The organism is Pseudomonas sp. RIT288 (assembly GCF_000631985.1).
Taxonomy (GTDB): Bacteria; Pseudomonadota; Gammaproteobacteria; order Pseudomonadales; family Pseudomonadaceae; genus Aquipseudomonas.
Map to the genome: position 1 here is coordinate 568586 of NZ_JFYN01000012.1, position 90271 is coordinate 658856.

The window sequence follows — 90271 nt, forward strand, 5'->3', positions numbered from 1 at the left end:
CTGACGGGCGCAGATCAGCGTTGACGCTGCTGCGGGGCTTCAGAATGGCTTTTGCTCCCTGTAAGGGAATATTGCTGACCCGATTAGGGCGGCATTATAGGGAAAAAAACACGGGCGTGGGGGAGGGCGAAACACCGCAGGCCGTTCGATTGGCCGGGTGATTTCGATCGGAGCGAGGGTTTACAGGGCTTTCGCTGGGATTGGCCTGCGAGAATTTTTTTTCATTAATTTTTTTGCGAGGCTTCGGTTGTTCAAGAAATGAGCAAAAAACCGCGTTTTTCACTATATCTTGTGTTTTGCAACCCTTTTGAGCGACTCCAGACACAACTGAGCCCGACCGAAGCCGGGCTGGAATCGACCCTCAAATGAGGCGCTGAGTGATCCGATTCGGTGCAGTCTCAATCATCAATTGGTGCAGCCGTTGCCCATGACGCTGTAACGCAGGATGTGGCGCTGCCCCTTGGAGTCGTCGTACTCCATTTTTGCCGGTACCACTTCGCAGACATTCGGCACTTCGCTCATCGACACCACTTTCGCGATGTCCAGGTGAGTGGAGTAAGTGTATTCCTCGATAGCCGGTTGTTGCTGTGCGACATCAGTCGGGACCTCGTCTGCCATGGCGGTTGCGCACAGACTACTGAGGGCCAGAACCAATAAAGCTTTCATTTCAGATTTACCTTTTTGAGGTCGAGTGGGGTCACGCAACCTTTTTAGGGTTGCGTGTGGAACTTCATCGTTTGCAGTTATTACTTGAGAGCTGGATTAACGGCCTTCGTGGGGGCTGTAACGTTGTTAATCGCGTTTGCCTTGTCGGCGAGGTGGATTTTAGGGGGGAGGGGTGGGGGTAAACAGGTGGGGTTTTGATAAACACTTTTGGCGGTTTTGGTAACAATCGCCGCAAAACCTCGCCCAACCCTTGTAGGAGCTGCCGAAGGCTGCGATCTTTCGCCTTTGATTTTGCAAAGCGAGATCAAAAGATCGCAGCCTGCGGCAGTTCCTACAACCATCGTCGAATGGTTCTATGGGGCTGGCCCGGCTACAACGGGGTCATACAAAAACAACTATTCCACCGAGGTAAGAAAGATGAGTGCGGCTTCTCTGTATCCCGTTCGTCCCGAGGTTCTGGCCAATACGCTGACTGACGAGGCGACCTACAAAGCCATGTACCAGCAGTCGGTCGTCAACCCTGACGGTTTCTGGCGCGAGCAAGCCAAGCGCCTCGACTGGATCAAGCCTTTCACCACGGTGAAGCAGACTTCTTTCGACGATCACCATGTCGACATCAAATGGTTCGCCGACGGCACCCTGAACGTTTCCTACAACTGCCTCGACCGTCATCTGGCCGAGCGCGGCGATCAGATCGCGATCATCTGGGAAGGTGACGATCCTTCCGAAAGCCGCAACATCACTTACCGCGAACTGCACGAACAAGTCTGCAAACTGGCCAACGCCCTGCGTGGTCAGGACGTGCACCGCGGCGACGTGGTGACGATCTATATGCCGATGATCCCCGAAGCCGTGGTCGCCATGCTGGCCTGTACCCGGATCGGCGCGATTCACTCGGTGGTGTTCGGCGGCTTCTCGCCGGAAGCGCTGGCGGGGCGGATCATCGACTGCAAATCGAAAGTGGTGATCACCGCTGACGAAGGCATCCGTGCCGGCAAGAAGATCTCGCTGAAAGCCAACGTCGACGACGCGCTGACCAACCCGGAAACCAGCAGCATCCAGAAGGTCATCGTGTGCAAGCGCACCGGTGGTGACATCAAGTGGAACCAGCATCGCGACATCTGGTACGAAGACCTGATGAAAGTGGCGGGCACCGTCTGCGCGCCGAAAGAGATGGGCGCTGAAGAAGCGCTGTTCATCCTTTATACCTCTGGCTCGACCGGCAAACCGAAGGGCGTGCAGCACACCACCGGCGGTTATTTGCTGTACGCGGCGATGACCCACGAGCGCGTGTTCGACTACCGTCCGGGCGAAATCTACTGGTGCACCGCCGACGTCGGCTGGGTCACCGGTCACAGTTACATCGTCTACGGCCCGCTGGCCAATGGCGCGACCACGCTGCTGTTCGAAGGCGTGCCGAACTACCCGGACATCACCCGGGTGGCGAAGATCGTCGACAAGCACAAGGTCAACATCCTCTACACCGCGCCGACCGCTATCCGCGCGATGATGGCGTCGGGCACCGCTGCCGTTGAAGGCGCGGATGGCAGCAGCCTGCGTCTGCTCGGTTCGGTCGGCGAGCCGATCAACCCGGAAGCCTGGGACTGGTATTACAAGAATGTCGGCAAGTCCCGTTGCCCGATCGTCGATACCTGGTGGCAGACCGAAACCGGCGGCAACATGATGAGCCCGCTGCCGGGGGCGCATGCACTGAAGCCGGGGTCGGCGGCACGTCCGTTCTTCGGTGTGGTACCGGCGCTGGTCGACAACCTCGGCAACATCATCGAGGGCGAGGCCGAGGGCAATCTGGTGATTCTCGATTCGTGGCCGGGTCAGGCGCGCACGCTGTATGGCGACCATGATCGCTTCGTCGACACCTACTTCAAGACCTTCCGTGGCATGTACTTCACCGGTGACGGTGCGCGGCGTGACGCCGATGGTTACTACTGGATCACCGGGCGTGTCGACGACGTGCTCAACGTCTCCGGCCACCGCATGGGCACCGCCGAGATCGAAAGCGCGATGGTCGCCCACCCGAAAGTCGCCGAAGCGGCGGTGGTCGGTGTGCCGCACGACATCAAGGGGCAGGGCATTTATGTCTACGTCACCCTGAAGAATGGCGAGGAGCCGAGCGAGCAACTGCGTCTGGAACTGAAGAACTGGGTGCGTAAAGAGATCGGCCCGATTGCTTCGCCGGACGTGATCCAGTGGGCGCCGGGGCTGCCGAAGACCCGTTCGGGCAAGATCATGCGGCGGATTCTGCGCAAGATTGCTACGGCTGAGTACGATGGGTTGGGGGATATCTCGACCCTGGCGGATCCGGGTGTGGTGCAGCATTTGATTGATACGCACAAGACGATGAATGTGGCGTAAGCGTTAGCTTCTTAGAAGCCCTGTCCGGTGATGCCGGGCGGGGCTTTTTTGTGTCTGGTGTCTTTGTGGTGGGCGTGCCGGCTTCATCGCGAGCAGGCTCACTCCTACAGTTTGACCGTGTTTTACCTGAAGAAACCCAATCAACTGTAGGAGTGAGCCTGCTCGCGATAGCCATCTGTCAGACGCCGCAGTAATCCCCTGTCAGAAACACAAACCACCCAACCAATAATTATCGATTTCCTGCGTAAGCCATTTCCCGCTGTTACCCATGCCTCTCCGAGTAACCAAATGTGTAACCGCCCGCCCCGCCGCGGGGCGAAGGGAAACGCAATGCCCCGTTTTAGAGCCTTAAAACCCCCGGTGAAAAATAAGACACCACGCTGCGCTTGCCGGATTAGAAGGGTTTGCGAATAATAGGCCCGCAATTTGCAGCATAGATCGGTTCACCGTCTTTCGCTCTTGCATGAATTTGCAAGGCTGTCAATGTGCTCAAGCGGGTTTCTCTGTGCATCTGTAATTAGTTGTCGCATTGAAGAAATATCGGCTTCGGGCCTGTCGTTAGAATGCCGATCACTCGCTCATCGTGGCTGACGTTGAAAACCCCGAGGGTTTCAATGGGAAATTTCCCACCGATGCTGCGCCGCTTTTCCGATTCACCCATTCGCATATTGGGCTGTCGCTCACTCTGCCGTTTTTGCCCTTTACCGATGGAGTCCCAAGATGAAGAAACTTGTGCTGCTTGGCGCCCTGGCACTGTCCGTGCTGTCGCTGAATTCCTTCGCTGATGAAAAACCTCTGAAGATCGGTATCGAAGCGGCTTACCCTCCGTTCGCTTCCAAGGCGCCGGATGGCAGCATCGTCGGTTTCGACTACGACATCGGTAACGCCCTGTGCGAGCAGATGCAGGTCAAGTGCGTGTGGGTCGAGCAAGAGTTCGACGGTCTGATCCCGGCACTCAAAGTGCGCAAGATCGACGCGATCCTGTCGTCGATGTCGATCACAGAAGACCGCAAGAAGTCCGTGGACTTCACCAACAAGTACTACAACACCCCGGCCCGTCTGGTCATGAAGCAGGGCACCGCCGTCAGCGACAACCTGTCTGAGCTCAAGGGCAAGAACATCGGCGTGCAGCGTGGTTCGATCCACGAGCGTTTCGCTCGCGAAGTCCTGGCCCCGCTGGGTGCCGAGATCAAGCCATACGGTTCGCAGAACGAAATCTACCTCGACGTGGCCGCCGGTCGCCTCGACGGTACCGTGGCTGACGCCACCCTGCTGCAGGACGGCTTCCTGAATACTGATTCCGGCAAAGGCTTCGCCTTCGTTGGCCCGCAGTTCACCGACGTCAAATACTTCGGCGACGGCGTAGGCATTGCTGTGCGCAAGGGCGACGCGCTGAAAGACAAGATCAACGCAGCCATCACGGCTATCCGTGAAAACGGCAAATACAAAGCTATCCAGGACAAGTACTTCGCCTTCGATATCTACGGCAAGTAATACGTCTCTGCGACAAGTCAGAAATGGCGCAAGCAACAGGATCTCTGCGGTTTGCGCCATTTTTTCATCCCAACTTTCGAGGACCTGAATCATGTTGAAAGGCTACGGGGCTGTCATCCTCGATGGCGCATGGCTGACGCTTCAGCTCGCCTTGTCGTCCATGGCCCTGGCCATCGTTCTCGGGCTGATCGGGGTCGCATTGCGCCTGTCGCCGATTCGCTGGCTGGCGTGGCTGGGCGATCTGTATTCCACGGTGATCCGCGGGATTCCCGATCTGGTGCTGATCCTGCTGATCTTCTACGGCGGTCAGGACCTGCTCAACCGCGTCGCGCCGATGCTCGGTTATGACGACTACATCGACCTGAACCCGCTGGCCGCTGGCATCGGCACCCTCGGTTTCATCTTCGGTGCGTACCTGTCCGAGACGTTCCGTGGTGCGTTCATGGCGATCCCCAAGGGCCAGGCCGAAGCGGGCATGGCGTACGGCATGAGCAGCTTTCAGGTGTTTTTCCGGGTGATGGTGCCGCAGATGATTCGCCTGGCGATTCCTGGCTTCACCAACAACTGGCTGGTTCTGACCAAGGCCACCGCGCTGATTTCGGTGGTCGGTCTGCAAGACATGATGTTCAAGGCCAAGCAGGCGGCAGATGCCACCCGCGAGCCTTTCACCTTCTTCCTCGCAGTGGCGGCGATGTACCTGGTGATCACCAGTGTCTCGTTGCTGGCGCTGCGTCACCTTGAGAAGCGCTACTCGGTAGGCGTAAGGGCGGCTGATCTATGATCTTCGACTACAACGTCATTTGGGAGGCCATGCCGCTGTACCTCGGCGGCCTGCTGACCACCCTCAAACTGCTCGCGCTGTCGCTGTTGTTCGGTCTGTTGGCGGCACTGCCGCTGGGCCTGATGCGCGTTTCCAAGAACCCGATCATCAACGGCGCCGCGTGGCTCTACACCTACGTGATCCGCGGCACGCCGATGCTGGTGCAGCTGTTTTTGATCTACTACGGTCTGGCGCAGTTCGAAGCGGTACGTGAAAGCTTCTTGTGGCCGTGGCTGTCCAGCGCGACGTTCTGCGCGTGCCTGGCCTTCGCGATCAACACCAGCGCCTACACCGCCGAAATCATCGCCGGCAGCCTCAAGGCCACGCCGAACGGCGAGATTGAAGCCGCCAAGGCCATGGGCATGTCGCGCTTCAAACTGTACAAGCGCATCCTGTTGCCATCGGCCCTGCGCCGGGCGCTGCCGCAGTACAGCAACGAAGTGATCATGATGTTGCAGACCACCAGTCTGGCGTCCATCGTGACCCTGATCGACATCACCGGCGCGGCTCGTACCGTCAACGCGCAGTACTACCTGCCGTTCGAGGCGTACATCACCGCCGGCGTGTTCTACCTGTGCCTGACCTTCATTCTGGTGAAGCTGTTCAAGCTGGCCGAGCGCCGCTGGCTGAGCTACCTGGCCCCGCGGAAGCACTGATATGGAACGCATCGACCACGTATTGCCGTGGAGCCACCTGGGCAGCGAGCGCAGGATTTCAGTCTTCCGCTTCGGTCAGGGCGAGCGCAAGGCCTACATTCAAGCGAGCCTGCACGCTGACGAACTGCCGGGTATGCGCACCGCCTGGGAGCTGAAAAAGCGCCTCGGTGAACTCGAAACCCAAGGCCTGCTCAACGGCGTGATCGAGCTGGTGCCGGTCGCCAACCCACTGGGCCTCGGCCAATTGCTGCAAGGCAATCATCAGGGGCGTTTCGAGGCGGGCAGCGGCAAGAATTTCAACCGCGATTTCGTCGAGCTGAGCGCACCGGTTGCGGCGGCATTGGCTGACCGCCTCGGTGACGATCCGCACGCCAATATTCGCCTGATCCGTCAGGCCATGGCTGATCATCTGGCGGCATTGCCCGAGGCGAGCAGCCAGTTGCAAGGCATGCAGCGCGTTTTGCTCAGCCACGCCTGCACCGCTGATGTGGTGCTCGATCTGCACTGCGACGCTGAAGCGGCGCTGCACATGTATGCGCTGCCGCAGCACTGGCCGCAGTGGCGTTCGCTGGCTGCGCATCTGAACGTGAAGGTCGGTCTGCTGGCGGAAGATTCTGGCGGCAGCTCCTTCGATGAAGCGTGCTCGTTGCCGTGGTTGCGTCTGTCGCGGCAGTTCCCGGACGCGCAGATTCCGCTGGCGTGTCTGGCGACCACCGTCGAGCTGGGCGGTCAGGCCAATACCGATCGCGCAGATGCGGAGGCCTGGGCCGAAGGCATTCTGGCGTTCCTCGCCGAGCAAGGCCTGATCACTGGCGAGTGGCCGAAGCCGGCCACCGAGCCGTGCGAAGGCATGCCGTTCGAAGGCACTGAATTACTGTTGGCACCGCACCCCGGTGTGGTGAGTTTTCTGCGTAAACCCGGCGAGTGGGTTGAAGCCGGGGATGAGATTTTCGAAGTGATCGACCCTGTGTCCGATCGGGTCAGCACGGTGTGTGCTGGTACGTCCGGGGTGCTGTTTGCCATTGAACGGCTGCGCTATGCCCAACCCGGTTTCTGGCTGGCCAAGGTGGCGGGGCGCGAAGCGCTGCGTCACGGGCGCTTGCTCAACGACTGACTGACTGTTTTTGTGAGAACCGACCGCATGTACAAACTTGAAGTCCAAGACCTGCATAAACGCTATGGCAGTCACGAAGTGCTCAAGGGCGTGTCCCTGAAAGCGGCAGCCGGCGATGTGATCAGCATCATCGGCTCCAGTGGCTCCGGCAAAAGTACTTTCCTGCGCTGCATCAACCTGCTCGAGCAGCCGCACGCGGGCAAGATCCTGCTCAACAACGAAGAGCTGAAACTGGTGGCCAACAAGGACGGCGCGCTGAAAGCCGCTGATCCGAAACAGCTGCAGCGCATGCGTTCGCGCCTGTCGATGGTGTTCCAGCATTTCAACCTGTGGTCGCACATGACCGCGCTGGAAAACATCATGGAAGCGCCGGTCCACGTACTGGGCGTGCCCAAGGCCGAAGCCCGCGAGAAAGCCGAGCACTACCTGAACAAGGTTGGCGTGGCCCATCGTAAAGACGCGTTCCCTGGGCATATGTCCGGTGGCGAGCAGCAGCGTGTGGCGATTGCCCGTGCGTTGGCGATGGAGCCGGAAGTGATGCTGTTCGACGAACCGACTTCGGCCCTCGATCCGGAGCTGGTCGGCGACGTGCTCAAAGTCATGCAGGCCCTTGCTCAGGAAGGCCGCACCATGGTCGTGGTCACACACGAAATGGGCTTCGCCCGTGAAGTGTCGAACCAGTTGGTGTTCCTGCACAAAGGTGTGGTTGAAGAGAGCGGCAACCCGCGCGAAGTGCTGGTCAATCCGCAATCCGAGCGCTTGCAGCAATTCCTCTCGGGTAGCCTCAAGTAATCAGCGCTGCCGATATGCACCGGAATAGTGCATGCTTCGCAGCCTGAAGGCTGGCTCCAATCCCCTGTAGGAGCTGCCGAAGGCTGCGATCTTTTGCCCTTGTTTTTGAAGATCAAAAGATCGCAGCCTCGTTTCACTCGGCAGCTCCTACAGTGGGAGCTTCGCAGGTTTCGAGATTTGCGTTCATTTACGGGCTAGCATTGGCCCATGCCTTCATCACCGTTCTTCGTTTCGGATTGCCCGCCCATGACTGCCCATCGAATTGGTTTCCTGATTTGGCCCAGCACTAAAGCTTTGACGCTGGCGCTGGCGGAGGAGGCCTTGCGTGTTGCTCAGCGGGTGCATCCGGAGGTGGTTTACGAACTGTCGTTTCTCCAGGCCGAAACCGTGACAGACGTTGCGGCCGACGGTGCGTGGCAACTGCCGGGCGAGGCGTGGACCGGCAAGCTGGAAAACTTCCAGAAACTGTTCCTGCTCGCCGACGAGCCACCGACCACGCTGGCCCCGGCACTCAGCAGCGCGCTCAAGCAACTGGTGCGTGCCGGTTGCGTGATCGGTGGCCTGTCGGCAGGCGTATATCCGTTGGCGCAGCTCGGTCTGCTCGACGGTTATCGCGCGGCCGTGCACTGGCGCTGGCAGGACGATTTCGCCGAGCGCTTCCCGAAAGTCATCGCCACCAGCCATCTGTTCGACTGGGATCGCGATCGCCTGACCGCGTGTGGCGGGATGTCGGTGCTCGACCTGCTGCTGGCGGTGCTGGCCCGTGATCATGGGGCAGAACTGGCCGGTGCGGTGTCCGAAGAGCTGGTGGTCGAGCGCATCCGCGAGGGCGGCGAACGCCAGCGCATTCCGCTGCAGAACCGCCTCGGTTCCAGCCATCCGAAGCTCACCCAAGCGGTGTTGCTGATGGAAGCCAACATCGAAGAGCCGCTGACCACCGACGAAATCGCCCAGCATGTGTGCGTGTCCCGTCGGCAGTTGGAGCGGATCTTCAAGCAATACCTCAACCGCGTGCCGAGCCAGTACTACCTGGAACTGCGCCTGAACAAGGCCCGGCAGATGTTGATGCAAACCAGCAAGTCGATCATCCAGATCGGCCTGTCCTGCGGTTTCTCCTCGGGGCCGCATTTCTCCAGCGCCTACCGCAACTTCTTCGGCGCCACGCCGCGCGAGGATCGCAACCAGCGGCGCAGCAGCAGTCCGTTCGAACTGTCGTCGGTGCCGCCGGAGCGCGGTTGACGCGCCCCGGGAGATTCCGCTGAACGTCACTCATCGATCTCGGAATCTTCGGACATGGACACCTCCATTTCCGCCTGCTCGATGACAGCTTCCACGCCAAAATCGATGCGGTGTTTTCTGAAGTAGGCGATCAGCCGTTGCAGGCTGAGGTCAGAGAGCGGATTGCCGCGCAGACTGAATTTTTCCGCACGTTCTTCTGGCAACTCCAGAATATCGCTGGGAACCTGGGTGATCGCGTTGTCGCTCAGGTCGGCGATTTCCAGATGTTCGAGTTGCAGCAAGCCCGGCGGCAGGCTGGTGATGCCGCTGTTGTCCAGCATCAGCGTTGACAGATTGGTCATCTGGCTGACATCCGGGGTCTCGCCCAACGGGTTGTCACTCAGGTCCAGGTGATCGAGGCGCTCCATTTGCGCAAGCTCAAGGGCGTTTTGCGGCGTGAGCGTCAACTCGCAGTGTGAAAGGGATAAATAGGTCAGCTCAGCCATACGAAACACCGCTGGCGGAATGTGTTCAAGTCGATATTGATAAATCGTCAGTCCTCTGAGGCTGGCAAACGTCTCGACAAACCTGTCGATTCCAAACGTCTGGCCCGGCAGGCTTCTGATGTACAGATGCGTGACATGGCTGAAATCGGCATTGAGTACGGGCAAGTCGCCGCGGATGATCGTCGCCAGGTTCAAGTCATGCAGTGGCTGGAGGTTCTGATCCAGATCGTCCTGCTCGGCTTCCCGGCGCCAACACTGCTCAATGAGCGATTTGAATTCGTGGCGTGCGGCGTGCTCATTCAACACTTGCTCAATCGTGAAGGGCTCGCCACTGATCGGGTGCAGGGCAGGGTGGTCTGTCGCCCAGGTGGCGAGGTTGCTACTCAAGTCGCTGTATTCGCGCTCAAGCCGTGCAAGTTCGATTCGACCCTCGGCCAGGGTGCCGGGTAGCAGATAAAAAAACTCACTGGCCTGTTCCAGGTCCATGTGCGTGTACAGCGCCTGTACGCGCAGCAGATCAGCTTGTTCGGCCATTACGCCGAAGTCCTGGCGGGCGTCGTTGAAGTGACGTTTGATGCGCTCCCGGTCTGCGCTGGCAATCGGATTGCCACTCAGATCGAAGCCTTCCGGAACGTTGTCGGGCAGCTCGAAAAGGGCGGGAGGCAACGACCGGATCTGGTTGTCGTTAAGCAGCGCTGTGCGCAATAGCGGGCGCGTGAGCAGGCCGGGTGGCAGTTCGGAAATGCCGGTCTCCGACACATCGATGTAATTGAGTCGGGGCATTTTTTCGACATTGGGGGTGAGTCCGAGCGGGTTCCTGAACAGATCCAGAGTTCTCAGCTGAGTCAGCGCCGCCAGTGTTGTGTGGCTCTCGGCTGTCAGGGTGATGCTGCAGTCGCTGAGAATCAGCTCGCGCAGTTGTGGCGATCGACTGATCGACTCCGGCAGGTTGCCCAGCTGGAAATTGCGCAGCGCCAGGCGACGCAAGCCGGAGAAACAGTTCAGAAAGCCGTGTATACCCTGGGTGCTGCCGACACCCTCGATGGTCAGATAGTCCACGTGACTGAAGTTCACCTCCAGCGCTGGCAGCTCTCCCATGATTGGCTGTGACAGGCGCAGATCGATGGTCTGCTCGGTGTTCTCCGACAAGGAAACCTGCTGCTTCCAGCAGTCCAGAATGTCGACGCGCATCTGCCGTCGGCGATGACGCTGGATCGCATATTGCTCGGTGGTGAGGCGGGCGCCGGTCTCCGGATGAACGAGCGGAATACCCTCAGCCCACGGATTCAGCACCGCGTCGAGGCGGTTGCGTTCAGCGATCAATCGGCTCAGTTCCGCTCGCGGGCCGCCCGGATGGCGTTGCAGGCGCTCGACAAACGCGTTGAGTTCTTCGGGCAGCAAGTGCGGCAGCAGCCAGTGGGCATGGGCGTGCAGCGTCGGCGTGTTGACGGGCATGCGCCGATAGCCGCTGGTACCGCCACGCAGGCGCATGATCGTCGGGTCGTAAGCGGGTTTGCGAATCGGGTTTTGCGAGAACAGGTTCAGCAATGCTTGACGGTCGAGCGCGTGGTCACGAATCAGCTGCTTGAGCTGCAGATCTTGTGTGATGTGGATGTTCAGCGCCGAACGTTGTGCGTCGGGCAGGGCATGCAACAGGCTCGCATACAGTGACCCCGGCGCGCTGAGCGACTCACCGGTAGCGTCGAACGGCTGATAGTCGCCCTGTTCGGTCAGTACCAGCACTTTGCGAATGAGAGCGTCCTGCGCGCCGAGGCTGTCGATCAGGTGCCCGCTATGGGTGTAGTGCCTGAGCTCCAGCCGTATCGACGGTGACCAGCCCGGCAACCGTGGCAGCGAATGGAGGGCCAGCCGATCGGTATCCAGATTATTGATCGTCGCTTGCAGCTCAAGTCCTTCGAGGGCTCGAGTTGCGCGCACTTGCAGACCCGTCTCCTGGGTCAGCGCGGCCAGTCTTTCGGAGAGTGTTCCACGCTGTAATTGCAGGTATTCGGCATCACTTGCCGTTTCCAGTATCGATTGCGCCAACGCCTTTGGCAGGCCGGGTTCGGCATCCATCAATACCTGTACCCGCGGGCTGGCGCCGCGCTGCAATTGGCGATATCGATCCTCGAACAGGCTTTGGCTTTTACGCTGTGCCAGCTCGGCGACGGAGCGCCGCAGGCGGTTTGCGCGGGCTTCGGCCGAGGGGGCGGGCGTATGCGATGCTTCGCTCAATAGCCGCCTTCGTTGCGATTCTGTCAGGCGTTGCAGACAGGTCTTGAGCAGGTCGCCATCGTCCAGTCGTGAGCCCTCGATTTGTACGAAGGGCACATCGACGACAGGGCTGCGCCACAGTGTTCTGCCCTGGCGATCGATCAGTTGCAGGCCCCGCTCTGCAGGCCAGTCGCCGGTGTCGAAAAGCAGTTGCAGTTGGGTGGCCGGGTCGGCGTTGAGGTAATCCTCGGCATGCGTGCTGCCGATCTGCTCGATGAACAATTGAATGTCCTGATCGATCTGCCAGCGCAATAGCGTATCGCTCAGTAAGGGTGGCAACTGATCGCGCTCGACGTGCATCTGACGCAGGGTGTTCTCCTCGCAGCCACTGATATTCAGCAGGCGCTCCCGCAGAGCGGCGGGAAGGCGCTGCATCTGCGCACTGCTGCGGCTCAGTACGGTGGCGCGATCCCAACCCAGTGGCTGGTCAATTTCGGTTTGCCAGGCACCTGCAGTGTTGTGCCTGAGTGCGGGTTTGTAAGCCTCGGGACGCGTCGGATGGTCGATGCGATAGGCCCCGGTTTCGGGATCAAGGCTGACGGCATACAACTTGTCTTCGAGAGCCAGCAGGCTCTTGCCTTGGTGGATTTGCAGGCCCAGTGCATCGGTTCGGACGTCTTTGGGTGGCGTGCCGGGCCACTCGTGAGGGCGCAGGTCGGGTTTCCAGTAGCGGGTCTTGCCATCGGCTGCCTTCACTGGAATAAAGCGGTCGATGAATTGCACGACATCGGAAGGCAATAGCGCGCGAAACTCGCTGACGGCGATAACGCCGCCAGCGGCGAAAGTACTGACCTGCACCATGGACTCCACGACGCCGATCAAATGCGCGAATGCTTCGCGGGGTTGTCCTTCGGACCAGTCGACGATGCTTTCGAACGTTTCGTCGAGCAGTTGGTAGGCCGTGTAGGCAAGCATCAACTCGCCAAGAAATGGCACGAATGGCAGGGCGACGAACACGACGAGGTTGAGCAACGACTGTGCGATGTCCGTGAAGGAATCCCAGAGTGCCCAGCGCGCCTTGCGATCGACCACGGCCGTCGAGACGGCGATGACGCGGGCATCGTTGAGCATCTTGTCGAGCCTGCGTTGGTAGAGATACGCCCACAGCTCCCCCTGGAGCGGGGTCGCGACGATCTGCAGAAAAGGTCGCGCGACCGGATCCTCGCGCCAGGTCGGGCGTGGATCGCCGACCGGTACGGGTTGCCAGGTGACGGGGCTGAGCAGCGACTGCAACTGACTGAAAAAAGCCCCGCGTTCTGCGTGGTCGATGAAACGGCTGAAGAACACCTGATAGTCCGGATCGCGCAAGCGTTGCGCCAGCTCCTCGGCAAAGGCACCGCTGCTGGGGTATTCCTTGACCGGGTGTTGTGGGTCATCGGGAATGTAAACCACGACTCGCGCTGCTGCGTGTGCCGCTTCAAGATTTGGGGCGAACAGCACGATGCCGGTCAGGCTGACTTTCATCATCGTCAGCGCATGGCAATGCCACGCCTGACGATTGAGGCGCAAATGCTGCAAACCATCGAGCAGCCCGAGAATCAGGCGATGGACATCGGCTCCCAGCAGCTTTTGCATGTAGGCCATTTGCAGGGCGGCGACCAGTGCGGCTTTGTCACTCGTGCAAACCTGTGGTTGCAGCACGGCTGCGACCAGCGGATTGCTGATGCCCAGATTGTCTTGCAGATAAGCGTTATAGCGGTGGCCGATATCCAGTTCGCGGCACAGGCGGGTGAAGTCAGGGATCGGCATCGCCTTGAGGATGTTCGGCAGCACGCTGAACTGGCCTTCGGGGGAGGGCTGGCTGACATAGTCCGAGGCTGACTCAAAGGCGTCAGTGGCGGTCTCGCTGCTTTCAAAATTGTGCAGCGCGGCGTCCAGCAACGAGACAGTCCAGGTGCGTGCGGCGCCGGATTTGATGCGCAGCCACGGCACATGGTCGGGCAGATACAGGCGCAGGAAGGTCTGCCTGACATCCAGGCTCAAGCCAAAGCGCTTTTCCAGTTCGGCGCGCAGCAGCGGTTCGGCGAACGCTTTGGCGTCCTGCAACCGGGCAAGGCTTCGTTCGACGCGGTTGTGTGCGGTCCAGTGCGCGGCATTCAGCGCGCGCAACTTTTGGTGGTCGTTGTGTGACGCTTGTTTGAGGCTGGCGGGCAGCTGAGGGTTGGCCCGTTTCAAGGCTTCGCGTTTGTGTGCCGAAGCCTGGCTCAGCCACGGCGCAATGGCCTGGAGCAGCGGTTGATAGTGGGCATTTTGCCGGGGGAGCAACAATGCGTCGGGCAGAGGCGCGGGTGAGGTTGTGTTTTGGTCAATCATGGAGACGGCCGTTTGCCTGGGAAAGATCCATAGCAAACACCGGTCATTGATTCGATGTGCGGTACATATATACCGCACCCGATAAAACTCTCTTGATTAAGATCCCTGTACGTCTGCGCAAACGGCGGCGTGCAGTTTAAACTGCGCCTTTGCGACGCTATATGTCGCATTGCCGTAAACCCGGGAAAATCCGGGGTTTGCGCTATAAGAAGTTGTCGCTTGGCGGCAAGGCCGGGCTGAAAACTGTCCTTACAATCCCCCCATCGCTCGCCAGTTTCAGGCGGGTGTTCCTCTTCAGGAGACTCCGATGTCCGTTGAGCACGCTGCGGTACAACGCGCCGATTTCGACCAGGTAATGGTTCCCAACTACGCGCCTGCCGCTTTTATTCCGGTGCGTGGCGCCGGTTCCCGCGTCTGGGATCAGAGCGGTCGCGAGCTGATCGACTTCGCCGGCGGGATTGCCGTAAACGTATTGGGCCATGCGCACCCGGCGCTGGTCGGTGCCTTGACCGAGCAAGCGAACAAGCTGTGGCATGTATCCAACGTATTCACCAACGAGCCGGCCCTGCGCCTGGCGCACAAGCTGATCGACGCCACGTTCGCCGAGCGCGTGTTCTTCTGCAACTCCGGCGCTGAAGCCAACGAGGCCGCGTTCAAGCTGGCCCGTCGCGTGGCGTTCGACCGTTTCGGCAGCGAGAAGTACGAGATCATCGCGGCGCTCAACAGCTTTCACGGTCGTACCCTGTTCACCGTCAACGTCGGTGGCCAGTCGAAGTACTCCGACGGTTTCGGTCCGAAAATCACCGGCATCACTCACGTTCCTTACAACGATCTGGACGCGCTGAAAGCGGCGGTTTCCGACAAGACCTGTGCGGTCGTGCTCGAACCGATCCAGGGCGAGGGCGGCGTACTGCCGGCCGAACTGGCTTACCTGCAAGGTGCCCGCGAGCTGTGCGACTCGCACAACGCGCTGCTGGTGTTCGACGAAGTGCAGACCGGCATGGGCCGTACCGGCCACCTGTTCGCCTACCAGCATTACGGCGTGACCCCGGACATCCTGACCAGCGCCAAGAGCCTGGGCGGTGGTTTCCCGATCGCCGCGATGCTGACCACTGAAGCGCTGGCCAAACATCTGGTCGTCGGTACCCACGGCACTACTTACGGCGGCAACCCGCTGGCGTGCGCCGTCGCCGAAGCAGTGATCGACGTGATCAACACCCCTGAGGTGCTGAGCGGCGTCAACGCCAAGCACGACAAATTCAAGACCCGCCTGCAGCAGATCGGCGAAAAGTACGGCCTGTTCACTCAGGTGCGTGGCCTCGGTCTGTTGATCGGTTGTGTGCTGAGCGATGCCTGGAAGGGCAAGGCCAAGGACATCTTCAACGCCGCTGAAAAAGAAGGCCTGATGATTCTGCAGGCCGGCCCGGACGTGATCCGTTTCGCCCCGAGCCTGGTGGTGGAAGACGCCGACATCGACGCCGGTCTCGACCGCTTCGAACGCGCTGCAGCAGCACTGACGCAAGCCTGATAGACCCTTCGACGCCTGAGGATTCGGGCGTCGATCAAAATTTTAATGCCGGACCCGATCCACTGTAGGAGTGAGCCTGCTCGCGATTGCGGTATGTCAGTCGACTCATTGGTTTCTGACAGACCGCAATCGCGAGGAGGCTCACTCCTACAAAGTCCGGTGTTTTTTTCTTCTGTAAATTTATAAGAGAAAGGAGTGACACCATGCTGGTGATGCGCCCTGCGCAAATGGCTGATCTGGGCGAGGTACAGCGTCTGGCTGCGGACAGTCCGATTGGTGTCACTTCCTTGCCGGATGACGTGGAACGTCTGAGCGACAAGATCGCCGCAAGCGAAGCCTCGTTCGCCGCCGAAGTGAGTTTCAACGGTGAAGAGAGCTACTTCTTCGTCCTCGAAGACACCGCCACCGGCAAACTGGTCGGCTGCTCGGCGATCGTTGCCTCGGCCGGTTACTCGGAGCCGTTCTACAGCTTCCGCAACGAGACCTTCGTCCACGCCTCCCGCGAGCTGAAGATCCACAACAAGATCCACGTGCTCTCGCAATGCCACGACCTGACCGGCAACAGCTTGCTGACCAGTTTCTACGTGCAGCGCGAACTGGTGGGTTCGCCGTGGGCCGAGCTCAACTCCCGTGGTCGCCTGCTGTTTGTCGCCAGCCACCCGGAGCGTTTCGCCGATTCGGTGGTGACCGAGATCGTCGGCTACAGCGACGAGAACGGCGATTCGCCATTCTGGGACGCGATCGGTCGCAACTTCTTCGACCTCAACTACGCCGAGGCCGAGCGCCTGTGCGGCCTGAAGAGCCGCACGTTCCTCGCCGAACTGATGCCGCATTACCCGATCTACGTGCCGCTGCTGCCGGATTCCGCTCAGGAAGCGATGGGCCAGGTGCACCCGCGTGCGCAGATCACCTTCGACATCCTGATGCGCGAAGGCTTCGAGACCGATCACTACATCGACATTTTCGACGGTGGCCCGACCCTGCATGCGCGTGTATCGGGGATCCGCTCGATTGCCCAGAGCCGCGTGGTGCCGGTGAAGATCGGCGAGCCGGTCAAAGGCGCCGGGCGCCAGTATCTGGTGGCCAACGCGCAGTTGCAGGATTACCGCGCCGTGTTGCTGGAACTCGATTACGCGCCGGGCAAGCCGGTGACCCTGGATCTGGAAGCAGCCGAAGCCCTGGGCGTCGGTGAAGGTGCCAGCGTGCGCCTGGTGGCGGTTTAACGCCTTAGCGAGTTTCACGGGTGGCGAAGGCGGCCCGTTTGAGGAGATAGCATGATTGTTCGTCCCGTACGCAGCAGCGATTTATCCGCGCTGATCGACCTGGCCCGCAGCACCGGCACCGGCCTGACCACGTTGCCGGCCAACGAAGAACGCCTGACCCACCGGGTCGGCTGGGCCGAGAAGACCTTTCGCGGCGAAGCCGGCCGTGGCGATGCGGACTACCTGTTCGTGCTCGAAGACGACAACGGTCGCGTGGTGGGGATTTCCGCCATTGCCGGTGCCGTGGGCATGCGCGAGCCGTGGTACAACTTCCGCGTCGGCCTGACCGTCAGCGCCTCGCAAGAGCTGAACATCTATCGCGAGATCCCGACGCTGTTCCTCGCCAACGACCTGACTGGCAACTCCGAGCTGTGCTCGCTGTTCCTGCATGCCGATTACCGCAGCGGTCTGAACGGCCGCATGCTGTCCAAGGCGCGCATGCTGTTCATCGCTGAATTCCCTGAGCTGTTCGGCAACAAGATCATTGCCGAGATGCGCGGCGTCTCCGATGAGGCCGGTCGTTCGCCGTTCTGGGAAAGCCTGGGTCGGCACTTCTTCAAGATGGAATTCAGCCAGGCCGACTACCTGACCGGCGTCGGCAACAAGGCGTTCATCGCCGAACTGATGCCGAAATTCCCGCTGTACACCTGCTTCCTGTCGCCGGATGCGCGCAACGTCATCGGCCAGGTACACCCGGACACCGAGCCGGCGCTGGCGATGCTCAAGAGCGAAGGTTTCAGCTATCAGGGCTACGTCGACATCTTCGACGCCGGCCCGGCCATCGAGTGCGAAACCAGCAAGATCCGCGCAGTCCGCGACAGCGAAGCGCTGGTGCTGGCGATCGGTACACCGGGCGATGACGCCACGCCGTTCATCATCCATAACCGCAAGCGCGAAGACTGTCGCATCACTGCTGCGCCGGCCCGACTGGCTGCCGGCACGCTGGTGGTCGATCCGCTGACCGCCAAACGTCTTCAACTCAACGCCGGCGATCAAGTGCGCGCCGTGGCGTTGTCTGCTGCTCGGGAGTCGAAATAATGAATTCGCTATACATCGCAGGTGAATGGCTGGCCGGTCAAGGCGAAGCCTTCCAGTCGCTGAACCCGGTGACCCAGCAAGTGCTGTGGTCGGGGGAGGGCGCGACTGCCGCTCAGGTCGAGTCAGCCGTGCAGGCTGCGCGTCAGGCGTTCCCGGGCTGGGCCCGTCGTACCCTGGAAGATCGCATCAGCGTGCTCGAAGCGTTCGCCGCCGCGCTGAAGAACCACGCTGATGAGCTGGCCCGCACCATCGGTGAGGAAACCGGCAAGCCTCTGTGGGAAGCCGCGACCGAAGTCACCAGCATGGTCAACAAGATCGCGATCTCGGTGCAGAGCTACCGCGAACGTACCGGCGAGAAGAGCGGCCCGCTGGGCGACGCCACCGCCGTGCTGCGCCACAAACCACACGGTGTGGTGGCGGTGTTTGGTCCTTACAACTTCCCTGGCCACTTGCCGAATGGGCACATCGTCCCGGCGCTGCTGGCGGGTAACAGCGTGCTGTTCAAGCCAAGCGAACTGACCCCTAAAGTCGCTGAGCTGACGGTCAAGTGCTGGATCGAAGCCGGTCTGCCGGCCGGCGTGTTGAACCTGCTGCAAGGTGCGCGCGAAACCGGCATCGCCCTGGCCGCGAACCCGGGTATCGACGGTCTGTTCTTCACCGGTTCCAGCCGTACCGGCAATCATCTGCACCAGCAATTTGCCGGTCGTCCGGACAAGATTCTTGCTTTGGAAATGGGCGGCAACAACCCACTGGTGGTCGATCAGGTGGCTGATCTGGACGCGGCGGTGTACACGATCATTCAGTCGGCCTTCATCTCCGCCGGTCAGCGTTGCACTTGTGCGCGTCGTCTGCTGGTGCCGCAGGGCGCGTGGGGCGACAGCCTGCTCAAGCGTCTGGTGGAAGTCAGCGCGACGATTGAAGTCGGTGCTTTCGATCAGCAACCGGCGCCATTCATGGGCTCGGTGATTTCCCTTGGCGCGGCGAAAGCGTTGATGGATGCCCAGCAACATCTGCTGGCCAATGGCGCGGTGTCACTGCTGGCGATGACTCAGCCGCAAGCGCAATCGGCCTTGCTGACCCCGGGCATTCTTGATGTGACCGCCGTGGCTGAACGTCCGGACGAAGAGCTGTTCGGCCCGTTGCTGCAGGTGATTCGCTACGCCGATTTCGCTGCGGCGATCGCTGAGGCCAACGACACCGCTTATGGCCTGGCGGCTGGCTTGCTGTCGGATTCCGAAGATCGTTATCAGCAGTTCTGGCTGGAAAGCCGCGCCGGTATCGTCAACTGGAACAAACAACTGACCGGTGCGGCGAGCAGTGCGCCGTTCGGCGGCGTTGGTGCATCGGGCAACCATCGCGCCAGCGCCTACTACGCGGCGGATTACTGCGCGTACCCGGTGGCCTCGCTGGAAACGCCGAGCCTGGTGTTGCCAGCCGCTCTGACCCCAGGCGTGAAAATGGTGTGATGCCTATTCGCGAGCAGGCTCGCTCCCACAGGAAGTTGCATTCCAAAGTGGGAGCGAGCCTGCTCGCGAAGGCCGCGCCTCGGTCTGACTGAATTGTTACTTGAAGCCTATAACAACAGATTCTCGTGGAGCCTCGCTGATGAAATCCTATGAAGTCAATTTTGACGGTCTAGTGGGGCCGACCCATAACTACGGCGGTCTGTCCTACGGCAACGTCGCGTCCCAGAGCAACAGCCAGCAGTCCTCGAACCCGAAGGAAGCGGCGCTGCAAGGCCTGGCGAAAATGAAAGCGCTGATGGAAATGGGCTTTCAGCAAGGCGTGCTGGCGCCGCAGGAGCGTCCGGACGTGGCCGCGTTGCGCCGTCTGGGTTTCAGCGGCACCGACGCGCAAGTGATCGAGCGCGCAGCGAAAGAAGCCATGCCGCTGCTGGTCGCCAGCTGCTCGGCATCGAGCATGTGGGTGGCCAACGCCGCCACCGTCAGCCCGAGTGCCGACACCGCTGACGGTCGCGTGCATTTCACCGCCGCCAACCTCAATTGCAAATACCACCGCAGCATCGAACACCCGACCACCAGCCGCGTGCTCGGCGCGATGTTCGCCGATCAGCAACACTTCGCCCATCACGCCGCGTTGCCGGCGGTGGCGCAGTTCGGTGACGAAGGCGCGGCCAACCACACGCGTTTCTGCCGTGAGTACGGCGAGGCCGGTGTCGAGTTCTTCGTGTTCGGTCGCAGTGCGTTCGACACTCGCTACCCGGCGCCACAGAAGTACCCGGCGCGTCAGACTCTGGAAGCGTCGCAAGCGGTGGCGCGTCTGCACGGTCTGCGTGACGAGGGCGTGGTTTACGCGCAGCAGAACCCGGCGGTGATCGATCAGGGCGTATTCCACAACGACGTGATCGCGGTGGGTAACGGCGAGGTGCTGTTCTATCACGAGGACGCGTTCCTCGACACCGAGCAGATGCTGGCCGAGTTGCAGGGCAAGCTGGCCAAGGTCGGCGGCAAGTTCCAGTCGATCTGCGTGCCGCGTTCGTCGGTCACCGTGGATGACGCGGTGCGCTCCTACCTGTTCAACAGCCAGCTGCTGTCGCGGCCTGATGGCTCGATGCTGCTGATCGTGCCGGAAGAGTGCCGTGGCAACGAGCGCGTGTGGAACTACCTGCAAGGTCTGACCAGCTCCGGCGGCCTGATCCGCGAAGTCAAAGTCTTCGACCTCAAGCAAAGCATGCAGAACGGCGGTGGCCCGGCGTGCCTGCGACTGCGCGTCGCGCTCAACGAAACCGAGCTGGCGGCGGTCAACCCAGGGGTTATCATGACCGCACCGTTGTACGGTTCGTTGACCGCATGGGTTGAAAAACACTACCGCGACCGCCTGAGCGAAACCGATCTGGCGGACCCGCAGTTGCTGCTTGAATGCCGGACGGCACTGGATGAACTGACGCAAATCCTTAAACTGGGCTCGGTTTATCCATTCCAGATCAATTGATGGCCGGCGCGTCGCCTGAACGCGGCGCGCGGCTTGTCTCCCCAAGAGAGTAAAAACATGAGCGATTCCCTGCAGCTGATCCTTGAAGACACCGACGGCACGCAACTGCAAACCTCGTGCACCCGCGTCGCGGTCATGTGGCAAGGCAAAGAGCTGTGGATCCAGCAGGACGGCCGTGGCCAACTGCTGATCGGCGTGGACGTCGAGGAAGGTGACGAAGAGTACGCCAACCTGCTGCTGCGCCCATTGGCAACTAATCTGGTAAGTCTGCAACTGGAAATGGAACCGGCTGACGTCGGCGACGACGAAGACCACGTGCACGGCCCGGATTGCAACCACGATCACTAAGGAAACCGCTCTATGCTCGCCCTCGGCAAACTGCTTGAACTGACCCTCGCCGGCCGCGAACCGGCGGAGAAGACTCAACTGACTGTCGAAGGCGTGCGCATGCGCTGGTTGAGCGAGGGTGCGCTGGAAGTCCGGCCACCCGAAGCGCGCGACAATGGCCTGGACCTGCTGCTGTCGGCAGGTATCCACGGCAATGAAACAGCGCCGATCGAATTGCTCGATCGGCTGCTGCATGACATCGCTCGCGGCGATCTGAAGCCGCGTGCACGCATTCTGTTCCTGTTCGGCAACCCGGAAGCGATTCGCAAGGGCGAGCGCTTCGTCGAGCAGGACGTCAATCGGCTGTTCAACGGCCGGCATGAACAAACCAGCGGTTCCGAAGCCATACGCGCCTGTGAGCTGGAACGGCTGGCGGCGAGCTTCTTCAGCCTGCCGGGTCGTCAGCGTCTGCACTACGACCTGCACACCGCCATTCGTGGTTCGAAGATCGAGCAGTTCGCCCTGTATCCGTGGAAAGAAGGTCGCCAGCATTCGCGCCGCGAACTGGCGCGCCTGCGTGCTGCCGGGATGGAAGCGGTGCTGCTGCAGAACAAACCGTCGATCGTGTTCAGTTCCTACACCTACGACAAGCTCGATGCCGAGGCTTTCACCCTGGAACTGGGCAAGGCACGGCCATTCGGGCAGAACGATGGCGTCAATGTCTCACTATTGGAAACCCGCCTGAAGCAGATCATCGAAGGCAATGAGCCGGATCTGGCTGCAGAGGGACTGGATGGTTTGCAGCTGTTCAGCGTCGCCCGGGAAATCATCAAGCACAGCGATGCGTTCCGCCTGAACCTGCCGGCGGACATCGAAAACTTTTCTGAATTGGACGTGGGTTATGTGCTGGCCGAAGATCTGGCCAATACCCGCTGGGTCATCGAAGAGCAGGGCGCGCGGATCATCTTCCCTAATCCCAAGGTCAAGAACGGCTTGCGCGCAGGCATTCTGATCGTGCCGGCCACCGACGAAAACCTCGCCTGAGGCCATTTCTGAACTGACAGAAATCCCTGTAGGAGCTGCCGAAGGCTGCGATCCTTTGATCTTGTTTTTAGACGATCAACAGATCGCAGCCTCGTTTCACTCGGCAGCTCCTACAGGGGAGCGTTGTGGTCAGACGGCGACTGCACGCGGCTCACTGCGACGCAGCGCACGAACCTTCTGCAGCGTATCCGCGCAAGTCCGCGCCGCTTCCTGACCCTTGTGCACGAAATGCTCGAAGAAGAATTTCTGGTGCTCTTCACCGGCATGGAAATGGTGCGGGGTCAGGGACACCGAGAACACCGGTACTTCGGTTTCCAGTTGCACTTGCATCAGGCCGCTGACCACTGACTGGGCAACGAATTCGTGACGATAGATGCCGCCGTCCACGACCAGAGCGGCCGCGACGATGCCGGCATAGCGACCGGTCTTGGCCAGCAACTTGGCGTGCAGGGGCATTTCAAAGGCGCCGCCGACTTCGAAGAAATCGATGTCCGATTCCTGATAGCCCTGAGCGAGCATTTCGGCGACGAAGCCCTTACGGCTCTGGTCGACGATTTCCTTGTGCCAGCAGGCCTGGATGAACGCAACGCGCTCGCCGTGAGGGTGTTTGGTTTTGCTGTCGATAGCGGTGGGTTGCATGTTCTGACTCCTGTTTGTGTGAAAAACAGGGCGTTATGAATCGAAAGGGATTCAAGGGTACGCACGAGCACACAAGCGCGCGGGCGGCCCTTTGGTGTCAATCCCGTTCTCTCTTCATCCGGACTATGACCGTCGGCCCCGGAATCACACCGGGTCTGCTGACCTTGTCGCCGATCACAGCCTTTGCCGTGTTCGTCGCCAAGCGCTCGCGGGCTATGCGCATTGCGCGCAATTACCGCCGGTGGGGAATTGCACCCCGCCCTGAGAACGTTTTTGCCGCCCTTTCTCGGGCGGCGCAGCGTTTTTATCACATATTTTCCCGCCCTGCACAGAACCTGTGGGAGCAGGCTCGTTCCCACATGAATGGCGTGTTCTCAAAAAGTAACCTGACCTTTTCGCGCTCAAGGGTTGATTAATCGGCGCCATGACCGCAGTAATTCACCTTCGAAAAGGGATTTCCCCTGCTGACCAGAGGCCAGGTTCATGAGCGTTATCGATCTTCGCAGCGACACCGTCACCCAACCGACTCCTGCCATGCTCGACGCGATGACTGCGGCGGCTACCGGTGACGATGTGTACGGCGAAGATCCGACGGTCAATCGCCTGGAGGCGGAACTGGCAAAACGCCTGGGGTTCGCCGCCGCACTGTTCGTGCCGACCGGCACCATGAGCAACCTGCTGGGCCTGATGGCGCATTGCGAACGTGGCGACGAATACATCGTCGGCCAGCAGGCGCACACCTATAAGTACGAGGGCGGTGGCGCGGCGGTGCTCGGTTCGATCCAGCCGCAGCCGCTGGAGGTGCAGGCCGACGGTTCGCTGGATCTGGAGCAGGTCGCGGCTGCGATCAAGCCGGATGACTTCCATTTCGCCCGTACCCGGCTGCTGGCGCTGGAAAACACCATGCAGGGCAAAGTGCTGCCGCTGGAGTATCTGGCCCGCGCCCGCCGCTTCACTCAGGATAAAGGCTTGCAACTGCACCTCGACGGCGCGCGCCTATACAACGCCGCGGTCAAGCTGGGCGTCGATGCACGGGAAATCACTCAGTACTTTGATTCGGTATCGGTGTGCCTGTCCAAAGGCCTCGGCGCGCCGGTGGGTTCGGTGCTATGCGGCTCTGAGCAACTGATCAGCAAGGCCCGTCGTCTGCGCAAAATGGTCGGCGGCGGCATGCGTCAGGCCGGGTTGCTGGCGGCAGCGGGGCTGTATGCGCTGGATCACCACGTCGAGCGCCTGGCGGATGACCATGCCAACGCCCGGTTTTTGGCCGAAGGCCTGCGCGAGGCCGGGTTCAGCGTCGAGCCGGTGCAGACCAACATGGTCTACGTGCAGATGGGTGACCAGGCCGAAGCGCTCAAGGCGTTTGCCGCCGAACGCGGGATCAAGTTGAGCGCCGCCGGGCGCTTGCGGATGGTCACGCACATGGACGTCAGTCGCTCGCAAATCGAGCAAGTGATCGCGACATTCGTCGAGTTTTCGCGCAAGTGACAGCGTTAGCCGTCCAATTGACCGTTACTATCGTATAAACACGCTGTACCCCGCGCGAAGGGCCGATATAATGCGGCCCTTTGCCGTCGTTTCGTCTGTTGACGTTTCGTACAGGCCTTTGGCCGCAGCCTCCGTGGAAGAACCTAATGAAAAGCGCAGAAATCCGTGAAGCCTTCCTTCGCTTCTTCGAAGAGCAAGGCCACACCCGTGTAGCCTCCAGCTCTTTGATTCCGGGCAACGACCCAACCCTGCTGTTCACCAACGCGGGGATGAACCAGTTCAAGGACTGCTTCCTGGGCCAGGAAAAGCGCGCGTACACCCGCGCAACCAGCAGCCAGAAGTGCGTGCGTGCCGGTGGCAAGAACAGCGACCTGGAAAACGTCGGTTATACCGCTCGTCACCACACATTCTTCGAAATGCTCGGTAACTTCAGCTTCGGTGACTATTTCAAGCACGACGCGATTACCTTCGCCTGGACCTTCCTGACCGGCGTCCTGAAACTGCCGAAGGAAAAGCTCTGGGTCACCGTCTACGCCTCAGACGACGAAGCGTATGACATCTGGACCAAAGAAATCGGCGTGCCGGTCGAGCGCATGATCCGTATCGGCGACAACAAAGGAGCGCCTTACGCGTCCGACAACTTCTGGACCATGGGCGATACCGGCCCGTGCGGCCCATGCACCGAGATTTTCTACGATCACGGCGACCACATCTGGGGCGGCCCACCGGGTTCGCCGGAAGAAGACGGCGACCGTTACATCGAGATCTGGAACAACGTGTTCATGCAGTTCAACCGCACCGCCGATGGCGTGTTGCATCCGTTGCCAGCGCCGTCGGTCGACACCGGCATGGGCCTGGAGCGGATCAGTGCGGTAATGCAGCACGTCAATTCCAACTATGACATCGACCTGTTCAAGAACCTGCTCAAGGCCTCGGCTGAAGCGATCGGCTGCGAAAATGGCGATCAGTCGTCGCTCAAAGTGGTGTCCGACCACATCCGTTCGTGCGGTTTCCTGATCGCCGACGGCGTGCTGCCGTCCAACGAAGGCCGTGGCTACGTGCTGCGCCGGATCATTCGTCGCGCTTGCCGTCACGGCAACAAGCTGGGCGCTACCGGCAGTTTCTTCTACAAGATCGTGGCTGCGCTGGTCGCCGAGATGGGCGAAGCCTTCCCGGAACTGAAGAAGCAGCAGAGCAACATCGAACGCGTACTGAAGGCCGAAGAAGAGCAGTTCTCCAAGACCCTGGAGCACGGCCTGAAGATCCTCGAACAGGATCTGCTGGAACTCAAAGGTACCGTGGTGCCGGGCGACGTGGTGTTCAAACTCTACGACACCTACGGTTTCCCGATGGACCTGACGGCTGACATCGCTCGCGAGCGCGGCCTGACCGTCGACGAAGTCGGCTTCGAGCGTGAAATGGAAGCTCAGCGTGTTCGTGCGCGTTCGGCCAGCTCGTTCGGTCTGGACTACAACACGCTAGTCAAGGTCGATGTGGCCACCGAGTTCACCGGTTACAAAGACACCAGCGGTTCGGCAAAAATCGTCGCTATCTATAAAGATGGCCAGTCGGTCGACGTCTTGAGTGAAGGCGAAGAGGCGGTGATCGTGCTGAATCAGACGCCGTTCTACGCTGAATCCGGCGGCCAGATCGGCGACTGCGGTTTCCTCCAGGCGGGCAACGCGCGATTCGACGTCCGTGATACCACCAAGACCGGCGGCGCCTTCCTGCACCACGGCGTGCTGGATTCGGGCAGCCTGACCATCGGCGCGCCAGTGGAAACCCACGTCGATGCCGAGGTGCGTCACGCGACTTCGTTGAACCACTCGGCCACCCACTTGCTGCACGCTGCGCTGCGCCAGGTACTGGGCGAGCACGTTCAGCAGAAGGGTTCGTTGGTGGATAGCCAGCGTCTGCGCTTCGACTTCAGCCACTTTGAAGCGATCAAGCCTGAACAGATCAAAGCGCTGGAAGACATCGTCAACGCCGAGATCCGCAAGAACTCTGCAGTTGAAACCGAAGAAACCGACATCGAAACCGCCAAGCAGAAAGGCGCGATGGCGCTGTTCGGCGAGAAGTACGGCGACAACGTGCGCGTGCTGAGCATGGGCGGCGATTTCTCCGTCGAGCTGTGTGGCGGTATTCACGCGAACCGTACCGGCGACATCGGCCTGCTGAAAATCATCAGCGAAGGCGGTGTGGCATCGGGCGTGCGTCGTATCGAGGCAGTCACCGGTGCTGGGGCACTGGCTTACTTGAACGCTGCTGAAGAACAACTCAAGGAAGCGGCCAACCTGGTCAAGGGCAGCCGCGACAATCTGATCGACAAGCTGTCGGCCGTGCTGGAGCGCAACCGCGCGCTGGAAAAGCAACTCGAGCAGTTGCAGGCCAAGGCCGCCAGCGCCGCGGGCGACGATCTGTCGAACTCGGCAGTCGACGTCAAGGGCGTGAAGGTTCTGGCCGCACGTCTGGACGGTCAGGACGGCAAGGCGCTGCTGGCGCTGGTCGATCAGCTGAAAAACAAACTCGGCCGCGCAGTGATCCTGCTCGGCAGTGTCCATGAGGAAAAGGTCGTACTGGTTGCAGGCGTAACCAAGGACCTGACTGGCCAACTCAAAGCCGGTGATTTGATGAAACAGGCTGCTGCGGCAGTGGGCGGGAAGGGCGGTGGTCGTCCGGACATGGCGCAGGGCGGCGGTGTCGACGCCGGCGCACTGGATGGCGCACTGGCGCTGACCGTTCCATTCGTCGAGCAGGGTTTATAAGACGGCTCGTCGGGCCCGCAGTCTAGTGGCGGGCCCGGCGGCTGTTCGAGTGATTATTGGGCGCCCTTCATGGGCAGAGGCGGCTTTGAAATGGCTTTGATCGTACAGAAATTTGGAGGCACCTCGGTCGGCACTGTCGAGAGAATCGAGCAGGTCGCCGACAAGGTTAAGAAATTCCGCGATGCCGGCGATGACCTGGTGGTTGTGCTGTCTGCAATGAGCGGCGAAACCAACCGTCTGATCGATCTGGCCAAGCAAATCAGTGGCGACGTGCAACCGGTTCCGCGTGAACTGGACGTGATCGTCTCCACTGGTGAGCAGGTGACGATTGCCCTGTTGGCCATGGCGCTGATCAAGCGCGGTGTGCCGGCGGTGTCGTACACCGGTAATCAGGTGCGGATCCTGACGGACAGTGCGCACAATAAAGCGCGTATCTTGCAGATTGATGACCAGAAGATTCGCGGTGATCTGAAAGCAGGTCGTGTGGTGGTTGTCGCCGGTTTCCAGGGCGTCGACGAGCACGGCAACATCACCACTCTCGGTCGTGGCGGTTCCGACACCACGGGCGTGGCACTGGCGGCTGCATTGAAGGCTGATGAGTGCCAGATCTACACCGACGTCGATGGTGTCTACACCACTGACCCGCGTGTGGTGCCGGTCGCTCAGCGTCTGGACAAGATCACCTTTGAAGAGATGCTGGAAATGGCCAGCCTCGGCTCCAAGGTGTTGCAGATCCGTGCGGTGGAGTTCGCCGGCAAGTACAACGTTCCGCTGCGCGTACTGCACAGCTTCAAGGAGGGTCCGGGCACCCTCATTACTATTGATGAAGAGGAAACCATGGAACAGCCGATCATTTCCGGCATCGCTTTCAACCGCGATGAAGCCAAGCTGACCATCCGTGGCGTGCCAGACACCCCGGGCGTGGCGTTCAAGATTCTCGGCCCGATCAGTGCCGCGAACATCGAAGTCGACATGATCGTGCAGAACGTCGCGCACGATAACACCACCGACTTCACCTTCACCGTGCACCGCAACGACTACCAGGCCGCACAGACCGTGCTGGAAAACACCGCTCGCGAGATCGGTGCCCGGGAAGTGGTGGGTGACACCAAGATTGCCAAGGTCTCGATCGTCGGCGTCGGCATGCGTTCCCACGCAGGCGTGGCCAGCCGCATGTTCGAATCCCTGGCCAAGGAAAGCATCAACATCCAGATGATCTCGACGTCGGAAATCAAGGTTTCCGTAGTGATCGAAGAGAAGTACCTGGAACTGGCCGTGCGCGCCCTGCACACGGCTTTCGAACTGGATGCGCCGGCCCGTCAGGGCGAGTAATCCGGTCACCTGAAGGGCGCGGTCTGACCGCGCCCTTTATTTTTTGAATGGCGCGGGCCCTGAACTGTTCTTTTGCTCGCGCTGGTCAATACTCAGGCATGTAGGGCTACGATCGCTCCGGTTGTAGGTCGGGTGCCTTTTTTTTGCAGACTGTTGTCCCTGAAATGAAATGCGTGAGGAGAAAGGTATGCTGATTCTGACTCGTCGGTGCGCAGAAAGCCTGATTATCGGTGATGGCGAAATCACCGTGACCGTGCTCGGCGTCAAAGGAAATCAAGTGCGCATCGGCGTCAACGCCCCGAAAGAGGTTGCCGTGCACCGTGAGGAAATTTACCTGCGTATAAAGAAAGAGAAGGACGAAGAACCAAGCCATTAATTTTTATCGATTTTTATGTTTGCAAACGGGGAAGAAGGTGGTTAATATACGCCCCGTGTTGCGGAGAGCTGGCCGAGTGGCCGAAGGCGCTCCCCTGCTAAGGGAGTACACCTCAAAAGGGTGTCGGGGGTTCGAATCCCCCGTTCTCCGCCATTATTTGCTTAGTACGTTGTAATCTGGCTTTTTCTGTAAGTTCTTGAATTTATTAGAAAAAGTGGTTGGAATAGAGATTAGACGGGCTATAATGCGGCGCAACAAATGCACTCGTAGCTCAGCTGGATAGAGTACTCGGCTACGAACCGAGCGGTCACAGGTTCGAATCCTGTCGAGTGCACCATTTAAGAGTTGTTTATAGCGATATAAAGAACTCGGTTTCAGCCAGTTGTGGTCTGGTCTAAAAACACAAATGCACTCGTAGCTCAGCTGGATAGAGTACTCGGCTACGAACCGAGCGGTCACAGGTTCGAATCCTGTCGAGTGCACCATTTAAGAGTTGTTTATAGCGATATAAAGAACTCGGTTTCAGCCAGTTGTGGTCTGGTCTAAAAACACAAATGCACTCGTAGCTCAGCTGGATAGAGTACTCGGCTACGAACCGAGCGGTCACAGGTTCGAATCCTGTCGAGTGCACCATATTCAAAAAGCCCGCGTTTAACGCGGGCTTTTTGTTGTCTGCGATTTGGCTTTGCCTTTCACGCATCCCCTCTCATCAAAATCGACTTGAGCACTGCGGCCTCGCTTCAGGTCATAGCGATAGCTCGTCATCGACGTTCGAATATTTACCTTGTCCGGTTTGCCGAGCGCGCTTTCGACATCCTGTTGGCTCATGCCGGCAATCACCCGCCGGTTGATGATCGCGGCACGGCGCTGTCGGGCATCGATCAGGTTTCCGCATTTGTCCTCCAGGCGGCCAACAATACCCGGTTCACGTCCCCTGATTGTCATACCGGATATTTCCTCGTGGTTGTGTTCCGGCATGATCGGTACGACGGACCCGGGCGAATAGGGATGAACCTGTTGCTCTGAAAGCTGCTCGTCGCTCGCACAGCTCAGGGTAGTGAAGGTGAGGCGGCCGTCGGCTGCCTCGCATCGGTGAAGGCTGGTGGCAGCCCCGGCGTGCGGCAGGCAGAGCAGGCTGGCGACTACAAAACGGGATGTTCTGGATAGCATTCGACGTCCTCCATGACGGTCTACGCTCAAGGGTAGTCGCTACATTTTTCAACGCCGGTGTGTTTTCTTTTCAAGATGAGTCGTCGCATCTGCACGGGTCAGGACAGCGCTCAGCTTTGTCGCGCAAGCACTTGTTTCGCCCGCGATTTTTTAACGTTTAAAACCGTCAGGCGGTGTATCATTGCGCCCGTCAGCCCCGCCGGGGCTTATGGAAAACCTCCATGGACTTACCCAGTAGTTACTCAGTAGCCCGTTTCACCAATCATGAATTGACTGATTGATCCTTCCGGCGTGCCCCGCTGCTGGGAGTGGAGTTCGCCTATGTCCGAAATCGAAGTAAAGAAAACCCAGGAAAGCCTGCAGGATCGCTTGGCTCAGGTCGTTGAGCTGCTGCAGCGCCAGAAGGTCGTCGAAGACCTGACTCATCGCCAGGAAGGCGCGCATCACGACCGGGTCGAGAACCTGGTTCACCGGCAGAACCTCGTCGAGCTGCAACGCAAACTCGATGATCTGCACTCCGCCGACGTTGCCTACATCCTTGAAGCTTTGCCGCTGGACGACCGTCTGACGCTCTGGCAACTGGTCAAGGCTGATCGCGACGGCGACATTCTTCTCGAAGTATCCGATTCCGTTCGTGAAACGCTGATCGCCGACATGGACGATCACGAGCTCCTGGCTGCGGCCAAGGACATGGACGCCGACGAACTTGCTGACCTGGCCTCCGAGCTGCCGCGAGACGTCGTCCATGAGCTGATGGAGACGCTCGACCAGCAACAACGCGAGCGCGTGCGTTCGGCCCTGTCCTATGACGAGGAGCAGGTCGGTGCGCTGATGGACTTCGAGATGGTGACGATCCGTGAGGATGTCAGCCTCGAAGTGGTGCTGCGTTACCTGCGTCGTCTCAAAGAGCTGCCGGGCCACACCGACAAACTGTTCGTGGTCGATTACGACGGCGTGCTCAAGGGCGTGCTGCCAATCAAGCGTCTGTTGGTCAACGACCCGGAGAAACAGGTTTCTGAAGTCATGGCCAGCGATCCGGTGAGTTTTCACCCGGACGAAGACGCCTATGACGCGGCTCAGGCGTTCGAGCGTTACGACTTGATTTCGGCCCCGGTGGTCGACAAGAACGGCAAGTTGATCGGCCGTCTGACCATCGACGAAATGGTCGACCTGATTCGTGAGGAGAGTGAAAGCGAAGTCCTCAACATGGCGGGTCTGCGCGAAGAGGAAGATATCTTCGCCTCCGTCTGGAAATCCCTGCGCAACCGTTGGGCATGGCTGGCGATCAACCTGATTACGGCATTTGTCGCGTCTCGGGTAATCGGTCTGTTCGAAGGCTCGATCGAGAAGCTGGTGGCGCTGGCGGCGCTGATGCCGATCGTGGCGGGTATCGGCGGTAACTCCGGTAACCAGACGATCACCATGATCGTGCGTGCCATGGCGCTCGACCAGGTCAGCACCGGCAACACCTCGCGCCTGATGCGCAAGGAACTGGCGGTGGGGTTGATCAACGGTCTGGTCTGGGGTGGTGTGATTGGTGTGGTCGCCTACCTGCTTTACGGCAGTTGGTCGCTGGGCGTGGTGATGACGGCGGCGATGACCCTCAACCTGCTGCTCGCGGCGCTGATGGGGGTGTTGATCCCGATGACGCTGGCCAAGATGGGCCGGGACCCGGCGATGGGCGCCAGCGTGATGATCACGGCCATGACCGACAGCGGTGGCTTCTTCATCTTCCTGGGGCTGGCGACGATCTTCCTGCTCTGAGTCGTTGCCATGCAAAAGCCCGCCAATTGGCGGGCTTTTTTGTGCCTGTGTAGTTATCTGTAGTGAGGGGATTTATCCCCGATGGGTTGCGCAGCGACCCCGGAAGAGGGTCTGCTGCGCAGTCCGTCGGGGATAAATCCCCTCACCACAGAGTCTGCCTCGGATTGTCGTGATTGAAATCCGGGCAAAAAAAAGCCAGCACTGATGCTGGCTTGAGATGTTCGATGTAGCTCAGGACGCGTCTGCGGCCATCTCGGCGTCGTGAGCGATCAGCGACACCAGAGCATTCTGTTGACGGTGAGACAGCTGACGGAAACGTTGCAGCAGCTCACGCTCGTGCAGCGAAAGCTCCGGGCTGTCCAGGCGCATGCTCAACTCTTCGCCCAGTGCGCCTTCCTGAATAAGACTCTGTTCAAGGCGCGCAATGATCTCGGAGTTCATGCTGCGATGATGATTGCGAGCCACCTCGGCAATGCGTTCACGCATCCCGTCTGGCAGACGTACGACGAACTTGTCAGCCGTACGGCTGGAATAAATTGCCTGTTTCAATGGGCGCATATATTTAACCGGTTAGTTCAGGGGAGCGGTTCTCGGGATTGGCCGCAGGATGTGTGGTAGGACAAGCATCCGCACCAAATGGTTCAACCTGAATTGTTAAGAGGCGCGCATCATGCCTCAAAATTGCCAGATCATTGGCGTCAATTCTGTGACAAATATTGAGCTGGGTAAAGGCGTATTGCCAGCACCAATTATCAGAAATGCGGACTGGTTTGAAAACTTCGCCTTGGTTCGCATCACTGACCGCTTCCGGGTGCACATCTGTTGATGTCTGAAGACGTCAGAACGTGCATGCTATGCGGCTTTCAATCCTTGTTCCTTACCTGTACAGGATAGTGGCAATTTGCCGATTTGCTAGGGCGAACACCCGTTGGAGGGCGTTTTCAGGATGGATGGCAGGCTTATTTATCTGATGGGGCCGTCCGGTTCAGGCAAGGACAGCCTGATCGAGGCTGCGCGTGAGCCTTTGCGCGAGTTGAACTGCGAAATCATTCGCCGGGTGATTACCCGATCAGCGGAATCGGTGGGTGAGGATGCCATCGGCGTGACGCCAGAAGACTTCGAACGACGCCAGCAAGCCGGGGATTTCTCGCTGGCCTGGCAAGCCAATGGGCTGGCTTATGGTATCCCGGCAGAAATAGACGAATGGTTGCGCGCAGGACGATCCGTGCTGGTGAACGGCTCACGCGCCAATTTGCGTCAGGCGCTTGAGCGCTACCCGACGCTGCTGCCGGTGCTGCTGACGGTCAAGTACGAAGTCTTGCGTGAACGCTTGCTCAGACGTGGGCGGGAGACGCCTGAGCAGATCGATGCGAGGCTGGCGCGTAATGCGCTGTTCAAGGACAGAAGGGCAACTGACTTGCCCGTGCATCTGATCGACAACTCGGGCGACCTGGCGGACGCCGTCAAGCAACTGCTGGACTTGATCCGGCTTAACGCAGCACCGGATCAAACTTGATCCTGCGCCCGGCAACCAGCGCGAGCACGAACAACACCGCAAACACGCCGCAGCCAACCAGGGGCAGGGTGATTTCAGTGTCCTCGAACAGCGAAAAATGCACGACGCCACTCAATAAGGCGAGGATCAGAAATCCTGCTGCTGATTTGGACATGCTGTACTCCTGAAGATATTTCAAAAAACCAGACGTTCGGTCGCGTGGGTCGGCAGTGCCTGCTTAGGCACGCTGACCGCTTGAGGTGCGAAGCTTTGTTCGCTGAGCACCGCCAATTGCGGCTGCTTCTGCACTTGCAAGTAATGCGGCATGCGCTGGGCCACCGGCTCAGCACCCGCGGGGATAAAGTGGAATCCCACCAAAACGGCTAATGCGATTGCGTTTGCAAGCAAGAGAGTGCTGTTCATGGGGCGGTGCTCCGGATGTTGTTCCATGGAACAGACATAGCAGCCGCCGTGCCAACAGTCTAACCGCTGTTAAGTCCTTTAAAAACAAGCATTTGGAAGGGGATTTCGGAGGGGCCGGATTGCAATCTGCAATGATGGCACTTGGGGGGGCGGGCAAAATGCACGGTAAATCTTCCCCCAGCATCGCAAGGCGCCTGCCTACACTTAAAAAGCCCTACGGACGACATGACAAATCAAGGCCCGGCCGTTAACATGCACGCCGTCCGTCGCGCCGTGTCTGGCCGTGACAACTCAGTGTCTCAGTAGCTCAATTGGATAGAGCATCCCCCTCCTAAGGGGAAGGTTGGCAGTTCGAACCTGCCCTGGGACACCATCCTTCAAAAGCCACGCGCGGGGAAAACTGCGCGGGGCTTTTTATTGTGTTCGATTACAGGCGGAAACGACTTACGAGGGTGTTGAATGACGCCGCCAGGTTAGACAGTTCCTGGGTTGAGGCGGTGGTCTGATGCGCGCCTGCCGCCGTTTGTGTGGATAAATCCTGGATGTTGACCAGATTGCGATCAACTTCGCGAGCAACGTGCGCCTGCTCTTCTGACGCTGTTGCGATGACCAGGTTGCGATCATTGATCTGCGAGATACCATCGGCAATCAATTCCAATGCCTCGCCGGTGGCTTGCGCCAGTGTTTGGGTTTCGCTGACCAGGGCCTGGCTTTTGCCCATGGCGCCGACCGCTTCGTCGGCACTGCTGCGAACGTTATTGATCATGCCTTCTATTTCACCGGTTGAGGCCTGAGTTCTGGCGGCGAGCGCACGAACTTCGTCGGCTACCACAGCAAAACCCCGGCCCTGCTCGCCCGCGCGTGCCGCTTCGATAGCGGCGTTCAGTGCCAATAGATTGGTTTGCTCGGCGATCCCCCGGATCACATCCAATACTTTGCCGATATCCCGAACCTGGTCCGCCAGATCCTTGACCTTCGTGGTGGATGTAGCGATTTCCGTGGTCGCATGGTTGATCGCGGACACGGCATTTCGTGCCTGATCCCGCCCGTTGCTGGCCTGCTGGCTGGTGGCTTGCGAGGCCTCTGAAGTGGACACGGCATTGCGCGCGACTTCTTCTACTGCGGAAGTCATCTCAGTCACCGCCGTGGCCGCTTGCTGGATCTCGTCGTTCTGACGAAGTAGTCCACGGCTGCCATTGTCAGTGACCGCCGTCAATTCTTCTGCGGCGGAAGCCAGTTGATCCGCCGCGCTGGCGATTTGCTGGATAGTGCTTTTCAAGCTTCCCTGCATCTCGGCCAGAGCTGTGAGCAGTTGGCCGGCTTCATCGCGGCCGGTGCTGACGATGTGCTGAGTCAGATCGCCTGCAGCGATGGTACGCGCGCTTTCGACGGCTTTGGAGATGGGGCGGCTGATCAGGCGGCTGATGAACAAGCCGAGCAAAATCGCAGCGATGAAGGCCAACACGATGCCGATGTACAGCGAGGTCTTGGCCGTCGACTCGGTAAGAACTGATTGTTTGGCGGCTTCGCTGACTTGCAGGTCGTTGGAATTGGTCATTATGGTCAATTCATCCATGACCACGCGATAGGTTTTTTGCAGGTCACCCAGAAGTAGCGCACGGCCGTTCTCCAGGTCGCCGGCCTTCATCAAGGCCAGATATCGTTGGACGATCGCCTGATAGGCGGGCCAGGCTTTTTCCATCCGGTCGCCCGCTGCACGTTCATCGTCGGCAAGCGCAGTTTTCCGGTACTCGACGAACGCTTTTTCACTCGCCAACTGGTTGGCGCTCATCGAGGCAAGGAATTCGTCTTTCGTGCTCTGTGGCAAACCGGCGGCGGTGGCTACGTAGAGTCGATACATATCGCGGGTCTGTCCGACAGCCTTGATTTTTGTCTGGGCGATGTTCGAAACGGCGACAAGATTGTTGCTGAACACCGATTTCAGGCTCGCCGACAAGTCAGTCACTCCCCGACTGCCAAGAAGGCCAACCCCCAGAGTGATAAAGGCGCACGCGGCGAAGGAGGTGATCAGTTTTGTGGAGAGTTTTGCGTCATTCAACCAACTCATAAATGCTTCCTGCTGACATGTGGGTGACGGGGCAGTTTCTGGTGCGGCCTTAGAAATTTATTGATGTTGTCGTACATCTTTCGGCCGCATCGTCCACAACTGGAGGGTTACCAGTTGTTTCTCATCAAAATATATCCCTCACAAAACCCCTTGTAACCATTGATATAGAGGCCTCAGCACGTACGTACAAAAGATGGCACTTGGCCTTTTCTATTTATTGCGAAGTGTTACATTATGTGAAGGATGGCCAAAATACATATGACGTCGTACCTCTAGGTTTTTTGTCTGAAGGGGCACGAGGGCACTGTGTTGGCAATTCCAAGAACCGTGAAAAAAAGAAAAAAGCAGCCTAGGGTAGGACTCATGTCGCGTCGCATTGATAAAGGGAAAAGCAGGGGGGCCGCCTTCGCTTTGGTTACGTTGATGGTTGCCACCGCCGGCACCGCGTATGGCGAGACGTCCGACAGTACGGCGTCTTCAGGTAAGCGCCTGGCCATAGCGGCCGACTGTGTGGCCTGCCATACCGCGCCGGGAGGCAAGGCGTTTGCGGGTGGTTACCCGCTCAGTTCGCCGATGGGCACCATCTATTCGACCAACATCACGCCTTCGAAGACTGCTGGTATCGGCAATTACACGTCAGAGCAATTTGCCCGAGCGGTGCGCGATGGGGTTGCGGCCGATGGCACGCGGCTATATCCGGCCATGCCTTACACCTCCTATTCGAAGATCACGGACAGTGACATCGCCGCGCTCTACGACTACTTCATGCACGAAGTGCCGCCAGCCGATACGCCGAACCGGAAAACCGCGCTTGAATTCCCGTTCAACGTCCGTGCCTCGATGATTGGCTGGAATGCTCTGTATCACAGCCCCACACGTTTTACGCCGGATGCGGCCAAGTCAGCCGAGGTCAACCGTGGCGACTATCTGGTCAATGCCCTGGCGCATTGCGATACCTGCCATACCCCGCGCAACGTGTTGATGGCCGCCGACAACAGCAAGGCGCTTGCCGGTGCTTCACTGGGCAGTTGGTATGCGCCAAACATCACCTCCGACAAGGTCAGCGGTATCGGGGCTTGGTCGAAGAGTGAAATCGTGACGTATCTGCGCACCGGCCACGTTGAAGGCAAGGCCCAGGCTGCGGGCCCGATGGCCGAAGCCGTGGAAAACAGCTTGCAGCATTTGGGCAGCGACGACTTGCAGGCGATTGCGGACTATCTGTTGCAAACCACACCGGTCAAGACCGGGGAGACCAAAGCCCGGCACGAGTTTGGCCTGGCGTCGTCCGATGAGCTGACGCTGCGCGGGGGCAAGCCGGCCGATAATCCGGGCTGGCATATTTTCAGCGGCACTTGTGCCAACTGCCATCAGCCGGATGGCCAGGGCACCAGGGAATATCCATCACTGTTTCACAACACGGCCACCAGTCGCCGCGACAACTTGATCGCGGCCATCGTTTACGGTGTGCATCGCGAAGTCGACGGCGTCGCTATCGATATGCCGGCGTTTGGTCCGGATGCTTTGTTCACTGATCGTCTGAATGATCAACAGATCGCCGACGTCAGCAACTACGTGCTGTCGCGCTACGGTAACGCCGACGCCGTTGTCACGGCTGCCGACGTGGCGCTGGCACGGGAAGGTGGCCCAAAAGCGCCATTGACGGTCATGGCGAAGTACACCCTCCCGGCCATCATTCTCGTGCTCTTGGTTGCGATTGCCCTGATTTTTCGTCGTCGCAAGGAGGCGTGAGTAATGGACACTTCAATGACGCACAAGCAAACCATGGTTAAAGCCGAAGACACTCCCGGATTGTCCCGCCGCAATCTGTTGCGCAGTTCCGTGATAGTGGGACTGGCGGCGCTGGCGAGCGGTGCAATGCCGTGGCAATCAGTGCTGGCGGCGCAGGTGTCGAGCGACGATTTCATGGCGCTGTCGCGGTTTCTGATCAGCCGGGCGGTTAACCCGGTTCTGGCTGCTCGCTATTACGCCGCGCTAGATAAACGCGCGCCGAACTTTTCGACCAACGTCATCGCCCTGAAGCAATTGATCGACGCCCGGGGTTACAAGCATGTCGATGAATATCTGGCGCAACCTGATCCGGATGCATCATTGCGGGCGACGGCCACCAGCATCATATCGGCCTGGTATCTGGGCGTTGTCGGTGAGCCAGCGGATGCCGAGTTGATCAGCTACTCCCTCGCCATGATGTACCAGCCGACCCACGGCATTCTTATCATCCCTACCTATGGTGGTGGCCCGGATTCATGGGGTCCAAAACCTGCACTCATTCAGGATTCGAAAGTATGAGCAGCGATCAATTCGACGCCGATGTCGTCATCATCGGCTCCGGTGTGATGGGCGGTCTGATCGCCACGGGCCTGGCGAAAGCGAAGAAATCGGTGATAGTGCTCGAGGCCGGACCTCGTGTGAATCGCCGTGATGTCGTGGAAACCTTCCGCAACGCCCCGGTCAAACTCTCGCTGGCCAATGCCAAGCTGCAAGGCGCCGGCTCGCCTTACCCGAGCATGCCGCACGCGCCGTCTACTTACGGTGACTATCTGCAGCAGGTCGGTCCGGTTAAATACAACACGTCATATCTGCGAGTGGTCGGTGGCACGACCTGGCACTTCGGCTCCTCTCTGTGGCGGATGTTGCCCAACGATTTTCGTCTCAAGTCGTTGTACGGCCGTGGCCGTGACTGGCCCATCAGCTATGACGAACTGGAGCCTTATTACGCGCGTGCGGAGCTCGAGCTGGGCGTTTCAGGTGTCGATGGCCAGGATGAAAGCGGGCAGGGCGGCGAAGCCTATCCACCACGCTCGATTCCCTATCCGATGGAAGGCTTGAAACCGAGCTACATGTTCCGGCGCCTTTCCGAACTGCTCGGCAAGGGCGGGTATAACCCCATTCTCGAGCCGAATGGCCGGGCGACTCGTCCTTATGGGAAACGGCCGCCCTGTGCCGGTAACAACAACTGCAACCCGGTATGCCCGATCGCCGCGAAGTACGACGGATCGATGCACATTGATGAAGCTGAGCGTCACGGTGCCAAAGTCCTCGACAACTCCGTGGTCTACAAGATCGAGGCCGGGGACGACGGCAAGATCACTGCGATCTGGTACATGCGCCCGGACAAAACCACGCACAAATTGACGGCGAAATCTTTCGTACTTGCGGCTTACGGCATCGAGTCGCCGAAACTGCTGTTGATGTCGACATCCGAAAAATATCCGAACGGTATTGCCAACTCTTCGGATCAGGTCGGCCGAAACCTGATGGACCATACCGGCATCAGCATGAATCTCATGACCAAGGAAGACATGTGGCCAGGCGAAGGACCGACCCAATTGCTGGTCTATCTGAACAGTCGCGATGGCGCGTTCCGCAACGATTATCCGAGTTACAAAATCAAGGTGCGCAACACCGTGCCGACTTCGCAGATCACCTCGAACCTGATTGCCAAAGGCGTGCTGGGCTCCAGGCTTGATGAGCAGATCCGATTGCAATCGGCGCGTTCGCTGAACTGGGCTGTCGACTTTGAAACGCTACCTCTGCCGGAAAACCGCGTCACCCCGAGCAAGACCAAATTTGACGCGATCGGCCTGCCCGTGCCCGAGATCTACTACAGCGTTCCCGACTACTGGCACGCCGGCAAAGAGAAAGCGCTGGAAGACTTCAAGCAGTTCGCCAAGTTGCTCGATGCCGACATCCTCAGCACCGACGTGGGCTTCCAGAACCGGCAGCACATCATGGGGACAACCATCATGGGCGATGATCCGAAAGACTCCGTGGTTGATCGCGATTGCCGCAGTCATGATCATTCGAACCTGTTTATCGCCGGGACGAGTGTCATGCCATCGTCCTCATGTGTGAACCCTACGCTGACAGGCGCAGCGTTGAGTATTCGCATTGCCGATGTGTTGGTGGCGGAGGTCTGAGAAAGACGATGTCCCGGAAAGCCCCGCGCAGGGAAATCTGCCGGGGTTTTTTGTGTCTTTTGCTTGGCGCGGTACTTTGAAAACTTTCGAAAAGAGGTTGTTCATCTTCATTCAGGTCAGCTGAAAATCCGCTTTCGTCTTCGCTGTAAGCCAGCGCGTCGAGCGCGCGTTCCAGTGCAAACTCCGGGTTGTGCTTGCGCAGGCCCTGAATGCGTCTTTTCGTTTTCTCCACGGCGTTCGCCGCTTTTGTGCAGTCCATTCCGCTCGCCATCGCCTGCTGGAAAAACAGCAGCGCGCAGGCGGACACGATGTAGCGTCCGTTGATGAACACGAGATAAACCTTGCAGGGGGAAGGTGAGTCGGTGCGCGGGGTAATCGCTGCACGAGGAATCTTGAAGTGCCCACTTCAGAGAACGTCACTTGTGGCCGATAACCCACTCGGTGACTTAAAAGTCGCGTGAAATCGCTTGATAGCATTTGGCCGGCAGCTATCATCTGCGCGCCTGAAATTGCCCTCACTTCAATTGCCTGGAAATCCTCGATGCTGTCGTATCACCAAAAGAGTTTTCTGATCGTCGATGATTTCTCGGATTTCCGCAGTTCCGTACGCTCGATGTTGCGCGAGCTGGGCGTCAAGGACGTGGACACCGCCGACACCGGTGAGCAGGCGCTGAAGATGTGCGCGCAGAAGTCCTACGATTTCATCCTGCAGGATTTCCATCTCGGCGACGGCAAGAAGAACGGCCAGCAGGTGCTCGAAGACCTGATGTCGGAAAAACTCATCAGCCATGAAGCGGTGTTCGTCATGGTGACGGCCGAGACCAGTCAGGCGATGGTACTCAGTGCCCTCGAGCACGAGCCGGATGCGTACCTGACCAAACCGTTCAACCGCTCTGGCCTGGCCCAGCGGCTGGAGCGTCTGGAGCAGCGCAAGACGTTGCTCAAACCGATTCTGCAAGCCCTTGATCGCGGTAAACCGGTCGAGGTGCTCAATGCCTGTATTGCGCTGTGCAAGCAGGACATCCGTTATTCGCCGCTGTGCCTGCGTTATCGTGCCGATGCGCTGCGCGACATGAACCAGAACGAAGCGCTCGAACGCCTCTATGACAGCATCATCGCTGACCGGCCGTTGCCGTGGGCGTTTGCCGGGTTGGGCAAGTTGCTGTTCAAGCGTGGGCAAGTGGCGCAGGCCAAAGATGTTTACGAAAAGGCGCTGAAAGTGTTCCCGATGATGCCGGCGCTGTACGACGGCATGGCCGATGTGCTGGTCGCCGAGGGCGACACCAAAGGTGCGCAGCGGGTGCTGGAGGAGGCGATTCGGTTGTCGCCGCTGGCGGTGCGCCGGCAGGCGTTGCTCGGCAAACTGGCGATGGCCAACGAAGATTTCGAAACGGCCTCGCGGGCTTATCGTCAAGCCGTGTCTCAGGGCGCGCAATCGCGCTTCAAGGACCCGGAAAGCAACCTCGGCCTGGCCCATGCCCTGATCAGCAAAGGCAGTGATCGCGGTCTCGACACGCGCACGCGGCTGGAGATCAACACCACCCTCAGCGCGGTGGCCAAAGAGAACCCGTCTGACCCGGGCCTGCAGATTCGTGCGCGGCTGATGAAGGCCACCAGTCTGCTGCTCAACGATGCCGAGACCGCCGACAAGCTCACCGAACAAGCGCTGATGCGCCTCGATGGCATGGAACAGTTCATGAGCCCTGAAGCGGCGCTGCTGGTTGCCAAGCAGTTGCAGATGCTCGGTCAGGCCGAGGCGGGCACGTCGATGCTCAAGAGCTGCGCGGAAATTTACGGCGACGACCCGGCGGTGATGAAAGACATCGCCAAACTCACCGATGACCCGACGATTCTCAGCTCAAGTAACGCCGCCGCCGACCTTAACCGTCAGGGCGTGCGCGTGTACAAGACCGGCAACCTGGTGGAGGCCCGCGAGGTGTTCCGCAAGGCGCTGAAGATGCAACCGAAGAACATCAGTATCGCGCTGAACATGGCCCAGTCGTTGCTGCACGGCACCGACACCAGTGTGCCGTCGGCGGAGCTGGAAGAATGTCGGGCCTGCCTGAAAATGGTCGGCCTGATGCCCGACACCGACGCGCGTTTTGCGCGTTATCAGAAGCTGAAAAGCAAGGCGTTTGGCGAATGAACCAAGACGAGCAGGCTCTGGATTTCTCAACGGTGATTGCCTCCACCGTTCACGACATGAAGAACTCGCTGGCGATGCTGATGCAAGCCCACAGCCAGTGGCTGGCGCGCTTGCCAGAGGGGCAGCGCGCAGGAGCGGAGCAGGGCGTGATCGACTTCGAGTTCGCCCACCTCAACGGCATGCTGGTGCAGTTGCTCGGGCTGTACAAGCTCGGCGTCAACCAGTTGCCGCTGCAACCGGCCTATCACGAACTCGACGACTTCATCGAGGCGCAGTTGGCGTCACACCAAGAGGTGTTTGCCAGTCGCGGCATTATCGCCACCTATGAAGTCGATCCGCTGAGTCCGCTGGGGTTCTTTGATCGTGAATTGGTTGCGTCGGTGTTGGGCAACTGCATCAACAACGCCATTCGTTATGCCCGCGAGTCGCTGCTGATTACCGTCAGCGACGAGGCCGGACAACTGGTGTTGAGCATCAACGATGACGGCGACGGTTACCCGGCCGAGATGCTCGAGCGTCAGGCCGATTACGTGCAGGGCATCAATCACAGCAGCGGCAGCACGGGCCTGGGTCTGTATTTCGCCAGCCGCATTGCTGCGTTGCATCAGCGCAATGGCGTGGTCGGACACACCGAAATTCGCAATGGCGGACCATTGGGTGGCGGCGTCTTCAGCCTCTACCTGCCCTGAAGGCATGCCCCCTGTAGGAGCTGCCGAAGGCTGCGATCTTTTGACTTTTTTTAAGATCAAAAGATCGCAGCCTGCGGCAGCTCCTACACAGCAATTCGGTGGTGGCCTTTTTTGTTTGACGCTGCTTGATATTCCGAACAGCCGGAGCCTATTTTGTACGGTCGCCGTTCGCGGCTCGCACAATAACAAGGATTGCGTCATGACAACCGATGGCCAGGGTTCACTCGCGCAGCGACTGACCGGCATTGATGAGATCGAATGTGTCACGCCGGATTTGAACGGCGTGCCGCGCGGCAAGGTGATGACCGCCGAGGGTTTTCTCGAAGGGCGGCGTTTGCAGATGGCGCGGGGAGTGCTGCTGCAATGCATCATGGGCGGTTATCCGCCGGCGCGGTTTTACGGCAGCGATGACGGCGACCTGGCGCTGGTCGCCGAGCCGAGCATGATCCATCCCCTGCCATGGAGCGACGAACCGCGTGCCCTGGCCATCTGCGATGCCGACGAACTGAGCGGCGAAAGCTCCAACCTGTCGACCCGTGGTCAACTCAAAAAAGTCATCGCCCGTTACGCCGCACATGGCTTGGCGCCAGTGGTGGCGACCGAGCTGGAATTCTTCGTCTTCGCGCCGAACACCGATCCGACCCAGCCGTTCCGTCCGCCGGTAGGTCTTGATGGGCGCCGCGAGGATGGTCAGTCGGCGTTCAGCGTCAGCTCCAACAATGGCCTGAGGCCGTTCTTCAGCGAAGTCTATAAATGCATGGCAGCCCTCGGTCTGCCACGCGATACCTTCATGCATGAGATGGGCGTCAGCCAGTTCGAGATCAACTTGCTGCACGGTGATCCGCTGTTGCTGGCCGACCAGACCTTCCTGTTCAAACACTTGCTCAAGGAAGTCGCGCTCAAGCATGGCCTGAGTGTAGTGTGCATGGCCAAGCCGCTGGCGCACACGCCGGGCAGTTCGATGCACATTCACCAAAGCCTGGTCGAGATCGCCACCGGCAACAATGTGTTCAGTGACCAGAGCGGCGAGCCGACGGCGATGTTCCACCATTTCATCGGCGGGCAGCAGGCGGGCATGGCGGATTTCACCGCGCTGTTCGCGCCGAACGTGAACTCCTATCAGCGTCTGTGCCACCCGTATGCGTCGCCGAACAATGCCTGCTGGTCGCACGACAACCGTGCGGCAGGGCTGCGGATTCCGGCCAGTTCGCCGGCGGCCCGGCGCGTCGAAAACCGCTTGCCCGGCGCCGATGCCAACCCGTATCTGGCGATTGCCGCGAGCCTGGCCGCCGGCTTGCATGGGATCGAGCATGCGCTGGAACCGACTGCGGCGATTCAGGGCGAATTCGAAGTACCGGACAATCTTTCGCTGCCGTGTACCTTGAATGCCGCACTCGAACGTCTGAAACGTAGCCAATTGGCCAGGGAACTGTTCGGACAGGAGTTCATCGAAGGCTACATCGCTTCGAAGACCATGGAGTTGACCAGCTTCTTTGATGAAATCACTCCCTGGGAACGGCGTGTTCTAGCAGCCCAGGCCTGACTAACTGTCGCCGTCGGGCTATCGTCTTGATAGTCCGATACTCACTGCAAGGAGCCGCTCGGAACGCCGATGCGCCAAATCTGGAAATCCTTTCGAGCGCTGTATTTCGCCTCGCTGATGATGTTGATCGGCTCGGGCCTTCTATCTACATACCTGGCATTGCGCCTGGCCGCGGACAATGTCGACGGGCTGTGGGTCGGTGCGCTGATGGCCGCCAACTATTTCGGCCTGGTACTGGGCGGCAAGATCGGTCACCGCTTGATCGCCCGGGTCGGACACATTCGAGCGTATTCGGCGTGTGCCGGGATCGTCGGCGCGGCGGTGCTCGGGCATGGCCTGGTCGACTGGCTGCCGGCATGGCTGGTGCTGCGGACCATCGTCGGTCTGGGCATGATGTGCCAGTACATGGTGATCGAGAGCTGGCTCAACGAGCAGGCCGACGCCAACCAGCGCGGGCTGGTGTTCAGCGGCTACATGATCGCTTCGTATCTGGGGCTGGTGCTCGGTCAGCTGATTCTGGTCATGCACCCGGGCCTCGGTCTGGAGCTGCTGATGCTGGTCGCCCTGTGTTTTGCCCTGTGTCTGGTGCCAGTGGCGCTGACCCGGCGGATTCACCCGGCGCCGCTGCATCCGGCACCGATGGAACCGCGCTTCTTTATCAAGCGAGTGCCGCAGTCGTTGAGCACGGTGCTCGGTGCAGGCCTGATCATCGGCTCGTTCTACGGTCTGGCACCACTGTATGCATCGCAGCAGGGGCTTTCGACCGAACAGGTCGGTCTGTTCATGGGTAGCTGCATTTTTGCCGGACTGCTGGTGCAGTGGCCGTTGGGCTGGCTGTCCGACCGTTATGACCGGGCGCTGCTGATTCGTTGTTTTGCCGGGTTCCTGGCGGTAGCGGCATTGCCGTTGGCGATCTTGCCGCAGGTGCCGCTGGAAGTTCTGTTTGTCGTCGGGTTCATGTGTTCGCTGGTGCAGTTCTGCCTGTATCCGCTGGCGGTGGCGTTCTCCAACGACCACGTCGAGGGCGATCGCCGGGTGTCGCTGACGGCGATGCTGCTGGTGACCTACGGTGTCGGCGCGAGTATCGGCCCGCTGCTGGCCGGGGTGCTGATGAAGCTGTTCGGCAGTCAGAGCCTGTACGCGTTCTTCAGCTTTTTTGCGCTGGTGCTGGTGTGGCGCATCCGGCCGAAAGCGGTGACCAATCTGCATCAGGTCGACGACGCACCGCTGCATCACGTGGCGATGCCGGACAGCATGTCCAGCTCGCCGCTGGTGGCCGCGCTCGACCCGCGAGTGGATGAGCAGGTGGTGCAGGAGCAGATGCAGACCACGGTTACGCCGGAACCGGAACCGGAGTCGGAGCCAGAACCCGAAGTGCAGCCTGAAGCGGCGGTGGAAACTGATCCGGCTGATGGCGGCGATAAACCGACGCCGGACATCAGTGGTGCCAGGCCCTGAGTCGGGTGATGGCAACACTGTTCAAAGAATGATGCTTTAACTGTGGTGAGGGGATTTATCCCCGACCGGCTGCGAAGCAGTCGCAAAATCAACGCATGCGAAGTATCTGATACTGCGCATCGGCAGGTTTTGGGGGCGCTACGCGACCCATCGGGGATAAATCCCCTCGCCACAGGGATCTCCCGGCCAAGACGGGACAATGGAAATAAAAAAGGGCAGTCCCGCGAGGGACTGCCCATTCTATTTGCCTGCAGGAATTACATATCGTCTTTATCGAACCGGCGTGCTTCACGCTGCAGCTGATAGACAAAGCGTTCGACGTTACGCGCTGCCTGGCCACTGATGTTGTGGAAGCGCAGGCCGGCGAAGGTGATGTTGAGCTTTTCTTCGAAGTGCAGATAACGCAGTTCGACCGAGATGGGCTGATTGCCGAACAGCGGGGTGGCGATCATGCGGTCGTAGACCTGGCCCAGTTGCAGGCGGTCGGTGATGTCGCCCTCAAAGCGCAGCTTGCATCCGGTGGCGGAAATATCCAGCAGTTTGCCGCTGATCGGCGCCTTGAGCTTTTCGCCGCCGAGTTCGACGCTGACCAGGTCAGTCAGCTTCAGGGCCGCGCGAAAGGCGTTGCGGCGCTGGTGGTAAACCACTTCGGTCGGCAGTTCGCCGGTGTAGAAGCGATCGCCCTCGGACTCTTCAATGTTCAGCGTACCGGTGCATTCCCAGGCGATGCGCACGCCATCGTGGAAACCTTCGACCTTGAACGGTTCGCCCGCCAGCAGAAAACGCTCGCCATCGCGCGGGATCATTTCGTCCAGGGCAATCGTCGCGGTTTCGCGGTCGACCTGGATCAGGTAGCTCTGGAAGCGCTGGCTGCGCTCATGGAACGTGATGATCAGCGGATCGTGGCTTTCTTGCAGCTGGCGCAGGTTGCTGGAGATTTCCAGGGGCGTGGTCAGCACCTTTGGGGGCTGCGGACTATCATCCGCGCTTAGGGCGTTTGGCACGTTTTCTCAATCTCCAGACAAAATTTGACTACGACTTGCCAGCATTTTGCCAGCATGTTCCGCGGGTTGATAGTGCAGGCACATCGAATGGCTCACGCCTGGCTGAGCGTACGCGGCTTGGTGGGTTTGGCGAAAGTGCCCGAGGCGTCATACAACGCTGGCGGCTCGCCCCCGGTGAGGATTTTCAGCTGATTGGCCGTGGCGGCCTGCTGAATCTGGATCGACTGGCCGTTCTTGACGTTGGCCGCCTGGCACTGGGCAATCAGGTCGGTCAGCACGTCACTCTGGGCCAACAACTGGTCGCCTATGCTCGAGTGGCTGGCCAGTTGCTCCAGGCCCTGACGGTCGAGCGGCAGGTTGAGGCTGGCGAGGATTTCGCTGCGCTTGCGGCCATGCTGTTCAAGCAAAATGATCAATGCCTGTTTGCGCGCCAGAATATCTTCGAGCAAAGGCATGTCGCGACCGTGCAAGGCGAGGGACTCGGTTTGCAGTAACTCCAGCAATTGTTGAGCTGGAGCAAAGTCGTCGGTGATCAGTTGCAATAAATTAGTGTCGTGCATGGCTGGCCTTGGGTTTTAAGCGTCCAAAAGCCTGGCGCCGGCAAAAGCCTAGCGCTGGGCTTCGAAGTTGAGCAGTTTGCTGGCTACACGGTTGCTGTCGACTTTATAGCTGCCATCGGCAATCGCTGCTTTCAACTCGGCCACCCGGGCTTTGTCGACGGCAGGCTGATCGCGCAGCTTGTCAGTGACCTTCTGCAACTGTTGAGCCTCATTGCTGAGGTGTACCGATTCCCCGCTTTTTGCGGTACTGGCCGTTTCGGCCTGGGTATTCAGCGGCGCGGAGGTGCCGGATTCGGCGGTTTCCTTGGCGTTGCTGGTACGTGTACTGCCCGTAAGTGACGAGGAGCTGTTCAAACGGCTGAAATCGATGACCATGTTAAAAACCTCTGGGAATTTGGACGCTTGCCATGTTCTCGGCCATTCCCTGGAAAACTTTAGGCTCACTTTGCAATGAGCTGTATGTGCCGAAGCGTGTTCTGCTTCGGCACAGTTTAGGGAAGCGTCGAGGCCGGCGCCAGTGTTCTCCTTGAGCGTCTTACATGGCCACTTCCACTTGGCCCGGCGCGATGACCTGCGCCTTGATCACCCGGTTGGAATTGAGGTTTTTTACCCGGATCTGTTCTTTCAGGCCGCCATTGGCCAGGGCTTCGCCGGGCATGCGCACGGCGAGCGTACCGCTGCGGGCGATGATGACCACCTGATCACCCTTGCGCACCACTTCAGCCTGTTCCAGGTGCACTAGGGTAATCACCTGATCGGCGACCGTTGGTCGGGTTAATTTCTGCCCGATGGCTTCATCCACCGACGTCAGGAAACCCTGATTGATCTGGCTGATGTCGCGTTCACGCAAGGTCACGTCTTGCGGCTCGATAATTCCGGCGCGTTTCAGCGGGCGAGTGGTGGTGACAATCTCGCGAAACAGGCGGACTTGAGCGGGCACGAACACCGTCCACGGCGAGCTTCCCTCGCACCTGACCTTGACCGTAACCCGGCCCAGCGGACGTGCCGGACTCTCCAGCGACGCTGTCAATTCCTTGTCGCACATAGGCATGCGCATACGCGGATCGAGCTGGTTGACCTCGATTTCGTAGCGGCCTTCCGTTTGACTGGTAGCCAGATAGTCTTCTACGGTGAACTCAAGAAAGCCCTGAGTGACGCCGATAAGCATGTCAGGCAAGGTAACCGTATCAGCACCGGCAGGGCTGCCAGCGAGAAAAAAGCAGACGGCAGACGTCGCGCACAGCGCTTTGCGGGTGCGGGAGGTCAGGTGTCGGAAAAATGTCGTTTGAGCGTTCATACGAGTTAAAAAGCAAGCGCCGTGCCGTTTAGCAATGAATGTGCGTCGCAACAACACTTGGCGTTGGTGTAGGAGTCTGGGCATGGCTGGTGTAATGGATTCGGTGAACCAGCGCACGCAACTGGTAGGGCAGAATCGCCTGGAGCTGTTGTTGTTCCGTCTCGACGGTCAACAGCTCTACGGCATCAACGTGTTCAAGGTGCGGGAAGTGCTGCAATGCCCGTCGCTGACGTTGATGCCCAAGTCCAGTCCTGTCGTGTGCGGGGTGGCGAATATCCGGGGGGCGACCATTCCGATCCTTGATCTGGCAATGGCGACCGGTTCCGGGGCGTTGAAAGACAAGAACAGTCCGTTCGTGATCATCACGGAGTACAACACCAAGACCCAGGGTTTCCTGGTTCGCTCGGTGGAGCGCATCGTCAACATGAACTGGGAAGAGATCCATCCGCCGCCCAAGGGCACGGGTCGCGATCATTACCTGACCGCTGTGACTCGAGTCGACAATCAGTTAGTCGAAATCATCGATGTCGAGAAGGTGCTGGCGGAAGTGGCGCCGACACCCGAGGCGATTTCGGTCGGCGTGGTGGATGTCGAGACCCAGAGCAAGGCGTTGTCGCTGCGGGTGCTGACGGTCGATGACTCGTCGGTGGCGCGCAAGCAGGTCACGCGTTGCCTGCAGACGGTTGGTGTCGAAGTGGTGGCGCTGAACGACGGCAAGCAGGCGCTGGATTACCTGCGCAAGCTGGTCGATGAGGGCAAGAAGCCGGAAGAAGAGTTCCTGATGATGATTTCCGACATCGAGATGCCGGAGATGGACGGGTACACCCTGACGGCGGAGATTCGCAGCGACCCGCGCATGCAAAAGCTTCATATCATCCTGCATACTTCGTTGTCGGGGGTATTCAATCAGGCGATGGTCAAGAAAGTCGGTGCCGATGACTTCCTGGCCAAATTCCGTCCTGATGACCTGGCATCCCGGGTAGTCGACCGGATCAAAGCAGCAGATATCAGCTAGGGGCCTTCTGCCCCTGGCGGTCAACACGATTTAAGAGGCGGCATCATTGTCTACGGGTAATTTGGATTTCGAACAATTCCGGGTCTTCCTGGAAAAAGCCTGTGGCATTTTGCTCGGTGAAAACAAGCAGTACCTGGTCTCGAGCCGTCTCAACAAACTGATGGAGCAGCAAGGCATCAAGTCCCTGGGTGAGCTGGTACAGCGCATCCAGACCCAGCCGCGCAGCGGTTTGCGCGAGCAGGTGGTCGATGCCATGACGACCAACGAGACCCTGTGGTTTCGTGACACCTATCCGTTTGAAGTCTTGAAGAACAAGGTGCTGCCCGAGGCGATCAAGGCCAGTCCCAACCAGCGTCTGCGGATCTGGTCGGCGGCGTGCTCGTCGGGTCAGGAACCGTATTCGCTGTCGATGTCGATCGACGAGTTCGAACGCAGCAACCTCGGTCAGTTGAAGATGGGCGTGCAGATCGTTGCCACCGACCTGTCCGGCAGCATGCTGACCAACTGCAAGACCGGCGAATACGACAGCCTGGCGATCGGCCGCGGTTTGTCCGCCGATCGTCTGCAGCGCTACTTCGACCCGAAAGGGCCGGGGCGCTGGGTGATCAAGGCGCCGATCAAGAACCGGGTGGAATTCCGTTCGTTCAACCTGCTCGACAGCTACGCGAGTCTGGGCAAGTTCGACATCGTGTTCTGCCGCAACGTGCTGATCTACTTCTCCGCCGAGGTGAAGAAAGACATCCTGTTGCGCATTCACAGCACGCTGAAGCCGGGCGGCTATCTGTTCCTTGGCGCTTCCGAGGCGCTGAACGGTTTGCCGGATCATTACCAGATGGTCCAGTGCAGCCCGGGGATCATTTACCAGGCGAAGTGAAACAAGGCATCAGGCATACAAAATCGGGAGCCCCGAGGGCTCCCTTTTTTATGCCTGATGCTTTGTTTCATGTAGGAGCTGCCGAAGGCTGCGATCTTTTGATCTTGATCTTGATTTAAAAAACAAGATCAAAAGATCGCAGCCTTCGGCAGCTCCTACAGGGGAGGCAGCGGCAGAAAAGCGGCAGCCAGCGGAAGCCGTTTGCCGCTTTTCTGGCATTACCGCTTTGCCGATACCCGGCAAAGCCCCGGTTTACGGGGGTTCTTCTGTTTGGCACGGCGCTTGCTAAAGCTCAGGTACGAAAAACCGGTCACCCGAAGGTTCCCGACATGAGCATCAGCTTCGATAAAGCGCTCGGCATTCACGAAAAGGCATTGGGCTTCCGCGCCCAGCGTGCCGAAGTGTTGGCCAACAACATCGCCAACGCCGATACCCCGAACTACAAGGCTCGGGATCTGGACTTCTCCAAAGTGCTCGAAGCACAGACCCAGAAGAACGCCAACGGCACCATCGCCCTGAACATGACCAACAGCCGTCACATCGAGGCTGAAGGCCTGGGCAATGGCGACGAGTCGCTGATGTATCGCACGCCGATGCAGCCTTCGATCGACCAGAACACCGTGGACGCTCAGCTTGAGCAGTCGAACTACGCGGAAAACGCGGTCGGCTTCCAGGCCAGCTTCACCCTGCTCAACAGCAAATTCAAAGGGCTGGTGTCAGCCCTGCGCGGAGAGTAATCCATGTCCCTGTCCAGCGTTTTCAACATTGCCGGCAGCGGCATGAGCGCACAAACCACGCGTCTGAACACCGTGGCTTCGAACATCGCCAACGCCGAAACCGTTTCGTCGAGCATCGACCAGACCTACCGCGCCCGTCACCCGGTGTTCGCCACCATGTTCCAGGGCGGCCAGAACAGTGGCAGCAACTCGCTGTTCCAGAGCCAGGACGCCGCAGGGCAGGGCGTGCAGGTACTTGGCGTGGTCGAAGACCAGAGCAACCTCGAAGCGCGCTACGAGCCGAACCATCCGGCCGCTGACGCCAAAGGCTATGTCTACTACCCGAACGTCAACGTGGTGGAAGAAATGGCTGACATGATTTCCGCGAGCCGTTCGTTCCAGACCAACGCCGAAATGATGAACACCGCCAAAACCATGATGCAGAAGGTACTGACCCTCGGTCAGTAATAAGGGGCGACTGCCATGAGTGTTTCCGATACCACCAGCAGCCTGAGCATGAATGACATCCTGGCGAACTCCTCGAAGAAAACGAGCAGTTCGACCACCGGTGGCATTGCTTCGGCCACCAACAGCGCCACTGGCGGCAAAGCCCTGGGCAAGGATGCGTTCCTGCAACTGCTGGTCACCCAGCTGAAAAACCAGAACCCGCTTGATCCGCAGGACAACAGCGCCTTCGTAGCACAGTTGGCGCAGTTCAGCAGCCTTGAGGGCATCACCACCCTCAACAGCACCGTCAGTTCGCTGGCCGGCAACTACAGCTCCTCGCAAGCCCTGCAGGCGTCGTCGCTGGTTGGCCGCAACGTGATCGTGCAGACCAACACCGTTCAATTGGACGACCCGAGCAAAGGCATGACCGGTTCGGTCACCGTGCCGTCGTCGATTGCCGGTGGCACCGTCAGCATTACCGACAGCAGCGGCACGGTGGTTCGCACCATCGATCTGGGCAGTCGCGCCGCAGGCAGCGCAAGCTTCACCTGGGACGGCAAGGACAAGGACGGCAATCTGGTCAAGACCGGTACCTATACCGTCAAAGCCAACGCCTCGATCAATGGCACCGCGACCGACCTGGCGACCTACCTGCCAGCCACGGTCAACAGCGTGACCATCAGCCAGACCGGTGGCGAGCTGATGCTCAACCTGTCCGGCAAGGGCACCGTCGCCCTGTCCAAAGTACAAACCATTGGTATATAGAGCCGACTAACCGGCACAAAGGAGTGGAATATGTCTTTCAATATCGGCCTTAGCGGTCTCTATGCAGCCAACAAACAACTGGACGTGACCGGCAACAACATCGCCAACGTCGCGACCGCCGGTTTCAAATCGTCCCGTGCAGAATTCGAAGACGTTTACTCGTCGACCCGTCTGGGCAGTGGCAGCAAGGTCATCGGTAACGGTGTACGTCTGGCCAACGTTTCTCAGCAGTTCACCCAGGGTGATATCAACAACACCGGTAACGTGCTGGACATGGGTATCAACGGTTCCGGCTTCTTCACCATGAGCAACAACGGCTCGATCTCCTATACCCGTGCCGGTACGTTCAAGGTCGACAATGCCGGTTACATCACCAACACCGACTACACCTCGCGTCTGCAAGGTTACGGTGTGGATGCCAACGGCAAGATCGTCAATGGTGTGTTGACCGACCTGAAGATCGACACTTCCAACCTGGCGCCGAAGTCCACCTCGCTGGTGACCTCGACCATCAACCTGGACTCGACCGCTCCAGTGATCGACGACACAGTGCCCGCCGGCAAGTTCGATCCGAACAACCTTGCGACCTACACCAAGTCGTTCAGCACGCCGATCTATGACAGTCAGGGCAACATGCACCCGATGGATCAGTACGTGGTCAAGACCGGTGCGAACACCTGGAAGGTCTACACCCTGGTAGACGGTCGCAATCCGGACGCTACCGGTAGCGATCCGAAGGTCACCGCGCCGACACCTTCGACCATGACGTTTGACTCCGCTGGCAAGCTGACTCAGGTCAGCACTCTGCCGGGCCCGGTGATCAGCAGTGACCTCAAGCTCAGTGGCTGGGTCCCGGGTAATGTGATCAACGGTACGTTCAGGCCTAATGGTGCAGCCGCGAACCCGGCAGGCATCACCATTTCGATGGCTCAGACCACCCAGTACAACGCCGATACTGCCCGTTCGATCCCGACTCAGGATGGTTACGCCACTGGCCAGATCACCAACCTGACCATCGATGGCACCGGTACCCTGTTCGCCAACTTCAGCAACAACCAGAGCAAGGCCATCGGCCAGGTTGCGCTGGCCAGCTTCACCAACGAACAGGGCCTGCAGGCTATCGGTGGTACTAGCTGGAAAGAAACCTTCGCTTCCGGTATTCCGGGCTACGACGCGCCGAAAACCGGTACCTTGGGCGAGGTGGTATCCAACTCGCTGGAAGAGTCCAACGTTAACCTGACCAATGAACTGGTGGACCTGATCAAGGGCCAGAGCAACTATCAGGCGAACGCGAAGACCATTTCGACCCAGAGCACCATCATGCAGACCATCATTCAGATGACCTGATTGCGGTTTCTGGTTGTGCAAGGGAGCCCCTCTTTTTGAGGGGCTTTTTTGTGGGCTATTGTTTTGTGGGCTTATCCATTGCTGCGATAACGGCTACTTAGGGTTTCGCCCTTACGGCGAGTCACCTTTTCCAGGCGCCGGAGTGCCGGCCCAACGAAAAGATAACCCAAAAGGCTTGGCCCCAGCGTTCGGCCCTCGCCGTGGCTCGGGTTCCTTTGCTACGGTATTCATCCGGGGGCATCGCCTACGGTTTGCTTCGCTGCACCTCCTCTCGATGTGTTTGGCTGCGCCAAACGGTCGCTGCGCTCCCGCCCCCGGATAAACCCCTGCACTCAGCCTGCCAACGGGGCCGGTAAGGCAAGATCAAAAGCTTTCGGCGAGCTGACACTCGGCCATTGAGTGGTGAAGAGCATGTGTTTGGCTTTTGCTCTTCTGTGCGAGCCAACTAATCTCCGTCAGATTCACTTAATCAATGGTAGGAGCTGCCGAAGGCTGCGATCTTTTGATCTTTTGATCTTTTGATTTTTTGATCTTTTGATCTTTTGATCTTTCGATCTTTTGATCCTTTGATCCTTTGATCCTTTGATCCTTTGATCTTTGGCGGCAGCAGTAAAGATCAAAAGATCGCAGCCTCGTTTCACTCGACAGCTCCTACAAATATATGGCGGACAAAAGAAAACCCCCGACACACCAGAAGTCTGTCGGGGGTTCTTTTGCCTGGAAGAATCAGGCGTCTCGCGACGCCTGATTCGGCTCAGCTTATTGGCAAGCTTCGCAATCCGGCTCGTCGATCGCGCAAGCCTTTGGCACTGGAGCCGGACCGGCTGGAGCTGCCAGAACCGAATCATCGCCGTGGTTGCCGCCGCTGGAAACAGCGTTCAGCTTGCCGGTGTTGATGGTCGACTTCTCGGTGCTGGTCGCGGCCAGGGCACGGAGGTAGTAGGTGGTTTTCAGGCCACGGTACCAGGCCATGCGGTAGGTCACGTCGAGCTTCTTGCCCGAGGCGCCGGCGATGTACAGGTTCAGCGACTGGGCCTGATCGATCCACTTCTGACGACGGCTGGCGGCGTCAACGATCCACTTGGTGTCCACTTCGAACGCGGTCGCGTAGAGCTCTTTGAGTTCTTGCGGGATGCGCTCGATCTGCTGAACCGAACCGTCGTAGTACTTCAGGTCGTTGATCATGACCGAGTCCCACAGACCGCGAGCCTTGAGGTCGCGAACCAGGTACGGGTTGATCACGGTGAATTCGCCCGACAGGTTCGATTTCACATACAGGTTCTGGTAGGTCGGTTCGATCGACTGCGATACGCCGGTGATGTTGGCGATGGTCGCGGTCGGTGCGATGGCCATGATGTTGGAGTTACGAATGCCTTTCTGTACACGGGCGCGAACCGGTGCCCAGTCCAGGGTTTCGTTCAGGTCAACGTCGATGTACTTCTGGCCGCGTTGTTCGATCAGGATCTGTTGCGAATCCAGTGGCAGGATGCCTTTGGACCACAGCGAACCGTTGAAGGTCTCGTACGCGCCGCGCTCGTCAGCCAGGTCGCAGGACGCCTGGATCGCGTAGTAGCTGACCGCTTCCATCGACTTGTCGGCGAACTCGACGGCAGCGTCGGAACCGTAAGGGATGTGCTGCAGGTACAGCGCGTCCTGGAAGCCCATGATGCCCAGACCGACCGGACGGTGGCGGAAGTTGGAGTTCTTCGCTTGCGGCACCGAGTAGTAGTTGATGTCGATCACGTTGTCGAGCATGCGCACGGCCGTGTTCACGGTGCGTTGCAGCTTGGCGGTGTCCAGCTTGCCGTCGACGATGTGGTTCGGCAGGTTGATCGAGCCCAGGTTGCAAACGGCGATCTCGTCCTTGTTGGTGTTCAAGGTGATCTCGGTGCACAGGTTCGAGCTGTGAACCACGCCAACGTGCTGCTGCGGGCTGCGCAGGTTGCACGGGTCCTTGAACGTCAGCCATGGGTGGCCGGTTTCGAACAGCATGGAAAGCATTTTGCGCCACAGGTCTTTGGCCTGGATGGTCTTGAACAGCTTGACCTTGCCCGGGTACTCGGTCAGGGCTTCGTAGTACTCGTAGCGCTCTTCGAAGGCTTTACCGGTCAGATCGTGCAGATCCGGTACTTCGGAAGGCGAGAACAGAGTCCACTTGCCGTCATCGAAGACACGCTTCATGAACAGGTCAGGGATCCAGTTGGCGGTGTTCATGTCGTGGGTACGACGACGATCATCACCGGTGTTCTTGCGCAGTTCGATGAACTCTTCGATGTCCATGTGCCAGGTTTCCAGGTAGGCACACACAGCGCCTTTGCGCTTGCCACCCTGGTTAACGGCTACCGCGGTGTCGTTCACCACTTTCAGGAACGGCACCACGCCTTGCGACTTGCCGTTGGTGCCTTTGATGTACGAGCCCAGCGCACGCACTGGCGTCCAGTCGTTGCCCAGGCCGCCGGCGAATTTCGACAGCATGGCGTTGTCGTGGATCGCGTGGTAGATGCCCGACAGGTCGTCCGGAACGGTGGTCAGGTAGCAGCTCGACAGTTGTGGACGCAGGGTACCGGCGTTGAACAGGGTCGGCGTCGAAGCCATGTAGTCGAAGGACGACAGCAGGTTGTAGAACTCTATCGCACGGTCTTCTTTCTGCTTTTCTTCGATCGCCAGGCCCATGGCCACGCGCATGAAGAAGATCTGCGGCAGTTCGAAACGCACGCCATCCTTGTGGATGAAGTAACGGTCGTACAGGGTCTGCAGGCCCAGGTAGGTGAATTGCTGATCGCGCTCGTGGTTGATCGCCTTGCCCAGTTTTTCCAGGTCGAAGGTGGCCAGCACAGGGTTCAGCAGTTCGAACTCGATACCTTTGGCGATGTAAGCCGGCAGCGCCTTGGCGTACAGGTCGGCCATCTCGTGGTGAGTGGCGCTTTCGGCCACACCCAGGAAGCCCAGACCTTCGGCACGCAGGGTGTCCATCAGCAGGCGAGCGGTGACGAACGAGTAGTTCGGCTCACGTTCAACCAGGGTACGCGCGGTCATCACCAGTGCGGTGTTGACGTCGTTCAGGGCCACGCCGTCGTACAGGTTTTTCAGGGTTTCGCGCTGGATCAGGTCGCCATCGACTTCAGCCAGGCCTTCGCAGGCTTCGGTAACGATGGTGTTCAGGCGGCCCATGTCCAGCGGCGCGAGGCTGCCGTCGGCACGGGTGATGCGGATCGACGGGTGCGCGTTGACCGCCGCTTCTACCGGCGCGTGGGCAGCGCGTTCTTTCGAACGGCCATCACGGTAGATCACGTAATCGCGAGCGACTTTCTGCTCGCCGGCACGCATCAGGGCCAGTTCGACCTGATCCTGGATCTCTTCGATGTGGATGGTGCCGCCCGACGGCATGCGACGCTTGAAAGTCGCGGTGACTTGTTCGGTCAGACGGGCAACGGTGTCGTGGATTCGCGACGAAGCGGCAGCGGTGCCGCCCTCAACTGCGAGAAACGCTTTGGTGATAGCGACGGTGATCTTGTCATCGGTGTAAGGAACGACAGTGCCATTACGCTTGATCACGCGCAGTTGACCCGGCGCGGTGGCGGCCAGATCCGAATTCGAATCGGCGGCCTGCGGCAAGGTGCCCTGCGGGTTCTCGCGAGTTGTGTCGGTTTGCATGGGTGTCTCCACGTTCTCTATGTTTGTTTGGGCACCATCAAGGTGCCCACCGTTCCGTCCTGAAGCACTACAACCGGCACGCGCCGGGCATAACGACTTCGGGACAGTTCAGGAAGGGGGCCTTGTGAGCGCCGCTTCCATGCCGAAGTCTTCGGTTCGCGCGATACGCGTGAGACCGCATTCCTTTCGGGGAGCAGATTCGTCACTGCAACACCCGTACCGTTATCGTCGTGGTCGACTGAAAAACGGTAGCCATCCGCAGGCGCGGTTTGGGCTTTCGAAAATACGTTTGGTTCAACCCGACAATGGCAATAAAAAGCCTTGAATTCACTGTCCGGTTTGTGTTTGGTTTTTTGCGAAAACCCCTACATGTAGGGGTTTTTTACGCACGGGCTACAAGATAATGCGTTTTGGGGGAGTATTGCAACGTATAGCCTGTGGATAAACCTGTGCGTAAATTGTGTGCGAAAGGGCTGATTCGCGTGTAGGCCGCGAACCTGCTGAGCTAGACCGTTTGTCACTGTTTTTCACTCGGGAAAAACGCTTCAGCGGATTTTTAAGGGCGCGAACCCTATCACAAAAAAACGCCTTGTCCGAACGCATTTGGCGACTTGTGTTCTGGCTGTACGCCGTTTATACAATCGAGCGGTGTTTACCCAGTCTTATCCCCCCGAAAGATGACAAAAAGACGGGAGGATCTAGAACTGTGGGAGCGAGCCTGCTCGCGAAAGCGTTGGATCAGCCAACATTGATGCTGAACCTACCGACGCATTCGCGAGCAGGCTCGCTCCCACATGGATTGTGCTGCGTCGTACGGTTCTTCCTTTATTAATAAAAACAGCAAGCAGAGGTCACTGGTGGAGCAAGAAGCCTGGCAGGTATTGATAGTCGAGGACGACCAGCGTCTGGCCGAACTCACCCGCGAATACCTGCAAGCCAATGGATTGCGCGTGGAGATCGAAGGCAACGGCGCGCTGGCGGCGGCGCGGATCATCAAGGAGCAGCCGGACCTGGTGATCCTCGACCTGATGCTGCCCGGTGAAGATGGCCTGAGCATTTGCCGCAAGGTGCGCGACCGTTACGACGGGCCGATCCTGATGCTCACCGCGCGCACCGACGACGCTGACCAGATTCAAGGCCTCGACCTCGGTGCCGACGATTACGTGTGCAAACCGGTGCGCCCACGGCTGTTGCTGGCGCGGATTCAGGCCTTGCTGCGCCGCAGTGACACAGCCGAACCCGTCGCGGAAAAAAGCCGTCGCCTGCAATTCGGCCCGCTGGTGGTGGACAACGCCTTGCGCGAAGCTTGGCTCAGCGACAGCGGCATCGAACTGACCAGCGCCGAATTCGATCTGCTCTGGCTGCTGGTGTCGAATGCCGGGCGTATCCTCTCTCGCGAAGAAATCTTCACCGCCCTGCGTGGCATCGGCTATGACGGCCAGGATCGTTCGATCGATGTGCGCATCTCGCGCATCCGCCCGAAAATCGGTGACGACCCCGATCACCCGCGTCTGATCAAGACCATCCGCAGCAAAGGCTATCTGTTCGTCCCTGAAGCCTGTGTGGATCTGGCGCTGTGAACTCGATCTTCCTGCGCATCTATGGCGGCATGTGCGCGGCGCTGATTCTGGTGGCGGTGCTCGGCGTGCTGGCACTGCACCTGCTCAATCAGGTGCGCAGCGAGCAATACCGCGAGCGCCTGGCCCACGGCACGTTCTCGCTGATGGCCGACAACCTGCAACCGATGAACGAGACCGAGCGCCACCGGGCGTTGTTGGTCTGGGAGCGTCTGCTGGGGATTCCGCTGGCACTGAAGAGGTTTTCCGAGACGGATCTGGACCTCTCTCAGCGCGCCCGGGTGCAGCGCGGTCAGGCCTTGGTGGAGCAGACCGGCCCGCATGCGGCGCGGGTCTATCGGCTGGTCAGCGACAAGGAACAGCTGCTCCTGACCGGTGACGTCCAACAGATCAGCGAACAACTGGCCCGCGCGACCATTTACCTGCTGGCCGATGAACTGGTGCGTTTCCCGGTGGGCGAGCAACCCAAGCGGCTGGCGCAATTAAAGGAAGAGAAGGGCTTCGGTTTTGATTTGCGACTGGTCACGGTCAACGAGGCCGACATGGACGAAGACCAGAGCCGCCGCGTGTCCGAGGGCGATACGGTGATGGCGCTGGGCAAGGGCGGGGATTCGATTCGGGTGTTTGCCGGCATGGTCGGCACGCCGTGGGTGCTGGAAATCGGCCCGCTGTATCAGATGAATCCGTATCCGCCGCAATGGCTGGTGTTGATCGCTGCCCTGGGCCTGAGCCTGATCGGGCTGATCGTTTATTTGTTGGTGCGCCAGCTCGAACGACGTCTGCGCGGACTCGAAGCCGCAGCCACACGCATCGCCAAGGGCAGCCTGGAAACCCGCGTGCCGGCGCGCGGAGCGGACTCGGTCGGGCGGCTGGCGGCGGCGTTCAATGGCATGGCCGAGCACTTGCAGCAGTTGCTGGCGATCCAGCGCGAACTCGTGCGTGCGGTGTCCCACGAACTGCGCACGCCGGTGGCACGCTTGCGTTTCGGGCTGGAGATGATCGGCTCGGCCACCACCCAGCAGGCGCTGGAAAAATACCGCGAGGGCATGGATCACGACATCGAGGATCTCGATAAGCTGGTCGACGAAATGCTCACCTATGCGCGGCTGGAACAGGGTTCACCAGCGCTGACCTTTCAACGCATCGATCTCGATGCGCTGGTCAATCAGGTGATCGAAGAACTGGCACCGTTGCGTGCCGAGGTCACGGTGCAGCGTGGGTTATGCCTGTCGGCAGCGGATAACGACGGCGCCTGGGTCGAGGCCGAGCCGCGCTTCCTGCATCGGGCGTTGCAGAACCTGGTGAGCAACGCGATGCGCCATGCGCGCTCGAAAGTCACGGTGAGTTATCAGGTCGGACAGTTGCGCTGTCGGGTCGATGTCGAGGATGACGGGCCGGGCGTGCCGGAGGTAGCGTGGGAGCGGATCTTCACGCCGTTCCTGCGTCTGGATGACAGCCGCACGCGGGCTTCTGGTGGGCATGGGCTGGGGCTGTCGATTGTGCGGCGGATCATTCACTGGCATGACGGTCGGGCGCTGATCAACAAGAGCAAGAGTCTGGGTGGGGCCTGCTTCAGTCTGAGCTGGCCGAGGAATCAGGAACGCCGTTGATATCGATGTCGGCCGGACTGGCCTCATTGCGAGCAGGCGAAGGCCTACAAGGGCACGCATTCCACATGTAGGCCTTCGCCTGCTCGCGATAGGGCCGATGCCAACACCGCAAATCCTCAGGCAGGAATGCTCACCAGACTCAACAACTGCCCCTCCTGCACGCCAAATTGCGCCTCCAGCTCGGTGCCATGACGCCATTCACCAGACAAGTCAGTCAGCAGACGCATCCGAACCTGACCCTGCTCCGTCCACTCCAGCACCTCGGCGTGCTCGAAATAAAAGCGCTTCTGCACAATCGGATACAGCGCCTTGAACAGGCTCTCCTTCACCGAAAACGTCAGGGTCACCAGCAACGCCAGTTGTTCCCGCGCACCGGCGGCCATGCGCTGCAGTTCCGCAGGCGTCAGAATCTCCCCGGCCAGGCGTTCGGCGCGCTCGGTCTCGAGCAGGTTTTCCAGGTCCATGCCCAAGCCGCGCCAGTGTTGCTTGTTGGCGACAATCGCCGCCGCACGCCCGGTGCTGTGGGTGATCGAGCCGCAAATGTGCGCCGGCCATACCGGTGCACGGTCTTCGCCAATCGCCGGAATCACGCTTGAGCCTTCCAGTTGCTGCAACGCCGCCCGGGCACAGATCCGCCCGGCAAGAAACTCGGCCTGACGCTTGGCAACAGAACGCTGAATGCTCGGCGGCGGCTCGATGGCGCTGCGCTGGAAGTCATCGCCCAGCAGTTGCTTCGGGTCGAAACAGGTGCTCAGCAGGACGGTGTCGGCCAACACGTTGGGCAACGGCCAATGGGCGTCGAGCGGGGTGCAGCAGGCGGGGAGGGGCGGGCTGGAATTCATGGCGGGCATTTTGCCGATTCGCAGGGGCAAGGTCGAGATCGGCGGTGCGGCTTTCGCGAGCAGGCTCGCTCCCACATTTGGAACGCATTCCCATGTGGGAGCGAGCCTGCTCGCGAAGGCCGCGCTGCAATCTATCTGATCAGCCAAAGATTTTCTGGAAGAACGCCTTCATGTCCGCCCAGGATTTTTCATCGGCAGCCTTGTTGTAGCCGATATCCGGGCCTCCGTGTTCACCGTGGCTCAAGCGATCGGCATCCGGATTGGTGAAACCATGCTTGGCGCCGTCGAGGCTGACGAATGTGTAGTCGGCGCCGGCCTTGTCCATTTCAGATTTGAACGCGGTGACGTTGTCCGGGGTAACCATGCTGTCCAGCGCACCGTGCTCGACCAGAACCTTCGCCTTCACACTGCCGGGCGTCGCCGGGGTGGTGGTGGCCAGCGCACCGTGGAAACTCACCACGCCCGCCAATGGCTCGCCCTGACGCGCGGCGTTAAGCACCACGCCACCGCCGAAGCAGTAACCGATGGCGGCGATTTTATTCACGTCGGTCTGCGGCTGCTTTTTCAGCAGATTCAACCCCGCCTCGAAGCGCTTGCTGGAGGCCGCGGCATCCTTGGTCGCGGCTTGCATGAATGCCATCGCATCTTTCGGATGCTCGGTGTTCTTGCCTTCGCCGTACATGTCGATCGCCAGCGCGCTGTAGCCCAGTTCGGCGAGGTCGCGGGCGCGGCGTTTGGCGTAGTCGTTCAAGCCCCACCATTCATGCACCACCACCACGCCCGGGCGTTTGCCCTTGATCGCGTCGTCGTAGGCGTAGTAGCCGATCAGCCGGGTGCCGTCGGCACTCTGGTAGGGAATCTCCTGAGTCTTGATCGCGGCGTTGGCCAGGCTGCTGGCAGCGAGCAAGGCGAGGGCGAGGAACAGGCGCATGGTCGGTCTCCTTATAGAAAGTGGTCAGGACAGCCTAGTCGATTTGATTCAGCGCAGGTTCAGAGAGTGTTCAGGGGCGGTACAGGGGCAGGTCAGTAACCTTGCGCCATACCCAAACAGCACTGTGAAAGAGGAAACGCGATGAATCGTCTAAACAAACTGCTGCTGGCTTTTACCTTGTTGGGCTCCAGCCTTGCGGCACATGCCGATGACACCAGCAACTTCGCCGGCCTGACCTTTGGCCAGACCAGCGACAAAGTCAAAAAGTCCCATGCGCTGAACGATAACCTCGGGCACCCGGACGCCAGCGGCGCAATCGACGGCAACAACACCTACGGTGTGCGCCTCGGTCAGCAAAATTCGCAAGGTCGCTACTACGCCACTTACGACAACGTGTCCGGTTCGCACAATGGTATTAAACTGCGCCAGGAAAACCTGCTGGGCAGCTACGATCTGTTCTACCCAGTGGGCGGCAGCACCAGGTTGTTCGGTGGCGCAACGGCCGGTTTGACCAAGCTGACTCAGGATTCACCTGGCTACAGCCGCGACAGCGACATCGGTTACGCCGTCGGCGGCCAATTCGGTGTGCTGCAACAAGTGGCGCAGAACGTTTCGGTGGAACTCGGTTACCGTTACCTGATGAGCAACGCCAGCACCGAAATGAAAGAGAGCGGTGGCAGCAAGCAAGGCTCGCTGGACTTGACCAGCAGCGCCCAGACTTACCTGTCGGCGAACTACGCTTTCTAAGGCGGTTCGCATCAGTACCCTGTGGGAGCCAGCCTGCTGGCGATTGCGATTTGGCAGCCGACCCTCCAGTCGACTGTCAGGGCGCTATCGCCAGCAGGCTAGCGCCCACAGAGGGTTGTCTGGAGATTTTTGATTTGCCCGGGAGAGCGTTATGAAACTGTTGGTCGTCGAAGATGAAGCGCTGTTGCGCCATCACCTGCAAACCCGCCTGACGGAGAGCGGTCACGTGGTCGAGTCCGTGGCCAATGCCGAAGAGGCGCTGTACCAGACCGGACAGTTCAACTTCGATCTGGCGGTGATCGACCTCGGTCTGCCGGGCATGGGCGGTCTGGATCTGATCCGGCAGTTGCGTTCGAGCGGCAAGACCTTTCCGATCCTGATCCTCACCGCGCGTGGCAACTGGCAGGACAAGGTCGAAGGCCTGGCTGCCGGCGCCGACGACTACGTGGTCAAGCCATTCCAGTTCGAAGAACTCGATGCACGACTCAATGCCTTGTTGCGCCGCTCCAGCGGCTTCACCCAATCGACCATCGTCGCCGGGCCGTTGTTGCTGGACCTCAATCGCAAGCAGGCGTCGCTGGATGAAGAGCCGCTGGCGCTGACCGCCTATGAATACCGCATCCTCGAATACCTGATGCGCCACCACCAGCAAGTGGTGCCCAAGGATCGCCTGATGGAGCAGCTCTATCCGGATGACGACGAGCGCGATCCGAACGTGATCGAAGTGCTGGTCGGCCGTCTGCGCCGCAAGCTCGAAGGGCCGGGCGGGTTCAAGCCGATCGACACCGTCCGCGGTCTCGGCTACCTGTTCAATGAGCGCTGCACTTGATTCGTTCTCTACGCGTTCGTTTGATGCTCGCTGCCACCACGTTGGCGGTGTTGTTCATGCTCGGCTTGCTCCCGGCCATGCAGGGCGCGTTCAGCCTGGCGCTGCAGGACTCGATCGAGCAGCGGCTGGCGTCGGACGTCACCACGCTGATCTCGGCGGCACGCGTCGACAGTGGCCAACTGGTGATGCCGGCGCAGTTGCCGGATGAGCGTTTCAATCTCACCGACAACCGCTTGCTCGGCTACATCTACGACCGTCAGGGCAAACTGGTCTGGCGCTCGAAAGGCACGCAGGAAGAGCAGATCAACTACAAGCCGCGTTATGACGGCATGGGCAACGAGTTCGCGCGGATCCGCGAGAGTAACGGCCAGGAGTTCTTCGTCTACGACGTCGAAGTCAAACTGCTCGGCGGTAAAAGTGCCGCGTTCAGTATCGTCGCCCTGCAACCAGTGCGTGAGTACGAAAACACCCTTGAAGGCCTGCGCGAAAATCTCTATCTGGGCTTCGGCGCCGCCTTGCTGGTGTTGCTGGCGCTGTTGTGGATCGGCTTGACCTGGGGCCTCAAGGCGCTGCGTCGGCTGAGTCAGGAACTCGACGAAATCGAAAGTGGCACCCGCGAAAGTCTCACCGAACAGCACCCGCGCGAACTGTTGCGCCTGACCGGCTCGCTCAACCGTCTGCTGCACAGCGAACGCCAGCAGCGCAGCCGCTATCGTGACTCCCTCGATGATCTGGCGCACAGCCTGAAAACCCCGTTGGCGGTACTGCAAGGGGTCAGTGAAGACATGGCGCAACGCCCGGAAGATCGCGATCAGGCTTGGGTGCTGCAAACCCAGATCGAACGCATGAGTCAGCAGATCAGCTATCAATTGCAACGGGCCAGCCTGCGCAAAAGCGGTCTGGTGCGCCATCAGGTGCGGCTGCAACCGGTGCTCCAGAGCCTGTGCGACACGCTGGACAAGGTTTACCGCGACAAACACGTTCGAGTGGCGTTCGATCTACCGGAACAATGCTATGTGCCGATCGAGCAGGGCGCGCTGCTGGAAATGATGGGCAACCTGCTGGAAAACGCCTATCGCCTGTGCCTGGGCGAAGTGCGCATCAGCGTGCGCGAGACCCTCGCCGGCATCGAGCTGTGCATCGAAGACGACGGCCCCGGTGTGCCGCCGAATCAGCGCGCGCGGATTCTCGAGCGTGGTGAGCGTCTGGATCGCCAGCATCCGGGGCAGGGTATCGGCCTGGCGGTGGTCAAGGACATCATCGAGAGCTACAACGCCAAGCTGATGCTCGGGGATTCGCCGATGGGCGGGGCGGCGTTCAGGATTCAGTTTCCTGCGGTTTAGGTGTTGGCTGTTCTGACGTCATCGCGAGCAGGCTCACTCCTGCAAGGGGAATGCATTTCAAATGCAGGAGTGAGCCTGCTCGCGATAGCGCAAGTCAGTTCACCGCGGGTCTTACTGCTCCTGCGCCCGATACGCCCCCGGTGTCAGCCCCGTCCATTTCTTGAACGCCCGGTGAAACGCCGACGGCTCGGAAAACCCCAACTGCTCGGCAATCTGTTGCAACGACAGATCCGCCCGGCCCAGGTGATAAATCGCGATGTCGCGGCGCAACTGATCCTTCAATTCCTGAAAACTGGTGCCTTCCTCACGCAAATGCCGACGCAGGGTTTGCGGGCTGATGTGCAGGTGCGCGGCCACGGCTTCGAGGTCTGGCCACTGCGCGCTGTCGCGGCTGAGCAAGCGGCGCAGGCGACTGCTGAGGCTGTCGCCGTCGTCCGGGCGCGACAGCAGGTCGGCGGGCGAGCGTTCGAGAAAGTGCTTGAGGGTGCGTTCGTCCTGCAGCAGCGGCATCGACAGATAGCGGCTGTGAAACAACAGGCTGCTTTGCTCGGCGCAAAACACCAGCGGGCAAGGGAACAGCAGATCGTACTCGGCACCGTGCGCCGGTTTCGGATAACTGAAGGTGGCCTGCTCCAGACGAATCCGCTGGCCGATCAGCCAACTGCCGAGGCGATGCCAGATCACCAGCAGGCTCTCGCTGAGAAAGTGATCCGGGTCCCATAACTGCGCATCATCGAGGCTCAGGCGCACCCATTCGCCTTCGCGACTCAGGCTCAGGCGCGGGGCCTCGGGGAATAGGCTATAAAACAATAAACCGCGTTGCAGTGCCTTCTCCAGATTGCGGCAGTGGATCAGCGCATGGCACATCATCGCGAAGCTGCCGGGTTTGCTCGGCGCGCTGCCAAAGCCCAGGTATTCGTCATCCAGCGCCAGCCACAGGCTCTGGATCAGTTGGGTGAATTGCTCCGGGGCAATCCGCGCCCGTGGTTCATCGAGCAACTCGGGGCTGATCCCCAGTTGCTGCAGCAGTGGCGAATAGTCGAACCCCGAACGGCGTGCGCCACCGAGGGCGGCCCGGGCGAAATGACTGGCGATGGTACGTTCGCGCATAAGCGGCAGATCCTTCCTCAGGCGCCGGATGGTAGCCGGGGCATGCGCAGGGTAACAAGGCGGATTTCCGCCAAATTGTAGGACGAGATCCGCTGAGTTGGCGGAAATCCGCCACACTGGCGTCACCGGGCAGTGACAAAAAATACTCTGCATCCCCTGATATCAAAAGGCTTGCAGCGAATTGCACCAAAGTGGCACGACGTTTGCGATAAGAGCGATAGAAGCGTGCGTTTATCCGCCAGGAAAAACGCCGTTCCAACAACAAATCCCTCCAGTGCAGGAGGGTTCGCAATTTAAGGTTTTGCGGACAACAGATGGATGTTGCCCGTGGGACTCTTGAGGAAATTTGCAATGACGACTCGTCAGCCACTCTACAAATCCCTGTACTTCCAGGTGATCGTTGCCATCGCCATCGGCATCCTGCTCGGTCACTTCTACCCACAGACCGGTGTGGCCCTCAAGCCACTGGGTGACGGGTTCATCAAACTGATCAAAATGGTCATCGCCCCGATCATTTTCTGTACCGTTGTCAGCGGCATCGCCGGCATGCAGAACATGAAATCGGTGGGCAAGACTGGCGGCTACGCGCTGCTGTACTTCGAAATCGTTTCCACCATCGCCTTGCTGATCGGTCTGGTCGTGGTCAACGTCGTGCAACCGGGCGCCGGCATGCACATCGACGTGAGCACCCTGGACGCCTCGAAAATCGCCACGTATGTAACGGCCAGTAAAGACCAGAGCATCGTCGGCTTCCTGCTTAACGTGATCCCGAACACCATTGTCGGAGCATTCGCCACCGGCGATATCCTGCAAGTGCTGATGTTCTCGGTGATCTTCGGTTATGCCTTGCATCGCCTGGGCTCCTACGGCCGACCGCTGCTGGACCTGATCGATCGCTTTGCCCACGTGATGTTCAACATCATCAACATGATCATGAAACTGGCGCCACTGGGTGCGTTCGGTGCCATGGCGTTCACCATCGGTGCCTACGGTGTCGGCTCGCTGGTGCAGTTGGGTCAGTTGATGATCTGCTTCTACATTACCTGCGTGCTGTTCGTGGTGGTGGTGCTGGGCGCGATCTGCCGTGCGCACGGTTTCAGCGTACTGAAGCTGGTGCGCTACATCCGTGAAGAGCTGCTGATCGTGCTGGGTACTTCCTCGTCCGAGTCCGCTCTTCCGCGCATGCTGATCAAGATGGAGCGCCTGGGTGCGAAAAAATCTGTTGTGGGTCTGGTGATCCCGACCGGTTACTCATTCAACCTCGACGGTACGTCGATCTACCTGACCATGGCGGCTGTGTTTATCGCTCAGGCGACCGACACCCACATGGACATCACTCACCAGATCACTCTGCTGCTGGTGCTGCTGCTGTCCTCCAAAGGCGCTGCCGGTGTGACCGGTTCGGGCTTCATCGTGCTGGCGGCCACCCTGTCGGCGGTAGGCCACCTGCCGGTGGCCGGTCTGGCGCTGATCCTCGGTATCGACCGCTTCATGTCCGAAGCACGCGCTCTGACCAACCTGGTCGGCAACGCCGTCGCGACCATCGTGGTTGCCAAGTGGGTGAAAGAGCTGGACACCGACGTGCTGCAAGCCGAGCTGGCTTCTGGCGGTCGCGGTATCTCCGATGAGCGTGAAGAAGATGACCTGGGTGTGGCTGAAGGCCCGACCCCGAGCAACGTCAAGTAACTGCAATTTGGTAATACCTTGTGGCGAGGGAGCTTGCTCCCGCTGGACTGCGCAGCAGGCCCCTCTTTGAAGAGCGGGGCCGTTTGCGCCCCGGCGGGAGCAAGCTCCCTCGCCACACAGGCACTGAAGAACCTGCCTTGGCAGGTTTTTTATTGCCTGCGATTTGAGCATTACGGTCACTGCCGCTGATGCATCCGGTGATTGCCGTGCGCGGCAGTGCTGCCTAGGCTGGGTGCATCGCCCAAGGAGATCGCCCATGTCTGCGCCGCTGGCCTCACTGAAGATTCTGGATTTTTCGACCTTGCTGCCGGGGCCGTTCGCCTCGCTGTTGCTGGCGGACATGGGCGCCGAAGTGCTGCGCATCGAGTCGCCCACGCGCATGGACCTGTTGCGGGTGCTGCCGCCGCACGATCAGGGCATGTCGGCCAGCCACGCTTACCTCAACCGCAACAAGCGCAGTCTGGCGCTGGATCTCAAACAGCCGGAAGCGCTGGAGGTGATCAGGCAGTTGCTGGCCGACTACGACATCATCCTTGAGCAGTTCCGTCCCGGTGTGATGGAGCGTCTGGGCCTGGGTTACGAAGCGTTGAAGGCGATCAACCCGAAGCTGATTTACGTGTCTATCACCGGCTACGGCCAGACCGGGCCGTACAAGGATCGCGCCGGGCATGACATCAACTACCTCGCACTGGCCGGTCTTTCCAGTTACACCGGTCGCGCTGACAGCGGGCCGTTGCCGCTGGGCATGCAGGTGGCGGATATCGCTGGCGGCTCGCTGCACGGGGTGATCGGCCTGCTGGCGGCGGTCATCGCCCGGCAGCAGACCGGGCAGGGCACGCATCTGGACGTGAGCATGACCGATTGCGCCTTCAGCCTGAACGCCATGGCCGGTGCCGGGTATCTGGCCTGTGGCGAGGAGCCGCACTGGGAAGAGCAGATGCTCAATGGCGGCAGCTTCTATGACTACTACCGCTCGCGCGACGGGCGCTGGTTGTCGGTGGGCAGTCTGGAACCGGGGTTCATGCAGCAACTGTGTACGGCGTTGGGCCGGCCGGAGCTGGCGGCGCAGGGCTTGTCACCCGAGCCCGAGCAGCAGCGGTTATTGAAGGATGCGCTGAAAGTTGAATTCGAGAGGCACGATTTTGCCGAGTTGTGCGAGTTGTTTGCCGGGGTCGATGCCTGTGTCGAACCGGTATTGAACCTGAGCGAGGCGGTGCAGCATCCGCAGTTGCTGGCGCGTGAACTGGTGACCCAGGTGCCGCGTGGAGACGGCTCCAGTCAGGCGCAGATCGGCTGTCCGTTGAAATTCTCTGAGGCGCTGCCGGCGCCGCGGCATGTTGGGGCGGGGTTGGGGCAGCATACGGAGCAGGTGTTGGGGGAGTTGGGGTTTGATGCTGAGCGGATTGCTCAATTGCGGGCGGCCAAGGTAATTCTCTAGCGCCTGGCTGGGCCTCATCGCGAGCAGGCTCACTCCTACAGGTGGAACGCTTTCAATTGTAGGAGTGAGCCTGCTCGCGATGGGGCCAGTCGGGACAATACAAAAAACGACTATTCCACCCGCATCTCACCACTGAACACCAAGGTGTTGCGGCAGCGCCGGCACAAATACCGTCGGCCCTGCCGCACCAGGCTATGGCGCTGCGCCGAAAACGGGAAATCACTGTCGGCGCATGGGCATTTGTAGATGTAGCGGGTCACGCTGCGGCGTTTGATTGCGTAGGTATGGCAACGATCCGGCGGCAACTCGTAAACCCCGCGCATGATCAGTTGCCACTCCTCGCCGTGCGGCTGGATGCGGTCGCCGAACAGTTGATGGGCGATCAGGTGCGCGACTTCGTGGGCCACGGTCTGCTTGAGGAAGTGTTCGGTGTTTTCCCGGTACAGCTGCGGGTTGAAGCGCAGCAGGTTCTCGTGCAGATGCGCGACTCCGGCTTTTTGCCCGCGCAGCTTGAGGCTGACGACCGGGCGTTGGAAATGACGTTTGAAAAAGGCTTCAGCGAGTTGGTAACAGTCTTCGACGCGGGTATTGAGTTGCTCGGGCATGCTTGATGGATCTCCAGAGGCGTCGAGTATGCCGCAACCTCCAGGACTTGCGAATCGCTGACCTGCCGAATGGTCATCCGCCAAACGAGAAGGCCGCCTTGCGGCGGCCTGTATTGGCAGATCTTGTTTTTCTCGGGGGTGAAGACTGTCAGTTGGTATACACCGGCCCCACGCCGAGGCCCCAGACAATCACGGTGAACGCCATGATGGCGACCAGCACCACCAGACCCACCGCCAGTACCGAGCTGGAAAACAGAAAACCCTCGTCCGACGGAATGTTCATGAACGTCGGCAGCCCCACGTACAGCAGATACACCGTGTAGCAGATGGCTGCCGTGCCGACGATCATTCCCAGCCACATGTGTGGATACAGCGCCGCCAGCCCGCCGACGAACAACGGTGTCGCGGTGTAGGTGGCAAAAGCCACGCAACGGGCCAGGCTCGGGTTGGCGTCGTAGGTGCGGGCCATCCAGTGCACAAAGGCGCCCATCACCGCGACCCCGCCGAGCATCGCCAGGTACGACATCACGGTCATCCACAGTGCGCTTTCAAAGGTCAGCATCACCGGCGCGCGGTTGCCGATCACCCAGCCGACCTGCGTGGTGCCGATAAACGCCGAAACGGCCGGAATTGCCGCCAGGATCAGCGTGTGCGTCAGGTACATGTGGCTGATGCTTTCCTCTTGGTCGCCACGGATTTCCTTCCATTCCTGATCGGGGTGGGTAAAAAGTCCCACTACGTGATGGATCATGCCAGTCACTCCTCTTGTAATTGCCATCGCCCCCCAGCGGAGCGCCTACGGGCCAAGGTGGCCGAGCAAATTCAGGTCTTCAGATGTGTGCGACCTTATGTCGCAGTATAGAAAGGTCTTAACCGCACAGGGACTAGGGGCTTAGAGCAAATCGCGCTGTAAACAGGTGGGTTAATCGCAGTTATATCTGTAGGAGTTGCCGAAGGCTGCGATCTTTTGATCCTGGTTTTTTACAATCAAAAGATCGCAGCCTTCGGCAGCTCCTACAGGGTGCGTCCGTCAGGATGCTGCGCCGCCGGTGGGTTTTTGCGTAAAATGCCCGCCTTTCGTCACACCTCACGGATTTCGCGTCATGGGCACTCTTACGGTCAACCAGAACAAACTGCAAAAGCGCCTGCGCCGCCTGGCCGGCGAAGCGGTCGCCGATTTCAACATGATCGAAGACGGCGACAAGGTCATGGTCTGCCTGTCCGGGGGCAAGGACAGCTACACCATGCTCGACGTGCTGCTGCACCTGCAGAAGGTTGCACCGATCAAGTTCGACATCGTTGCCGTGAACATGGATCAGAAGCAGCCGGGTTTCCCCGAGCACGTGCTGCCGGCCTACCTGAAAGAGCTGGGCGTCGAGTACCACATCGTCGAGAAGGACACCTACTCGGTGGTCAAGGAGCTGGTGCCGGAAGGCAAGACCACTTGTTCGCTGTGCTCGCGCCTGCGTCGCGGCACGCTGTATACCTTTGCCGACGAAATCGGTGCGACCAAGATGGCCCTCGGTCACCACCGTGACGACATCGTCGAGACGTTCTTCCTCAACATGTTCTTCAACGGCACCCTCAAGGCAATGCCGCCGAAGCTGCGCGCCGATGACGGGCGCAACGTGGTGATCCGTCCGCTGGCCTACTGCAACGAGAAAGACATCCAGGCCTACTCGGACTTCAAGGCATTCCCGATCATCCCTTGCAACCTCTGCGGTTCGCAGGAAAACCTGCAGCGTCAGGTGGTCAAGGAAATGCTTCAGGACTGGGAGCGCAAGACTCCGGGTCGAACTGAAAGCATCTTCCGCAGTCTGCAGAACGTGGTGCCGTCGCAACTGGCCGACCGCAATCTGTTCGACTTCACCAGCCTGAAGATCGACGAGACCGCGGCTTCGCGCTTCGTCAACGTCGTTAATTTGTAAACACCTTCAAATGTGGGAGCGAGCCTGCTCGCGAAAGCGGTGTGTCATTTAACTGATTTGTTGACTGACACTCCGTCTTCGCGAGCAGGCTCGCTCCCACATGGGTTTTTCGTTTTATTCAATAGGAGAGGGCATGCGCGATTACAAGTGGCTGCACGAATACTGTCTGAACCGCTTCGGTTCGGCGGCTGAACTGGAAGCCCATCTGCCCGTTCCCAAGACCCCGACGCAATTGCGCAAGATCAGCGACGATCGTTACCTCTCGACCATGGCCCTGCGCGTGTTTCGTGCCGGGCTCAAGCACAGCCTGGTGGACGCCAAGTGGCCGGCCTTCGAAGAAGTGTTTTTCAAGTTCGACCCGGAAAAAGTCGTGCTGATGAGCGCCGAACACCTCGAGCGCCTGATGCAGGACGCGCGAATCATCCGCCACCTGGGCAAGCTCAAGAGCGTGCCGCGCAATGCACAGTTCATCCTCGATGTGGAAAAGGACAAGGGCAGTTTCGGCGCGCTGATCGCCGACTGGCCGGTGACCGATATCGTCGGTCTCTGGACCTACCTGAAAAAGCACGGGAGTCAGTTGGGCGGGCTGTCGGCGCCACGCTTCTTGCGCATGGTCGGCAAGGACACCTTTGTGCCGAGTTACGACGTGGTCGCCGCGCTGAATGCACAGAAGATCGTCGACAAGGTGCCGACCAGTCTGCGCGATCTGGCGATTGTGCAGAACGCGTTCAATCAGTGGCATGAACAGAGTGGCGGGCGGCCAATGAGCCAGATTTCGATGATGCTGGCTTACACCGTCAATCATTGAATCGCTAAAAGATCGCAGCCTTCGGCAGCTCCTACATTTGGAATGCGTTCCCCTGTAGGAGCTGCCGAAGGCTGCGATCTTTTTCTATCAGGCGACGCTGATTTCACCCTCGCCAGCCAGCTTGCGATTCAACTGATACCGCCACCGCACATACAGCAGCGCCGAGCAGAACAGCGCCAGGCTCGCGGCCATCTCCAGCACGCCAAACAGTTGCCGGTTGGGGTCATACGCTGCCAATGCGCCCTTGATGAAATACAGATTCACCACAAAGCACATCCACGAGTGCGCACGCGCGTTGCCCATCAGCATGCCCGGCGCGAGGATCAGCCACGGGATCAGCTCGACCAACAGAATCACCCAAGGTCGGGCGCCATGCAGGTCGGCGAACACCAGGTAATAAGCCGCCAGCAATCCTGCCAGGCCGAAGAAGCACAGCAGGCTGATCACCCGCATCGCCCGTACACGCGGCTCCAGCCAATCAACGCTGGGCAGGACTTTCGGCTTCCGGGCCATGTCAGCTCTCCAGTTTTTGCGCGGTTTTCGCCAAGCGTGCGCCGAGTGCGCGACACAGCGCCATCTCGTGCTGGTCGAGGCCTTTTTTGCCATCGGCCCCGGCATGGTGACTGGCGCCATACGGCGTGCCGCCGCCCTGGGTTTCCAGCAGCGCCGACTCGCTGTACGGCAGGCCGGTGATCAGCATGCCGTGGTGCAACAGCGGCAGCATCATCGACAGCAGGGTGGTTTCCTGACCGCCGTGCAGGCTGGCGGTGGAGGTGAACACACCGGCCGGTTTGCCGACCAGCGCGCCGGTCAGCCACAGGTTGCTGGTGCCGTCGAGAAAGTACTTGAGCGGCGCGGCCATGTTGCCGAAACGCGTCGGGCTGCCAAGGGCGAGGCCGGCGCAGTTTTTCAAGTCATCGAGGGTAGCGTAGAGCGCACCTTCTTCCGGGATGTCCGGGGCCACTGCTTCACACTCGGCGGAGATTGCCGGCACGGTACGCAGGCGCGCTTCGAGGCCGGCCTGTTCGACACCGCGGGCAATCTGTCGGGCCATTTCGTTGGTCGAACCGTTGCGGCTGTAATACAGAACCAGAATGTACGGCGCGCTCACGGCAACAACTCCAGAATCTGCTCCGGTGGGCGACCGATAACGGCTTTGTCACCGACTTCGAGAATCGGCCGCTCCATCAGTTTCGGGTGTGCGGCGATGGCGGCGATCAGTTGCGCTTCGCTGAGGCTGCTGTCGGCCAGCTGAAGCATTTTGTATTCATCTTCTCCGCTGCGCAGCAGTTGCCGTGCGGTGATCCCCAGTTTGCCGAGCAAGGCCTTGATCTGCGCGGCGTCCAGCGGCGTTTCCAGGTAACGCACCACGTTCGGGGTCAGGCCACGGGCCTCAAGAAGTTCCAGGGCGCCGCGGGATTTCGAGCAGCGCGGATTGTGATAAAGCGTCAGATCGGTCATGGCGGGTCGCTTCTGGCGTAAAGTGGCGGCTATTCTAACTGTGCAGCGCGCAATCCAGAACCTTCAGAGGCGATGGGTCGCAGGCGCCTTCAATTTTTGACCAGGGAACATGACATGACACGGCGATTGGCAGCGGCATTGACGATGATCGGGGCGTTGATGCTGGGGGGCTGCGGCAATGACTACGGCATTGACCAGAACGGTCAGAAGGTCGCGTCCGAGCGTCTGGACAAGCAATGGGTAGTCATCAATTACTGGGCCGAATGGTGCGGCCCGTGCCGCACGGAAATTCCTGAGCTCAATCATCTGGCGGACGAACTCAAGAGCAAGAACGTCGGTGTGTTCGGGGTCAACTTCGACAACGTGCAGGGCGAAGATCTGAAGTCTGCCAGCGAGAAGCTGGGCATCAAGTTCACCGTGCTGGCGCAGGATCCGGCGGACCTGTTCGACCTGCCGCGCAGTGAGGCCTTGCCGGTGACCTACATCATCGACAACAAGGGCAAGGTGCGTGAGCAGTTGATGGGCGAGCAGACGGCGGCGGGGGTGATGGCCAAGCTGGAGGCGTTGCAGGCGACAAAGTGAGTTGAATGGACTTTTGTGGCGAGGGAGCTTGCTCCCGCTGGGCCGCGAAGCGGCCCCAAACCCTGCTGACTCGTGTCTCCGGCAACGCGCGGTTAACGATTTTTCGACTGCTGCGCAGCCGAGCGGGAGCAAGCTCCCTCGCCACGGTCAAATGGCGTTCAAAAAAAGATCGCAGCCTTCGGCAGCTCCTACAGGTTGGCACATAACCTTGTAGGAGCTGCCGCAGGCTGCGATCTTTTTTGCGGCTGAACGATCAGCCCTCTTCCAGCCACCAACGCAGCGGCTTGCCTTGCGCCGGCCAGAAACGCATCTGCTCGATCGGCGAGATGTCCCAGCGTTCGACGCCTTGCAGCGCCTGCAGGAAACGTTGTTCCTGCTCCATCAGCGCCGGTGCGCAGAGTTTGCGGGTCTTGCCGATCGGGCCGAAGCTCAGCTTGTCGCCGTCAAGTGTGTAAGGCGCGAACCAGTGGTTGCAGCCGCCATTGCCATACGCGCGGCCATCGTCACCGAGGGTCACGGTCAGATGGCTGTAATCCATCAATGGCCGCTCGCCGATCCACTCCAGAATGTAGCTGCGGTTCTGCTGCAATTGCACAGGCTCTGCGGCGCAGCCCACCAGAGCGGCACCGACCAGCAGCGGCAGGGCAAGGCGTTTCATCACGCAGGCTCCTGGCATTTCGGGCACAGATGCTTGTCGCCGACGGCTTTCCAGCCCAGCTCGGCGATGCGCGCCGTGGCGGCCGGTTTCTCGGCGATCTTGCCCAGCTTCGCGTCCACGGCGAACTCGAAGTTCAGCTCTTTGGCGCAGCTGTCACAGTTGACCTGCCAGGTGTGGATCGCCAGTTCGCCGAATACCGGGCCGGTGGTCATCGCGGTCCATTGGCCCGGCGGATTGATCAGGTGGCGCACGGAGTCGACGGTCAGGCGCATGGACAAGTCCTTGCTGCCTTTGAGGGTGACCAACAGGACGTCACCGTTGCGGATCGAGCCACCGTTGCCGGTGACCTGATAGCGGCCCGGTACGAGGGCGCGGCATTCGGTCAGGGTATGTTGCGGGTTCATCAGGGTATAGCGGAAATCGTGTTCGACCATGGGTCCTCCAAATCTGCGCGACATGCTAGCACGGGCTTGATTGCAGGATGGCGTACGTGTGCGACCTTCGATCCGGTTCAAATCGGCTGGCGCTCATGGCAAACTGCCGCCCTTCACTCTGAGGGAACGGACATGGCGCTGATCGAATGTTATGAATGCAAGCGGAGCATCAGCTCGGAAGCAAAGGCGTGCATTCATTGTGGTGCTCCGATGGCGCAGCAGCACGAGCACACACCGGCGCAAGCCGCCGCGACGATTTCATTTGGCAGCCTGCCGCGCAACAAATCGGTGCCCGAGGCGTTTATCCCGCCAGCCGCCCCTGAGCCCGCGCCGCGAGTTTCACCGGCGGCGGTCGGTCGCCGCCGTCGGCAACCGGAACCCGCACCTCAACCTCAAGCCAACGCCGACGGTTCGCGTCCGGTGGAAGGCTGGTTGAAGATCATGGTGTTTCTGTTGCCGATGGTCTTTGTCTGGTTCCTGCTGCGTAACGGCCACTCGATGAAGCAGCGCTTTTTCGGTTTTGGCTGGCTGGCGCTGTTGATCCTGGCTTCGTCGCTGTCGCCGAAGTAAACCGGCAGGCCTTCAACCTTCGACCTGGTTCTGCGGCGCGCCTGCGGCCCAGGTCGCGATGTTGTGCAGGGTGGTCGCGGCAATCGCGCCCAGCGCCTCATGGGTCAGAAACGCCTGATGCGCGGTGATGATCACGTTCGGGAAGGTCAGCAGCCGCGCCAGCACGTCGTCCTGCAACGGCAAATCGCTGCGATCCTCGAAAAACAGCTGCGCCTCCTCTTCATACACATCCAGTCCCAGATAGCCCAGTTGACCGTCCTTCAGGGCGTCGATCAGCGCCGGCGTGTCCACCAGACCGCCGCGTCCGGTGTTGATCAGCATCGCCCCGGGTTGCAGGTGCGCCAGTGATTCGCGGTTGATCAAGTGTTTGCTCTGGGCGTTGAGCGGGCAGTGCAGGCTGATGATTCGCGACTGCGCGAGCAGTTCTGGCAGGCTCAGGTAACGTGCGCCCAAGGCCACCACCTCAGGGTTCGGGTACGGATCGTAGGCCAGCAACTGACAGCCGAAACCGTGCATGATTTTCGCGAACGTCGCGCCGATCTGCCCGGTGCCGACAATCCCGACCGTCTTGCCCACCAGATCGAAACCGGTCAGGCCGTGCAGGGTGAAATCGCCTTCGCGGGTGCGGTTGTAGGCGCGGTGCAGGCGTCGGTTAAGCGCCAGAATCAACGCCACCGCATGCTCGGCCACCGCATGCGGCGAGTAGGCCGGGACCCGCACCACGGCCAGTCCGAGGCGTTTTGCGGCGAGCAGGTCGACATGGTTGTAGCCCGCCGAACGCAGGGCGATCAGCCGCGTGCCACCGGCGGCGAGGCGCTCCAGCACCGGTGCACTGAGGTCATCGTTGATGAAGGCGCAGACCACCTCATGCTGATCGGCCAGGGCAGCGGTGTCGAGACTGAGCCGGGCCGGCTGAAAGTGCAGTTCCATCCCGGTCGGGCAGGCGGCAGCGAGGAAGCTGTCGCGGTCGTAGGTCTGGCTGCTGAAAACGAGCGTGCGCATGAATTCCTCCTGGAGCGGGGTGGCGAGTCAGCGTTGACGGCCACCACTTTAACGGCGGATGCCGCTGCCGGCATTGCCGTGGATCAGGCGCTGATCCTGGCTTGGGTCGCGAGGCGATTGATCGCCCGCTCCAGTTCTTCCAGCGCCACCACTGCTTTCGGATCGCCCTGTTTGAGCAGGGTTTCACTGCGCTGACAGGCCGCGCGCAATTGCGGCACGCCACAATATCGGGTCGCGCCGTGCAGGCGATGCACGCGCTCGATCAATGCGTTCTGGTCACGGGCTTCGCTGGCGGCGCGAATCGCTTCGCGGTCGGCTTCCAGCGAGGCGAGCAGCATGGCCAGCATGTCCGCCGCCAGGTCTGCTTTTCCAGCAGCCAGACGCAGGCCTTCCTCGTGGTCGAGCACCGGCAGTTCGCTGCTGCCCGCGGCGCTGTCGCTGGCCCGCTCCGTCCCCTGATTGCGCAAGGCCAGACCGGTCCATTTCAGCACCACTTGCGCCAGTTGCCGTTCGCTGATCGGTTTGGTCAGGTAGTCATCCATGCCGCTTTGCAACAGGGCGCGTTTTTCGTTGGCCATGGCGTGGGCGGTGAGGGCGACGATCGGCAGCGGCGTGCAATGCCGTTCGCTTTCCCACTGGCGGATGGTTTCGGTGGTCTGGCGTCCGTCCATGCCCGGCATCTGCACGTCCATCAACACCAGATCGAAGGATTCGCTCTGCACCGCTTTGACCGCCGCATAGCCGCTTTCCACCGCAAGCACCTTGGCGCCCATGTCTTCGAGCAGAGTCTGCACCAGCAACAGGTTGGCCGGGTTGTCGTCGACGCACAGCACTTTCGGCGCGCGGCTCGACAGCGGTTCGCCCGGCTCGTTGCGCGGCTGGCGCGGGTTGGCCAGATCCGCCAGCGCCCGACGCAATTTGCGCGTGCAGGCCGGTTTCGCCTGGAGCTGACTGTGCGGGTTGGGCACCGAGAGATGGAACAGCGTCTGCTCGGTGGTCGGGCACAACACCAGCACCTTGCAGCCCAGATGTTCCAGATCCCAGATATGCTGGTTCAGGCGTTCCGGGAGCATGTCGTTGCTGGTGATACCGAGCACCGCAAGGTCGATGGCCTGATCGGTCTGGTGCGCGCCAGTGACGCCGTTGGTCAGGCTCTCCAGCGTATTGAACGGCGTGACGTCGAGGCCGCAGTCTTCCAGTTGATGCTGCAGCGCCTGACGCGCCAGTTCGTGACTTTCCAGCACCGCCACGCGCCGTCCGAGCAGCGGCGGGGCCGGCAGGTCTTCGGTGTCGTCGCGGGCTTTCGGCAGGCTCAGGCTGATCCAGAATTCCGAGCCTTCGCCCGGGGTGCTGTCGACGCCGATTTCGCCGCCCATCTGTTCGATCAGGCGCTTGGAAATCACCAGACCCAGACCGGTGCCGCCGGGCTGGCGCGACAGCGAGTTGTCGGCCTGACTGAAGGCTTGGAACAACGCGCGCACATCCTGACTCGACAGGCCGATGCCGGTGTCCTGAATGCTGATGCGCAATTGCACGCTGTCTTCGTGTTCCTCTTCAAGCATGGCGCGGGCGACGATGGTGCCTTCGCGGGTGAACTTGATCGCGTTGCTGACCAGGTTGGTGAGGATCTGCTTCAAGCGCAGCGGGTCGCCGACCAGTGACAGCGGGGTGTCGCGATAGACCAGACTCACCAGCTCCAATTGCTTGGCGTGAGCCGCCGGGGCCAGGATGGTCAGGGTGTCCTGCAACAGGTCGCGCAGGTTGAACGGGATATGGTCGAGCACCAGTTTGCCGGCCTCGATCTTCGAGAAATCGAGGATCTCGTTGATGATCCCGAGCAGGCTGTCGGCGGACTTTTCGATGGTGCCCAGATAGTCGAGCTGGCGCGGGGTCAGCTCGCTTTTCTGCAACAGATGCGTGAAACCGAGAATGCCGTTGAGCGGCGTGCGGATCTCGTGGCTCATGTTGGCGAGGAACTCGGATTTGATCCGGCTCGCTTCCAGTGCCTCTTTGCGCGCCAGGTCCAGTTCGATGTTCTGGATCTCGATGGTTTCCAGATTCTGCCGCACGTCTTCGGTGGCCTGATCGACACTGTGCTGCAATTCTTCGCGGGCATTCTGCAGCGTGCCGGCCATGCGGTTGATGCCCGAGGCCAACTCGTCCAGCTCCTGACTGCCGAGCGGTGGCAGGCGGGTTTCCAGATGACCGTCCTTGAGCTGGGCGACCGCGTGTTTGATCTGGCTCAGCGGGCGGTTGATGGTGCGGCCCATGCGCAATGCGAGCAGGGCCGCGCCGGCAAGGCCCGCGGCAATCAGCAGCAGGCTGGCAAACAGGCTGCGATAACCGCGCAGCAGCATGCCGTTGTGCGACAGCTCCAGTTCGACCCAGCCGAGCAGGCGCTCGGACTCTTGCGGAATCACGTCGCCGGCGAGGTTGCGATGCTTGCCGAACACCGGCATCAGGTAACGGGTAGCGTCATTGCCGCTGCGTCGTTGCAGTTGCGCACTGTCGCCGCTGGGCGCCTGATTGAGCATGGTCGGGCCGGCGTGCGCCAGCGGTGTGCGGTCGGGGGCGAGGAAGGTGACGGCGCGCACGTCAGGCTGTTCGAGAGACTGAGTGGCAATGCGTTCCAGCAGATCGGTGTTGCCTTGGCCCATGGCGGGCGCCACCAGCGGCGCCAGTTGCTCGGCGATCATTTCACCGCGCTGCATCAATTGGGTCTGCAGGTCGGATTGTTGCATCCAGGTGAAATAGCCCCCGAGGACCAACGCCATCAGGCTGGTCGGCAACAGGGTCAGCAACAATACGCGACCTTTGATTCCCAGTTTCTTGAGCACACCCATCTCCTGCATCCCGCTGAACTGTTGACTCGCACGTGCGTCCGGCACGCGACATTGGCGCAGTGTAGCGATTTGCAGGCAGGCAATCTTCGTAAAAATCATCTCGGCATCGGTCAGCAGGGCGCGGTTCGTTTGTCCGGCCGGTCAACCTTGGGTTGCCCGATGGCGGGCAATCTTGAATAATCGGCCAACTGAGAATTATTTGCAGATACTCATGACTCCTGTTTCCGCCGACCTGCCACGCATTCTTGCCATCGAGGACGACCCGGTGCTGGGCGCCTACGTTCACGAACATCTGGGCCGTAGCGGCTTTGCGGTGACCTGGTGCCAGAACGGTCAGGAGGGGCTGAACATCGCGCGTCACCAGCCGTTCGACGTGGTGCTGATGGACATTCTGTTGCCGGGACTCGATGGCCTGAAGGTGCTGACGCAATTGCGCCAGAGCCATTCGACGCCGGTGTTGCTGATGTCGGCGCTGGGCGCCGAGGCCGATCGCATCAGCGGCTTTCGTCTGGGCGCCGATGATTACCTGCCCAAGCCGTTCAGCATGGCCGAGTTGCATGTGCGCATCGAGGCGATCCTGCGCCGGGTGGCGCTGGATCGGCGCCCGGCAGCGATTGCACCGGCTGCGATCCACGGCGCGCTGCGCTTCGACGATGAGCAATGCGAGGTCTTCTATAACCAGCAAGCCGCCGGCCTGACCCGCAGCGAATATCGCTTGCTGGAAACCCTCAATCGCAACGACGAAGAAGTGCTGAGCAAGGCCTTCCTTTATCAGCACGTTTTGCAGCGCGGCTACGCGGCCCACGACCGCAGTCTCGACATGCACATCAGCCAGATCCGCCGCAAACTCAAAGCCATCGGTTACGCCGAACGGGAAGTGCGCACGGTGTGGGGCAAGGGTTATGTGCTGAGTGCGCCCGATGAAAGTCTCTGACCTGCCGGGGCGGCATTCGCTGTTCTGGAAACTGGCGTGTCTGCTGGTAGCGTTCTGTCTGCTGATGATCTGGCTCAGTTGGTCGTGGGGCCGCTACATGGAAGAGCGCAACCAGTTCCTCTCCGACGAGGCGCGCGGCACGCTGAGCCGCTATGCCGGCGAAGCCGAACGGGCATGGCAGCGTGGTGAGCGTGACGGGGTCGATAACTGGTTGCAGAGCATGGAGTTGCGCGAGGCCGCCTGGGTCGGGGTGATCGATCGCAATCTGCAGTCGTTGAGCAGCGATCCGTTGAATGAACAGGAAATCCAGCACCTGACCTTTCTGCGCGGCCTCGACTGGCCGATCCACAAGCAAGGCCGGCCATGGCTGCGCGTACCGTTTCCGCAGAATCCGTCTGCCGGCAGTCTGGTGATCGAGTTGCCCGAGCGCTTCCTGCCGGGGAAATACCGGATGTTCTGGCGGGTGATCACCAACGGGGTGATTCCGGGGCTGTTCACTTTGTTGCTATGTGTCGGCCTGTATCGCTTGCTGGTGGTGCCGCTGAACAATTTGCGCGAGCAGGCCAACGCCTGGCGCGCCGACCAATTGAATGTGCGTCTGTCGAGCGGTATCACTCAGCGCCCGGACGAACTCGGCGAGCTGGCGCGGGCTTTCGATTCAATGGCCGAACGCCTGCAATCCACGGTCGCCCTGCAACAGCAGCTGCTGCGCGACCTGTCCCATGAACTGCGTACGCCGCTGAGTCGTCTGCGGGTGGCCAGTGAAAGCGAGCAGGATCTGCGGCAACTGCGCGAGCGCATCGGCCGTGAAGTCGACGGCATGCAACGGCTGGTGGAAGACACCCTGCAACTGGCGTGGCTCGACACCGAGCGTGCGCCGCTGCCGAACGAGGCGATCCAGATTCAGGCGCTGTGGGAAATGCTCACCGACAATGCCTGTTATGAAAGCGGCTGGCCGAGCCTGCAATTGCAGTGTGCGGTACCGTCGTCGTGCTGGGTGCGCGGCAATCTCAACACCCTGGCGCAAGCGCTGGAAAACATTCTGCGCAACGCCATTCGTCATTCGCCCGAGGGCGGCATCGTGCGCCTCGATGGGCGGCGTGACGGCGATCACTGGCATTTGTGGCTGGAGGATCAGGGCGGCGGTGTGGCCGAGGGCGATCTGCAACGGATCTTCTTGCCCTTCACCCGCCTCGACGGCTCACGTCCGGGGGATGGCGGGTTTGGACTGGGGCTGAGCATTGCGAGGAATGCGGTGCAACGGCAGGGTGGGATGTTGTGGGCGGAGAATGCCGGGGCGGGGTTGCGGCTGAATTTGCGCTTGGTGGCGGATGATGGTGTCGCGTCGACTGAAGCTATCGCGAGCAGGCTTGCTCCCACAGTGGATGTGGGTCGTCCGCAGATTGTATGAATAGCAAACGCCACCTGTAGGAGTGAGCTTGCTTGCGATGGGGAATTTCGCTTCACCGCTGTCAGCCAGTGCGGGAGGGTTCTCGTATTTTTGTACGACCTTTCCTAAAGGAGTTTATCGACGTTTTCACCCGTCCTTGACCGTTTATTCTCGGGGCTCCGCTCGTCCTCAAGGAACTGGTCATGATTACAACCGACATCCCCGGCAATACCTCCGATAACCGGTTCAATGAAGTACTGGCGCTGATTCAGAGCGCCAGGCAGCAAGCCGTGCAGGCAGTAAATACGCAGTTGATCGAGTTGTACTGGCAGGTGGGGGGTTACATCAGCCGCAAGATGGAGATGGCTGAGTGGGGCGATTCGGTTATCAGTCAGTTAGCTAAACATCTGACCGAGACACAGCCGGGGTTGCGCGGGTTTACCCGGCCAAACCTGTTTCGCATGCGCCAGTTCTACGATACATACCGCAGCGACTCAATTGTCTCACCACTGGTGAGACAATTGCCTTGGACTCATAACATGATCATTCTGAGTCAAAGCAAACACCCGGAAGAGCGCGAGTTCTATCTGCGCATGGCGATTCAGGAAAAGTGGTCAAAGCGCGAACTCGAACGCCAGCTCAAGGCTGCGCTCTTCGAACGCAGCATCACCCAGCCCGCAAAGACTTCTGCTGTACTCAAACAGACACATCCCGCTGCGCTCGAGATTTTCCGTGACGCCTACATGGTCGAATTTCTCGATCTGCCCGGCGTACACGCCGAAACCGATCTGCATCAAGGTTTGCTGGGGCGACTGAAGGAGTTTCTGATCGAGTTGGGGCGCGATTTCTGCTTCGTCGGCTCGGAGTATCCGGTACAAGTTGGCGGCCGTGATTTCGCCCTTGATCTGCTGTTCTTCCATCGTGGGCTCAACTGTCTTGTCGCCATCGAGCTCAAGGTCGGACGTTTTGAACCTGAATATCTGGGCAAGCTGAATTTCTACCTTGAAGCGCTGGATCGCGGTGTTCGCAAACCTCACGAGAATCCGGCCATCGGCGTATTACTTTGCGCCAGCAAGGAGGACGAGGTCGTCGAGTACGCCCTCAACCGCAGCTTGTCTGCGGCGCTGATCGCGGAATATCAGGTGCAGTTGCCAGACAAACAATTGCTGCAAGCCAAATTGCACGAGTTCTATGCCATGAATGTCGCAGGGGAAGAGGAAGGCTGAGTCATCTGCTTATTCCCAGAAACCATAAGCACCGCACTTTGCGTGATATGGCCTGTGAACGTTTGCCGGTATGATAGGCGCCCCCGCACGTCTGGATTGCGAATACGCCATGACCCTGCAGTACCCAACCATCGCCGATTGCGTCGGCAACACTCCGCTGGTGCGTTTGCAGCGCCTGCCCGGTGCCACCAGCAACACCCTATTGCTCAAGCTCGAAGGGAACAACCCGGCGGGTTCGGTCAAGGATCGTCCGGCGCTGTCGATGATCACCCGTGCCGAACTGCGCGGGCAGATCCATGCCGGCGACACGCTGATCGAAGCGACCTCGGGCAACACCGGGATTGCGCTGGCCATGGCCGCCGCGATCAAGGGTTACAAGATGATCCTGATCATGCCGGACAACTCCAGCGCCGAGCGCAAGGCGGCGATGACCGCTTACGGTGCCGAGCTGATTCTGGTCAGTCAGGAAGAGGGCATGGAAGGTGCTCGCGATCTTGCCCAGCGCATGGAAGCCGAAGGCCGTGGCAAGGTGCTCGATCAGTTCGCCAACGGCGACAATCCTGAAGCGCACTACACCACCACCGGCCCGGAAATCTGGCGTCAGACCCAGGGCACCATCACCCATTTCGTCAGTTCGATGGGCACCACCGGCACCATCATGGGCGTCTCGCGCTACTTGAAAGAGCAGAGCGACAGCGTGCAGATCGTCGGTCTGCAACCGATGGAAGGCTCGGCCATTCCCGGCATCCGTCGCTGGCCGCAGGAATACCTGCCGAAGATCTATCAGGCCGACCGCGTCGACCGTATTGTCGATATGGCGCAAAGCGAAGCCGAAGACGTCACCCGGCGTCTGGCCCGCGAAGAAGGCATCTTCTGTGGTGTGTCCTCCGGCGGTGCGGTGGCAGCGATGCTGCGTCTGTCCAAAGAAGTTGAAAACGCGGTGATCGTCGCGATCATCTGCGACCGTGGCGACCGTTATCTGTCGACCGGCATTTTCGACGCGCCCAACTGATGGCCAAGCACGAGAGAGGCCTGCGCTTCCAGCCCACTGGCGGCAGCAAGGCCGCGCAAATCCCGACCGGCAAAAAGCAGCGCTTGAACATCGAGCGCCTGGCCAATGACGGTCGCGGCATTGCGTTTTTCGAAGGCAAAACCTGGTTCGTCCTCGGCGCCCTCGCCGGTGAAGAAGTCGAGGCGCGTGTGCTCGGTACCCACGGCAAAGTAGTCGAGGCGCGCACCGAACGCGTGTTCAAGGCCAGCGAGTTGCGTCGTCCGGCAGCCTGTCAGCACGCCGGCCGCTGCGGCGGTTGCAGCGTGCAACACTTGCCCCACGCCGAACAGCTTGCCCTGAAACAGCGCATGCTCGCCGAGCAATTGTCGAAGGTTGCCGGGGTCGCGCCTGACGAATGGGCTGCGCCGTTGACCGGCCCGGAATTCGGCTATCGCCGCCGCGCGCGGATCGCCGTGCGCTGGGACATGAAAGCGAAGCAGCTCGAAGTCGGTTTTCGCGCCGCCGGCAGCCAGGACATCGTCGCCATCAATGAATGCCCGGTGCTGGTACAGCCCTTGCAACCGATCATGACCCGTTTGCCGGAGATGCTCCGTCGTTTGAGCAAACCGCAGGCGCTGGGGCATGTCGAGTTGTTCAGTGGTTCATCGTTGGCGGTGTTGTTGCGACACATGGCGCCACTGTCCGAGGCCGACCTGACGATCCTCAAGGATTTCTGCCAGTTCCATGCAGCGCAACTGTGGCTGCAGGGCGAAGGCGAGCCGCAACCGGTGGATGCCACGCAGTCGCTGGGTTATCGACTGGAGCAGTGGAATCTGGAACTGGCCTGGCGGCCGGGGGATTTCATTCAGGTCAACGCCGGGGTCAATGAGGCCATGGTCGCGCAGGCGCTGGACTGGTTGAAGCCGACCGGTGACGAGCGCGTACTCGACCTGTTCTGCGGTCTGGGCAACTTCGCCTTGCCGCTGGCCAAAAGTGTGCGTGAAGTGGTGGCGGTGGAGGGCGTGCAGACCATGGTCGACCGTGCCGCTGCAAACGCTGCCAGCAACAATTTGCATAACACAAAGTTTTTTCAAGCCGATTTATCCCAGCCTTTGACCGATGCTCAGTGGATCGGAAACGGCTTTTCTGCGGTACTCTTGGACCCACCGCGTGACGGTGCTTTCGAGGTGGTGCGCAAGCTCGCGACCCTGGGTGCCAAACGGTTGGTATATGTGTCGTGCAACCCTGCAACTCTGGCGCGCGATACGGTCGAATTGATCAAGCAGGGCTACCGGTTAAAACGTGCCGGGATTCTCGATATGTTTCCTCAAACGGCACATGTCGAGGCCATGGCGTTATTTGAAGCGAGCCAGGATGGCTCGTCTGAATCCGTCTGATCTGTCCGGGCGGCGCTCGCTTTAGCCCCGCGAGCGCATACGGGCGTTGAGGGTCAGCGATTTGACGCATTGAATCTGCGTCGTAGGGAAGGTAAAGCAGCATGGTACAGGTGAGAGCACACCAGCCGATCAACACTGACGGCAGTATCAATCTCGAGGCTTGGCTCGATCACGCGGTCAGTGTCGACATGGCACTGGATCGCGAAGCCTTGAAAGAAGCCTGCGAGTTCGCTCGCGAGGCCGAACAACAGTCCAATGCCAAGAAGAATCTGTGGGCCGAAGGCTCTGGCAGTTTCAGCACGGGACTGGAGATCGCCGAGATCCTCGCCGACCTCAAGCTCGATCAGGATTCGCTGGTCGCGGCGGTGCTGTATCGCGGCGTGCGCGAAGGCCAGATCGAGCTCGCGGCCGTCGGCCAGCGCTTCGGCCCGGTGGTGGCCAAACTGATCGACGGCGTGCAGCGAATGGCGGCGATCAGTGCCAGCCTCAGCCCGCGTCAGTCGATGGTGATGGGCACTCAGGGCCAGGTGGAAAACCTGCGCAAGATGCTCGTGGCGATGGTCGACGACGTTCGCGTCGCGCTGATCAAACTGGCCGAACGTACCTGCGCCATTCGTGCGGTGAAAACCGCTGACGACGAAAAGCGTAACCGCGTCGCCCGGGAAGTCTTCGATATCTATGCGCCGCTCGCGCACCGACTCGGTATCGGTCATATCAAGTGGGAACTGGAGGACTTGTCCTTCCGTTACCTGGAACCCGATCAATACAAACAGATTGCCAAGCTGCTCCATGAACGGCGGCTGGACCGTGAGCGTTTCATCAGCGATGTGATGACCCAGCTCAAGGACGAATTGCAGGCCACCGGCGTCGACGCCGACATCAGCGGCCGGGCCAAACACATCTATTCGATCTGGCGCAAAATGCAGCGCAAGGGGCTGGAGTTCAGCCAGATCTACGACGTGCGCGCCGTGCGCGTGCTGGTGCCGGAAATGCGCGACTGCTACACCGCGCTCGGCATCGTCCACACCCTGTGGCGGCACATCCCGAAAGAATTCGACGACTACATCGCCAACCCGAAAGAGAACGGCTACCGCTCGCTGCACACAGCGGTAATCGGTCCCGAAGGCAAGGTGCTCGAAGTGCAGATCCGTACGCACTCGATGCACGAAGAAGCCGAGCTCGGCGTCTGCGCGCACTGGCGCTACAAGGGCACCGACGTCAAATCCGGCTCCAACCACTACGAAGAGAAAATCTCCTGGCTGCGTCAGGTGCTCGAGTGGCACGAAGAGCTGGGCGATATCGGTGGTCTGGCCGAACAGCTGCGGGTCGATATCGAACCGGATCGGGTGTACATCTTCACCCCGGACGGTCATGCCATCGATTTGCCGAAAGGCGCGACGCCGCTGGACTTCGCCTACCGCGTGCACACCGAAATCGGTCACAACTGCCGTGGCGCGAAGATCAATGGGCGGATCGTACCGCTCAACTACAGCCTGCAGACCGGTGAGCAGGTCGAGATCATCACCAGCAAGCACGGTACGCCAAGCCGCGACTGGCTGAACCCGAACCTGGGTTACGTCACCACCTCGCGGGCGCGGGCGAAGATCGTTCACTGGTTCAAGTTGCAGGCCCGTGACCAGAACGTCGCGGCCGGTAAAACCCTGATCGAGCGCGAACTCAATCGCCTCGGTCTGCCGGCGGTGGATTTCGACAAGCTGGCCGAAAAGGCCAACATGAAAACCGCCGAAGACATGTTCGCCGCTCTCGGTGCCGGCGACCTGCGTCTGGCGCAACTGGTCAACCTCGCACAGCAACTGGTCGAGCCGGAACGCGGCAACGAACAGCTGGAGCTGATCCCGCGCAAGGCCACTGGCTACAAGCCGGGCAAGCGCGGCGACATTCAGATCCAGGGTGTCGGCAACCTGATGACGCAGATGGCAGGCTGCTGCCAGCCGCTGCCGGGCGACGCGATTGTCGGCTACATCACCCAGGGCCGCGGCGTGAGCATTCACCGCCAGGACTGCGCTTCGGTGCTGCAACTGGCCGGCCGCGAGCCGGAGCGGATCATCCAGGTCAGCTGGGGCCCGGTGCCGGTGCTCACCTATCCGGTGGACATCGTCATCCGCGCCTACGACCGTTCCGGTCTGCTGCGTGACGTCTCGCAGGTGCTGCTCAATGAGCGGATCAACGTGCTGGCGGTCAATACCCGCTCGAACAAGGAAGACAACACCGCGCTGATGTCGCTGACCATCGAGATCCCGGGGCTGGATGCGCTGGGGCGCTTGCTGGGACGGATTTCGCAGTTGCCGAACATCATCGAGACGCGGCGTAACCGTACCCCGTGATGTCGTTTTTCTGTGGGAGCGAGCCTGCTCGCGAAGAGGGTGTGTCAGTCGACAAGGTTGTCGCAGACACACCGCTTTCGCGAGCAGGCTCGCTCCCACAATGGTTTTGTGGTGAGACAGAAAATGATGTACAGCCTTGAAGACCTGCTCCACCTGATGAACCGACTGCGTGACCCGCAGTACGGTTGCCCGTGGGACATCAAGCAAACCTACGCGACCATCGTCCCGCACACCCTCGAAGAAGCCTACGAAGTGGCCGACGCCATCGAGCGTGGCGACTTCGATCACTTGCAGGGCGAGCTGGGTGATCTGCTGTTTCAGGTGGTCTATTACAGCCAGTTGGCCAAGGAAGAAGGGCGCTTCGAATTCGCCGGGGTGATCGACAGCATCACCCGCAAGCTGATCCGCCGTCATCCGCACGTGTTTCCCACCGGTGATCTGTACGCGCCGCTGGATGTGCCGCGCCTGAGCGAAGAACAGGTCAAGCAGCGCTGGGAGGAGATCAAGGCCGAAGAACGCGCCGAGAAATCTGCCGCGCCCGAGCAGCTGTCACTGCTCGATGACGTGCCGGCCACGTTGCCGGCACTGTCGCGTTCGGCCAAGTTGCAAAAGCGTGCCGGGCAGGTCGGTTTCGACTGGCCTGATGCATTGCCGGTGCTGGACAAGGTGCGCGAAGAGCTCGACGAAGTGCTCGAAGCCATGTCCGAAAACGATCCGCAAGCAGTGGCCGAGGAGATCGGCGATCTGCTGTTTTCCGTGGTCAATCTGGCCCGGCACCTGAAGGTCGATCCGGAAACCGCGCTGCGTGGCGCCAACGCCAAGTTTGAAAGACGTTTCCGTTTTATCGAACAGGCATTGCGCGACACCCGTCGTCCCATGGAAGATTGCACCCTCGAAGAGTTGGACGCCCTGTGGGGTGAAGCCAAACGCCAGGAAAAGAATCTGCCCAGCTGCGGCTGAGCCGTTGCCCAAGTGAGTAAGCATTAATGAGCCTTTCCCTTCGCGACCAGTTGCTCAAAGCAGGCCTGGTCAATCAAAAGCAGGCCAAACAGGTCAGCAAAGACAAGCAGAAGCAACAGCGTCTGGCCCACAAAGGGCAGGCCGAGCTGGATGATTCGCAGCAGCGCGCCGCCCAGGAAGCCATGGCCGAGAAGGTCAAGCGCGACCAGGAACTGAACCGTCAGCAGCAAGAGAAAGCCGAGGCCAAGGCCCGTGCCGCGCAGGTCAAGCAGTTGATCGAAGTCTCGCGTCTGCCGAAGCTGACCACCGAGGACTACTACAACTTCGTCGACGACAAGAAGGTCAAGCGCATCTCGGTCAACACGCTGATGCGCAACAAGCTCAGCAGCGGCTCGCTGGCGATCGTGCACCATGCCGGTGGTTATGAAGTGATCCCCCGTGAAGCCGCCCTGAAGATCCAGGAGCGCGACCCGCAGCGTATCGTGCAGCTCAACGTGCAGACCGAAGAGGTCAATGCCGAGGACGATCCGTACGCGGCCTACCAGATCCCGGATGACCTGATGTGGTAAACCGATAAGGCTGTAACAACACAACTGTGGCGAGGGAGCTTGCTCCCGCCGGGGCGCGAAGCGGCCCTTGTTTTTGAAACAGGGCCTGCTGCGCAGTCCAGCGAT

Annotated in this window: 78 protein-coding genes, 5 tRNA genes, 1 pseudogene and 1 riboswitch; of the genes and pseudogenes, 57 read left to right on the forward strand and 27 right to left on the reverse strand. The window is 59.9% G+C overall.

The window, feature by feature from the left end; genetic code table 11:
• Positions 1 to 405: 405 nt before the first annotated feature.
• Positions 406 to 666, reverse strand: coding sequence for a DUF2790 domain-containing protein (locus BW33_RS14195; RefSeq protein ID WP_047599663.1), 261 nt, complete (start codon positions 664 to 666; stop codon positions 406 to 408).
• 417 nt (positions 667 to 1083) lie between these two features.
• On the opposite strand from BW33_RS14195, the gene acs reads away from it, so the two are divergent.
• The 7 genes from acs to argR all read left to right on the forward strand — a co-directional run bounded on the left by acs (position 1084) and on the right by argR (position 9154).
• Positions 1084 to 3039, forward strand: coding sequence for an acetate--CoA ligase (acs, locus tag BW33_RS14200; protein WP_047599664.1), 1956 nt, complete (start codon positions 1084 to 1086; stop codon positions 3037 to 3039).
• Between the two features lie 720 nt (positions 3040 to 3759).
• Positions 3760 to 4533 (forward strand): ABC transporter substrate-binding protein, encoded by a 774-nt coding sequence (locus BW33_RS14205; RefSeq protein WP_047599665.1) that lies wholly within the window; start codon positions 3760 to 3762, stop codon positions 4531 to 4533.
• Between the two features lie 91 nt (positions 4534 to 4624).
• The gene (locus tag BW33_RS14210; protein ID WP_003227287.1) at positions 4625 to 5314 is read left to right on the forward strand and encodes an ABC transporter permease; all 690 of its coding nucleotides are present in this window, start codon (positions 4625 to 4627) and stop codon (positions 5312 to 5314) included.
• On the forward strand, positions 5311 to 6009 hold the full coding sequence (locus tag BW33_RS14215; RefSeq protein ID WP_047599666.1) for an ABC transporter permease: 699 nt from the start codon (positions 5311 to 5313) through the stop codon (positions 6007 to 6009). Before BW33_RS14210 ends, BW33_RS14215 begins: the two co-directional genes overlap by 4 nt.
• Before the next feature lies 1 nt (position 6010).
• Positions 6011 to 7123: a M14 family metallopeptidase gene (locus BW33_RS14220; RefSeq protein WP_047599667.1), complete on the forward strand. Its 1113-nt coding sequence runs from the start codon at positions 6011 to 6013 to the stop codon at positions 7121 to 7123.
• A gap of 27 nt (positions 7124 to 7150) precedes the next feature.
• Positions 7151 to 7915 carry an ABC transporter ATP-binding protein gene (locus BW33_RS14225; RefSeq protein WP_047599668.1) on the forward strand — a complete coding sequence of 255 codons (765 nt, stop codon included), beginning with the start codon at positions 7151 to 7153 and terminating at the stop codon, positions 7913 to 7915.
• Between the two features lie 246 nt (positions 7916 to 8161).
• Positions 8162 to 9154: a transcriptional regulator ArgR gene (gene argR, locus BW33_RS14230; protein WP_047599669.1), complete on the forward strand. Its 993-nt coding sequence runs from the start codon at positions 8162 to 8164 to the stop codon at positions 9152 to 9154.
• Positions 9155 to 9180: 26 nt separating this feature from the next.
• On the opposite strand, the gene BW33_RS14235 is transcribed toward argR, so the two are convergent.
• Positions 9181 to 14226, reverse strand: coding sequence for a dermonecrotic toxin domain-containing protein (locus BW33_RS14235; protein WP_047599670.1), 5046 nt, complete (start codon positions 14224 to 14226; stop codon positions 9181 to 9183).
• Positions 14227 to 14533: 307 nt separating this feature from the next.
• Here BW33_RS14235 and BW33_RS14240 point away from each other — a divergent pair, with 307 nt between their 5' ends.
• The 7 genes from BW33_RS14240 to astE all read left to right on the forward strand — a co-directional run bounded on the left by BW33_RS14240 (position 14534) and on the right by astE (position 22377).
• Positions 14534 to 15754, forward strand: a complete 1221-nt coding sequence (locus BW33_RS14240; RefSeq protein WP_047599671.1) for an aspartate aminotransferase family protein — start codon at positions 14534 to 14536, stop codon at positions 15752 to 15754.
• 203 nt (positions 15755 to 15957) lie between these two features.
• Complete coding sequence (gene aruF, locus BW33_RS14245; protein WP_025112905.1) at positions 15958 to 16977, forward strand: arginine/ornithine succinyltransferase subunit alpha; 1020 nt, start codon at positions 15958 to 15960, stop codon at positions 16975 to 16977.
• 51 nt (positions 16978 to 17028) lie between these two features.
• The gene (gene astA, locus BW33_RS14250) at positions 17029 to 18054 is read left to right on the forward strand and encodes an arginine N-succinyltransferase (RefSeq protein WP_007963095.1); all 1026 of its coding nucleotides are present in this window, start codon (positions 17029 to 17031) and stop codon (positions 18052 to 18054) included.
• A complete protein-coding gene (gene astD, locus BW33_RS14255; RefSeq protein ID WP_177327489.1) occupies positions 18051 to 19520 on the forward strand; it encodes a succinylglutamate-semialdehyde dehydrogenase in 1470 nt (489 codons plus the stop codon). Before astA ends, astD begins: the two co-directional genes overlap by 4 nt.
• A gap of 139 nt (positions 19521 to 19659) precedes the next feature.
• On the forward strand, positions 19660 to 21006 hold the full coding sequence (gene astB / locus BW33_RS14260) for an N-succinylarginine dihydrolase (RefSeq protein ID WP_047599673.1): 1347 nt from the start codon (positions 19660 to 19662) through the stop codon (positions 21004 to 21006).
• A 57-nt stretch (positions 21007 to 21063) separates the two neighbouring features.
• Positions 21064 to 21354, forward strand: a complete 291-nt coding sequence (locus tag BW33_RS14265) for a hypothetical protein (RefSeq protein ID WP_027612641.1) — start codon at positions 21064 to 21066, stop codon at positions 21352 to 21354.
• 12 nt (positions 21355 to 21366) lie between these two features.
• Positions 21367 to 22377 carry a succinylglutamate desuccinylase gene (gene astE / locus BW33_RS14270; RefSeq protein WP_047599674.1) on the forward strand — a complete coding sequence of 337 codons (1011 nt, stop codon included), beginning with the start codon at positions 21367 to 21369 and terminating at the stop codon, positions 22375 to 22377.
• A gap of 129 nt (positions 22378 to 22506) precedes the next feature.
• Here the strand turns inward: astE and BW33_RS14275 are convergent, their stop codons facing one another.
• Positions 22507 to 23016, reverse strand: a complete 510-nt coding sequence (locus BW33_RS14275) for a 6,7-dimethyl-8-ribityllumazine synthase (RefSeq protein WP_047599675.1) — start codon at positions 23014 to 23016, stop codon at positions 22507 to 22509.
• Between the two features lie 101 nt (positions 23017 to 23117).
• Positions 23118 to 23289: riboswitch (FMN riboswitch) on the reverse strand.
• Positions 23290 to 23499: 210 nt separating this feature from the next.
• Between BW33_RS14275 and ltaE the strand changes: the two genes are divergently transcribed.
• The 8 genes from ltaE to BW33_RS14315 all read left to right on the forward strand — a co-directional run bounded on the left by ltaE (position 23500) and on the right by BW33_RS14315 (position 29610).
• The gene (ltaE, locus tag BW33_RS14280) at positions 23500 to 24504 is read left to right on the forward strand and encodes a low-specificity L-threonine aldolase (RefSeq protein ID WP_047599676.1); all 1005 of its coding nucleotides are present in this window, start codon (positions 23500 to 23502) and stop codon (positions 24502 to 24504) included.
• A gap of 146 nt (positions 24505 to 24650) precedes the next feature.
• On the forward strand, positions 24651 to 27269 hold the full coding sequence (gene alaS, locus BW33_RS14285; RefSeq protein ID WP_047599677.1) for an alanine--tRNA ligase: 2619 nt from the start codon (positions 24651 to 24653) through the stop codon (positions 27267 to 27269).
• A 90-nt stretch (positions 27270 to 27359) separates the two neighbouring features.
• Positions 27360 to 28601, forward strand: a complete 1242-nt coding sequence (locus BW33_RS14290) for an aspartate kinase (RefSeq protein WP_025112914.1) — start codon at positions 27360 to 27362, stop codon at positions 28599 to 28601.
• A 187-nt stretch (positions 28602 to 28788) separates the two neighbouring features.
• A complete protein-coding gene (csrA, locus tag BW33_RS14295) occupies positions 28789 to 28977 on the forward strand; it encodes a carbon storage regulator CsrA (RefSeq protein WP_002554426.1) in 189 nt (62 codons plus the stop codon).
• 62 nt (positions 28978 to 29039) lie between these two features.
• Positions 29040 to 29130 (forward strand) — tRNA-Ser (locus BW33_RS14300).
• Positions 29131 to 29237: 107 nt separating this feature from the next.
• Positions 29238 to 29314, forward strand: a tRNA-Arg gene (locus BW33_RS14305).
• Positions 29315 to 29385: 71 nt separating this feature from the next.
• Positions 29386 to 29462 (forward strand) — tRNA-Arg (locus BW33_RS14310).
• A 71-nt stretch (positions 29463 to 29533) separates the two neighbouring features.
• Positions 29534 to 29610 (forward strand) — tRNA-Arg (locus tag BW33_RS14315).
• Between the two features lie 18 nt (positions 29611 to 29628).
• Here BW33_RS14315 and BW33_RS14320 read toward each other — a convergent pair.
• The gene (locus BW33_RS14320) at positions 29629 to 30147 is read right to left on the reverse strand and encodes a SmpA/OmlA family outer membrane lipoprotein (RefSeq protein ID WP_047599678.1); all 519 of its coding nucleotides are present in this window, start codon (positions 30145 to 30147) and stop codon (positions 29629 to 29631) included.
• A 321-nt stretch (positions 30148 to 30468) separates the two neighbouring features.
• Between BW33_RS14320 and mgtE the strand changes: the two genes are divergently transcribed.
• Positions 30469 to 31911, forward strand: a complete 1443-nt coding sequence (mgtE, locus tag BW33_RS14325) for a magnesium transporter (protein WP_047599679.1) — start codon at positions 30469 to 30471, stop codon at positions 31909 to 31911.
• 231 nt (positions 31912 to 32142) lie between these two features.
• On the opposite strand, the gene BW33_RS14330 is transcribed toward mgtE, so the two are convergent.
• Positions 32143 to 32469, reverse strand: coding sequence for an Arc family DNA-binding protein (locus tag BW33_RS14330; RefSeq protein WP_003178899.1), 327 nt, complete (start codon positions 32467 to 32469; stop codon positions 32143 to 32145).
• Positions 32470 to 32857: 388 nt separating this feature from the next.
• Between BW33_RS14330 and phnN the strand changes: the two genes are divergently transcribed.
• Positions 32858 to 33427 (forward strand): phosphonate metabolism protein/1,5-bisphosphokinase (PRPP-forming) PhnN, encoded by a 570-nt coding sequence (phnN, locus tag BW33_RS14335; RefSeq protein WP_047599680.1) that lies wholly within the window; start codon positions 32858 to 32860, stop codon positions 33425 to 33427.
• On the opposite strand, the gene BW33_RS14340 is transcribed toward phnN, so the two are convergent.
• Together BW33_RS14340 and BW33_RS14345 are read right to left on the reverse strand one after the other, a co-directional pair.
• Positions 33402 to 33581 (reverse strand): PA3371 family protein, encoded by a 180-nt coding sequence (locus BW33_RS14340; protein ID WP_047599681.1) that lies wholly within the window; start codon positions 33579 to 33581, stop codon positions 33402 to 33404. The genes phnN and BW33_RS14340 overlap by 26 nt on opposite strands.
• Before the next feature lie 20 nt (positions 33582 to 33601).
• Positions 33602 to 33829, reverse strand: a complete 228-nt coding sequence (locus tag BW33_RS14345) for a hypothetical protein (RefSeq protein ID WP_047599682.1) — start codon at positions 33827 to 33829, stop codon at positions 33602 to 33604.
• Positions 33830 to 34125: 296 nt separating this feature from the next.
• On the opposite strand from BW33_RS14345, the gene BW33_RS14350 reads away from it, so the two are divergent.
• Positions 34126 to 34202, forward strand: a tRNA-Arg gene (locus BW33_RS14350).
• Positions 34203 to 34256: 54 nt separating this feature from the next.
• On the opposite strand, the gene BW33_RS30490 is transcribed toward BW33_RS14350, so the two are convergent.
• Both BW33_RS30490 and BW33_RS30495 read right to left on the reverse strand, forming a co-directional pair.
• The gene (locus BW33_RS30490; protein WP_442965402.1) at positions 34257 to 35120 is read right to left on the reverse strand and encodes a methyl-accepting chemotaxis protein; all 864 of its coding nucleotides are present in this window, start codon (positions 35118 to 35120) and stop codon (positions 34257 to 34259) included.
• Positions 35115 to 35897: pseudogene (locus BW33_RS30495) on the reverse strand (MCP four helix bundle domain-containing protein); the annotation flags it as partial. The pseudogene BW33_RS30495 and the gene BW33_RS30490, both read right to left, overlap by 6 nt.
• 363 nt (positions 35898 to 36260) lie before the next feature.
• Here BW33_RS30495 and BW33_RS14360 point away from each other — a divergent pair.
• Genes BW33_RS14360 through BW33_RS14370 form a run of 3 tightly spaced genes read left to right on the forward strand, consistent with a single transcriptional unit; the run spans position 36261 to position 39835 of the window.
• Positions 36261 to 37646 (forward strand): cytochrome c, encoded by a 1386-nt coding sequence (locus BW33_RS14360; protein ID WP_052032721.1) that lies wholly within the window; start codon positions 36261 to 36263, stop codon positions 37644 to 37646.
• A 3-nt stretch (positions 37647 to 37649) separates the two neighbouring features.
• Entirely contained in the window at positions 37650 to 38204 is a 555-nt protein-coding gene (locus BW33_RS14365) for a sugar dehydrogenase complex small subunit (protein WP_052032722.1), read from the forward strand.
• Positions 38201 to 39835 carry a GMC family oxidoreductase gene (locus BW33_RS14370; protein WP_047599684.1) on the forward strand — a complete coding sequence of 545 codons (1635 nt, stop codon included), beginning with the start codon at positions 38201 to 38203 and terminating at the stop codon, positions 39833 to 39835. Before BW33_RS14365 ends, BW33_RS14370 begins: the two co-directional genes overlap by 4 nt.
• Here the strand turns inward: BW33_RS14370 and BW33_RS28525 are convergent.
• A complete protein-coding gene (locus BW33_RS28525) occupies positions 39774 to 40166 on the reverse strand; it encodes a hypothetical protein (protein ID WP_081794219.1) in 393 nt (130 codons plus the stop codon). The genes BW33_RS14370 and BW33_RS28525 overlap by 62 nt on opposite strands.
• A gap of 210 nt (positions 40167 to 40376) precedes the next feature.
• Between BW33_RS28525 and BW33_RS14375 the strand changes: the two genes are divergently transcribed.
• From BW33_RS14375 to BW33_RS14390, 4 genes are all read left to right on the forward strand, one after another.
• Positions 40377 to 41981 carry a tetratricopeptide repeat-containing response regulator gene (locus tag BW33_RS14375; protein WP_047599685.1) on the forward strand — a complete coding sequence of 535 codons (1605 nt, stop codon included), beginning with the start codon at positions 40377 to 40379 and terminating at the stop codon, positions 41979 to 41981.
• Positions 41978 to 42670, forward strand: a complete 693-nt coding sequence (locus BW33_RS14380) for a sensor histidine kinase (protein WP_047599686.1) — start codon at positions 41978 to 41980, stop codon at positions 42668 to 42670. Before BW33_RS14375 ends, BW33_RS14380 begins: the two co-directional genes overlap by 4 nt.
• A gap of 301 nt (positions 42671 to 42971) precedes the next feature.
• Positions 42972 to 44213, forward strand: coding sequence for a glutamine synthetase family protein (locus tag BW33_RS14385; RefSeq protein WP_177327490.1), 1242 nt, complete (start codon positions 42972 to 42974; stop codon positions 44211 to 44213).
• 69 nt (positions 44214 to 44282) lie between these two features.
• Entirely contained in the window at positions 44283 to 45671 is a 1389-nt protein-coding gene (locus tag BW33_RS14390; protein ID WP_047599688.1) for an MFS transporter, read from the forward strand.
• Between the two features lie 257 nt (positions 45672 to 45928).
• Here the strand turns inward: BW33_RS14390 and BW33_RS14395 are convergent, their stop codons facing one another.
• The 4 genes from BW33_RS14395 to flgA form a co-directional block, all read right to left on the reverse strand.
• The gene (locus BW33_RS14395; protein WP_047599689.1) at positions 45929 to 46675 is read right to left on the reverse strand and encodes a flagellar brake protein; all 747 of its coding nucleotides are present in this window, start codon (positions 46673 to 46675) and stop codon (positions 45929 to 45931) included.
• Positions 46676 to 46767: 92 nt separating this feature from the next.
• Positions 46768 to 47235: a flagella synthesis protein FlgN gene (locus tag BW33_RS14400; protein ID WP_007963060.1), complete on the reverse strand. Its 468-nt coding sequence runs from the start codon at positions 47233 to 47235 to the stop codon at positions 46768 to 46770.
• Between the two features lie 48 nt (positions 47236 to 47283).
• Entirely contained in the window at positions 47284 to 47610 is a 327-nt protein-coding gene (gene flgM, locus BW33_RS14405) for a flagellar biosynthesis anti-sigma factor FlgM (RefSeq protein WP_007917589.1), read from the reverse strand.
• A gap of 160 nt (positions 47611 to 47770) precedes the next feature.
• A complete protein-coding gene (flgA, locus tag BW33_RS14410) occupies positions 47771 to 48532 on the reverse strand; it encodes a flagellar basal body P-ring formation chaperone FlgA (protein WP_081794220.1) in 762 nt (253 codons plus the stop codon).
• A gap of 82 nt (positions 48533 to 48614) precedes the next feature.
• Here flgA and BW33_RS14415 point away from each other — a divergent pair, with 82 nt between their 5' ends.
• The 6 genes from BW33_RS14415 to flgE all read left to right on the forward strand — a co-directional run bounded on the left by BW33_RS14415 (position 48615) and on the right by flgE (position 53696).
• A complete protein-coding gene (locus BW33_RS14415) occupies positions 48615 to 49547 on the forward strand; it encodes a chemotaxis protein CheV (protein WP_041074300.1) in 933 nt (310 codons plus the stop codon).
• Between the two features lie 46 nt (positions 49548 to 49593).
• The gene (cheR, locus tag BW33_RS14420) at positions 49594 to 50421 is read left to right on the forward strand and encodes a protein-glutamate O-methyltransferase CheR (RefSeq protein ID WP_007963053.1); all 828 of its coding nucleotides are present in this window, start codon (positions 49594 to 49596) and stop codon (positions 50419 to 50421) included.
• A 329-nt stretch (positions 50422 to 50750) separates the two neighbouring features.
• A complete protein-coding gene (flgB, locus tag BW33_RS14425; RefSeq protein ID WP_007917581.1) occupies positions 50751 to 51158 on the forward strand; it encodes a flagellar basal body rod protein FlgB in 408 nt (135 codons plus the stop codon).
• A gap of 3 nt (positions 51159 to 51161) precedes the next feature.
• Entirely contained in the window at positions 51162 to 51605 is a 444-nt protein-coding gene (flgC, locus tag BW33_RS14430; RefSeq protein ID WP_003227217.1) for a flagellar basal body rod protein FlgC, read from the forward strand.
• Positions 51606 to 51620: 15 nt separating this feature from the next.
• A complete protein-coding gene (flgD, locus tag BW33_RS14435) occupies positions 51621 to 52349 on the forward strand; it encodes a flagellar hook assembly protein FlgD (RefSeq protein WP_047599690.1) in 729 nt (242 codons plus the stop codon).
• 30 nt (positions 52350 to 52379) lie between these two features.
• Entirely contained in the window at positions 52380 to 53696 is a 1317-nt protein-coding gene (gene flgE, locus BW33_RS14440; RefSeq protein WP_047599691.1) for a flagellar hook protein FlgE, read from the forward strand.
• Positions 53697 to 54455: 759 nt separating this feature from the next.
• On the opposite strand, the gene BW33_RS14445 is transcribed toward flgE, so the two are convergent.
• A complete protein-coding gene (locus BW33_RS14445) occupies positions 54456 to 57350 on the reverse strand; it encodes a ribonucleoside-diphosphate reductase subunit alpha (RefSeq protein WP_047599692.1) in 2895 nt (964 codons plus the stop codon).
• 857 nt (positions 57351 to 58207) lie between these two features.
• On the opposite strand from BW33_RS14445, the gene BW33_RS14450 reads away from it, so the two are divergent.
• Both BW33_RS14450 and BW33_RS14455 read left to right on the forward strand, forming a co-directional pair.
• A complete protein-coding gene (locus BW33_RS14450; RefSeq protein ID WP_047599693.1) occupies positions 58208 to 58930 on the forward strand; it encodes a response regulator in 723 nt (240 codons plus the stop codon).
• On the forward strand, positions 58927 to 60537 hold the full coding sequence (locus BW33_RS14455; protein ID WP_047599694.1) for an ATP-binding protein: 1611 nt from the start codon (positions 58927 to 58929) through the stop codon (positions 60535 to 60537). Before BW33_RS14450 ends, BW33_RS14455 begins: the two co-directional genes overlap by 4 nt.
• Positions 60538 to 60653: 116 nt before the next feature.
• Here the strand turns inward: BW33_RS14455 and BW33_RS14460 are convergent, their stop codons facing one another.
• The gene (locus tag BW33_RS14460) at positions 60654 to 61379 is read right to left on the reverse strand and encodes a 4'-phosphopantetheinyl transferase family protein (protein WP_047599739.1); all 726 of its coding nucleotides are present in this window, start codon (positions 61377 to 61379) and stop codon (positions 60654 to 60656) included.
• 139 nt (positions 61380 to 61518) lie between these two features.
• Positions 61519 to 62310, reverse strand: a complete 792-nt coding sequence (locus BW33_RS14465) for a dienelactone hydrolase family protein (protein WP_047599695.1) — start codon at positions 62308 to 62310, stop codon at positions 61519 to 61521.
• Between the two features lie 141 nt (positions 62311 to 62451).
• On the opposite strand from BW33_RS14465, the gene BW33_RS14470 reads away from it, so the two are divergent.
• The 3 genes from BW33_RS14470 (at position 62452) to BW33_RS14480 (ending at position 65229) form a co-directional block, all read left to right on the forward strand.
• A complete protein-coding gene (locus BW33_RS14470) occupies positions 62452 to 63057 on the forward strand; it encodes a membrane protein (protein WP_047599696.1) in 606 nt (201 codons plus the stop codon).
• Positions 63058 to 63208: 151 nt separating this feature from the next.
• A complete protein-coding gene (locus BW33_RS14475; RefSeq protein WP_027612288.1) occupies positions 63209 to 63886 on the forward strand; it encodes a response regulator transcription factor in 678 nt (225 codons plus the stop codon).
• Positions 63883 to 65229 (forward strand): ATP-binding protein, encoded by a 1347-nt coding sequence (locus BW33_RS14480; RefSeq protein ID WP_047599697.1) that lies wholly within the window; start codon positions 63883 to 63885, stop codon positions 65227 to 65229. The genes BW33_RS14475 and BW33_RS14480 overlap by 4 nt, the downstream gene beginning before the upstream one ends.
• A 111-nt stretch (positions 65230 to 65340) precedes the next feature.
• Here the strand turns inward: BW33_RS14480 and BW33_RS14485 are convergent, their stop codons facing one another.
• Positions 65341 to 66339 carry an AraC family transcriptional regulator gene (locus tag BW33_RS14485; protein WP_047599698.1) on the reverse strand — a complete coding sequence of 333 codons (999 nt, stop codon included), beginning with the start codon at positions 66337 to 66339 and terminating at the stop codon, positions 65341 to 65343.
• Between the two features lie 351 nt (positions 66340 to 66690).
• Here BW33_RS14485 and BW33_RS14490 point away from each other — a divergent pair, with 351 nt between their 5' ends.
• Complete coding sequence (locus BW33_RS14490) at positions 66691 to 68025, forward strand: dicarboxylate/amino acid:cation symporter (RefSeq protein WP_047599699.1); 1335 nt, start codon at positions 66691 to 66693, stop codon at positions 68023 to 68025.
• A gap of 256 nt (positions 68026 to 68281) precedes the next feature.
• The gene (locus BW33_RS14495; RefSeq protein WP_047599700.1) at positions 68282 to 69463 is read left to right on the forward strand and encodes a CaiB/BaiF CoA transferase family protein; all 1182 of its coding nucleotides are present in this window, start codon (positions 68282 to 68284) and stop codon (positions 69461 to 69463) included.
• Between the two features lie 110 nt (positions 69464 to 69573).
• Here the strand turns inward: BW33_RS14495 and BW33_RS14500 are convergent, their stop codons facing one another.
• Both BW33_RS14500 and BW33_RS14505 read right to left on the reverse strand, forming a co-directional pair.
• Entirely contained in the window at positions 69574 to 70068 is a 495-nt protein-coding gene (locus tag BW33_RS14500; protein ID WP_003227192.1) for a SprT family zinc-dependent metalloprotease, read from the reverse strand.
• Positions 70069 to 70216: 148 nt separating this feature from the next.
• Positions 70217 to 70819, reverse strand: a complete 603-nt coding sequence (locus BW33_RS14505) for a Yip1 family protein (RefSeq protein WP_047599701.1) — start codon at positions 70817 to 70819, stop codon at positions 70217 to 70219.
• Between the two features lie 352 nt (positions 70820 to 71171).
• Between BW33_RS14505 and ttcA the strand changes: the two genes are divergently transcribed.
• Together ttcA and BW33_RS14515 are read left to right on the forward strand one after the other, a co-directional pair.
• Entirely contained in the window at positions 71172 to 71996 is an 825-nt protein-coding gene (gene ttcA, locus BW33_RS14510) for a tRNA 2-thiocytidine(32) synthetase TtcA (RefSeq protein WP_047599702.1), read from the forward strand.
• Between the two features lie 133 nt (positions 71997 to 72129).
• Positions 72130 to 72804 (forward strand): DNA-3-methyladenine glycosylase I, encoded by a 675-nt coding sequence (locus BW33_RS14515; protein ID WP_047599703.1) that lies wholly within the window; start codon positions 72130 to 72132, stop codon positions 72802 to 72804.
• Between the two features lie 87 nt (positions 72805 to 72891).
• On the opposite strand, the gene BW33_RS14520 is transcribed toward BW33_RS14515, so the two are convergent.
• Genes BW33_RS14520 through arsC form a run of 3 tightly spaced genes read right to left on the reverse strand, consistent with a single transcriptional unit; the run spans position 72892 to position 74265 of the window.
• Positions 72892 to 73317, reverse strand: coding sequence for a DUF2069 domain-containing protein (locus tag BW33_RS14520; protein ID WP_047599704.1), 426 nt, complete (start codon positions 73315 to 73317; stop codon positions 72892 to 72894).
• Between the two features lies 1 nt (position 73318).
• The gene (wrbA, locus tag BW33_RS14525; protein WP_047599705.1) at positions 73319 to 73915 is read right to left on the reverse strand and encodes an NAD(P)H:quinone oxidoreductase; all 597 of its coding nucleotides are present in this window, start codon (positions 73913 to 73915) and stop codon (positions 73319 to 73321) included.
• Complete coding sequence (arsC, locus tag BW33_RS14530; RefSeq protein ID WP_047599706.1) at positions 73912 to 74265, reverse strand: arsenate reductase (glutaredoxin); 354 nt, start codon at positions 74263 to 74265, stop codon at positions 73912 to 73914. Before arsC ends, wrbA begins: the two co-directional genes overlap by 4 nt.
• 114 nt (positions 74266 to 74379) lie before the next feature.
• Between arsC and BW33_RS14535 the strand changes: the two genes are divergently transcribed.
• A complete protein-coding gene (locus BW33_RS14535; protein ID WP_047599707.1) occupies positions 74380 to 74847 on the forward strand; it encodes a TlpA disulfide reductase family protein in 468 nt (155 codons plus the stop codon).
• A gap of 253 nt (positions 74848 to 75100) precedes the next feature.
• Here the strand turns inward: BW33_RS14535 and BW33_RS14540 are convergent, their stop codons facing one another.
• Together BW33_RS14540 and BW33_RS14545 are read right to left on the reverse strand one after the other, a co-directional pair.
• Complete coding sequence (locus tag BW33_RS14540) at positions 75101 to 75505, reverse strand: META domain-containing protein (protein ID WP_047599708.1); 405 nt, start codon at positions 75503 to 75505, stop codon at positions 75101 to 75103.
• Positions 75505 to 75939, reverse strand: a complete 435-nt coding sequence (locus BW33_RS14545; protein ID WP_047599709.1) for a hypothetical protein — start codon at positions 75937 to 75939, stop codon at positions 75505 to 75507. The genes BW33_RS14540 and BW33_RS14545 overlap by 1 nt, the downstream gene beginning before the upstream one ends.
• 132 nt (positions 75940 to 76071) lie before the next feature.
• Between BW33_RS14545 and BW33_RS14550 the strand changes: the two genes are divergently transcribed.
• Positions 76072 to 76509 (forward strand): hypothetical protein, encoded by a 438-nt coding sequence (locus BW33_RS14550; protein ID WP_047599710.1) that lies wholly within the window; start codon positions 76072 to 76074, stop codon positions 76507 to 76509.
• A 12-nt stretch (positions 76510 to 76521) separates the two neighbouring features.
• Here the strand turns inward: BW33_RS14550 and BW33_RS14555 are convergent, their stop codons facing one another.
• Together BW33_RS14555 and BW33_RS14560 are read right to left on the reverse strand one after the other, a co-directional pair.
• Positions 76522 to 77511, reverse strand: a complete 990-nt coding sequence (locus BW33_RS14555; RefSeq protein ID WP_047599711.1) for a 2-hydroxyacid dehydrogenase — start codon at positions 77509 to 77511, stop codon at positions 76522 to 76524.
• A gap of 83 nt (positions 77512 to 77594) precedes the next feature.
• Entirely contained in the window at positions 77595 to 80348 is a 2754-nt protein-coding gene (locus tag BW33_RS14560) for a response regulator (RefSeq protein ID WP_047599740.1), read from the reverse strand.
• Positions 80349 to 80565: 217 nt separating this feature from the next.
• Between BW33_RS14560 and BW33_RS14565 the strand changes: the two genes are divergently transcribed.
• From BW33_RS14565 to BW33_RS14600, 8 genes are all read left to right on the forward strand, one after another.
• The gene (locus BW33_RS14565; protein WP_047599712.1) at positions 80566 to 81288 is read left to right on the forward strand and encodes a response regulator transcription factor; all 723 of its coding nucleotides are present in this window, start codon (positions 80566 to 80568) and stop codon (positions 81286 to 81288) included.
• The gene (locus BW33_RS14570; protein ID WP_047599713.1) at positions 81275 to 82699 is read left to right on the forward strand and encodes a sensor histidine kinase; all 1425 of its coding nucleotides are present in this window, start codon (positions 81275 to 81277) and stop codon (positions 82697 to 82699) included. Before BW33_RS14565 ends, BW33_RS14570 begins: the two co-directional genes overlap by 14 nt.
• A gap of 182 nt (positions 82700 to 82881) precedes the next feature.
• On the forward strand, positions 82882 to 83904 hold the full coding sequence (locus BW33_RS14575; protein ID WP_047599714.1) for a PDDEXK nuclease domain-containing protein: 1023 nt from the start codon (positions 82882 to 82884) through the stop codon (positions 83902 to 83904).
• Between the two features lie 109 nt (positions 83905 to 84013).
• Positions 84014 to 84916 (forward strand): cysteine synthase CysM, encoded by a 903-nt coding sequence (gene cysM / locus BW33_RS14580; RefSeq protein ID WP_026000780.1) that lies wholly within the window; start codon positions 84014 to 84016, stop codon positions 84914 to 84916.
• Positions 84916 to 86292 (forward strand): 23S rRNA (uracil(1939)-C(5))-methyltransferase RlmD, encoded by a 1377-nt coding sequence (rlmD, locus tag BW33_RS14585; RefSeq protein ID WP_047599715.1) that lies wholly within the window; start codon positions 84916 to 84918, stop codon positions 86290 to 86292. Before cysM ends, rlmD begins: the two co-directional genes overlap by 1 nt.
• 101 nt (positions 86293 to 86393) lie before the next feature.
• Positions 86394 to 88637: a GTP diphosphokinase gene (gene relA, locus BW33_RS14590; RefSeq protein ID WP_007968720.1), complete on the forward strand. Its 2244-nt coding sequence runs from the start codon at positions 86394 to 86396 to the stop codon at positions 88635 to 88637.
• Positions 88638 to 88763: 126 nt separating this feature from the next.
• A complete protein-coding gene (mazG, locus tag BW33_RS14595; protein ID WP_047599741.1) occupies positions 88764 to 89597 on the forward strand; it encodes a nucleoside triphosphate pyrophosphohydrolase in 834 nt (277 codons plus the stop codon).
• A 26-nt stretch (positions 89598 to 89623) separates the two neighbouring features.
• Complete coding sequence (locus BW33_RS14600) at positions 89624 to 90166, forward strand: DUF2058 domain-containing protein (RefSeq protein WP_007968960.1); 543 nt, start codon at positions 89624 to 89626, stop codon at positions 90164 to 90166.
• Positions 90167 to 90271 lie beyond the last annotated feature (105 nt).

Bases quoted from the DNA above. Each gene is read 5' to 3' on its own strand.
- BW33_RS14195 (WP_047599663.1), bottom strand. From the start codon at position 666: ATGAAAGCTTTATTGGTTCTGGCCCTCAGTAGTCTGTGCGCAACCGCC.
- acs (WP_047599664.1), top strand. From the start codon at position 1,084: ATGAGTGCGGCTTCTCTGTATCCCGTTCGTCCCGAGGTTCTGGCCAAT.
- BW33_RS14205 (WP_047599665.1), top strand. From the start codon at position 3,760: ATGAAGAAACTTGTGCTGCTTGGCGCCCTGGCACTGTCCGTGCTGTCG.
- BW33_RS14210 (WP_003227287.1), top strand. From the start codon at position 4,625: ATGTTGAAAGGCTACGGGGCTGTCATCCTCGATGGCGCATGGCTGACG.
- BW33_RS14215 (WP_047599666.1), top strand. From the start codon at position 5,311: ATGATCTTCGACTACAACGTCATTTGGGAGGCCATGCCGCTGTACCTC.
- BW33_RS14220 (WP_047599667.1), top strand. From the start codon at position 6,011: ATGGAACGCATCGACCACGTATTGCCGTGGAGCCACCTGGGCAGCGAG.
- BW33_RS14225 (WP_047599668.1), top strand. From the start codon at position 7,151: ATGTACAAACTTGAAGTCCAAGACCTGCATAAACGCTATGGCAGTCAC.
- argR (WP_047599669.1), top strand. From the start codon at position 8,162: ATGACTGCCCATCGAATTGGTTTCCTGATTTGGCCCAGCACTAAAGCT.
- BW33_RS14235 (WP_047599670.1), bottom strand. From the start codon at position 14,226: ATGATTGACCAAAACACAACCTCACCCGCGCCTCTGCCCGACGCATTG.
- BW33_RS14240 (WP_047599671.1), top strand. From the start codon at position 14,534: ATGTCCGTTGAGCACGCTGCGGTACAACGCGCCGATTTCGACCAGGTA.
- aruF (WP_025112905.1), top strand. From the start codon at position 15,958: ATGCTGGTGATGCGCCCTGCGCAAATGGCTGATCTGGGCGAGGTACAG.
- astA (WP_007963095.1), top strand. From the start codon at position 17,029: ATGATTGTTCGTCCCGTACGCAGCAGCGATTTATCCGCGCTGATCGAC.
- astB (WP_047599673.1), top strand. From the start codon at position 19,660: ATGAAATCCTATGAAGTCAATTTTGACGGTCTAGTGGGGCCGACCCAT.
- BW33_RS14265 (WP_027612641.1), top strand. From the start codon at position 21,064: ATGAGCGATTCCCTGCAGCTGATCCTTGAAGACACCGACGGCACGCAA.
- astE (WP_047599674.1), top strand. From the start codon at position 21,367: ATGCTCGCCCTCGGCAAACTGCTTGAACTGACCCTCGCCGGCCGCGAA.
- BW33_RS14275 (WP_047599675.1), bottom strand. From the start codon at position 23,016: ATGCAACCCACCGCTATCGACAGCAAAACCAAACACCCTCACGGCGAG.
- ltaE (WP_047599676.1), top strand. From the start codon at position 23,500: ATGAGCGTTATCGATCTTCGCAGCGACACCGTCACCCAACCGACTCCT.
- alaS (WP_047599677.1), top strand. From the start codon at position 24,651: ATGAAAAGCGCAGAAATCCGTGAAGCCTTCCTTCGCTTCTTCGAAGAG.
- BW33_RS14290 (WP_025112914.1), top strand. From the start codon at position 27,360: ATGGCTTTGATCGTACAGAAATTTGGAGGCACCTCGGTCGGCACTGTC.
- csrA (WP_002554426.1), top strand. From the start codon at position 28,789: ATGCTGATTCTGACTCGTCGGTGCGCAGAAAGCCTGATTATCGGTGAT.
- BW33_RS14320 (WP_047599678.1), bottom strand. From the start codon at position 30,147: ATGCTATCCAGAACATCCCGTTTTGTAGTCGCCAGCCTGCTCTGCCTG.
- mgtE (WP_047599679.1), top strand. From the start codon at position 30,469: ATGTCCGAAATCGAAGTAAAGAAAACCCAGGAAAGCCTGCAGGATCGC.
- BW33_RS14330 (WP_003178899.1), bottom strand. From the start codon at position 32,469: ATGCGCCCATTGAAACAGGCAATTTATTCCAGCCGTACGGCTGACAAG.
- phnN (WP_047599680.1), top strand. From the start codon at position 32,858: ATGGATGGCAGGCTTATTTATCTGATGGGGCCGTCCGGTTCAGGCAAG.
- BW33_RS14340 (WP_047599681.1), bottom strand. From the start codon at position 33,581: ATGTCCAAATCAGCAGCAGGATTTCTGATCCTCGCCTTATTGAGTGGC.
- BW33_RS14345 (WP_047599682.1), bottom strand. From the start codon at position 33,829: ATGAACAGCACTCTCTTGCTTGCAAACGCAATCGCATTAGCCGTTTTG.
- BW33_RS30490 (WP_442965402.1), bottom strand. From the start codon at position 35,120: ATGCAGGGAAGCTTGAAAAGCACTATCCAGCAAATCGCCAGCGCGGCG.
- BW33_RS14360 (WP_052032721.1), top strand. From the start codon at position 36,261: ATGTCGCGTCGCATTGATAAAGGGAAAAGCAGGGGGGCCGCCTTCGCT.
- BW33_RS14365 (WP_052032722.1), top strand. From the start codon at position 37,650: ATGGACACTTCAATGACGCACAAGCAAACCATGGTTAAAGCCGAAGAC.
- BW33_RS14370 (WP_047599684.1), top strand. From the start codon at position 38,201: ATGAGCAGCGATCAATTCGACGCCGATGTCGTCATCATCGGCTCCGGT.
- BW33_RS14375 (WP_047599685.1), top strand. From the start codon at position 40,377: ATGCTGTCGTATCACCAAAAGAGTTTTCTGATCGTCGATGATTTCTCG.
- BW33_RS14380 (WP_047599686.1), top strand. From the start codon at position 41,978: ATGAACCAAGACGAGCAGGCTCTGGATTTCTCAACGGTGATTGCCTCC.
- BW33_RS14385 (WP_177327490.1), top strand. From the start codon at position 42,972: ATGACCGCCGAGGGTTTTCTCGAAGGGCGGCGTTTGCAGATGGCGCGG.
- BW33_RS14390 (WP_047599688.1), top strand. From the start codon at position 44,283: ATGCGCCAAATCTGGAAATCCTTTCGAGCGCTGTATTTCGCCTCGCTG.
- BW33_RS14400 (WP_007963060.1), bottom strand. From the start codon at position 47,235: ATGCACGACACTAATTTATTGCAACTGATCACCGACGACTTTGCTCCA.
- flgM (WP_007917589.1), bottom strand. From the start codon at position 47,610: ATGGTCATCGATTTCAGCCGTTTGAACAGCTCCTCGTCACTTACGGGC.
- flgA (WP_081794220.1), bottom strand. From the start codon at position 48,532: ATGAACGCTCAAACGACATTTTTCCGACACCTGACCTCCCGCACCCGC.
- BW33_RS14415 (WP_041074300.1), top strand. From the start codon at position 48,615: ATGGCTGGTGTAATGGATTCGGTGAACCAGCGCACGCAACTGGTAGGG.
- flgB (WP_007917581.1), top strand. From the start codon at position 50,751: ATGAGCATCAGCTTCGATAAAGCGCTCGGCATTCACGAAAAGGCATTG.
- flgC (WP_003227217.1), top strand. From the start codon at position 51,162: ATGTCCCTGTCCAGCGTTTTCAACATTGCCGGCAGCGGCATGAGCGCA.
- flgD (WP_047599690.1), top strand. From the start codon at position 51,621: ATGAGTGTTTCCGATACCACCAGCAGCCTGAGCATGAATGACATCCTG.
- flgE (WP_047599691.1), top strand. From the start codon at position 52,380: ATGTCTTTCAATATCGGCCTTAGCGGTCTCTATGCAGCCAACAAACAA.
- BW33_RS14445 (WP_047599692.1), bottom strand. From the start codon at position 57,350: ATGCAAACCGACACAACTCGCGAGAACCCGCAGGGCACCTTGCCGCAG.
- BW33_RS14460 (WP_047599739.1), bottom strand. From the start codon at position 61,379: ATGAATTCCAGCCCGCCCCTCCCCGCCTGCTGCACCCCGCTCGACGCC.
- BW33_RS14465 (WP_047599695.1), bottom strand. From the start codon at position 62,310: ATGCGCCTGTTCCTCGCCCTCGCCTTGCTCGCTGCCAGCAGCCTGGCC.
- BW33_RS14470 (WP_047599696.1), top strand. From the start codon at position 62,452: ATGAATCGTCTAAACAAACTGCTGCTGGCTTTTACCTTGTTGGGCTCC.
- BW33_RS14475 (WP_027612288.1), top strand. From the start codon at position 63,209: ATGAAACTGTTGGTCGTCGAAGATGAAGCGCTGTTGCGCCATCACCTG.
- BW33_RS14485 (WP_047599698.1), bottom strand. From the start codon at position 66,339: ATGCGCGAACGTACCATCGCCAGTCATTTCGCCCGGGCCGCCCTCGGT.
- BW33_RS14490 (WP_047599699.1), top strand. From the start codon at position 66,691: ATGACGACTCGTCAGCCACTCTACAAATCCCTGTACTTCCAGGTGATC.
- BW33_RS14495 (WP_047599700.1), top strand. From the start codon at position 68,282: ATGTCTGCGCCGCTGGCCTCACTGAAGATTCTGGATTTTTCGACCTTG.
- BW33_RS14500 (WP_003227192.1), bottom strand. From the start codon at position 70,068: ATGCCCGAGCAACTCAATACCCGCGTCGAAGACTGTTACCAACTCGCT.
- BW33_RS14505 (WP_047599701.1), bottom strand. From the start codon at position 70,819: ATGATCCATCACGTAGTGGGACTTTTTACCCACCCCGATCAGGAATGG.
- ttcA (WP_047599702.1), top strand. From the start codon at position 71,172: ATGGGCACTCTTACGGTCAACCAGAACAAACTGCAAAAGCGCCTGCGC.
- BW33_RS14515 (WP_047599703.1), top strand. From the start codon at position 72,130: ATGCGCGATTACAAGTGGCTGCACGAATACTGTCTGAACCGCTTCGGT.
- BW33_RS14520 (WP_047599704.1), bottom strand. From the start codon at position 73,317: ATGGCCCGGAAGCCGAAAGTCCTGCCCAGCGTTGATTGGCTGGAGCCG.
- arsC (WP_047599706.1), bottom strand. From the start codon at position 74,265: ATGACCGATCTGACGCTTTATCACAATCCGCGCTGCTCGAAATCCCGC.
- BW33_RS14535 (WP_047599707.1), top strand. From the start codon at position 74,380: ATGACACGGCGATTGGCAGCGGCATTGACGATGATCGGGGCGTTGATG.
- BW33_RS14540 (WP_047599708.1), bottom strand. From the start codon at position 75,505: ATGAAACGCCTTGCCCTGCCGCTGCTGGTCGGTGCCGCTCTGGTGGGC.
- BW33_RS14545 (WP_047599709.1), bottom strand. From the start codon at position 75,939: ATGGTCGAACACGATTTCCGCTATACCCTGATGAACCCGCAACATACC.
- BW33_RS14550 (WP_047599710.1), top strand. From the start codon at position 76,072: ATGGCGCTGATCGAATGTTATGAATGCAAGCGGAGCATCAGCTCGGAA.
- BW33_RS14555 (WP_047599711.1), bottom strand. From the start codon at position 77,511: ATGCGCACGCTCGTTTTCAGCAGCCAGACCTACGACCGCGACAGCTTC.
- BW33_RS14565 (WP_047599712.1), top strand. From the start codon at position 80,566: ATGACTCCTGTTTCCGCCGACCTGCCACGCATTCTTGCCATCGAGGAC.
- BW33_RS14570 (WP_047599713.1), top strand. From the start codon at position 81,275: ATGAAAGTCTCTGACCTGCCGGGGCGGCATTCGCTGTTCTGGAAACTG.
- BW33_RS14575 (WP_047599714.1), top strand. From the start codon at position 82,882: ATGATTACAACCGACATCCCCGGCAATACCTCCGATAACCGGTTCAAT.
- cysM (WP_026000780.1), top strand. From the start codon at position 84,014: ATGACCCTGCAGTACCCAACCATCGCCGATTGCGTCGGCAACACTCCG.
- rlmD (WP_047599715.1), top strand. From the start codon at position 84,916: ATGGCCAAGCACGAGAGAGGCCTGCGCTTCCAGCCCACTGGCGGCAGC.
- relA (WP_007968720.1), top strand. From the start codon at position 86,394: ATGGTACAGGTGAGAGCACACCAGCCGATCAACACTGACGGCAGTATC.
- mazG (WP_047599741.1), top strand. From the start codon at position 88,764: ATGTACAGCCTTGAAGACCTGCTCCACCTGATGAACCGACTGCGTGAC.
- BW33_RS14600 (WP_007968960.1), top strand. From the start codon at position 89,624: ATGAGCCTTTCCCTTCGCGACCAGTTGCTCAAAGCAGGCCTGGTCAAT.